The organism is Exiguobacterium sp. PvP048, from assembly GCF_040549175.1.
GTDB classification, from domain to species: Bacteria; Bacillota; Bacilli; order Exiguobacteriales; family Exiguobacteriaceae; genus Exiguobacterium_A; species Exiguobacterium_A artemiae.
Genome location: NZ_JBEPSU010000001.1, coordinates 172,003 through 287,345 on the forward strand (window position 1 = coordinate 172,003; position 115,343 = coordinate 287,345).

The window sequence follows — 115,343 nt, forward strand, 5'->3', positions numbered from 1 at the left end:
AGAACTTGGACTTGATTTTCCTTAAAGGCCTGCATGACGTCGTCTTTTTCGGACGAACTGAGCCGACCGTGCATCAATCCGACACGTTGTGCGGAAAACCGTTCCGTCAAAAGCACGTGCAGTTCAATGGCATTTTGAACATCAAGCGATTCAGATTCCTCAATCAGTGGCGTGATGACATACGCTTGATGACCGAGCAGCAACTCTTTTTCGACAAAACCAAATACACGATCAATCTGTTCCGGTTTTGCCCAGTAAGTTTCAATCTCTTTTCTGCCTGCTGGCATCTCGTCAATGATTGAGACATCCATATCTCCAAACACGGAAATCGCTAACGTCCGCGGAATCGGTGTTGCCGTCATGTAAAGAACATCTGCCTGTTCTGCTTTCGCCCGCAGGCGTTTTCGTTGTTCGACTCCAAACCGGTGTTGTTCATCCGTGATGACGAGATGAAGGTCCTTGAAGACGACCGTATCTTGAATCAAGGCATGGGTCCCGACCAATACATCGATTTTCCCTTGCCGTAACGCTTCCAGCAGAAGGAGCCGGCTTTTTCCTTTGACGGAACTCGTCAATAATCCGACTTTAATGCCGAGCGGCTCGAGGAGCGGTGCAAGCGAAGAGGCATGCTGTTCCGCTAAAATTTCCGTCGGCACCATCAAGGCCCCTTGTTTATTCGCACGGACCGCTGCAAAGAGGGCAATCGCCGCCACGACCGTTTTTCCGCTTCCAACGTCTCCTTGGAGAAGCCGGTTCATCCGTTCCGGTCGATGCATATCAGCCAAAATTTCGTCCGTCACCCGCTTTTGTGCTCCGGTGAGCGGAAACGGTAACGTGGCAATGAATTGATCGATTTCTTGCTGGAACAACGGTAAAGCAAGACCTTGTCCCTTTCGTTTCCCGAGGCGTAACGTCTGTAACTTCAGTTGGAAGTAGAGACATTCTTCATAGACATAACTTCTCCGTGCAGTCGTCAAATCTTGCCGGGTTGTCGGGAAGTGCAACCGGCGCAACATCGTCATCCGGTCCAGCAGTCGATATGTCTTACGAATGTTCTCCGGAATTCGTTCCTCGAGCGCTTCGCATTCGGCAAAAGCCAGTTCGACGACCCGCCGGAACGTCTTCATCCGCATGTCCCCTGTGAGCGAATAGACCGGTGTCAATTCCCCTTCAATCGCTCCGAATTGTAATTCTGTCGCTGAGATCGTCATCCGGTGTAAATCCCATTTGCCGCTGACCGTCACTTCTTCTCCGAGTTTCAACTGATCTTTATAAAAGGCACGGTTGAACATCGTCACAGTGACGCTGTAACGGTCTTCGACAAGCAGACGGAACGTGAGTCGGTTTTTTCCTTTTCCGTAATACCGGACAAGCGCTTCCGATTGAACCTGTCCTGTGAATTTCACCTTGTCTTCATGGATTGCCTCTGTCAGACTGCCGGTCACAAAATCGTCATAACGAAACGGGACGTGCTCAAGCACGTCCGCAATCGTCAGCATATCCATTTCTTCGAGTTTACGGGCTAAATCGCGCCCGACTCCTTTTAAGGCGGTTACTTTATTTGATGGATTCATTCGAGAGTTCCCCAAAGATTTTTGATTCGAGCCAACGCCCTGTCGGTGTGTTGGCGAGTCCGCCTTTCGCGGTTTCCCGTAAGGCGGACGGCATCATTTGACCGATTTCATACATCGCTCCGATGACTTCGTCACACGGAATCCGTGACGTGATACCGGCTAACGCCATATCGGCTGCAACAAGCGCGTTCGCTCCGCCCATGGCATTTCGTTTCACACATGGTACTTCAACAAGTCCGGCAACCGGATCGCAGACGAGTCCGAGCATGTTCTTAAGGGCAATCGCAAACGCGTGGGCCGATTGATCAGGTGTTCCACTTGCCATTTCAACGATTGCCGCCGCTGCCATGGCAGTTGCCGAACCGACTTCCGCCTGACATCCGCCTGCCGCGCCGGAAATGGACGCGTTGTTCGCTACAACAAAACCGAACGCACCGGATGTAAACAGGAAGCGCAGCATCTGTTCGCGACTCGGATTCAAACGTTCCCGAACTGCGAATAACGTTCCCGGAACGACGCCTGCACTACCGGCTGTCGGTGTGGCACAGATTTTTCCCATGGCCGCATTGACTTCATTTGTGCCAATCGCCTTGCTGACGGCGTCTAACAACAGATCGCCGGATAATCCTCGCCCGCTTGCCCGGTATCGCTGTAACAACACAGCATCGCCACCGGTCAGACCAGTAACCGATTCGACACCATCTCCTGTCAGTGACCGTTCGACTGCTGCTTCCATGACTTCAAGATTCCGTTCCATCATCCCGAGGACTTCATCACGTTCGAGGTGCCGGACCGTCATTTCCTGTTCAATCATGATTTCTGAAATCGGTACATTTTTTTCAGTCGCCAGTGCGACGAGTTCTTTTACGGATTTAAACATCTCTTCACTCTCCCATCATGACAGAACGCTCGACTTGTGGTAAACGGTTGATTTCTTCGAGTACAGCAGTCGGCATGCGGTCGTCGATTTCGATCGCCATTAATGCCTGCTTGCCTTTTTCGTGCCGCGATACTTCCATGTGACCGATGTTGATTTCATAATCGGCCAAAATACTTGTGACGGCTGCGATGGCCCCAAAGCGGTCATGGTGCAGGACGATCAGGGCCGGTCCACCGCCTGACAGCTTCAATGGTACTCCGTTCAACTCAGTAATCTCAATCGTTCCCCCACCGATTGAAATGCCTACGAGTTCAAACTCCGCCTGTCCATCCGTCAAATGAACACGTGCCGTATTCGGATGATCCGTCAATGCCTCACTCGTTTCAAAATGAATCCGGATTCCTTTTTGTTCCGCAATTTTAATTGATTCCGGAATCCGGTCGTCAAACGTATCATAGCCGAGGACACCGCCGATAATGGCGACGTCCGTTCCGTGTCCCCGGTAAGTGTCTGCAAATGACCCATAAAACGTAATCGTAATATCCGTCGGCTGTTCGCCAAACAATTTCCCCGCCATCAATCCAATCCGTGCTGCCCCCGCCGTATGCGAACTGGATGGTCCGACCATGATTGGACCGATGATATCAAATACACTCCGATACTTCATCTTCTTTTCCCCTCTCTTTCAACTAAACAAAAATCCCACCTCTATTATCGCAGATGGTGGGATATGTGAAAAGGTACGTTCACGTTTTATATTATTCGACGCTTAAGATATACGAGTAGAGCGGTTGTTTTCCGTCATGGACTTCTACTTCCGCTTCCGGATTGATGGATTCGATGTAAGCGACAAGTTCGTCAACTTCTTCTTGTGCCACTCCTTCACCAAACAGGACCGTGATGATTTCATCTTCGTCTGTCACAAGTGTATCCACGAGTTTCTTGACAGCCCCGAGGCTCGAATGATCCGTTGCGATGATTTGTTTTTCGGCAATCGCCATATGATCGTCTTTTTTAATCTCGACACCATCGATGCTTGTATCGCGGACGGCATATGTGACTTGACCGGATTTAACGGCTGCGATTGCATCCATCATGTGCCGCTCGTTCTCTTCGACCGTCGCTTCCGGATTGTAGACGATCGTTGCCGCCAATCCTTGAGGAACGGTCTTCGATTTCACGACCGTCACACCACAAGAAGCAACTGATGCCGCTTGTTCTGCTGCCATGATGATATTCGAGTTGTTCGGATACACGTAGACGTGTTCCGCATGGGCATCTTCAATTGCTTTGACGATGTCTTCCGTTGACGGGTTCATCGTTTGTCCGCCTTCGATGACGATACTGACGCCAAGTGATTTAAAGAGTTCGCTGATTCCTTCACCCATTGCTACCGTTACAAGCGCTGACTGGGCTTTTGCTTTTGTCGCAACCGGAGCCGCCACTTGATTGACGCCTTCTTCTTCGAGGATCGTCGAGTGCTGTTGACGCATGTTTTCAATCTTGACGGCAACAAGTTCACCAAAACGTTGACCTTTCGTGATGACTTCACCCGGTGTTTCCACGTGAACATGAACCTTTAGTAACTCTTCGTCTGCAACGACGAGTAATGAATCACCGAATTCCGCGAGTTCGTTCCGGAATGCTTCTTCACTGAACGGCGTATCTGCTAATTTATCGTCTTGGAAACGCACCATGATTTCCGTGCAGTAACCGTAATGAATTTCTTCCGTCGACATGAAGCTTTGAGCCGATTTGTGATGCTCTGCTTCGACGAGTGCTTCCATGACAGGCACATGCGGTTTCTCAAGCTCTTTCCCTTCGAGTGTCGCAAGGAATCCTTCATAGATACAAACCAGTCCTTGACCACCGGAATCGACGACGCCGACTTCTTTAAGTACAGGTAACAGGTCCGGTGTGCCTTCGAGTGACACTTTTGAAGCTTCAACGACACCGCGCATCAGTTCGAGTAAATCCGTTGTTGTCTCGGACTGGGCGATCGCTGCGACAGCTGTCTCGCGTGCTACCGTCAAAATCGTTCCTTCAACCGGTTTCATGACTGCTTTATATGCTGTGTCGACCCCTTTTTGTAAGGCATCTGCGAATTCCTTTGTATCAATCGCATCTTTTCCTTCGATTGATTTTGAGAAACCACGGAACAATTGGCTTAAGATAACGCCTGAGTTTCCGCGCGCTCCCATTAAAAGACCTCGTGCAAAGACCGTGGCAACTTCTGAGACCGAGTCTGTTGTTGTTTTGGCTGCTTCTTTTGAACCCGACGTCATCGTCAAATTCATGTTTGTTCCCGTGTCACCATCTGGGACCGGGAAAACGTTCAGCGAATCGACAAAATCCGCATTTTGATAGAGATTCGCTGCGCCATTCTGAATCATCTTGACCAGTTGCGCTCCTGTTAAACGATCTACACTCACTAAAGTTTCCTCCTCTATTCCCGCCTTAGACATTCGTCAAGCGGACTCCTTGGACAAAAATATTTACAGATGTCACTTCTAAACCAAGTGCCTGGCTGAGTGAATATTTCACACGGCTCTGGACGTTGTTTGCGACTTCTGAGATTTTCGTACCGTAACTAACAATGATATGCATATCGATGTGAACTTGTTCCGATACCTGACGTACGATGACACCGCGTGCAAAGTTTTCGCGTTTCAGCAGTTCAGCCAGCCCGTCTTTGATTTGTGACTGGGACGCCATACCAACGACACCAAAACATTCCATCGCCGCTCCGCCTGCAAGTTGCGCAACGACATCGTTGTCTACATCAATTTTTCCATAGGTCGTTTTCATCTCGATCGCCACCTGAGTAGCCCCCTTTGTTAATTGTGTTCTTCCCATAATTCTACTATAAGGACCTACTATTGAAAAGTCGCCGTACTGACTATACAATGAATATGTGAAAAATAGTAGCGGTCAAATGAACTTTTACCATCATCCTCATTCATTATTTTAAATTTTGAGGTTGTCTGTCAAGTTTTTTTCTTGTCAGCTACTTTTTTTATGTTGCAACCGTCTTAACAGCATGATAAGATAGCAAAGTGTCTATTAGGACGAACGCAAAACAACATAAAAGGAGGCGGAACACATGGCACGTAAATGCTACGTTACTGGGAAATCGCCGAAGTCGGGAAACAACCGTTCACACGCATTGAACAAAACGAAACGCACTTGGGGAATCAACGTACAAAAAGTACGTATTCTCGTTGACGGTAAACCTAAAAAGGTTTGGGTTTCAGCTCGAGCGCTCAAATCAGGTAAAGTCGAACGCGTATAAGGCGCAGTAACCGGATGGGAATCTTCCCTTCCGGTTCTTTTTTTGTCCTTTTTTTATTTTTCTTATAAACTAATTGTCCGAATAATTGAAAACGCTTACAATAAGTGAGCAGTTATTTTTTTCAAGGGGGAAGGGTCAGACATGCAGTTAAAAAGAGAAATGACAAGCCGGCATCTCTTCATGATTTCACTCGGAGGGATTATCGGTACGGGACTGTTCCTCGGTTCCGGATTAACGATTTCGCAAGCAGGACCGCTCGGGGCGGTCCTCATTTACATCGTGGGTGGGACCATTATGTATCTGACAATGTTATGTTTAGGAGAGATGGCTGTCCATATGCCGGTTTCCGGATCATTTCAAACGTATACGACACGTTTCATCGGACCGGGTATCGGATTTGCCGTCGGCTGGATTTACTGGCTCGGATGGGCCGTGACGGTGGCACTTGAAATCACGGCAGCCGGAAGTCTGATGGATCGGTGGTTTCCGAACACCCCTATCGTCATCTGGTGTGCCATCTTCACCGTCATTTTATTCGGACTTAACGCCGTATCTGCCAAAGCCTTTGGGGAGGCTGAATTCTGGTTCTCGAGCCTGAAAGTCCTGGCCATTCTATTTTTCATCGCGCTCGGGGGAGCGGCTTGGTTTGGCTGGATTGATATGACGGCAGCACGCCCGGAAAGTTTATTCGCCAACTTTACTTCAAACGGATTGTTCCCGAACGGTGCGCTCGGAGTCTTGACGACGATGATCGCCGTCAACTTCGCATTCCAGGGGACGGAACTGATCGGGGTTGCGGCCGGAGAGTCGAACGATCCCGAAAAATCGATTCCGAAAGCGATCCGCAATACGGTTTGGCGGACGTTCATCTTTTTTGTTCTTTCGATTACAATCGTCGGCGCCTTGATTCCTTATGAAACAGCCGGCGGTATCAGCAGTCCGTTCATCATGGTCTTTGATGCGATCGGGATTCCGTACGCGGCCGATTTGATGAACATCGTCGTTCTGACTGCCTTATTGTCGGTCGGGAACTCGGGATTATACGCTGCTACCCGGATGTTATGGTCGATGTCTCAAGAAGGCATGATTTCGAAAAAACTTGCGATCGTCAACTCGCGTGGTGTACCGATGCGGGCGTTATGTTTTACGATGCTGTTTGCGATGTTATCGCTTCTGACCGCCTTTTTCGCGGAAGATACCGTCTTCATCTGGTTGTTGTCACTAGCAGGACTCGGTGCACAAGTCGGATGGATTTCAATTTCCGCTTCGCAGATTGCGTTCCGTCGTCAATTCATCAAAAACGGGCATGCTGTCAGTGAATTAAAATTCAAGACACCGTTCTTCCCGGTCTTGCCGATCATCTCGTTTTCTCTGAATATGCTCGTATTGATCAGCTTGGCGTTTCAGGCGGATCAACGGATTGCGCTGTATATCGGTGTTCCGTTCTTCCTCTTGACATGGGGTTGTTACCATCTGTTCGTCAAAGGAAAACATATTGCAGCTCAAACCGAGCGTCAGGCAGCCAGTTCCACGTTAGAATCTTGAACTGCCTCCACCTACAGAATCCTAAAAAAGCGTGTTCGTTAGGCAATCCTAACGAACACGCTTTTTCAATGGTCCGACAAACTCCGTAATGCGATAACTTCACCTGTGTGCACCGTCACTTTTGCCGGTCCCTGATTCGTCCATTCATTGCTGACGGTCAACGATCCGCCGACCGGGACATCGTGTTGTGTCAACGGATACTTGACCCTTTGGAGCGTCAAACGCGTCGGGACGAGCGGAATGAAGGACAGATAATGATACTGGTCTGCTTTGATGTCATACTGTCCCTGTTGCAGGAAACGGATCTCTTCCCGCTTCGTCATCAAACGGACGAGCGGGAATTGCTTTAACAGATAGACATTTTGAAGCGTCATATCCAGTCGTCCGCCGGTCGCACCGAATACCAGCACTTCCGTTGCTTCATAATGTTGACTGACGTAACGTAATGCCAGTTCCAAATCGGTCTCATCCTTTTCAGCCGGATGAATGATTGCCCCTTCCGGTTTGTATCCGAGCGAATCAAAGTCACCGATGGCCAAGTCAAAAGCGAGACCTTGTTGCGCCAATACGGTGACCCCGCCGTCGACAGCAATGACAACCGGCTTCTCCTCCATAAACGGTTGTAAGGATGGAATGTCTTCCGCCGGACCGGCTGCTACAATCACGACCCGCATCAGACACCTCGTGCCGAATAACGAAGAAGCCGTGGCGCCGTCGTAAACAGGAGCCCTGCGACAATACCGCATAACAGATAGGACGGAACCATATACGTCGCGTTATAGATCAAGGAATACGGAACGACCGGACCTTCCGCATATTCAGCAAAGAAGACGATTCCGCTGATGACGTGACAGACATAACGTAAGCCCGCACCTAACAATGTCGCACCTAATACAATCGCCATCAAACGGCCGTTCTTCCCGGCTGCTGCTGCTTTTTTAACTTGACGGGCAAACAGTCCGCTCAGTCCGACGACTCCGAACGCAATCGTATAATCGAGTAACGGCTGAACGACCGTCAGAATTTGTGGAGCGAACATCAGTTGGATTGTTCCAACGAGTGCTCCCGTCACGACCCCACCGACAACGCCGTGACGAAACGCCATGACGAAAATCGGTAACATTGCCAAACTGATGGAACCTCCTTGAGGCATTTTAAACGGGATCAATAAATCGAACACCACACCAAGACTTGCAAAGATTGCAATTTCCATTAACATTTGTAGCCGTTTCATCCTTTTTTCCTCCTAAAAATAAAATCGCAGGACGGCAAAAAGACAGTACGACGAACGCCGTACTGCCTGCGTGCGCCACATCCCTACGTCCGTCTGAACGGAACAGGTTCGAAGGGTTAAAGTCCAATCACTTCTCTCAGCCGCTTGACGCGACACCCCTTGCGGTCTTCATTCAATTTTGATTCTGCTCTTATTATACGTGAGCGGCATTCCGAATACTAGTGATTGCTTCTGAATAATCCGGCGCATTATAAATCGCCGAACCTGCGACCAAAACATTTGCACCGTTTTCGATACATAATTTGGCCGTCTCTGCGTTGACTCCGCCATCGATTTCAATCTCAAACGATAGATCATATTCCGCTTTCAGCGCAGCCAGTTGACTTAATTTCTTCATGACACCCGGAATAAAGGCTTGACCACCGAAACCTGGATTGACCGTCATCAACAACACCATATCGACTTCTTCCAGCACGTGTTCAATCATCGAAAGTGGTGTATGCGGATTGAGCACGACGCCCGCTTTCGCACCGGCTGCTTTGATCTGTTGCAGGACACGGTGGACGTGATTCGTTGCCTCGACGTGGAATGTCACGATATCAGCCCCTGCTTCAACGAATGCTTCGACAAAGTTTTCCGGACGGTCAATCATTAAATGCACATCCAAAATCATGTCTGTTTTTTGACGTAAACTGCTTAAGACAGGAAGTCCGAATGAGATATTCGGAACAAATTGACCGTCCATGACATCAAAATGAATGTAGTCGGCACCTGCCGCTTCTACTGCTTTGACATCCCGCTCTAAATTTGCAAAATCCGCTGATAAGATTGATGGGGCGATTTTAATCATGTTAATACCTCCGTGTCCGATTCTTGATTTCCTCTACAAACATACCATAATTCGTATACCGCGAACTCATGATTTCATGTGCCTCGACAGCCTGCTTAACGGCACAACCGGGCTCATTCAGATGCAGGCAGCCGCGGTATTTGCAATCATCCTGTAAAGCAACGAATTCAGGAAAACACCAACGTAACTCTTCCAGTTCCATTTCATGCGGAAAATCGAGATTCGAAAATCCCGGAGTATCCGCAATTAATCCATCACCGAGCGGCATCAGGGTCACGTGGCGGGTCGTATGGCGTCCGCGTCCAAGTGCCTTCGAGATATGACTTGTTTCCAGTGCCAATGAAGGTTCTAAAGCATTCAGCAACGAACTTTTTCCTACACCGGACTGTCCGGCCAGGACACTCGTTTTATCTTTCAGCAACGGACGGACGGATTCGACTCCGGTCAAGGTCTCACTTGACGTTTCGATGACCTGGTAGCCGATTGTCCGGTAGGCAGCAATCGCTTCGGATACATGCTGTTCGGCTTCTCCTTGCAGCAAGTCCATCTTCGTCAAGATAATGATCGGTTGAATCTCTTTTGCTTCGATCAGTACCAAAAACCGATCGAGAAGATGGGCAGAAAAATCAGGTTCTGCTGCTGAAACAACCAACAATGCTTGATCAATGTTGGCAACCGGCGGGCGAACGAGGAAGTTTTGACGGTCCTTTACTTCCAGGATATATCCGGTCTCACTTTCAATGTGTAGAACGACTTCATCCCCAACAACCGGGCTGATGCCCCGTTTTCTGAAATTACCGCGTGCCCGTGAACGAATCTCGCCTTGAGGTGTCATGACATCATAAAATCCACCCTGAAGCCGAATGATCGTTCCTTCCCGATTGTCTTCAATTCGATTTTCTGCCATCCTATGCCCTCCTTTGTCAGGATCAACTTCCTGCTCATTATTCTTGTGATTTTGCCTGATTGTACGTAATCGTCTTCGCCCGGTAAACTTCGTCATCTTTATAGATGGTGATCTTACCTTCTTCTCCCGGATCAATCGTTAATGGAACATCAAACGTTTCGTCCTGATCGATCGATTCTTCGATGACCGTCCGTTTCCCTTTGGCATCTTCCGTCTCAATCCGGACGAGTTGACGTGGAGCGGGCTCGTCTTCTTCACTGACGCCATCATATACGACTTTTTCAGGGAACGTCGCTGTGACGGTTTTTTCTTCCTCTCCCCGTGAAATAAAGACCGTGACGGAATCATTCGGCTCGACTTGCGCACCGGCTTGCGGATATTGACGAATGACTTGATCAAGAGCGACGTCGCTCGAAAACTCTTGCTCAAAAGTGCCGTCGAGTCCCATCTCATCGAGGTAGGCTTTCGCTTCTGTACTCGATAAGTCCGTCAAGTCTTTCAGGACAAACGCCGGCGATCCATTTGAGACCGTGATGGTGATCATCTGTTCCTTCGCAATGACTTCCGTTCCTGCTGAAATCGACTGTCGGATGACGTTCCCGCGTTTGATGTCTTCGGATTCTTCCCGTTCAACGTCGACTTTTTCAAACCCGCTGTCCTTCAAGATGGCGATTGCTTTTTTCTCTGTCTCATCCGAAACATCCGGTACTTCGACCGGATCACTGCCAGTCGAGACAATCAAATCCACCGTCGATCCTTTTTTGACGGTCGCTTGTTCGCGAGGAGACTGACTGATGACGGCCCCTTCTTCGACCGTATCACTTGAGCGTTCAGTCGATTCCACAATGAACCCCATTTTTTCAAGCTTCGTTTCCGCCTCGTCGGCGTCCTTGCCTGTTACATCCGGAACGACGACAGTTGGGTCTGGCCACATGGCAAAAGTCGTGGCAGCTCCACCGATTAGGACTACCAATAATAAAATGATCCACCATGCGCGTTTCTTTTTTTTCTCGGGTTTAGGCAGAACGGTCGCGACATTCGGAACCGGTGCGGTTTGTTCGAGTTCTTCTGATGGCAACGATACGGGACTAAGCACCATCGTTTTTTCCATCAGATCGTCACCGCGAATTCCTTCGTTCGCCCGTTCGGCTGACATCGCCGTCACCATATCTTCTTTAAAGGCAGCGACCGTTTGTTGCCGGTCGTGCGGTGCTTTAGAGAGCGCCTGCATGATGCAATTTTCTAAAGCTTGCGGTACGGCCGGATTCAATGCGGTCGGACGGCGGGCGGTATCTTGCAGATGCTTCAGGGCAACCGCCACCGGTGAATCGCCTTCAAACGGAACCTGTCCCGTCACGAGTTCATATAACACTGCTCCAAGTGAATAGATATCTGATTTTTCATCCGCAAATTTCCCTTTTGCCTGTTCCGGCGAAAAATAATGAACGGACCCAAGTACTGACATCGTATGGGTAAGGGTCGCATTCGACATCGCGACCGCAATTCCGAAATCTGTCACCTTGACGGTTCCATCCTCACGAATCAACATATTTTGGGGTTTGATATCCCGGTGGATGATCCGGTGGGCATGGGCATGATCGATCGCATCACAAATTTGACTGATGATGTCAATCGCTTTTGTGACGGGCAGTGCCCGCCCTTCACAATACGTTTTCAGTGTCATACCATCGATATATTCCATCACGATATAATAAATCGCTTCTTCTTCTCCTACATCATAGACCGCGACGATGTTGGGATGATTTAAACTCGTCGCAGCATGGGCCTCTCGTTCAAACCGGCGGATGAATTGTTCATCATGCGAAAACTCGGTACGTAAAATTTTGATTGCGACAGTTCGATTCAAGATTTCATCATATGCCTGATAAACGTTTGCCATTCCGCCATTTCCAACTAACCGTTCTATGCGGTAGCGGTCGTTCAATCGATCTCCGTAACGCATATTCAGATCCTCTCTCTTTCTTTAAAACGGATTGCAGCAAGCGTGATATTGTCTGCGCCTCCCCGGTCATTTGCCTCTGATACGAGACGTTCGACAATCGTATCGAGCGGTGCATCTTCTTGAAGCAACCGCTCGATGACTTCATGGGGAACTTCATCCGACAAACCGTCGCTGCACACTAACACGATATCATAGTCCGGTGCATCCCGAACTTGAATGTCGACATCAACGGATTCGTTCGAACCGACGGATCGTGTAATGACATTACGACGGGGATGATTTTCAAGCTCTGCTTCCGATAATTCCCCCAACTGTTTAAGCATGTTGACATAGGAATGATCATCCGTCAGTTGTTTCAGGTGTCCTGCTTCCAGTGCATACACGCGGCTGTCGCCAACGTGACCAATCACCAGTAAATCATCCGACCAACAGACGCAGGCCATCGTCGTGCCGACAATCGATAAATTTTCGACTTGAGAAAAACGTAGAATCTGCGTATTGGCTTCTTTCACTAACCGCTCGATCCAGGAAGATAACTCCATCGGTCGGCTTGGCATGTCTGCGTATGCTTCGGCAAAAGTCTGTTTGACGATGGCACTCGCCGTTTCACCGGCCGCATGCCCTCCCATGCCGTCAGCGACGACGGCCAATCCTTGTGTGGCATCGCCTACCAATAAAACCGTATCCTCATTTTTTGAACGGACCTTTCCAGTCGTCGTCAAATAAGCTAACTCCATACCTGTCCTCCTCTTCGTTTTTGATTATCCCATTGTTTCATTCATTTTTTTGAATGCAGCGATATAAAAACCATCTGTGCCAAGCGATGTAGGGAGTAATTTCAATTCAGCCCGTTCACCAATCAATGATTGAACCGCTTCCGGCATCCGTGTTTTGAACGTCTCGTCAAAAACAAATCCTTGGCTGAGGATGAATTCCGTTTGCTGTTCATTTTCGAGCGGATCCATCGTACAAGTCGAATAGACGAAGGTTCCGTCCGGTTTGACGAGCGGAAGAACCGCTTCAAGGATTTGCCGTTGAATGACCGGCAATTGCGTTAAATCTTCGGGACGTTTCGTCCACTTGATATCGGGTTTCCGGCGAATGACACCAAGTCCGGAACATGGTGCATCGACCAATATCCGATCAAATGATGCCGTCTCAAAACGTGTGCCTGCCTGACGGGCATCCAGTGCCTCCGTCTGCACATTGTGCAGGCCAAGACGAGTTGCCTGCTTTTCTAATAATTTTACTTTATGTGGATGAAGATCCAATGCGACTAACGATCCCGTCGCCAAACCTTCCGCGATATGCATCGCTTTTCCGCCCGGTGCCGCGCAACTGTCCAAGACATGATCCGTCGGTTGTGCACCTAAAGCGGCAGCGACCAACATCGAACTTTCATCTTGGAGCGACAAGTAACCGCGTTCCAACAAATCCGTCTGTTGCACGCTGCCACTGACGATTTCAAGTCCGTCTGGTGCCGCATGAGCCGGTTTTGCAATGACTCCTTGTTCTTCCAGCAATACAATCGCTTCTTGTTGGTCTGTCCGGGTCCGATTAACACGGACGGTGACGGGTGCCGGTTCATTATTCAGTCGGCACATCTTCCATGTCTCTTCTTCTCCAAACAGTTCCAGCCATCGCTTGACCAGCCAGACCGGATGACTCGTTTCGATGCTGATCCGGTCAACCGTCGAAGGAATCGCTGAGAAATCCGGTTTTCCAGTCCGAAGCACGTTCCGCAGCACACCGTTGACGACCTTGGCGATGTGCGGTTTCCCGCGTGTCTTGGCAATCTCGACTGCTTCGTTGATGACCGCATGATCCGGAATCCGGTCGAGATAAAACAGTTGGTAAACACTCATCCGTAATAACGGACGCATGAAAGGGTCCAACTTTTTTTGTTTCGTTAAGAAAGGTTCCAAAATATAGTCCAGTGTCAGTTCACGACTGAGTGTACCGTAAACCAGTTCTGTATATAAACCGACATCTGCTTTTGAGATAGCACGTTTTTCAAGCATCTGGTGGACGGAAATCGTGGAGAAAGCCCCACCTTGACCAATTTTTAATAAGGTTGTTACTGCTGCATCTCTGACGTTCATGCTTGTTCGCCTACTTTCTGTCCAATCGTCAATGTCTGTCCGACACCACGCATAAATGTGGCACCGTCCATCCGTTTTTTTCCGGCCGGTTGTACATCTACTAATTTCAAGGCGACATCCGATCCGGTTGCGATGACCGGTCCGTCGGCTTCAAGGGCAATGATTTCACCCGCCGGTCCGTGACCCGGGACTTTTTCAGCAAAGTAGACTTTCAGACGGTCTGAACCAAGCATCGTATACGCACTCGGGAAGGGATTCATTCCGCGGATTTGATTGTATAACGCTTCTCCGGGACGTGAAAAATCAAGTCGTTCCCGTTCCCGGCTGATATTCGGAGAAAACGTGACGTCTTCTTCCCGTTGCGCTTCCGGTGTCAATGTTCCCGCAATCAACTGCGGTAATGTTTCGATTAGCAGGCGGGCACCGGCAGCACTGAGTTTGCCAAACATCGTTCCGACTGTATCACGTTCTTCGATCGGCACGATGATTTTTGATAACATGTCGCCTGCATCCAACCGGTCCACCATATACATGATTGTGACTCCCGTTTCCGCTTCACCATCGATGATGGCTTGATGAATCGGAGCGCCGCCGCGATACTTCGGCAGCAAGGACGCATGAACATTGATCGCACCATATCGCGGTGCTTCGAGCACGGCCGTCGGAACGATTTGTCCGTAAGCAGCGGTAATGATCAGGTCCGGTTTCAAGTCGAGTAAGTCTTGATAATCTTCCCGGATTTTAGCGGGTTGTAAGACAGGAATGTCGTGAGCCAATGCAACTTCCTTCACCGGTGTTGGTTTGATTTCACGTTTGCGTCCGACGGGTTTATCCGGCTGAGAGACGACACCGACGACATCATAGCCGGCATCAATCACTTCACGGAGCGTATTTGCAGCAAAGTCAGGTGTTCCCATGAAAACGACACGAGGCGTTGCTTCCGTCTCCACTAATTTATCCGTAAACAATACACCGTCCAGATGATCCATTTCGTGTTGAATCGCCCGTGCAAAAAAACCATTCGCCTTAATTTTGACACTCCGTCCTAGACGGTCTTGTGATTTGACGACGATTTGCTCGAACCGTTCGACCGGTCCGAAAATTCCCGGCATACTCAAACATCCTTCGTCATCGATTTCTGAACCGGATGCTTCGATGATTTCCGGGTTAATCAGCTCAATTGGTCCGGTTTCATCATCCGTATGGACAACAGCGACACGAATCGGCTGATTGATTTGTGGCGCAGCAAGTCCGACACCATCATATTCATACATCGTATCGAACATCCGATCAATCATTTTCCCTAATTTCTTATCAAACTTCGTTACGCGTTGGCATTTTTGACGCAATACTTCATTTGGTACTTCTACAACTTTGTACATAATTTGCCACCTCACATGAATACAAATGGATTTAAATCCACTGTTACTTGGACTTTTTGTTTGATGCGTAACGCAAGCATCGCACGGAGTGCCTCCCGCACTTCTTCTTGACCTTTATGTTTTAAAATCACCTGTTGGCGATACATGTTTTTCAACCGTGCGAGCGGCGCTTCGAGCGGACCGTTGACAACCAAGTCGTCTGATTCCAAATGCCGGAGTTGTCCGGCAATCGCTTCTGCTTCCGCTTGGGCTTCGAGCGGATGAGCCGCTGAAATCGTGATCAATCCTAAAAACCAGAAGGGCGGATGACCGCCTAACTTGCGCAACTGCATCTCCCGCTTATAAAACGCTTCATAGTCGTGCCGTTTTGCCGTCTGGATGACATAATGATCCGGGTTATACGTCTGAATGATCGATTGCCCGGCAAGTGCTCCCCGACCGGCCCGCCCTGAAACCTGTGTGATCAACTGAAACGTTCGTTCACTCGCCCGAAAATCGGGAATTCCGAGTGTGGCATCCGCCGCAATGACACCGACCAGTGTCACATTCGGGAAATCAAGTCCTTTGGCAATCATTTGTGTTCCGAGCAGGATGTTTCCTTCGCCGCGCTCAAACGCATTTAGCAATTTTTCATGCGCCCCTTTGCGTGACGTCGTGTCTTGATCCATCCGAATGATTTTCGCTTCCGGAATTAAATGTGCCAGTTCTTCTTCGATTTTTTGTGTCCCGGTACCGAATTGACGTATTTTCTTTGATTCACAGGATGGACAGGTTTTCGGCATTGCTGCTTCAAATCCACAATAGTGACATTTCAAGCAATCCTGGTGTTGATGATACGTCAGATTGACAGCGCAATGAGGACATTGAAGCGTTTCTCCACAATCCCGGCATAGCACGAATGTCGTGTATCCCCGTCGATTGAGGAGCAAGACCGTCTGTTCGCCCCGCTCGATGCGCTGTTTGATTCCTTCGACGAGCGCGAGGCTGAACGGCGTTCGATTGCCGCGTTCTAGTTCTTTTCGCATATCGATGATCTCGACCGGTGGAAGTTCGCCTCCGAATCGTTCTGTTAGAGGGAGGTAACGATAGACCCCTTTCTGAGAGCGTGCATACGTCTCTAGAATCGGCGTCGCACTTCCAAGGACGACGGGACATTTGTGATATGCCGCTCGCCACGTGGCCACATCCCGGGTATGATACCGCGGATTTTCTTCCTGTTTATACGTCGTTTCATGTTCTTCATCCAAAATGATGACACCGATATTCGTCAACGGTGCAAAAATCGCAGAACGTGCCCCGACCACGACATCAACTTCTCCGTGGGAAATTTTCCGCCATTCATCGTATTTTTCACCTAACGACAGACCGCTGTGCAGCACAGCCACTCGATCCCCGAACCGGCGTTTAAAACGTTTGACCATCATCGGCGTCAAACTGATTTCCGGTACGAGCAAAATCGCTTGGCGCCCCCGCTGAAGCATTGTATGAATCGATTCCAGATAGACTTCCGTTTTCCCGCTGCCGGTCACCCCGTGGAGTAAAAACGTACTCGTCTCTTCCGATGCCGTGATCGCATCGACCGCATCCTGCTGATGTGTCGTCAGGATGGACGGAACAAAGATATCTTGGACGAGATGTTCGTACGGATTGCGATTTACATCAATCGTCTCGACCGTAATGACACCTTTTTTCTCTAAACTGTTAAGGATGCTGACAGTCAAATCCAGTTCATGCATCACTTCACTCCATAACACTTCCGGACGTGCCATCAGATAATCACGGAACAGAATCTGTTTTGTCGCTTGTTTCGATAATTCAATCGTCGAATCGAGCAGACAGATCCGCTTGTCGGTTTTGGACGTCTTCTTTTCTTTGACGATCGGTTGCAATCGGATATCCCCATTTTGGGCAGCCACCAATATCTGTTGTTGGACCTCACTCGGAAACTGGCTGATTTTCTTCTGATTCCAGTGAATCAACCGCGGATTTTCCGCCAAAATCAGTTTATCATAACTGACTTTCAAAGCAGCGGGCAACATCGCAAGTAGTGCCGTTGCCTGATAGCAAAGAGTCGTCTCAGACAGGTAACTCGACAGTTGAAGCAATTCTTCCGTGTACGTCGGTGTCTCATCGAGAACGCGTACAATCGGTTTGATCCGCGCGAGGTCGGTCTCGTCCTTCACGGCAACGACGATTCCAAGCAACGCCCGTGGACCGAACGGCACTTCGACACGCATACCGGGAACAACGAGATCACGCCATAAATCCGGTACTTCATAATCAAAGGGCCGGTCGACCGTCGCCGCAGCGACATCGACGATGACTTCGGCAATCATCGTAATGCCTCCGTGAACTGTTCAATCAATGCGGCTGCCAACCGGGTCTTCGCTTGTTGATCATAATGAACGGCCGGATGATTGTTCCCGTAAACCGTGACTTGATTCTCATCACTTGAAAAACCGATGTCTGTACGGGAGACATCATTTGCGACGATGAAATCCGCCTGTTTTCGAATCAGTTTTTGCTGCGCATGTGTTTCCAGATTTTCAGTTTCGGCTGCAAACCCTACTAAAATCTGGTTTGTCTTCCGCTCACCAAGCGTACGTAAGATATCTGTCGTCTCTTCCAGTTCAATCCGTAACGGTCCGTCAATTTTCTTTTGTTTGCGGTCATACCGGACGGTCGGACGATAATCTGCCACCGCCGCTGCCATGATGACCAGATCCTGTTTGTCATAGTCAGTTAACATCGCTTCAAGCATCTCGTCACCGGACTCGACAGCCTTCGTCGTTATACCGGTCGGCAAGGCTTCTCGAACCGGACCATGAACAAGCGTGACGGTTGCTCCGGCATCCCGGGCCGCTTCTGCAAGTGCAATGCCCATTTTACCGGACGAATCGTTCGTCAAATAACGAACCGGATCAATCCGTTCGACGGTCGGACCGGCACTGATCAGGACATGGCGATTCGCGAGCGGTTTCGGTTGGAACAAGCCGGATAACGTTTCGACCAACTCTTCCGGTTCAGGCAACCGTCCCTTTCCGATCCAGCCACATGCCAAGTTACCGACTCCGGGTGCGATCAAGTGGACTCCGTCTGCCATCAGCCGTTCCATATTTCGCACCGTCGCCGGATGTTCGAGCATATTGACGTTCATCGCCGGAGCAACAACGACCGGACACGTCGCTGCTAAAATCGTCGTCGTAATAAAATCATCGGCGATTCCGTGCGCAAGTTTCGCAATCAGATTCGCCGTCGCAGGAGCCACGACAATCAAATCAGCTTCATCTGCTAAATCGATGTGGGCAATCTTGGATGCATCATGCTCAATGAAGACATCATCATAGACCGGTTTCCGCGTCAGCGCGGCAAACGTCGTTTTCCCGACGAATTGTTGGGCATTCTTCGTCATCGCGACTTGAACGTTCGCTCCGGCCTGAACGAGTTTCGATGCCAAAGCCGCCGCTTTGTACGAGGCGATTCCTCCTCCGACACATAATAAAATGTTACGATTCGTTAGCATGATGAATTCCTCCTTATTGAAAAAAACAGCCACAATGAGGAGTGGCTGCTTCAAAATTAGTCTTGCGGTTGGTTCGTAACCACGACTTCACCAGAAAAGAGTTCTTCGAGCGCTTTTCCGACTGGTTTGTATGATTTCGGGTTCGCTACTTTCACGCGTTTCCCGTCTTGGATTTGACGTGCACGTTTTGCTGCAACCGTCACGATTGTGTATTTCGAAGGGACCGTCTTTTGAAGCTTGTCTACTGATGGATATAACATGTTATTTGACCTCCATGGCTTTTTTATACAAGGACGCAACGCGTTCCCGGCTACAATGTTCTGCAGTGACGATTGCTTGAATTCTGTCACATGCTTTGTGGATCTCGTCATTCGTGACGACGTAATCATAAGCATCCATCATTTCAATCTCTTCTTTCGCGACAAGAAGACGTTGTTTGATGACCTCTTCTGATTCTGTTCCACGCCCGACAAGACGGTTGCGAAGTTCCTGTAAACTTGGCGGAGCCAAAAACAGAAAAACAGCTTCCGGAAAATGTTCCTTCACCTGCATCGCACCCTGTACTTCAATTTCCAAGATGACATCTTTTCCTTCATCTAAGATTTTGTTGACCCATTCGACGGGTGTACCATAATAGTTACCGACAAATTCCGCATGCTCGAGCAATTGGTTGTTCGCAATCATACTTTCGAATTCTTCACGTGTCTTGAAGAAATAATGGACACCGTCCACTTCTCCCTCACGCGGTTTACGTGTCGTACATGACACAGAATAGTGCAAATTATTGTCTTCATCTTCGCGCAAGGCACGGCAAACCGTTCCTTTACCAACACCACTCGGACCAGACAATACGAGTAATAAGCCACGCTCTTTAAAAATCACTTCAGAACCCCTCCATCTAACAAACTTCACATTGTTTCATATTAGCAGTAGAGACAGGAAGTTCGCAAGTGGTCTTTTTCAGCTCGACTGCTTAATCATACCATAACCGGGCACTTTCTGTTACCTTTAGAAAGTGGAAACGAAATCAGGAAAGAAGGTAATATCATGGCTTTTGACGGACTAATGACAACACGTGTCGTCCAGGAACTCCAACCGCTCGTTGGGGCACGGATTAATAAAATACACCAACCGTATGCACTCGATTTAATTTTCAGTGTCCGGGCAGAACGAAAAAACGTGATGTTGCTCGCATCGGCCAATGCGATGTACGCGCGGCTTCATCTGACATCGGAGTCGACGAGCAATCCAAGCGAACCGCCGATGTTTTGTATGATGCTCCGAAAGCATCTCGAAGGCGGCTTCATCGAATCAATCGAGCAGCTCGGACGTGACCGGGTCATCTTAATGCGTGTCCGCTCACGAAATGAACTCGGGGATGAAGAAGCGAAAAAACTGTACATCGAACTGATGGGCCGCCATTCCAACATCCTCCTGACAGATGGACAGGATAAAATCTTGGATGCGATCAAACATCTTCCGCTCAGCCAGAATACATTCCGGACCATCATGCCGGGTCTGCAGTATCACTTGCCGCCGGAACAAGATAAAGTCGATCCTCTGACCGGTGACATCGAACAGACGTTACACCGGATTGATTGGAACGCCGGAAAGATCGACCGTCAGTTATTAGGTTTGTTCAGTGGTTTTTCACCGCAAATCACTGCTGAAATCGTGTCGCGGGCCGGTCTTTCGAACCGGACATCACTTGCAGAGGCCATTCATTCCGTTCTGGATGAACTGACAGGTCCTTATTATTTCCAACGTCTCGCAAACGGGAAGGAACGTTTCTCCCCTGTCGCGTTGCACTACGGGGAAATCGTTGAAGAAAAGACCTTTGCGACAAGCGGAGACGTCCTCGATGCGTTTTTCCACCAGAAATCAAATCGGGATCGCGTCAAACAACAGGCGGCTGACTTGGAGCGTTTCATCAAAAGCGAATATGATAAAAATATTCTGAAACGTACGAAACTCGAACGTGACCTGGCTGCTACCGAAAAGATGGACGAATTGAAACACAAAGGCGAATTATTAACGACCTACCTGTATCAGCTCGAACGCGGTATGAAAGAGGCGACGGTCGTCGATTATTATGACGAAGACGGGAAGGAAATTACGATTTCCCTTGATCCCCGCTTTTCACCGAACGAAAATGCCCAGCGGTACTACAAACGTTACAACAAACTGAAGACTGCTAAAATCGAAGTCGCGAAGCAGCTCGAGAAAAACCAGCTCGAAATCAATTATTTTGAGTCGCTACTGGCACAACTCGATGTCGCTTCTCCGGAGGATATTCGAGAGATGCGGGAAGAGCTCGTCGAAGAAGGATACGTCCGGGAACGCAGCAAAAAGAAAAAGAAACCTCTTATCCCTAAACTTGAGGCCTACCAATCTTCGACCGGGATTCCATTTTTTGTCGGCAAAAACAACAAACAAAATGATTATGCGACGTTTAAATTCGGACGCCGGTCCGAGACATGGTTGCATACAAAAGATATCCCCGGTTCACATGTCATCATCCGCAGTGACCAGCCGGATGAGACCACATTAAAAGAAGCCGCGGTGGTCGCCGCCTATTATTCCAAGGCCCGGGAATCGAGCCAGGTGCCGGTCGATTTCACAGAACTCCGTTACGTCAAAAAACCGAGTGGTGCCAAACCGGGATTCGTCATCTATACGGATCAAACGACACTTTACGTCACTCCAGATGCCGATCTTGTCCAGTCATTGCGGACACCTTAAAAAAAAACGTCGTCTTCGCTCTTTTTCAATTGATAAAGATTCACGAGGACGACGTTTTTTTATTTCATTTTTTCCAGCTGTTCTCGGTAATCGAGCAAATGACCGTTGATGATATCGTCCACTTCACTGACTTCCTGGTCAAAGCTGAACATCGGCTGATCCCGGTCGTGTGAAAAAATCACATCATAATGATGGCTGAGCAGAAAATCGATTTCTTGTCCGAGTATCTTCTCCTGCTCGTCTGACATCGGCAAGTCGCGATGACTGGCGATACTTTCAAGCAGTAACAGAAGTTTGTCCTCCAGATTAACCAGCTGCTTCAATTGAATGAATGCTTTACTCTGACCGCTGGCGACAAGCGGATATTTCTGATCCTCCTGCAGCATGATAATCATTTCCTCATGCTTTAAAACCTGTTTGCGGACTGTCAGTAATTTTGCATCGTCTTTGACCAGACTGCGCCAGTCCTCCATCAATTGTTTGGTCGTCTTTTTGACGAATAACAGTAAACGGTCTTCATAGTGAGGAGGAAACACGATGTAGTTGACGGCGACTGCGGATAAGACACCGACGACCGTCAATAAGGAACGCGTCAATGCATAATGGACATAGTCAGCGGTCGGACTTTCAAACATCAGCACGATGGCAAAAGCGGCAAACGTCGACATGTCGGTCCGTCCAATCATCGAGTTGAAGACAAGCGACACGATGACGGCCAACCCGATCGTCAACGGATTCGCTCCGAGGGTCGCGACGACCGCGAGTCCACAGACTAAACCGAGAATCGTCCCTAAAATCCGGTTGAAGACGATTTTAAACGACCGGTGAATCGTCGGTTGCATGGCGACGATTGCGGCAACCGCTCCCATACCGGAATAAATTCCGAAGACATACCAAGAAAAACTGAGGGCAATCGCTACAGCGATTCCGGTCTTGATTGTCCGGAGACCAATCCGAAATTGGAATTTCACTCGAGCGTCACCTGCCCGACTTCACTTTCGACAGTCACTTCCGGTTTTTCTTGTTTCGACAACTCAAATAAAGCGGTATCGTCGTCTTTTCGTTTCGTATACCGGTCTGACGCTTTGATGTCACCTTCCGTCGTTACAGCAATCGTACCGGCCGCTTTTGTTGGTTTCAATCGAACCGGGCCGTCAATCGTCGAGACGGATAAATCCAGTTTGGCACCGTATTCGGATAAGTTAACCGATTCTGCAGTTACTTCCGCATGGACGGCATTCATGTTCGTTGCTTTGACGTTACCTTGAGCTGTCAGGACGATATCGTCGGCATCCATTTTGTTTATATCCATCATCTCAGCCGACATCCGGATTGATTTCGCATACACACCCATTCCTTTAATGGACCGAGCGTCAACATCGATTCGATTCATGTAGTTCGGTAATCCGACTTGAATCGAAAAATCACCCGGCTTCTCACTCGGACGGTTCCCGAGTCGTGCGGCAAATCCGTCTCGCCCTGTCACTGTCAATGTATTTCCTGACGTCCCGATCTTTAATCGTTTTTGACTTGACGCACTATCAACCAATTTCAATTGAACGTTTCCGTCCGTACTCCGGACAAAGTTGATTGTACCGTTCGGTGCGTCGATCTGAAGCGTTTTATACCGGTTTGTTGTTTTAAACGCTTCTCCCCTTGATAAGGAATCCGTCGTCAAAAATAAGGTCACCGTATATAAAATCATCAGACTTAAGATAACCGAACCGTAGACGATGAGCGGGCGGCGAATCGGTTTACGGGCACCGATCCGGTCGAATGAAGCCGTCATTTTCCGCCGTTTGTCTTTTAGTCGCGTAAACGATGATTGTTTCCGCTTTCGTTCTGTTCTGCTTGTGTTCTCCTCCATTGGTCTACCTCCATCCAATTCTCTCCCATTATTCCGAATTTATGATTCGTCTGTCAACATTCCTTCTTTATCATACGAAATTGTTCACATAATACCATCGGGCGGAAGATGGAGCATGACAAAAAACGAATCATTCTTTCCAAGCTTCCGGAAGAATGATTCGTTTTTAACAGTGCAAACCGGTCTGACTGGTTTGCACTGTTAATTACAGTTCGATTGACTCATCGATTTTCAAGGCTTGACCGGTTTGGCCTTGCGCTTCCAAATTCGCACAGAAAGCCGCGGCATCCTGCTTGATGAGATCAAACGTGTCGTAATGGACCGGCACAACCGTTTTCGCCTGTAACATGTCTGCTGCCACCAAGGCATCATCCGGACCCATCGTATAGTTATCACCGATCGGCAGGAACGCAAGATCGATGTCGTAATGTGCACCGTAGAGCGCCATATCACCAAACAGTGCCGTATCTCCCGCATGATAGATGACTTTATCTTCAATCGTCAATAAGAAGCCGGCCGGCATTCCCATGTACGTGATCGTCTGTTTTTCTTCATCGATGATGCTTGAAGAATGGAACGCCTGCGTCATTTTGACTTTTCCGAACGGAAACTCAAACTGTCCGCCGAGATTCATCGGATGAACATTCAATCCTTTAAAGCTCAGGTACGTCGCCAGTTCATGTGTCGCGACAATCGTCGCGCCTGTCGCTTTGGCGATGTCTTCGGCATCCAGCATATGATCGGCATGCGCATGCGTTAACAGGATAAAGTCTGCTTTGACGTCTTCCGGTTTTGTCATCGCCTGATCGTTGCCGCTGAAAAACGGATCAATGACGATGTGGTGCCCGTTCGTTTCGATCGTGACAGTAGACTGCCCGTGATAAGTCAGTTTCATCTAAAAGGACCTCCTGAGATTAGTGGTATCAACAAAGAATTTAGTTCCCTTCTCCCCAGGCGCATAAACCTTTTATCGCAGGTTGCAGCGTATAAGCGGCATCTGTCAACCGGTACTCGACATGTAAGACAGCTTCGTCGAATTCGATCCGTTCGACCATTCCGAGCCGTTCAAGTTCTTTCAATTGATCGGTCAACACTTTCCGTGAAATACCGGGAATTGCGCGTTGCAGTTCTAAAAAACGTTTCGGACCATCTTCTAACGTGCAATATAACTGTGGACGCCATTTTCCGCCGATGATGGCGAGCGCCCGATTGACTGGGAACTGTTCTGTCGTCATTGCTTTTGTCTCTCCTTCAGGTAGTTACTTCAAAGTGCGTACTATGCAGTCGAGTGTATCGTAAGTTATCGTAATCGTAAATCAAAAAGCAAAGGAGTTGGATGTTATGACGTACCCACGTAATTTCTCACACATCGGACTGTCTGTTCCGAATCTAGAACAAGCTATCTCATTTTACTCGGAGGTGATGGGCTGGTATATCATCATGGAACCGTCGGACGTCGTCGAGGATGACTCACCGATCGGGGTCATGTGTACGGATGTCTTTGGCGCCGGCTGGGGAAAATTCCGGATTGCTCATATGGCGACCGGCGACCGGGTCGGAATCGAGTTATTTGAATTCCCGAACAATGAACAACCAGACAACAATTTCGAATTCTAGAAGACCGGCATTTTTCATTACGCCATTCAGGATCCGGATATCGAGGGCATGGTCGAAAAAATTGTTGCCCATGGTGGTAAACAACGGATGCCGATTCGCGAATATTATCCGGGTGAAAAACCTTACCGGATGGTCTATTGCGAAGACCCGTTCGGTAACCTGGTCGAACTGTATTCCCACTCATATGAACTGACGTATTCGGAAGGAGCGTATTAATGATGAAAGCATGGTTAAACCACACAGGTGAAGCAATTGATCAATGGACGTTCGAGGAGATCGAAACGCCGACGCCCGGTGCAGGTCAGGCGTTGATCCGCGTCAAGTCAGTTGCCTTGAACCCCGTCGATTACAAAGCAATCAAAAATCCGGCCTGGACGTATCCGCATGTGCCGGGTGTCGATTTAACCGGTATCGTCGAACAAACAGGACCGAATGTAACGGGTATCAAAGTCGGAGAACGTATCGCCGTTCATACGAATCTTCAAAAAAACGGGGCATTTGCGGAATATGCCGTCGTCGATGCCCGTGCGTTGGCGAAAATTCCGGATGCTGTCAGCTTTTCGGAGGCAGCTGCCATTCTCTGCGCCGGTATGACAGCCTATGAAGCCATCATTCAAAAGATGAACACGACAGGTAAAGAGACCATCCTGATTCATGCCGGAGCCGGTGGTGTCGGCGGAATCGGGATTCAGCTCGCGAAACGACTCGGACTTGCCGTCGCGACGACGGCCTCGACAGAGAATCATGACTGGGTCAAGAAGCTTGGTGCTGATCTTGCCATCGACTATAAAACAGAAAATGTGACGGAAGTCATCCGCGACTGGACGAACGGTCGTGGTGCGGATCTGATTTTCAATACAGTAGGTCGAGATGAAGCGACCGCTGATCTTGGACGACTCGCTTTTTCCGGACAACTGGCTTTCATCGCCGGCGGTCCCGATCAATCGGTCGTTAAACCGTTTACGCTCTCACCATCCATCCATGAAGTCGCACTCGCTGCTGCTTATGCAAGCGAAGACGACCGGGCCATCCGGAATCTCGGTCATATGGCAGATGAGCTTTTGAAACTGGTTGCTGCAAAAGAACTGGACCCGCTCGTTACGGAAGAGATTCCGGCGGCAGATCTTGTCAAAGGCTTACAGCGGCTGTCTGAACGACATGTCCGCGGAAAGCTCATCGCAACATTCTAAAATCTGTATACAAAAAGCAGAGATATTTTCCTTCATTCAAGGAGAGTATCTCTGCTTTTTGTTTGTATGTCGTCAGCCGGTCATTGGTATTTCGGACGTTTCGTGATTTGCATGGAACGTCCGGCGAGTTCAAATCCGACTGCCTGATAGATTTTGTTTGATGTTTTATTGGACCAGTCCGTGTAGAGCGATACCATCGGATACTGTTGTAACAGATGTTCGGACAGACAGGCCACGAGATAAGACGCAATCCCTTGTTTTCGCCATTTTGGTGGGGTGAAGACATAGGAAATCGTCACACCGGAAGCAGTTGGCCGACTCGATGAAGCCATTGCCAATAACTGTTCCCCGTCAAACAAACCAAATAATGTTTCGGCTTCAATGTGTTTACGTATCGTTTGCTCATTCTTCAAACGACTGCGTTCCGTCGCCGGCAGGGCACCGGTCTCCTGTATGAACGACCAACCGAACGCAACAGCCTGTGGTGCAAACCGTTCCTCGATCAATCGGAATTCGTAGTCAAGCGTCACAGGAGGAATGACCGTCGTCAATGTATAAATCCCTTGATCCATCTTAATTTGAAACGGACTGTGCGAAGCAAGCAACGGCTCGATGATCGCCTGCTCTCCGACATATCCGGGACAGTTCAAAATCCGCGATAATTTTCGGATTCCTTCGTATGTAAAGACATCACCTGCTAAGATGGCCTGTTCTTCAATCGTTTGCAGCACGACAATCGTCCGGTCCCCTTCTTCTGCAATCGCCATTAAAATCGGAACATCACCCCGTTCGAGTATCCCGAGCGGTAACTGATGGACATCGGGTCGTCGTTCAAGCAACGGAATCGCCACCTGTTTGAAACTCTCATAATCACGATAATGGGTCAACATCTGAAAACAGCTCCTTTTCTTTGTTTTCAGTGTATCAAAAAAAAGAACGCATGACGGACGATTCAAATCTTTTCCGCCATGCTCGGTTGAGTTTCCTGATTATGAATTCTGTTTCGTTCCGATCAGGAAAGATTCACTCCACTTCACCGGATCAATCGACCAGGTTTGTAATCCTTCCTGCTCTTCTTTTGAAATATAGGCGGTCTCGACAGCCGTCTCCAGTAATTCCGTGAACGTCAGTAAAGCATCAGCTTCCACTCCGGCGGCCGTTAAGTTTTCCTTCAGTCGGGTCATCCCGTAAGAGAAAATCGCCTGAATCCGGATGACTGAAGCACCGGCGGCTTCGACGGCTTGCGTCGCTTCAATCGAAGACATCCCCGTCGACAACAAGTCTTCGACGACGATGACACGTTGTCCGGCCTGCAAACGCCCTTCAATCTGATTTCCTTTCCCGTGTCCCTTCGCACTTCCCCGGATGTACACCATCGGGAGACCAAGTCGTTCCGCGACGAGCGCCGCATGCGGAATACCGGCTGTCGCCGTCCCGGCGATGACGTCGGCGTTTAACGGCCGGATTCGTTCCGCCAATTTGTCGGCAATCAAAGTCCGGACCGCCGGACTCGATAAAGTCAGCCGGTTATCACAATAAATCGGCGAACGTAATCCGCTTGCCCATGTATAAGGAGCCGTCGGTGCCAACGTGACCGCTTCGATTTCAAGTAATGCCTGTGCGAGTTGATTCATTGTTTAATCCCCTTCCATTCTGAGAGCAATCCTTCATAAACGACTTTCGGATCTTTTGCCTGTGTGACGGCACGTCCGATGACGAGATCCGTTGCCCCGTTCCGGCGTGCATCCGTTACTGTCGCAATCCGTTTTTGGTCATTCGCATCCGTCCCGTTCGGCCGGATTCCCGGCGTGACAAGTTGGAAGCCGGAGCGGCAGGTTGCTTTGATATGTGTCGTATCCAGAGCCGAGCACACGACTCCGTCAAGACCGGCCTGGTCGGCTTCGCGGGCATAATGGGCAACGACTTCGTCCATCGCATGTGGAATCATCAGATCGGTTAACATGTCTTGATCCGTTGAGGTCAGTTGGGTGACGGCAATCAGCCGTGTCTTGGGCGACGTCTCGCGTAGTCCGGCAAGGGCTGCCTCCATCATCGCTTTCCCGCCTGCAGCGTGGACATTTGTCAGTTCAACACCGAGTTGACCAATGACACGCATCGTCCGCCGGGCAGTCTCCGGAATGTCATGGACTTTTAAATCGAGAAAGACATCATGTCCTTGCCGGACCAAATGACGGACAAAGGCGGGACCTTCCGCATAATACAGCTCCATCCCGACTTTAAGTGCCGGCCGGTGTGGTGCCAATTTTTCTAAAAACCGTTCGACTTGATCGGCTGACTGAAAATCAAGCGCGATGTAAAGTTGCTCCATATGCTTTCCCCCTGATATCCATGATGTGTTCGATGCCCAACTCGTCCATCCGTTTTGGTAAATCCGTAATCAATTCCTGACAAATGAACGGATTGACGAAATTGGCCGTGCCGATTGCTACTGCCGATGCTCCTGCATAAATCATCTCCAGCACATCATCCACTTCCATGACACCGCCCATCCCGATGATGGGAATCGTGACGACTTGGGCGACGTCGTGAATCATCCGGACGGCGACCGGTTTAATGGCCGGTCCGGACAAACCGCCGATCCGGTTGGCCAAAATCGGCTGACCCGTCCGAACGTCGATCCGCATCCCGACCAGTGTATTGATCATCGTCAGTCCATCCGCTCCCGCCTGTTCAACCGCTTGGGCCATCTCGACGATCGATGTGACGTTCGGCGATAATTTGACATAAACCGGCTTTTCGGACACTGCCTTGACACGTCTCGTCAGCTCGGCTGCCATCTGTGGATCCGTTCCGAACTGTAATCCGCCGGACTTGACGTTCGGGCAGGAGATATTCAGTTCGATGGCTTTGACGACCGGATCACGGCTGATTCGTCTTGTGACGTCTTCGTATTCTTCCGGCGTTGACCCGGCTACGTTCGCGATGATTTCGGTATCAAACTGACGGAGGAACGGTAACTTCTGTGCAATGATTCCTTCCACTCCGGGATTTTGTAAGCCGATTGCATTCAGCATGCCCATTCCGCTTTCCGCGACGCGCGGTGTCGGATTCCCGTACCGTTCTTCTCCGGTCGCCGCTTTGATCATGATGCCGCCAAGCACCGATAAGTCATACAGCTTGGCAAACTCTTCGCCGAATCCGAAACATCCGGATGCCGGAATGATCGGGTTTTTTAAATTCAGACCGGGCAAGACCACTTGCAAACGATTCATAGGATCACCTCTTCCGCCCGGAAGACCGGACCATCAGAACAGGTTTTGACATAATGCCCGTCCGGTGTCGGACAGACACAAGCGAAACAGGCTCCGATACCGCATCCCATCCGGTTCTCAATCGATAAAAACTTGTGTTCGACCGGCACCTGCTGGATCGAACGTAACATCGGTTCCGGCCCACAGGCGAATAACGTATCAAACCGGCTGCTGTCGAGCGCGGCGGTTACGAATCCTGCGATGCCCGCTGTCCCGTCGACGGTCGTCACGGTCGTCGGACCAAGCTTTTGAAACTCAGCTTCATAAAAGACGCTGTCTGCCGTATCAAATCCTAAAATCGCTTCGCAGGCAATTCCCCGTTCGACCAACCGACGCATTGTATAGTAGAGCGGCGGAACACCAATCCCTCCCCCGACTAAGACGATCTTCGCCTCACGCGCAACGTGTTCGACCGGAAATCCGTTTCCGAGCGGACCGAGCGCATCGATTTGATCGCCGGCACGGAGACGGGCCAGTTCTTTTGTGCCTTGACCAATTTCTTTGAATAAAAACGTGATTAAATCTCCTTCCACGTTGGCAATCGAGATGGGACGACGTAACAATGGACCAACCCGTAAATGCATGAATCGACCTGGTTCGATAGCCGTCGCGTCAGGCCGGCGACAGATTAACTCTGTCGCGCCTTTTGCGATTTCCCGGCGTGAAACAACTGTCAGGAGTTGAATCATCGAGCCACCGCCTTTTTCATGTAATCGAACGGCTGAATCGCGCTCGCTTCAAAGGACAGACTTTCAATGACCCGCAACAACGCTTCCGCTGTATCGAGAGAAGTCAGGCAGACGACATTGTTTTCTGCTGCCGCCCGGCGGATGATGAAGCCGTCTTTCGTGACTTGTGAATCCCGGCTCATCGTATTGATGACATATTCGACTTCTGCTTTTTCAATCCATTCGAGCATCGATCCTTGTTCCGAACCGAGTTTGCCGACGACTTGAACACGCAATCCGTGTTCTTCCAGGACGCTGGCTGTTCCGGCCGTGGCAAGCAGCGTAAACCCGAGTGCCGTAAAGCGTTTGGCGAGATCAAGCATCTCTTGTTTGTCCTGATCCGCTACTGTCAGCAGCACCCGGCCGTGTTCCGGAATCGCCATTCCGGAAGCAATCAGTCCTTTATAAAGGGCTTTTTCAAGTGTCCGGTCCGTTCCGATGACTTCGCCGGTCGACTTCATCTCCGGTCCAAGCGACGGATCCACTTCTTTCAGCTTCGCAAAGGAGAAGACCGGTACTTTAACAGAAACCAGTTTTTCTTCCGGTAAAACACCGCTCATCAATCCGTAAGACGCAAGTGTATCGCCTAAGATGACGTTCGTCGCGAGACGTGCCACCGGCAACCCTGTCACTTTTGAGATGAACGGAACAGTCCGGCTTGCCCGCGGGTTGACTTCCAGCACATACAGTTCTCCGTCAGCAAAGACAAATTGGATATTGAGCAATCCTTTGATCCGGAAGGCCTTGGCAATGCGTGTCGTGTAATCGACAATCAACTCCTTGATCGCTTGCGGTACCCGTTGCGGCGGATAGACCCCGATCGAATCACCCGAGTGAACGCCAGCCCGTTCGATATGTTCCATGATGCCCGGTATGACGACATCTGTTCCGTCGCAAATCGCATCCACCTCAAGCTCCATTCCCGTCAAGTAACGGTCGACGAGCACCGGACGTTCCGGTGAGGCGATGACGGCATGTTTCATATAATGCTCCAGTTCCTGTTCTCCGTAGACGATTTCCATCGCGCGTCCACCAAGGACATACGACGGGCGGACGAGGACGGGATAGCCAAGCTCGCTTGCCGCTGCTGTTGCCTCTGTGACTGTAACGGCTGTTTTTCCGGGAGGCTGCGGAATATCGAGCTGTGTCAGGGCTGCTTCAAACTGTTTCCGGTCTTCTGCCCGGTCGAGATCTTCAAGTGACGTTCCGAGGATCTTCACGCCCTCGGCTTCCAGTGATTCCGCGAGATTAATCGCCGTCTGACCGCCGAATTGGACGATAACACCGATTGGCTGTTCGTTTCGGATGACTTCGAGTACGTCTTCCGTCGTCAATGGTTCAAAATAGAGCCGGTCGGAAATCGAAAAATCGGTTGAAACCGTCTCCGGATTATTGTTGACGATGATGGCTTCGTATCCGGCTTCACGAATCGCTTGGATCGAATGGACGGTGGCATAGTCAAATTCCACCCCTTGTCCGATTCGGATCGGTCCGGAACCGAGGACAAGAATCGATGGCCGTGTCGTCGGAACCGCTTCATTTTCGACTTCGTATGTTCCGTAGTAATACGGTGTGTCGGAGGCAAATTCCGCAGCACACGTGTCGACCATTTTATAGACGGGATGGAGTCCAGATTCGTTGCGGATCTGCCTGATTGCCGTCTCGGTCTGTTGCGTGATCCGGGCGAGCATCTGGTCACTGAAGCCGTAACGTTTTGTATGACGGAGGCGTTCAGGTGTCAACCCGTGCTTGACGATGTCTTGTTCGATCCGGTGGATATGCTGCAGTTTTTCCAGGAACAACCGGTCGATGCTCGTCCATTCGTGCAGTTGTTCGACGGTATGACCACGTTCGATGCCGGCATACAGGGCAAACAGGCGTTCATCTGTCGCTTTGATGATATGACGGTGCAGGTCGGCTTCATTCATCTCAGCAAAACGGTTCATGTGCAAGTCCGCTTGTCCGATTTCAAGCGAACGAACCGCTTTCAGCAAAGCTTCCTCCATCGTCCGGCCCATGGCCATGACTTCACCTGTCGCTTTCATCTGGGTACCGAGCGTCCGGTCGGCCGATTCAAATTTATCAAACGGCCAGCGGGGAATTTTGGCGACGACATAGTCAAGTGCCGGTTCGAACGAGGCAAAACTCGTTTCCGTAATTGGATTTTTTAATTCGGATAAGGCATACCCGACGGCGATCTTGGCAGCCAGTTTGGCAATCGGATACCCCGTCGCTTTTGAAGCCAGTGCTGACGAACGTGAGACACGCGGATTGACTTCAATGACATAATACGTGAAGCTGACCGGATCGAGGGCGAACTGGATGTTACATCCGCCTTCGATTCCGAGGGCACGGATGATATCAAGCGATACATTCCGCATCATCTGATAATCACGGTCGGATAATGTTTGGGTCGGGGCAAAGACGATTGAATCCCCCGTGTGGACACCAACCGGATCAAAGTTTTCCATCGCACAGACGATGATTGCCTGGTTCGTCGCGTCCCGCATGACTTCGAACTCGACTTCTTTCATGCCGGCAATCGATTTTTCCAGTAAGACTTGGGTCGCCGGACTGGCTTTCAGTCCACCTTCGACAATCCGGATGAACTCATCCATCGTTTCGGCGATACCACCGCCGGTTCCACCGAGTGTATAGGCTGGTCGAATGATGATCGGCAGACCGATCTTCGCACAGAACTGCTCAGCTTCTTCGACCGTATGCACGATTTCACTTTCCGGTACACCGTGACCGAGTTTAAACATCAATTTTCTGAACAAATCACGATCTTCCGCTTCCTCGATTGCCGTCAGTTTCGTCCCGAGCAGTTCGACGCCGTATTCGGCGAGCACACCGAGTCGATCCAGTTCAACGGCGAGATTCAGTCCCGTTTGTCCGCCGAGTGTCGCGAGTAACGCATCTGGACGTTCTTTCCGAATGATGCGGGCAACAAACTCTGCTTGCAACGGTTCGATGTAGACCCGATCCGCTACAGTCGGATCCGTCATGATGGTGGCGGGATTCGAGTTGACGAGAACGACTTCGTACCCTTCCTCTTTCAAGGCTTGGCAGGCTTGTGTTCCGGCATAATCAAATTCTGCTGCTTGTCCGATGACGATTGGACCGGATCCGATAACGAGAATCTTTTGAATATCTTGACGTTTAGGCATGAGAGACCTCCTGTTGGTTCGTGATTTCTGTTAAAAACTGATCGAATAAATCGTTGGCATCCATCGGTCCGGGAGAAGCTTCTGGATGATATTGGACCGAAAAGACGGGATGTGTCGTATGGCGGATTCCTTCGACGGTTCCATCATTGATCGCCCGGTGCGTCAGCTTGAGATTCAATCCGGCAAGCGACTGGTCCTCCACGGCATACCCATGATTTTGTGAGGTGATGCTGACTTGTCCCGTCCGAAGATCTTCGACCGGATGATTCGCTCCCCGGTGACCGAACGGCAGCTTAAATGTGTCTGCGCCATGTGCTAAGGCAATCAGTTGATGACCGAGACAGATGCCGAAGATGACAACTTGTCCCGTCAGTTCCTGAATCAAGGGAATGGCGGTCGGAACATCTTTTGGATTCCCGGGACCGTTTGATAACATCACACCGTCCGGCATGTAACGCAAGACGTCTTTTGCCGTCACGTCGTGCGGGACGACGACGACTTCACAGCCGCGTCGGACGAGCTCGCGGATAATGCCCAGTTTCGCGCCGAAATCGACCAGGACGATTCTCGGACCGGCACCCGGAATGACATAGGCCCGTTCCGTCGAAGCCCGTTTGACCTGATCGGTCGCAAGCGCCATTTGCTTGAGCCGCTCCAGTTGCTCGGTCAAATCGTACGTACCGTCAACGAGCAGTCCCCGCATAACACCCTTTGACCGCAGATGCCGCGTCAATTGCCGCGTATCGATGCCGGTTAAGCCGGGAATGTTGAATTCTTCCAAAGCCGTCGCAAGAGATGTCTGCGAGCGGAAGTTCGATGGCGTATGACAGACTTCCCGGACAATCAGTGCTTTCGCAAGCGGTCGGGTCGTTTCATAGTCGTCGCGGTTCATTCCATAGTTGCCGATCAACGGATTCGTTAACACAATCATTTGATCGCAGTAAGACGGATCGGATAACATCTCCTGGTATCCGGTCATCCCGGTCTGGAAGACCACCTCTCCCATCGTCACCTCGCTTGAACCAAACGCTTCTCCTTCAAATACCATTCCATCCTCTAAAATCAACGTCCGTTTAGACATGTGCTTTTTCCCCCTTGAATACGATTTCTCCACCGACGAGTGTCAGGACCGGATAACCGGTTAGTGATGCTCCGGCAAACGGAGTATTTTTTCCTTTTGAGAGGAACTGGTCCGGTTGTACCGCGCGGACCGTCTCGAGATCAAGCAGGACAAGATCGGCGGGCGCCCCGACTTCAATCCGTCCGAACGGCAAGTCAAACAAATCGGCCGGATTACGCGACATCCAGTCGAATAACTGATTCAGCGTAAAGATGCCGGGTTCGATCAGTTTCGTATAGAGCAGCGGAAAGGCCGTTTCAAATCCGGTAATCCCGAACGGTGCTCGTTCGATGCCGAGTGCTTTTTCCTCCGCGGCATGCGGCGCATGGTCCGTCGCGATGCAATCAATCGTTCCGTCCTGCAGTCCTGCAAGCAACGCTTGGCGATCCGCTTCGCTCCGAAGCGGTGGATTCATCTTGAAGTTCGGATCGCGTCCGATGATATCGTCTTCCGTCAACACTAAATGGTGCGGCGTAACTTCTGCCGTCACCCGAATTCCCGCCCGTTTTGCATCCCGGATGACCCGGACGGATTCCTTTGTCGAGACGTGGCAGACATGATAATGACAGCCGGTCGCTTCCGCAATCAAGACATCCCGGGCGATATGAATGCTTTCTGCCAGTGACGGAATCCCTTGCAATCCTTCCCGTGCACTGTATGCCCCTTCATGGACACAGCCTGCTTTCAGCGAATCATCTTCACAATGGGCGATGATACTTTTATGGACGGCGGCGGCGCGTGTCATCGCTTCCCGCATAACGGCGGCACTTTGGACGCCGACTCCATCGTCCGTGAAGGCAAAGGCATCAGTCAGTTGTTCAAATGCGACGAGTTCCTGCCCTAGCTGATTTTTTGAAATCGCCGCATAAGGGAAAACACGGACAGATGCCGTTTCTTCAATCTTTTTAAAGAGCGCATCCAGCGTCTCGCGGTCGTCCGGAACCGGTCGCGTGTTCGGCATCGGACAAATCGTTGTAAATCCGCCGGCTGCCGCTGCTGCTGTTCCGGTCGCAATCGTCTCTTTATGTTCGCCGCCCGGTTCGCGTAAATGAACATGAACATCCACAAATCCCGGTGCCACCGTGTATCCCGTGGCATCAATCACCTGATCCGTCTCAAGTGGTGTCGCATCAAGATCCGTAAAAATACCGTCCTCCATGCGAATACTCGACTTTTGCAGTTGCCCGTTTTTATACCATGTTGCATGATCAATTCGAATCGCCATTTTATCTCGTCTCCTTTATCGTTGCTGTCTCAAATGCCCGTTCCAAAATCGCCATTCGGGCAAACACACCGTTCGTCATCTGATCAAAGATGCGTGATTGCGGATGCTCCACCAATTCGTCGGCAATCTCAACACCACGGTTGACCGGTGCCGGATGTAACACAATCGCTTCCGGCTGAATCCGCTTCATCCGTTGTTCCGTCAATCCGTACCGTTCGTGATACTCTTCCGCTGCAAACGGACGGCCATCCGTATGCCGCTCGTGCTGGACACGGAGCAGCATGATGATGTCACTCGTCGCCACCGCCTCGTCCATCTCCCGATAGGTGATGCCCATCGTCTCGTCAAACCATTCCCTCGGTCCGGAACCGATGACGGTCGCTCCCAAGCGTTGCAAGACGTGTGCGTTTGACCGGGCGACCCGGCTGTGCCGGAGATCACCGCAGATGACGATCGTTTTTCCGCTGACATGACCGTATTCCGCATACATCGTCATCAAATCGAGCAGTGATTGTGATGGATGTTGCCCGCTGCCGTCTCCGGCATTGATGATCGGAATTGACAACTGTTGTTGCAACGGTTCATAATAACCGGTCTCTCCGTGCCGGACGACGAGGGCATCCACGCCGATTGCTTGTAACGTTTTGCACGTATCCAGCAACGTTTCCCCTTTTTGAACGGATGAAGTTGCCGTTTCGAACGGCAGCACATGCAGTCCGAGGTGATGTTCCGCCATGTCAAACGAACATTTAGTCCGTGTCGAATGTTCAAAAAATAAGTTGGCGACGGTTTTCGTCGGAAGTGGTCGGACAGATGCGCCTTGTTTCAGCTGCAGTGCCCGCTCAATCAACTGTTCGATGTCTTCTGTCGCTAATGCGTCAAGACTCGTAAAATGGGCGATTCGTTGTCGTGTCTGCATGTTTTTCTCTCCTTTGGGCCGCAAAAAAAGCGCACCTTCTGATGTGAAGGTGCGCTGAAGAAGACAGATGTCGCCACCTGTTTCTGAAGGGCCTCCACTTTATCGTTCTCTCTGGAACGTCTTAAAAGTCGTTAGCTGCTCGTTTCGGTTGTGGTGTTTCTTGTTCGTGTGCTGCGACTTCGATACTCGTTTTTGGCAAGATCAAATTCAGAAGGACCCCTAAGATCGTGGCAAGTGCCATGCCTTCGAGCGAGAAGTTGCCGATTTTGAGGGCAGCTCCACCAATCCCGATGACCAGAATGACCGCTGTGATGGTCAGGTTCCGTTTATCGGCAAGATCGACCTTACTTTCGACCAGTGTCCGCAGACCGTTCGAAGCGATGACCCCGAACAACAGGATACTGATGCCGCCCATGACAGGTGTCGGTATCGTCTTGATGAACCCTTCGACATAGCCGAGGAAGCCAAAGCTGATGGCGAGAACCGCTGCGCCTCCGAGGACAAAGACACTGTAGACGCGGGTGATGGCCATGACGCCGTTGTTTTCACCGTACGTCGTGACCGGCGGACCGCCGAGGATCGAAGCAATCGTCTTCGCCAATCCATCTCCGAGAACCGTCCGGTGCATCCCCGGATCAAGAAGCGTCTCGCGCCCGATAATCCGTGATGTCACTTTTTGTTCTCCGATATGCTCTGTTAATGTGACCAGTGTGACCGGAACGATGAGCGCAAGTGCCGCCCAGTTTAGTGTCGGCGAGTAGTCAAGGAATGGCACCGTAAAGTTCGGCACCTGGAAGAAGCTCGCTTGTTTCAGTGACGTGAAGTCGACGATCCCGGCAGCGACGGCAACCAAATACCCGGTCAGGATACCGAACAGAATCGGGACGGTACTCCACATTCCTTTGAAGTACGTCATCGCGAGCAAGGTGACAGCGAGTGTCGTCAAGGCGACGAGCAGGAAGGTACCGTTGTACTTGCCGTCCGCTCCGTTCATCGCCATGTTGACGGCTGTTGGAGCAAGCGATAATCCGATGACCATGATGACGGGACCGATCACGATCGGAGGCAACAGTTTCATTAACCAGCCAACACCTGTATACGTGATGACGAGGGAAACGATGCCGTAGACGAGTCCTGCAACCATTCCGCCGACAAGCGCATCTTCGACACCCCAGCGTTCACTGACGGCAATGATTGGGACGATATAAGCGAAACTTGAACCTAAGTACGTCGGGACTTTAAAGCGGGTGACGGCGAGGAAGATCAACGTGCCGACTCCGCTTGCGACGAGGGCGACGGATGTGTTTAATCCCGTTAATAACGGAACAAGGACCGTCGCGCCAAACATCGCGAAGACATGTTGGAGGCTGAGCATCAGCCACTGAAGAGGATGTTTTGGTCGTTCTTGTACATCGAGAACTGGTCTGTGTGTTTGCATGAGGATAACTCCCTTTCTGGTCTCTCTGGACCACGTTAAAGGTATTTGTGTTTAACGTTTGATGAATACTTGATCGGCGTCATCGACTTCGGATAAAGCGACGACAACTTGTTCTTCGCGTGAGGTCGGGACATTCTTCCCGATGAAATCCGGGCGGATCGGCAGTTCCCGGTGTCCCCGGTCAACGAGGACCGCGAGCTGGATCATACTCGGGCGACCGTGGTCAACGAGCGCATCCATTGCGGCGCGGACGGTTCGTCCGGTGTACAGGACGTCATCGACGAGGACGATGATTTTTCCGGTCACCGTCTCCGGCATATCCGTTCCTTTGATTTCCGGCTCGAGACTTTTTTTCGATAAGTCGTCCCGGTACATCGAGATGTCAACGACACCGAGCAAGACCGGTTTTCCTTCAATTTCTTCAATCCGGCGGGCGAGACGGCGGGCGAGTGTCTCACCGCGTGTTTTGATGCCGACAATCATCAGTTGGTCGATTCCTTTGTTGCGTTCGATGATTTCATGGGCGATGCGTGTCAACGCACGACTGATTGCCGCTTCATCTAAAATGACGGATGGTTTCATGAGGTGCTCCTTTCTGCAAAAAAACCTCCTGCGCAAAGTCGCAGGAGGTTGTTGAAGACAATAAGTGTGGGCAGCCGAAACTGCACGTATCTACACAAATGAAGTGTCTCCCTTTCGTAGCCTCTCCGGACTCGTTTAAAGGTGTGCTATGGGTAGGATCGTCAACGCGGACGACCGGTTGTTCGAGGCAGATGTCTCGCATCGCTCTCTAGGTGATACTCTACCGTTTTATTAGAAAAACGTCAAGACTCTAATTCAAGTTTTTTCAACTGGCTGATCTCAAACGTCATCTCTTCCGGCAACGGTGCTTCGAAATGCAACATCTCGCCGGTTCGCGGATGCTTGAATCCAAGAACCGCAGCATGAAGCGCTTGACCGTTCATTTTCATCGTTTTCCGTGGACCGTATTTCGGATCTCCAGCAAGCGGGAAACCGATGTAACGCATGTGGACACGAATTTGGTGCGTCCGTCCTGTCTCGAGCTTACATTCGACGACCGTAAAGCCTTCATACCGCTCGAGAACACGGAAATGTGTCACAGCTGCTTTCGAGTTTTTATCTGTCACCGTCATCCGTTGACGGTCATTTTTGTCACGGCCGACCGGTGCTTCAATCGTCCCGAGTTCATGTGGAATCTCGCCGTGGACCAGTGCGATATAAAGACGCTCTGTCGTTTTGTCTTTCAATTGTTGCGCCAACGATTCATGAGCCAAATCATTTTTAGCAACCATCAAGAGACCCGATGTGTCTTTATCGATCCGATGGACAATCCCCGGACGTTTGACGCCGTTGATGCCGGATAAATCCTGGCAATGATGAAGCAAGGCATTGACGAGTGTCCCTGATACGTGACCGGCTGCCGGATGCACGACCATCCCTTTTGGTTTATTGATGACGATGACATCACTGTCTTCATAGACGACATCCAGCGGGATATCTTCCGGTAAGACTTCAAGCTCGACCGCTTCCGGGATTCGGACAAGAATTTCTTCCGTTCCGGACATCTTGTAGTTCGGTTTCACGATCCGTCCGTCCACTTCGACGTGACCCGCTTTTAACCAGTCCTGGACCTGTGACCGGGACCAGTCTTGTTGTTCGGCTAACCATTTATCAATTCGACCGGTAGCACCATTGGCTTTAACAGCCCATTCATTTTGTTCATTCATTTAATCAATCGTTCCCTTCTTAGTCAAACGCTCTTCAAACATGACGCTGATCAGCATCAAAATAACACCAAACGTCAAACTGACGTCTGCGACATTAAAAATCGGGAAATTATACCCGAACGGATAAAAATGAAAAAAGTCGACGACTTCTCCACGGGCCATCCGGTCGATGAAATTTCCGACCGCACCGCCGAGTAACAAGGCGACACTCCAAGCAAATACTTTGTTTTTTGTGCCTTCTTTGTAAAGAAAATAAATCAGCCCGATGACGACGACCAGCGTAATGACGAAGAAAAAACCGAACTTCCCTTCAAGCATTCCCCAGGCGGCACCACGATTCCGGTATGAATTTAAATAAAAGAAATTGGGAATGATCTCAATCGCTTGACCAATCGTCATCTGTTGGACGACGATCCATTTCGTCAATTGATCCACTCCGACGAGTACAGCAGCAATCGCTAAGTAAAGCCACATTCTTTTTTCCTCCACATCCAAAAATAATGAGGGACCGCTACGAAGTCGCCGTAGCTGCCCCTCCCTGATTCATTATAAAGAATTGACGACTTCAGTACAACGTGGGCAAAGTGTCGGATGAGCCGGATCTTGTCCAAGTTCAGTCGAATATGTCCAGCAGCGTTCACATTTTTCGCCGTCTGCTTTCAGAACAGTGATGCCTGTCGTTCCGTACGATTTCTCGGCCGAAGCGACAAACTCGATTTGCGAAACTTGCAATAGTTGTTCGAGGTGATCGATTGTCGCAAGCAACGCTTTCGTTTCGTCATTCGGTGCAAGCAGGAGTTTCGCTTCGAGCGTTTTCCCGACAAGTTTCTCGGCACGTGCTTCTTCGAGTGCTTTTAGGACATCATCGCGGAAGACGAGGAAACTGTTCCATTTCGCGATCAATGCAAGACCTTCTTCCGTCATTTCCGGTGCTTCCGGAAGATCCGTCAAGAAAATACTCGCCGTCTCGACGCCGGGAACGAATTCCCACGCTTCGTCGGCTGTATGCGGTAAGACCGGTGCCATCAGTTGTAACAATGTGACGACGGTATCATACATGACTGTTTGAACGGCACGACGCGCCGGTGCATCTTCTTTTTCGATGTACAAGATATCTTTCGTGTAATCGAGATAGAACGAAGACAAGTCCAGGACACAGAAGTTATGCAACAGTTGATAGACCGCCATGAAGTCGTACGCATCGTACGCTGCCTTTACTTTACCGACAAGTTGATCGAGTTTCGTCCGCATGAAGCGATCCGATTCCGGCAAGTCTTTAAATGCCACACGGTGCGTCGTGTGATCGAACTGGTCGAGGTTTCCGAGCAGGAAGCGAACCGTATTCCGGATTTTCCGGTAAGATTCCGATACTTGTTTGAAGTTGTCCATTGAAGCACGGACATCTGATTGATAATCGACGGAAGCCACCCAAAGACGAAGAATTTCCGCTCCGAACTGTTGCATGATTTGGATTGGTGCAATCGTGTTTCCGATTGATTTCGACATCTTCCGCCCTTGACCGTCAAGGACGAATCCGTGACTGACGACCGCTTTATAAGGTGCTTTCCCTGTCGTTGCGACGGATGTCGAAAGAGACGAGTTGAACCATCCGCGATATTGGTCAGACCCTTCCAGGTACAAGTCAGCCGGACGCTCGAGTTCCGGACGTGTCGCGAGGACACCGGCATGGGATGAGCCGGAATCGAACCAGACGTCCATGATATCCGTCTCTTTTTTGAAGATGCCGTTCGGGCTTGCCGGATGCGTAAAGCCTTCCGGTAACAGATCAACGGCTTCGCGCTCATACCAGGCATTTGATCCGTGAGCGGCAAACAGATTGGCGATGTGGTCGATTGTTTCCGGTGTGACGATTTCCGTACCGTCTTCAGCATAGAAGATCGGCAATGGGACACCCCACGCGCGTTGACGGGAAATGACCCAGTCTCCGCGGTCTTTGAACATGTTGTGAAGACGTGTTTCGCCCCACTCCGGTACCCACTGAACTTCTTTGATTTCATCGAGGATCTCCTCCCGGAAATCTTTGATCGAAGCAAACCACTGTGGTGTCGCCCGGAAGATAACCGGTTTTTTCGTCCGCCAGTCGTGCGGATACGAGTGTTTGATGAACGACAGTTTTAACAATGCACCGGCTTCTTCTAGTGCCACACCGATTTCTTTGTTGGCATCTTCATAGAATAATCCTTCAAAACCAGGTGCTTCTGCCGTCATGACCCCTTTGTCGTCGACCGGACAAAGGACATCAAGACCGTACGCTTGACCGATTCGGAAGTCATCTTCCCCGTGTCCAGGCGCAGTATGAACGACACCCGTCGCTTCTGCCGTGACATGATCGCCGAGCATGACAAGTGATTCGCGGTCATAGAGCGGATGTTTCGCTTTGATGTATTCAAAGTCGGCTCCGTCGAAGACACGACCAATCGTCGCACCTTCCCAGCCGAGGGCTTCGATGACTTCCGGTACGAGTGTTTCGGCGACGATATAGCCTTTTCCTTCGTGCTCAATCCGAGCATACGTCAACTCACCGCTGACAGAGATCCCGAGGTTCGCCGGAATCGTCCAAGGTGTTGTCGTCCAGATGACGAAATGATCCGTCGGCTCCAGGATGTTTTTTCCGTCCATGACTTGGAACGCCACATAGATTGCAGCCGAACGTTTATCCTGATATTCGATTTCTGCTTCTGCGAGAGCAGACTCCGAAGACGGCGACCAGTAGACCGGCTTTTTCCCTTTATAGATGTATCCTTTATTCGCCATATCACCGAACAGACGGATTTGTGCCGCTTCGAATTCCGGTTGTAACGTGATGTATGGATTGTCGTAGTCACCGAGAACACCAAGACGCTTGAATTGTTCCCGTTGGTGATCGACTTGCTCTAATGCATATTTGGCACACAGCTCACGGAATTCTGCGACCGACATCGACTTCCGGTCGACACCCGCTTTTTGAAGCGCTGTTTCGATCGGAAGTCCGTGCGTATCCCAACCCGGTACATACGGAGAACGGAACCCGTTCATCGACTTGTAACGGACGACGATGTCTTTTAAGACTTTGTTTAATCCGTGTCCCATGTGGATGTCTCCGTTAGCGTAAGGAGGACCATCATGAAGAATGAATGTCGGCTTGCCGGCATTTTTCTCCTGGACGGCTTCATACAGATTCATCTCGTTCCAACGTGCCTGCATATCCGGCTCACGCTTCGGCAGGTTTCCCCGCATTAGAAATTCCGTTTTCATCATCAATAACGTATCTTTGTATTCCATCTGGCATTCCCTCACTTATCTGAATTTTGCGTACAAAAAAAGCCAAACACATCCCCTGATAGGGACGAGTTGGCTTGAACTCGCGGTACCACCCTACTAGCAACCCTGAAAAACGGATTACCACTTAAGAGCCTGATAACGGAGGCGAAACGGTGGAACTTACTGAACAGGTTCAGTTCCACACTCAAAGGGGATACCTTTTATCCTTGACTGATCGGGCTCACACCGGTCCCCGATTCGCTGACAGTATTTAGATAAAAGACGTGTCCTTCTCAATGATTTAACTTATACGACATCGTCGTCATTATACGCAACTGCCGGAATCTCGTCAAGCACACCCCGGGTCGAACTATCAAATGCATCCCAGTCGTGGCTCGTCAACAATTCCATCTGTGCGTCGATCAATACTTTGAATCGATTACGGTACAATTCGATTTTTTTACGCATCTGTTCGACTTCAAAATCAGTCCGCTGCGCTCGGCGCTGTGCCGCATCCTGCAGTTGTTCGGCTTCCCGTTCTGCTTGTTTGACGATAAGGCTGGCTTCTTTCGTCGCATTCGCTTTGACTTCTTCTGCCGCTTCTTGTGCCACGATGATGGATTTGTTTAGGGTTTCCTCCATCGAGCTGAAGTAATCGACACGAGACTGCATGTTTTGAATGACTTCTTGCTGTTGACGGTTTTCCCGGAGCAACAATTCAAAATCTTTGATGACTTGATCAAGAAATTCATTGACCTCATCTTCGTCATAGCCGCGAAACTTACGTGTAAATTCCTTATTGTGAATATCAAGTGGCGTCAATGGCATGATGAAATCCTCCCTCAGCTTGTTGGTTATCCTTTTAGCAGACCGTATTGCAGTTTGATCCGGTCCCGTTTCGTTGAACCGAGTACGGCAATTAACTTGACACGTCCCGTTCCGCGAAGTGACAGTAAATCGCCTTCCTCTAACAAAAAGCTCGGATCTTCAACGATTTTATAATTGACTTTACTTTCACCCTGCTTAATCAGGCTTTGCGCTTTTTGTCTTGAAAATCCAAGGATTTCACTGACGACCGTATCAAAACGGAGCGAACTGACAAATCCCAGTTCTTCCTGCCATTCTTGATCCTTGATTTTCAACTGTTCTTCTGAATCCACGAGTGACAACCGGATCTTGGTTTTCCCCGCACGATCGACGTTCGCTTCAATATAAGAAGCCACTTCTTTCGCGACGGCGAACTGGACGAGTTGATCTTGGATGACGACGTCACCGAATTTCCCTCGTTTTAATCCGACGTTTAGTAATGTCCCTGTCACCTGGCGATGCGAGAGCTCGACGAATTTTGTGGGATAATGGATACGATAAATGGCGATATCAAAATCGTTGGCATCAAGCTCGTAATAATCAGGGGCAATGAGGGCACGCTGTCGTTCCGCACCTTCAAAACCGCCCTCAAAAAAGAGGGCACATTTTGTTCCGACAAGTTCTCGGGTAATCTGTTGTTCACGCGGATCCAGAAAGTCTGTCACTTTAAATGTGTAGGTCGCTTCGACATGGTCGATCCAGTTTAGGACAAGATCGACGAACTCCCGCTCATGTCCGCGATAATGATCATAAACGCTCATTAGAAGAAGATCGCTCGAATGCCTGCCTGTGCCAAATTAAGCACTAAAAAGGCAACGATAGGTGAAATGTCAAGCATACCTCCGATGGGCGGGATAATCCGTCGGAACGGTGCGAGGAAAGGTTCGACTAACATGGCCAGGACTTGACCGAATCGTGATTCACGTGCATTTGGGAACCACGATAATAAAATATAGGCAATCATGACGTAGCTGTAATATTGAAGTAACGTGCTGAGTGTACGACCGATTGCGTACATGACTTGCGAATCCATGCTTACCACCCCTTATGGTTGATATCATCTTCACCGAGCAGATTTGAGATACTTCCGGCCAGCTCGACGTTGTTCGGTACACAGAGGAGTGTATTTTGACTGATAGTCGTAATCGTTCCATCAAGAGCAAACACGACACCTGACAGGAAATTAATCATTTGGCGTGATTGATCTTTAGACATCCGTTGCATGTTCACGATGACAGCACGATTTTGACGAAGATGTTCGCCGATTTCCTGTGCTTCGTTAAACACACGTGGCTCACTGAGAATGACTTGTGATTTCGCCTTTTTTGTATGAATGGGTACGATGTTCGATTGTCTCACAGGGTCCTCCTTTTGAGTAACAGTAGGGGTAGAATCCTCATAATACTCGTCATATTCTTGCTGTGATGCACCTCTACCTTTATTTATTGTAGCATCATTTTCATATTCGAGTTCATCTAAATCGTCTGTATTACCGAGAAATAGATTTTGCATTTTTGTTTTGAATCCCATATCAATTCTCCTTTCGTATATCTAGGCAATTTATGACTGGACTAACGTCGTACCGATTCGGACATATGTCGCGCCTTCTTCAATGGCAATCTGATAGTCCGATGACATCCCCATCGACAATTCCGTGCACGGTGCATGCGGGAGTTGACGGGTTGCCACTTCGTCTCGCAAGACACGAAGTGAACGAAAAACCGAACGGAGTACTTGTTCGTCTTCTGTCAACGGAGCCATCGTCATCAGTCCGATTACACGGACCATCGGATATTGTCCTACCTCATGCAAAAATGAGTGGACATCTTCCGGATCAATCCCCTGCTTGGATTCTTCACCAGAAACGTTGACTTGCACAAAACAATCGACTGGCTGCTTGGCACGTTTATTGATTTCTTCCGCAAGATGCAAGCGGTCCAAGGAATGTAACACGTCAATCCGATCAATGACTTGCCGGACTTTACGGGTCTGCAGTGTTCCGATAAAATGCCACTCACAGACCTCACGTCCTAAGACCGTTTGTTTGTCGGTCAATCCTTCCGGACGATTCTCACCCAGTGCCGTTATACCTGCCGCCAGCAACTCCGCCGCCACTTCACTTGAAACTGATTTCGTCACGCCGATCAATTGTACCTGCTTTTTTTGATCGGTCTTTTCATACGCCTGTTTCATGTTTTGTCGGACTTGTTGTACATTTTCAGAAATTGACATCGAGAGACTCCTTTACAATCAAACTGGCAAACCGTCCACCATGATCCCCATGACGATAGGAGAAGTAGTCTTCCGCCTGGCAGTTCGTACAGATTCCTGTATCCAGCACATCACCGACACCACTGCGTTCGGCTAACATGGCATTGGTTTTTTGAAGTGATAACATAGCTTTTCCGTCTTCTTTTTTAGTATAAGGAGACTCTTCCAAGTTCAGTTGGTCAACCGCCTCAAGAACAGGACCATCGACTTCATAACAACATTCCCGGATCGAGGGTCCGATCACCATCTGAATCGAAGAACGTTCGGCACCGGCTTGTTCCATCTTTGTCAATGTGGCTTCGACGATGTTGGCAACCGTTCCGCGCCAGCCGGCGTGAACGTTTGCAATGATACCTGTCCGCGGATCACAGAAAAGGAGCGGCACACAGTCTGCAAACAGCATCATCAATAAGACGTTTGAATCCGTTGTCACCAGTCCATCTGTACCCTTGATTGCCGTTTCGTAATCTGAGGCTCCACGACCGGACTCGAGGGTCGTTACTTGCTCGACATGATTGCCGTGCACCTGTTCAGCCCATACTGAGTTTTCCAGGGCTAAATCCAGTTGCCGCACGATGACTTCACGATTTTTAATGACACCTTCCGGATCATCTTTTACATGCAGTCCTAAGTTGCCTTGACCGTGAGGTGCTGAAAACTTTGTCGTAAACGCTGCACGGACCGTTCCTGTCGGGGTATCCCATTTTATCCATTGACCAAACATCTCATCCCATCCTTTTTTAAAAAAAGAGGTGTCGCTTACGCGACACCTCTTGATCTAGCAGTCGTGTCTCGGGAATATCGAATTAACGATTATTCCGGCGAAGGAAAGAAGGAATATCCATCGTCTCTTCGACATCTGACCCTTTTGCTGATTCTTGGTTCGAGCTAATAGGTGTCTCTTCGACTTGCGGTTTAGGTTCTTCAGCTACTGGTGATGGTGTCGACGCCTGCTTTTTCTTGAGCAGGTTTTTCATCATTTCTTGTGCTGACGGGATTTCAAAATCGAGTGGCTCGTTTTCGAATTCCGTTGCGATGACCGTAACAATGATTTCGTCTTCCAAGTTGTCATTGATGACTGATCCGAAGATTAAATTGACTTCTTCGTCCGCAGCGCTTTGAACGATTTGAGCAGCTTCCGTTACTTCGTAAAGGCTCAAGTTCGCACTACCGGTGATATTCATCAAGACGCCTTTTGCACCTTCGATCGATGTTTCAAGCAATGGACTCGAAATCGCTTTTTTCGCGGCTTCTGTCGCACGGTGTTCACCCGTTGCAACACCGACACCCATCAATGCTGAACCTTTTTCCGTCATGATCGTTTTAACATCCGCGAAGTCCAAGTTAATGAGACCCGGAACGGCGATTAAGTCCGTAATCCCTTGAACACCTTGACGAAGCACGTTATCGGCTTCTTTAAAGGCTTCAAGCATCGGCGTGTTACGATCGACGATTTCAAGCAATTTATCATTCGGAATGACGATGAGTGTATCGACTTTTTCTTTAAAGTTCTGCACGCCTGAAACAGCATGTTGCATCCGTTTGCGGCCTTCGAACATGAAAGGTTTTGTGACGACACCTACTGTCAACGCACCGATTTCTTTAGAAATTTCAGCGATGACCGGTGCTGCACCTGTTCCGGTACCGCCACCCATTCCTGCTGTTACGAAAACCATATCGGCACCAGATAGAATTTCTGTCAACTGTTCGCGGCTTTCTTCGGCAGCTTTCTTACCGATTTCCGGATTTGCTCCGGCACCAAGACCACGTGTCAGTTTTGCTCCCAGTTGAAGTTTTACATCCGCCTGTGACATGTTTAGAGCTTGTGCATCCGTATTGACAGCGATGAATTCTACGCCTTGGACACCATGTTCAATCATTCGGTTGACAGCGTTTGAACCACCGCCACCTACTCCGATGACTTTGATTTTAGCTACTTGGTCCATCATTTCATCAAAATGCAACATAAAAGGGGCCCCCTATTTTTTTACTGATAATTTTTTATTTAGCCGAAAAATTTCTCAAAGAAACTGCTGAATGACTTCCGCTCTTTTGGAGGCTGTTCCTTCTGTGGTCGCTCTTCGCGTACTGAAGGTTGGGAAGGGTGTGCAAGTAACTCTTCTTGCTCACGTCCTTGTGCGGCTATTCCCTTTTCGTCCGCCCGGTCAAACCCTGACTTCGAAACGGCACTGCGTGACAGCACGTAGCGTAACATTCCGGCAGCGACAGCATACTTCGGATGACGAATCCCTAAGCTGGATGGTTGATACACGTTCACGCTTTGTTTAAAGATCCGCTTACCGAGTTGGTCAATTCCTGGTAAGGAAGAACTGCCGCCACAAAGAATGATGCCGCTGTTCATTTGTGCATATCCGGCTTGTGTCATTCGTTTCTGGATCATTTCAAAAATCTCTTCCAGACGGGCTTCCAGTACAAAACCGATCTCCGTCTGTGGTTCGAAACGGTGTTCTCCGTTAATCGTCACGTAGGAAACTTTCTCTTCCGGGTCTCCGAGTGCTTCCAGTGCGACACCATATTCTTCTTTGGCGAGTTTTGCATCTTGGTATTTACAATTCATTTTATACGTCAAATCGCGTGTCAGATGATCTCCGCCATACGAAAGTGTCGTTGAGTACACTAAATCATTTTTTTCGTAAATTGAAAGAGTGGTCGTTTCATGTCCGATATCAACGATTCCGACACCGAGTTCCAATTCATCAATCGAAGCTGCAATTCGTGAGACGGCCAAACTTTCCAGCACATACCCCGCAAGTTCCAACCCAGCTCGTTCGATGGAACGTTTGATGCTATGTAGAATCGTCTTCGCTCCGATAATCAGCTTCCCTGTCACTTCTAGACGATAACCGATCATGCCACGTGGATCTGTGATCTCCGTCTGCTGATCGACAGTAAACGTTTTAGGTAAAACATCGACAACGCTCAATTCGTTTGGAATCCGCATCACCATGGCAGAATGAAGGACATCCTTCACATCATCATCCGTGATTTCATTATCTTCCCCTTTGATTGATGTCATCCCTTGGCAATCCTTGACTTGGATGTGCTCACCGGAAATTGCTACATATACTTCACCAATCGGTTCACCGAGTGTGCGCTCCACTTCTGCAACCGCTTGTTTAATGGCATTTACTGTTTGATCGATGTCGACGATGACACCTCGCTTGACGCCTGCAGATGGTGCAGACCCTTCCGCTAAGACATTTAGTGTTCCACCTAGAAGTTCACCGACGATGAGTTTCACTTCCGATGTCCCAATATCTAGTGCGGCAATCGTACCTTTCGTTTCCATGGGAGTGACACCTCCACTTTCATAATACTAATCCTGTCGTTCCTGTTTATATTTACAGGAATCGAGACAATCTTCTTCTCGTTTAAGTCTACACTATAAAAAACCTCACGAAAAGAAGTTATTGTCTAACTTACCCATCTAATAGATTACGATTTGATGACGATGTGTCCGCTTTCCTACTAATGAAAACAAACGTTTGTCAAACCCGTCTAATACAGGGTGTTATTTACTATTTTTTACCTTTATATGGTTTGAAATAGATACCACCATCAATGGTAATCGTTCCTGTTTTACCTTTTGGCAATGCAGAAATCACTTTGACATATTCATTCAACGAGTTAGAAAAAGCCGATGTACTCAATAAGACGGTATTTCCGTCCGTCATGAATAACTTTAATCCGCCTTTGTCGGTCTGGTCATTGGCTACGATTTCCGAAATCCGGCTCCGGACTTTCGGCTCGATTTTAACGAGTTCCTTTGTCAGACGTTCCAAGGACTGATCCGTAAATCCGGTTAGAATCGGTGCATCAAACAATTCTTCCTTCGACTTTCCGGGAATAATCGTTCCGTCCGCTAAGACGATCCGGGCGCCCGGTTTGTCTTTGGCATACGCGATTTCTTTTTCTTCGACGACATCCACTTCATAATGGTGTAAAAACGTTTTTTTCATCGTCGCTTCGCGAATACCCGGAACATCTTCAATCCGTTCCAACACGGCTTCTTCCGACACATTGAAAGCATGTGTCTCCTTCACCTTAATACGTGATGCTTGAATGATGTCTTCCTTCTTGACGTTCACGGTGCCAGTGACATCAAATGTCGCGACACGCGAGAAACTCGATTGAAGATAGAAGACGACACCAATCAATAGACCGATCAGGATGAGGACATAGATTAAACGCCGGTTCGCCTTTTTCCGACGCTGCTCACGGACATATGGAATTTTATCTTCTAAGCTGCGGACAGTCGCATCCATCTTCGGCTGTCTGGCCGGTTGTTGTTCCTTCACGTAAGCCTCTCCCTCCATTATGTTTAATTTCAGTACCTTATCGGTCTATTCCTGCAATGCTTTAGTTTTTTCGCTGAATCAACCGTAATAATTCATCGACCAGATCACTTGCCGCATTTGGCATACCAAGCACAAGTGACGCTTTTGACATGTCCGCTTGATCGGCAATTGCTTTCGTACAAGCGTCGAACAATCGGTCTCCCGTCAACTCGGATTCCCGAATCAACAGACTGGCTCCTGTCTCGACGAGTGACGAAGCATTCACTTCTTGATGATTTTCCGTCACGTACGGGCTTGGAATCAAGATACTCGGCAAACCGAGCGTCGTCAATTCAGCTAACGTACTTGCACCGGAACGCGAGATGACAAGTTGACTCGCTTTTAAAATTAACGGCAGATCATAAATGAACGGACGCAATTGAATCCGGTCGGGTAATGTGCCGAGCTGAGCCTGAATGTCTTCGTAGTGCACCTGTCCCGTGACGAACAATAACGACCAGTCAGTTTCTGTCAGCTTGGGAATCATGTCGACGACTGCTTTATTGATGGCTGGTGCCCCCCGGCTGCCGCCGTAAACGACAATCAGAGGACGATCTTCTTCAAAACCGTATTTTTGTTTTTCTTCGACTGGATCAATCTGCAGCATCGCAACTTCCGAAGCACGGGGATTCCCGATTAAAATCGTCTTCCCTTCATTTTTGCCGAAATGATGACCAGATCCCTTAAAGGACAAGGCCACTCGGTCAACATAACGCGCCAGGAACTTATTCGTGATTCCCGGTAAACTGTTTTGTTCATGGACGAGTGTTTTATATCCCATCTTCGCTGCTGTGTATAAAACCGGACCGCAGACGAAACCACCCGTTCCGACCACGATATCCGGTTGGAAGTCGCGCAAAAGCTTCCGGACGCGGACAACACTTTTTAAAAAGCGGAAACCGGTCTTGACGTTTTCAAACGATAAGGAACGGCGGATCCCCGAAATTTCAATCGATTCGAAAGGAATACCCGCTCGACGGACGATATCTGCTTCGAGTCCATTCTCTGTTCCGATGTACAACACTTCGCATGGCGTCCGACGTTCAATTTCTCGAATCATCGCCAACGCCGGATAGATATGTCCACCGGTGCCTCCACCTGAAACTACGATTCTCATTTCATCATTCCTCCTACTTTTTGGACAGAACGGATGAAATGTTCGCCGCGTTCTTCGTACGTTTTGTATTGGTCCCAACTGGCCGATGCCGGAGACAGCAAAATGATATCCCCGGGTTTCGAGACATCAAATGCCGTGGCAACGGCTTCTTCCATCTCACGTGTCACCGTCGAAGCAATCTGTTGCTCGGTCGCTAAATCGGCGAAGCGTTGACCGGTCTCCCCGAGTCCGATGACATGTTTGACATGGGTCATCGCACTTTTCAACGGTGTTAAATCTGCACCGCGTTCGAGTCCACCGCAAATCCAAATGATAGACGATTGAAAACCGGACAGTGCTGCTTCCGTTGCAACATTGTTCGTGGCTTTTGAATCATTGTAGACCTCTCGTCCGGCAAACTCACCGATGTATTCTGTCCGGTGTGCTACTCCGCCAAACGTCCGCAAGACGTCTTGAATCGCTGTCAGGGAAATCCCGAACGGTTCAATCAATGTCAAGGCAGCCAGGACGTTTTCGAGGTTATGACCACCGCCGAGCGCCAGCTCACGGACCGGGAGAATTTCTGTCTGACCGACAAAAATCATATCGTTTTCGATGTGTGCATACGCATCTTGGCGACGTGAGAACGTCAACCGTTCGGCTACTGCTGTTTCGCTTAGGCGCATGACTTCCTCGTCATCCGCATTGACGACCAGTCGTCCGGCTTCATCCATGTTTGAAAAGATTCGTGCTTTGGCTGCCGCATAAGATGTAACATCCCCATGGTAATCAAGATGAGCCGGCGACAGGTTCAGGAACGCCGCACTGACTGGACAGAAGGATTCGATGCCCATCAATTGAAAACTGGACAACTCAATGACGATGACATCGCCTGCTTCTGCCTGCTGGGCAACCTCAACTGCCGGGAAACCGATATTCCCCGCCAGATGAACACGTTTTGATCCACGTTTTAATAGTTCATGAACGAGCGTCGTCGTCGTTGTCTTGCCGTTTGATCCTGTAATCGCCACCCAGTCCGCTTTTGTTGAACGATAAGCCAATTCCACTTCCGTCCAAACCGGGATGCCAAGCTCCAGTGCTTTCTGTAACAATGGAATCTGATAAGGGATCCCCGGGTTTTTTACGATTAAGTCTGTTCCATCCAACAAGGATAACGGATGACTTCCGAAGAGGGTTTCGACCTTCAAGGATTCAAGCATTTGGACGTCATTTTCCGAAGGCGTCCCACCATCGTTCACCGTCACGACAGCGCCTGCCTTCACAAGATAGGTCGCTGCCGCAATTCCGCTTTTCGCAGTCCCAAGGACCAATACTTTTTTCTTCTCCAGCTCAGAACTCTTCATCATTAAATCGCTCACTTTCTTGACCACGAATTTCAATTACACGAACAGATAGGCAATTAACGCCACGATTAAGCTAATCGAAGCAAATGTTCCGACGATACGCCACTCACTCCACCCGACCATTTCGAAATGGTGGTGAATCGGACTCATTTTAAAGATCCGTTTTCCTGTCGTCTTGAAGGAAATAACCTGCAGGATGACCGATAATGTCTCGACAACGAATACAATGCCGATCAGTACTAACAGTAATTCCAGTTTCAATAAGATCGATAAACCGGCAAGCGCCGCTCCTAAAGCCAGTGATCCCGTATCGCCCATGAAGATTTTAGCTGGATAGACATTAAACACAAGGAATCCGATCAACGCACCGACAGCTGAAAAGGCAAACAAGGCAACCCCCGGCTCATCCGCGATAAACCAACCGTAAAGACCAAAGAACAGGAATGTCGGAATCGCCGTAAAGGATACGAGTCCGTCCAGTCCGTCCGTCAGATTGACCGCATTCGAGAATCCGACGAGCCAGAATAACGCGACGAGCGGATACAGAATACCGAAGTCAATCGACCATGTCGTAAAAGGAATCGCCAGGTACGTAGCTTGACTCGAAAATCCGCCGCTCAACCAGACAAACAAAAGACCGACGACAATTTGTCCGATTAATTTTTGTTTTGAGTTTAAACCAAGATTACGTTTTTTAACGACTTTGATATAGTCATCGATAAAACCGATCGCTCCGTAAGCAAGCGTCAAGAACAATAACGACAGATGGCTCCGGTCCAGATCTCCCATCACTAAGAGCACAAGCAGGCTGCCGATCATCGCCAGCAATATGACGATTCCACCCATTGTCGGCGTCCCGGATTTCACTTGGTGCCAATCCGGACCTTCTTCGCGAATCTCTTGACCGAATTTAAGACTGTGTAAAAAAGGAATCGCTTTTGGCATCACGAGGACGACAACCAAAAACGCAATAATTAAACTGATGAATAATGTGATCATTGCAAACACCTACTTTTAAGGATTAAGTTTCATTTAGAAATGTAAAAATTTGTTCCAGTGCCAGTCCACGCGACGCTTTCAGCAAAATAACGGTTTGCTGGCCGAGCAAAGGTTGGAGCAGACGCGCTGCCTCTTCGACCGTGTCCGCAAATTGGACTTGGACGGTCGGATCTGCAATTCCATCCGCAATATAACGCCCTTTCCCCCCTACAAGGATAGCATGGGATACAGGAAGTGCAATCTTCTTCCCGACAGAGGCATGCAACAGACGTTCCTGTTGACCCAGTTCATACATATCCCCGAGGACAACGACCTTATTCGTAAATCCGTCGAGCGTTGCAATCGTTTCAATCGCCGCATTCATCGATGTCGGACTGGCATTATAGGCATCGTTGATGATTGCCGTTTGCCCGTACATTAAACGTTCCATCCGCATCGGTGTCAATTGTACGTCATTCAATCCTGCCTGGATGACGTCATCGGTAAGTCCCAGTGCTTTTGCTGTCGCAATCGCGTATGCTGCATTCCGGACTTGATGTTTACCGAGGACCGGTATGCTGAACGTCGTCCCGTCAAATTTAAACGTCGTTCCGATGAACGTCGCTTCCGCCTGTTCGATGACGTACGTATTGGTCGCATGATATCCGATCCGTTCAGCCGGCACTTCTCCTAACAACGGCTCGTCGCCATCTACGAAGAGATGACCGTTCGGTTTTAATCCTGAGCGAATCTCCAGTTTGGCCTGGGCGATTCCAGTTCGTCCGCCGACTTGCTCGGCATGGGACTCCCCAATGTTCGTCACGAGTGCAATATCCGGTTCGGCAAGATTCGATAACAGCTCGATATCTCCAAACCCGTTCATTCCCATTTCAAGAACAGCGACTTCCGTCTCGATCGGCATCATCAAAATCGTCAATGGCATTCCGATATCTGAATTGAAGTTCCCTGCCGTTTTATGTGTCCGGAACGACTGTTTCAAAACACTCTCAATCATATCTTTTGTTGAGGTCTTGCCGTTTGATCCTGTAATCGCGATAACTTTCGGGGCCACTTGTTGTAAGTACCGTTTGGCGATGATTTGTAACGCTTGTAACGGATCTTCGACTTCAAGCACCGTGATGTCCATCTCCGGAAGCGGAATACCTTTTTTCCACAACGTGGCGATGGCCCCTTGAGCAACTGCTCCCTCGATGAACGTATGTCCGTCGACGCGTGCTCCCTGGATCGGGATATACAATCCTTCTGTCAGCATACTTCTTGAATCTGTCGCAAAATTTCTTAAAGCCCGTGTATCGGTTTCTTCTAGGCCCAGCCACTGGGCAATCTGTGCAATTGTCACCATCACTATTTCCTCCACTCGATTACAGAAAACGAGGACGAACAGAAGTCAACGAATGACTCCGGTCCGTCCTCGTTTCACTGCAGAAATCAGGAGACCGCTGTTTCTTACTCTTTTGGTTCAGCGAGTTCCACCGTCAGCTTTCCATTTTCTTTCACTAGTGTACCAGTTCGCGCCGATTGTTTGGTTACAAAACCTTTACCAATCACGTCTAACTTTAAATTATAGAGACTGACAAGCTTTTTGACATCCCGTTGTGACCACCCGGTGATATCAGGCATCTTAAACGTCCGTCCTGTTTTGAAGAGGACACGTTCCCCGCTGACGAATTCCTGTCCGCGGGTCGGAATTTGGGAGACGACTTCGACCCCGTCACCTAACACGACCGGTACGGCACCTTGCTCTTTCGCCATCTCTTCCGCCTGATTCATACTTTTCCCGATGTAGCTCGGAATGATTTTCGCTTTGACATCCACCGACTCTTTTTGAGTCGCCGGTTTAATGCTTCGATACTGTAATGCTGTATTCATAACACTTTTGAAGACAGGACTCATGATGCTTGGACCGGAAACCGACGATTCATTTTTCGACGGCCGATCGACCGCGATATACATGATCAATTCCGGATCATCCTTTGGCGCCATTCCGATAAAGGAGTGGATGAACTGCCCTTGGATGTATTTCCCGTTCTCGGAAATCTGGGCCGTCCCTGTTTTCCCGATGACACGGTAATCTTTCAGCTTGTACATCTGTCCGGTTCCGATTTTACTGTTGACGACACCGTCCAGTGCTTCCCGGGTCGCTTTTGCCGCTTCCGCGGAAATCGGTTTTCCGACTACTTCTGTCTTGGCTTTATACGGCGCTTTGTCCGTATGGTCCGCTTTTTGGATAATATGCGGTTTGACCATTTCACCGTCTCCGGCAATCGCTGTCGCCCCTTGGAGAATTTGCATCGGCGTTACCGCCGTCGATTGTCCCCACGATGTAATCAGCGTATTCAGCGGTTTTGACAGATCAGATTGACTGTTTACTTCACCCGAGATATCTATACCCGTTTTTTGATCGAAATGAAACTTCTTGAAATAGTCTTTATAGCGCTCGATTCCAAGCTTTTCAGCCGTCAGAATCGAGAACATGACATTTGAGGAGTGATAAACCCCTTCAATCATCGGAATCGTTCCCCAGCCGACATCATTGTAGTCTTTAATGACGGTCCCCTTGTAATTGTAACTTCCTGATTTATAAGGTTCGTTCGGACGGAAGACCCCTGCATCGATGGCAGCAGCCAACGTGAAAATCTTCATCGTCGATCCGGGTTCAAATCGAGACGAGACGGCAAAGTTCGTAAAATCCGTCATATCACGTAAATTCGGGTTAAATGACGGACGATCCGTCATTGCCAAAATTTCACCTGTTTTGGCGTCCATGACGATTCCGGTCGCATTTTTCGGTTTGTATTCGTTGTTCATCTTCTGCATCTGCTTCTCAAGCGCCTGCTGAATCCGGTGATCAATCGTCAGATACAGATTGGATCCGTCTTTCGGCTCATTTGAGATTTTTGACGTACCTTGAACCAACTCTCCGCCACTGCGATCTTTTTCAAAGACACGGGAGCCAAACGATTCACGTAAGGCCTCATCGTATTGTTTTTCGATGCCCATCTGTCCTTTTAAGACAACCCGCCCGTTATCTTCTGTAATTTTTTGGACGAATCCTAGCGTATCCGACAGGAAAATCCCGTTCGGATAATAGCGTTTCGGTTCCTCGATTAATCGAATTCCGGGCAACTTCAACCGATCGATCTGTTCTTTCTGATCAACCGTCAAGTCATTCCCTTTTTTACCGAATTCGATTTGAGACCGATCTTTATTTTCAATCAGATACGTTTCCAGCTCTTTCACCGACATGCCTAAAATCGGCGCCAGTCCGGTCGCTGTTTTCTTGAAATCGACCACTGTCTCGTCCGGATCCTTCACTCCGCCCAACCGGTAGATTGCCACTAAGTGATAGGACGGGATGTTGATCGCAATCGGTGAACCGAGCCGGTCAAAGATTTCTCCACGTTCTGCCGATAATGTCGATTGCGACTCCCAACGTTTTTTTTCCGCGTAGACCAACATGTCTTCTCCGTGGAATTTTTTTGTCGTCGATAAGTATAAAAAGCGTGAAATGAACACCAAAAAGAGAGCAGCAAATATCAACATGACAAAGGCTACTCTCCGTCGGGATTTAGATAGTGGATTCATTTAGGAATCACCTTAATGTTCCCTTTTCGCATATCAAGACCTTGTTCTTTCGCAATCTTGTAAATGCGTTCTGGAGAGCTTAAGTTGGTCACTTCAAGTTGAAGACGTTCATTCTCTTTTTTCATCTCTTGCGTCACTTGGTTTTCTTTCGCGAGATCGCGACTGACATTGTAAGCTTCGTTATGAGCACCAATCGTCACACTGCCAAAGAGGACAATTCCGCCAATCATCGCACTGTACAAAAACTTTTCAAATGGATACAAACGATATTTTGGACGAACCGCAACACGACGTGCGATATCTTCCGTCTTACGTGGTTCTTGGATAGGTTGCTGCCGAACAGGTTCCATGGATTGCATCGGTTTACGAAGTGGTTCTGCCATTTGAATGCTCCTCTCAACTTTCCTTCATTTTTTCAACAATTCGTAATTTGGCGGAGCGTGACCGGCGATTATCATCGAGTTCATCGTCTCCTGCTGTAATCGGTTTTCTTGTCACCAGACGCAGTTCTGGTTCAAATTCTTTTGGGATCATCGGCAATCCTTGCGGAAGCTCAGGTAAAGATGACTTTTCTTTGAATGCTTGCTTACACATCCGGTCTTCGAGCGAATGGAAAGTGATGACGCATAAGCGCCCACCGACAGCGAGTAAATCAATCGCCTGATACACGGCTCGATCAAAAACATTCAGTTCGTCATTGACGGCAATCCGGATCGCTTGGAACGTCCGCTTGGCCGGATGCCCTCCTTTACGGCGGGCTGGTGCCGGAATCGCATCTTTGATTAACTCGACCAGTTCAAATGTCGTTTCAATCGGTGCAATCTCACGTGCCTTCTCAATCTTGCGGGCAATCTGTTTGGAGAACTTTTCTTCCCCATATGTAAACAAAATCCGAACAAGATCGTTATACGGCCACTCATTGACGACTTCATACGCAGACAGCGGTGACGTTTGGTCCATTCGCATATCCAGTCGGGCGTCAAAGTTGTAGCTGAATCCACGTTCGCCTTCGTCTAGTTGTGGAGAAGATACGCCGAGATCAAATAAAATCCCGTCCACTTTTGTTACGGATCGTGCTTCTAATTCCTCTTTTAAATGTACGAAATTACTTTTTATTAAAGTAAAGCGACCTTCATACGCCGCGAGACGTTCTGCTGCATGTGCCAGTGCGACATCGTCCTGATCAAACGCGTACAGATGTCCTGTCGTCAACTGCTTGACGATTTCTTCACTGTGTCCTGCTCCACCCAACGTACAATCGACATAAATCCCGTCAGGTTTGATATTCAGCCCTTTAATGGACTCCCATTTTAATACTGTTTCATGCTCAAACATGTGCTGCCTCACCTTTCACTGTCCAAACTGGACGTTACTCTTTTTCAATGTATCATATTCTTTCTTGAAAACGTTACGAAAATGAGACAGTTTCCTTGATTTTTTGAACTTTTGTGTATCTTTCGTTAAAAAAACAAAAAAACCTGCTTATTTCGCAGGTTTAGAGCATAATTTTCAATTGTTCCGCCTCGGTTTGTTCATAGTGCATCCGTAAGGTCTGAACTAAATTCAAACCGTATCGGTTCAGCCAAGGCAATATCGAATGAATCCGTTCCTGCGGTGCATGATCGGGTGCCAACTGATACTGCAAGGCGCGGTCCGAACGATTCGCCTGTTCATGGAGACGCCGCTTTTGATCGACGATCGTCTCTACGGCAAGTTGAAGCTGTTTGTTCAGTTTCGTTGCGACAGCCGTCGTACGCAACTCCTGTTGTTCGATCCGCGTGACTTCCTCGACCAGGACTGTTCCTAAGAGGGTTGCGTCATGCAAATGCCGTTTTATTGCCGCCGCGTCAAATGGTGCGAGCGGCACGCCTGTATGAAGCACTTGTTCGAGACTCAGACCATGACGCCGAAGTCCTTTCTCGTCCCGTGCCTGTAACATGACGGCTCCCATCCGTGGGATCAGCACCGGCATCGTCCAATCGAAATGATGGAACAACGGGCGTAATCTTGTCCAGTATGCAATTTCTCCCGGTCCTCCGATGTAAGCAAGTGTCGGGAATAAGTAATCCTGCATCAACGGACGTGTGACGACACTGTTTGAAAAACGTTCCGGACTTGCATACAGTAATGCCAACAGCTCAAGCTCCGTATAGGTCTTCCCTTGTTTCGTCACAAAATCTTGTCCCGGATACAATAAATCACGTCCGATGTCCTCCACAAACAGATGGGCTGCTTCTTCGTTTAAAAAGGTATCCGGCAATTCGGTTGTTTCTTGGATGCCTTTCGATAACGCTTGCCGGATTTCAGCATTGTCCTGAATCAGTCGTTCGAAAAACGGAATTTCAAGCTGGCGGACTGCTTCCGTATCTGCATCAAAAAAGATGATATCGTGATCGACAAGTTCTCCCAGGAACGAAGCAAAAAACTCTCCGTATGTCGTACTCGATTCGATTAACCGGTCCGACAGTGCCAGTAACTCTTTTGTATACGGTGTTTCCTGTTCGGTACATAGTGCCTGACGAACGATTTCATTGACGGCCGTCTGGTCAAATGCCAGCCGACTGACGGAACGCGAAATCGAATCCGGTGCCTGGATTGCCAGTTTCCGTGTCCGGAAATCATGTGTCGGTACAATCAGATGATTGATTTCATCAAAATCATGGTCTTCGGTTGCGAGCCAGAAAATCGGGAGAACCGGACGATTCAGCAGTTCTTCCGTTTGGCGCGCAACCTTTAGACAGGTCAGCAATTTATAAACGGCATACATCGGACCGCCGAAGATTCCCGTTTGCTGACCGGTGATCACGACTTGCGCCTCACCTGTCCGCAACAGTTCAAGACGTTCCTTCAGGCTGTCGTTCAGCCGGGGGTTTTGCCGCATCAATTCATCGACAAGCGCATTCAGATGCGGATACTGCCTTTCTTGCAACAGGCCGCTTCTTGCCTGCATTCCTTCTGTTCCAATATGATCAACGTATTTCGAAAATTCTTGACGGGAAGCTTTCTGCATCAATGAATCTTCATCATACAAGGCGTCAAATGATTGTACCTTCAAACAAAATCCCTTCTTTCTGACAAAATCAATGAATGAACAGTTGTTGAATTCCGATTCCAAACAGCGTCAACTGAACCGGAAGAGCAATCAAGATCGTAATCCGCCAACTGTGTCGAATCATCTGTATATAATCCACATCCACCTTTTTGATCCGTTGCCATAAGGCATTGACTGCAAAAATCAAGAGGACGGCGATTAACAGCCACCCTAAATAATTTTGACCGGTCAGGGCAATCAAGGCGACGTGAATTCCATACAATACGATGAATGTACCTAAATCAAGCGCCAACCGGACTGCTTTTCCGTGTTGGCGAAAGACCATCAAAAAAATAAGGTATAAGCTAACTAAGCTGAAGATTGGAAAAATAATAAACCACGTCACATCGAATCCCCTCTTTTTTCCTGAGATTTAATCTGATTAAAATAAAAAGTCAGTAAGGGTGTCGGATTCACCGCGTGTTCCAGGACAAAACCGACAATCGGCTCAATTTCCGTTTGTCTTCCCTGCTCTATATCTTGAAGCATCGACGAACGATTCAGCGCGGTTCGTCTGATGACCTGTTCGATTTCTTCATAGCTGATCGGATGCTCCGGAAAGACGTTCCGCAACTCTTCAAAAATACCGTGTGCCTTTTCAGCGTAAGGTGCTTCCAGTAATTGACCGTTCGTAATCCGGTAATAGGCAGTTAATGGATTGATGACGGCGTTCATGAATAATTTCGTTAACATGACCTGCGCGATGTCCGGAACATACTCAAACTGCAACGGTGTCGCCTCGAGCATCGCGACGGGTACCCGCCCGTAGCGGATCCGTCCCATTCCGGTATGTCGGACCGCATATTGTCCCGTTCTCATGGCACCATGCTCGACGATCCCGAACAACGCCTGCGGTACTTGCTCCGCTTCTTTCACATGCCCCATCCCGTTCTGTAAGAACATGACCGGCATCTTTCCGTTCGTCAGATAAGGCATCACACTTTTTATATCATACGACTTTGTCGTCACGAACACCAAGTCTTGTGACTCGAATTGTTCAAGCGGCCGCACCTCTACAGGTCGGCTGACTTGATTATCCCGGATAATCTTGATTTCATGCCCTGTCGTTTGTCTCGTATAGAGTGTCACACTGTGCTGTTCTGCAAGGTAGGATGCGATTAATAATCCAATCGATCCAGCACCGATGATTCCTACTTGACTCATCTGTCCACGCTCCTTCTTTCATCAAAAAAAGCGACCTGTCAAACCGATTGCTCGATTCTAGGGTCGCTTTTATACCGATCATTCAGCTTACTTGCTGACGATTTCTTTACCTTTGTACGAGCCACATGCTTTACAAACGCGGTGTGAAAGTTTCATTTCACCACAGTTTGGGCACTCGACCATACCTGGTACACGGAGTTTGAAATGAGTACGGCGAAGACGTTTGCGTGTTTTCGACGTTCTGCGGAATGGTACTGCCATCGTTGTCCACCTCCTTGAAAAAATACACTCGTCTTTTTATGAAAAGATTAGGAATCCTGATCTTTTTTAAAGAACTGAGCGAGACCCGCAAGTCGCGGATCAATTTTTGGTTCAGCTTCTTCTGGCGCTTCTTCAGAGAGAACCGTCCAGCCTTCCCCTTGAACCAACTGATTTTCTTCATCATCCCCATGCACTTGCACTGGCACATGAAGTAAAATCAATTCTTGCACGAGTGGTTGAAGATCAACCGTATTCCCGTTCGGTAAGTTGATGTCATCCGAATCACTCGGAACAGCATCAACTTCGAGCAGGAACGACTCGATGGATTCAATCTCGAACGGGTACGCGACGTCACTCAGCGTCCGGGCATCCGGAAGCGTCATTTCACCTGTAATCCGGAGATTGAATATTAATTGATTCGATGTAAACGATGCATTTGCACGAACGTGCACAGGTTGCACCGCCCGGATATCCGGATGGAGGGCGATAAGCTCAGGAAGCTCAATCGTCTCGTTAACCTGAAGTTGACCCAGATTGCGCAATTTATTCAATTGCATCAGGGACCATTTCATCCGAATCACCTCAATTGCAACAATATGAATTATAGAGAGGACATCTTGTTTTGTCAATGTTTTTTCTTTACACTGAAATCGCTAGAGAACGAACACTTTTGGACGTCTTCATCCATATTACCGCACTTAATTCGGTTTGCAAAGGAGAAAGTTTCATGAGAATGACTGCAATTATTTCTGAGTACAATCCGTTTCACAACGGACACCTTTATCAAGCAAAAATCGCACGTCAAGAAACAGGCGCTGATTTGATTGTCGCTATCATGAGCGGAACGTTCACACAGCGCGGTGAACCGGCTTTTACAGACAAATGGACCCGGGCGCAGGCGGCTGTCGCGAGCGGCGAAATCGATCTCGTCCTCGAACTTCCGTTTTATTTCGCCGTCCAACGGGCCGACCGGTTCGCCCTCGGGGGAGTCACGATTGCCGAGACGATCGGTGCGGAAAGTTTATCGTTCGGGAGTGAATGCGGTCAATTGGAGCCGTTCATCGAGGCTGCTGCCGAAAATCAGGAAGCGACTCCGCGTTATCAAGAACTGATGCAGGAAGGGTTAGCCCGTGGATTATCGTCTGCAACAGCCGCCAGTCATGCATTCCGGGAGATGACGACGACACTGGACTTGACGACACCAAATAATACACTCGGATATTATTACGCCCGGGCTGCCTCGACGATCACCTTGCACACGACAAAACGCATTGGGAGCGGCTACCATGATCTTTCCACCGGTGACATCATGAGTGCCACGGCAATCCGTGCTTATCACGCAACGCATCACTCATTGATCGGTTTACCGGAACTGACCGCTGAGACGCTGCGGAATGCGGTCTTTGCTTCATTCGAGCCCTACTATCCTTTTATCCGCCACCGCCTTCTGACAACCCCTCTCGATGATTTAATGCAATTTAACGGGATTGATTCCTCATTGGCCCCGCGCCTGATTGAAGGAGCACGTAAAAACGAGACGTTCGACAACTTCATGACGGCTGTTAAAACACGTCGTTACACCCGGACCAGCCTGCAACGTGTTCTGATCTACCTGTTGACGTCCACTAAATCACACGAGTTCGAAAACATTGCCTTCGACCGGATCGACTACGTCCGCCCATTGGCCTTCAATGACAACGGGCGTCTCGCCTTACGTGAAATCAAACAGCGTATCCCGGTCATCTCGACATTCGAGAAACATCCCTGGCTCATCAAAGAAAGCCAAGTCACAGCAGCATACGCTGTGCCCTTGGCTCGTTATGACAGGCTTGAAGAACATCGCCGCTTCGCTCATTTTGCCGGCAGTGTTTCCAAATAATCTAGTGCATCTTCCACTGTCTTGATCGGGACGAGTTTCATACTCGTCTCGATTTTTTGGATTGACGGTTTTGCTTCTTTGTAATTTTCACCCGCCGGGACAAACATGATTTCTGCATCGGCTTCGTCTGCCGCGACAACTTTTTGCCACGCTCCGCCGATCGGACCGACTTTTCCGCCCTCTTCAATCGTACCGGTTCCGGCAATTTTATATCCTTTGGCTAAATCGCCTTTCGTCAGTTGATCATAAATTTCGAGCGTGAACATCATTCCGGCCGATGGACCGCCGACATCCTTGACGTTAAAATCGACTTCCGGATCTGTCTTTACGGAAGATATCGGAAGCGGCTCATAAATTCCCAGTCCGACCCGCTCCGATCCCTTTGTCAGCTGACTGACGGTAATGTTCGTCTGTCGTTGTTTTTTGTTTCGTAGGTATGTCAGCTTTACTTTCGTTCCTGCTTTTTTGCTGCTGATCGTTTTCATGAAACTGCTCAACGAAGTAATCGCTTTATCGCCAACCGTCGTAATCTGATCCCCGGCTTTTAACTTCCCATCTGCCGGACCATCCGGAATGATTCCCGAGACATAAATCCCCTTGAAATCGACCGTCGCTTTTTTCCCTGCAAGTTCATACCCTTCAATCGTCGCGTTATGTTGGGCTTCTTCCATGTAAAGCTTCTGACGTTTCTCATACTGCGTATCCGACTCGCCGTCATATAGATAGTCACTGACGCTCGAACGGTCCGCAAACGGCAGAAACAGGCTCTCTACGAGAAAATAGGGTGTCGCCCGCCGCTGGGCAATCGTCAGCATCATCAGGTCACCCGGTTCTTTTGTCGCCCCTTTGACGTCAATCAGTTGCTCTGTCGATGTCGCGTCCCCAGGATAGGAAATGAAATACGGAAGCGGAACAAAAAAAGCAATCATCGCTGCGAGAACAGCAGCCAGTGCCGGTTTCCAAGCCTTCATCTTAATTCTCCTTCGCTGTATTTATGACGTAATGCTTCTTCGACGGCAGGAGGCACGAGACCGGCAACCGATGCTCCGTATTTGGCTGCTTCCTTGACGATTGATGAACTTAAAAATGAATACTGGTTGTTCGTCATCATAAATAACGTCTCGATTTGATCATTCATTTTTTTATTGATGGACGCGACTTGCATCTCATACTCGAAATCCGACACGGCGCGCAAGCCACGGACGATGACATCCGCTCCGACCGTCGAAGCATAATCAACAAGTAGCCCGTTAAAAGCATCGACTTTGATATGGGGTAAATGTTCCGTCACTTCTGAAATCAGCTCCATTCGTTCCTGAACTGAAAACAACGGTTGCTTGGAGGAATTGTTTAATACGGCAACGATGATTTCGTCAAAAATCGGCGCTGCCCGTTCAATGATATCAAGATGCCCGTTCGTGATGGGATCAAAACTCCCGGGACAGATAGCGATTCGTTTCATGCTCGTTCCTCCAGTTCTGTAAATTCATACAATGTAATCGAGATGACCGTAGAATACTGCAGCCGTCTGATGACCTGCAAACGGCCGATGACATCCGGTAACTCCGTTTCTGATCCATGTTCACAAACAATAACGCCGTTGTCCGTCAGCATGTCATGTTGCTCTATGTAGGCCACTTGCTCTGCGAGTTGTTCCTTCGCATACGGGGGGTCGAGAAAAATCAATTTAAAGGGCGATTCGCCCGCCAGTTCCGCCAAGGCTACCGTCACGTCTTTTTTTAAGACACGGCTCCGCTCCGTCAAACGTGTTGTTTGTAAATTTTCTTTAATCGTTTGAACCGCTTTAAAATGTTGATCGACAAAAACAGCTTCATCGCATCCCCGGGATAAAGCTTCGATTCCGAGACCGCCGCTTCCCGCAAATAAATCAAGCGCCTTCCCTCCGTCAAAATACGGTCCGATGACATTGAATAAGGACTCCTTGACTTTATCTGTCGTCGGTCGTGTCTGATCTCCCGGAACCGCTTTGATTCGTGTACCTTTTCGTTCTCCTGATATGACCCGCATGCCTTCTCATCCTTTCAAAAAAGAGCGACGAGGATGACCTCATCGCTCTACCTGTTAGACTTCTTCTTGTATCTTACCTTTTTTATTCGCATACGTTTCGCTGATGAACGGCCGTTCTGATCGAATGACGCTCTCGACAAACGGCAGTTCCGTAATCCGTTCAACTATCTGTTCATGCCGTTCCAAATCAACGTATAAGAAAACGTACCGTTCCCGTTTTGAAGTGAAATAGACATTTCCGAACCGACGCAATTGACGTGAGGCCTTCAACGCATTGACATAGACGATAAGTCCGATTCGATCCTTGATCACACACCGTTCCTCCCTTGTGTCGTTCTTAACCGCTACAGCTGCAGCTTCCGCCAGTCGAACACCCGCCTGCGCATCCCTGATCGAAAAATGGATTTCCGGTCGGTACTTTGATTTGAGGAGAGACTTGTCCGGCCAGGACGAGACTGACTTGTCCGAGGAGCGTTTCCAATTGCTTCTCCGCCTTCTTAAACTGTGCGACTTCTTCCTGTAAATCAAGCGCACGTTTAATTTCATGCACTTTTTTTGTGATGGTTTGATAGTCCGGATGATACCGGCCAAATCGTTGCACCAATTCGTATTCTTCCTTAATGCGGTTAAAATCACGAATGACGTCCTGTGCTTGTCTTGAGTTTGCACGTGCCTGTTTTGCTAATCTATATGCTTGACCTGTTTCGCTTTGCGAGAGAGAGTATGCAAGGTCTTCCGCTGCGTTGATGAGGTCGATTGTTTTATCTGAATAAATCACAACGAATCTCCTCCTTAACTTAACCATCATATCATAACATTTATCTCGCTCCTAGCACGCTGAATTGTGTATAATTTGTTCAGAAGGAAGGAATGAATTGTATGCAATTTTTATCATTTAACATGTTCCGGACGATTGGTATCAAAACCGAGCATGCGAAGTCGGATTATCATTTTGATTCATTAAATAAAATCGCCCAGGCAGATGTTATCTTGTTTCCGGAATATTGGCAGATCCATTCTATTATCTACGGAATGAAAAAACCGATTTTCCCGTCAGCGGCAACATTCCATTTAGGGCACGATAAAATCGAAATGACACGGATTTTCAAAACCGTTATTCCCGACAATATTCCCCGGACAGAAATTTACGGAAAAAACGAATTCACGATTTCCCGTGTGCTCGATCAGTTCAGTTTTCCGTTCGTCGCCAAGACCGTCCGCAGTTCCATGGGTCAAGGCGTCCATCTGATCAAAAATGACGCAGACTGGGATAAATACGTGGCGCAACATGATACGTTTTATGTACAGGAATATATTCCGAATGAAAAGGATTTACGTGTCGTCGTCGTCGGCGATCAGGTTCTCGCTGCTTATTGGCGGGTCGGCGGTACCGAGTTTTTGAATAACGTCGCTCAAGGGGGTGTCCTTGATTTCGAGAACATTCCACAGGAGGCACTTGATTTTGTGCTGACTCTCGCCAAGCAACTCGATATCGATCATGCCGGATTTGATCTCATTTTCCGAGACGGTCATATTTATGTGCTTGAATTTAACGTTTTCTTCGGCGGAGAAGGATTAAATCACCTCGGCATCCATGCACCGGATACGATTCTTGAATACGTTGAGCGAAAATACGGAAGTTCATGAATTCTTCAAATTGACTTCACAACTTTTTCTTTATCGGTAGTTTCATTATGGTATGATAGCTTGGAAAGACTAGTGTACACTAGCAAACTGGGGTATAGGGGGATTCACACATGAAGTTTGAACAGTTCGGAATCGAAAATAAGGAAATGAAGTTCGGGTTACTCGAAACGATTATGGCGCATCACCGTTTCGTCCGCGAAGGACAATGGGATTATGAGCGTGCCATGTATGACATGAAATACGAAAAACAATCGACGGGCGAGGTATTTTACCTCCGTATTCCGGTCTATGCCATCCAAGGTGAGATCGAAGACCGTCAAGCAGTCGTTCGGATGTTGACACCGTTACTCGGTAAACATTACTATCCGCACGGCGTCGAATACGATGAGGAGTTCCCTCCTGAGATCGTCAAAGACTGCGAGCGCCGCTTAACTGCATTGCTTGAAACACTCGAAAAATAAGCACTCAACGAATCAAAATTCACCTTTCGTGGATTTTGATTTTTTTATTGCGTAACAATTATCTAAAAAGGAGGCACCTCCTCACGAATCGAGAAAGTGCCTCCTTTACTTTTTACGGATATCCCACTGAAATCGAGGAGTCCCGGTTACTTGGCTACCAACTGAAGATAGTCCAACACATCTTCCCCTAATTGGATGTTTACTTGTTCACGCAAATAGTGATACAAGTCCGGAAGCCGTGTGGCGTCGACCTGGACTTTCAAGCTGAACGAAACCGAATCTCCGGATAACCGTTTGATCCGGGCTACCGTCGCACCGAAATCAAGGACTGTACAGAGTAAAAGTTCTTCAATCGCTTGAACCGAGACCGTTACTGCGCCCGTTACTTGATACTGCTGTTCCATCACGGAATTCACTCCTTCGCAAGTTGTTTGACCGATGTCATTACTTCCTCTAAGTCGACCGGTTCGTCTGTCGTTTTTGCCATTGAAGAGATTGCCCGGACTTTATTATCCCGGTCGAGTATGAACATCTGCGTACCGTGTGTGACTAAGCCGCTTTCTGCTTTTGAATAATAGAAATTCAATTGGCGTGTCAGACGATCAATGACGACATCATCTCCCGTCAACACTTTCCAGCCTTCTGCATTTGCTTCAAAGTTCGAAGCATACTTTTTCAATACTTTTTGTGTATCTACTTTCGGATCGACCGTGACCGCGACCAGTTCGACATCTGTTCCGTACAACTCTTCCGCACGTAACTGCTTTTCGAGTTTACGGTAATCGTTTAACGTCAACGGACAGATATCCGGACAGTTCGAGTAGAAAAACGTCAGTACTTTGACTTTTCCATCTTCCGAACTAAACTGTTTCCCATCGACTGCATTCGTCAATTCAAATGGTGTCGGCTCCGCGATGACGGGTAATTTTTCTTTCATGAAGAAGTAATAATACCCGCCTGTTGCAGCTACTAAAATCAACACGACTGCGGCGACAGTCAAATAACTGTTTTTCTTCAAATCAAGACCTCCTTAATGGTTCCAGACGGCCCGGAACACATTTGTTGTCTCTCCCGGCTCGTAGACCACGTATAACAGACAGTAGACGATCACACCTGTAATCGCCGTTAAAAACCAAATGACCGATGCTTTCGGACCGATTTTACGGTGTTTTGCAAAGTTTTTCTTATAGGCAAAGAACAGAGCCATCAGTCCAAGGACACCACCTGATGTCGCGAGCAAAATGTGGAAAATCAAAAATCCTGTGTAGTACGGTTTGACCGTATCCGGTCCTCCAAACGCCGTGTTACCGAGCAGAATCGTCCGTAACGCGTACATGATGAAGAATAGTAAGGCTAATGCAGCAGCAATCGTCATCACGAATTGGTGTGCTTTCATATTTCGGCGTGTCTGCGCAATCAAAAACCAACCGATTGCGACAAAAATCGCACTGATGACAATCAACGAGACACAAATCAACGGCAAATAACTCATGTTCCAACTTCCCCCAATTTAATCCGCTTTTGGCGAGAAGGACATACCTTCATCGACAGCAGTACTTTTAGAACGTCTGACCCAAGTAAAGAATGTCAGACCAAAGAACAGCCCATACACTAACTCTTGACCAAGTTTCATGAGAACCCCACCAAAACGCTGGTCTTCGAGCAAATCTTTTGTTGTTCCGAACAGCCGTTCCATGTTGAGTCCACTCAAATCATTATTCGGCATACAGTATGCTAATACTTTTGCGAATGTTGCCGGATCCTGATAGGCGTCGTACTGGAAACTTTGACTAAAGATCATGAACGCACACGCCGGCGTCAACAAAACACCATTGGCGACGATATAAACCATTTTCTTCAAATCCGACAAGCTGTCTTCTTCATTGACCGGTGCGATAATCGGATACCACATCGTCATACTGAGGAAAATCAATGTCCCGTGGAAAATCCGGTGCACCGTATAGTTCGTCAGGACGTAATCAAAGATGAAGGGCATGTGATAAAACGTAAACAGTGAATTAAACAAAATCAGTGCAATCAACGGCAAAATGAAAAATCGTAATGTCCGTCCAAGATACGGTACCTCAAACAACCGTTTGAACACCCACCCTGGAATCGCAATCATCAAGAGCGGCGGTGCCACCATGTACACGAAGACCATCTGCAACATATGAGCAGAGAACGTGATATGGGCCAAGACATCAAGCGGGCTGCCAAAACCGATGTAATAGACAAACAAAGCCGCAAGCATCGAAAACTTTTGTCCTAATGTCGTCTCCGCTTCATCAGGTCGACGGATTTTTTCCGTCAATACAGCGTATAAAACATATATACCAATTAAAAGTAATGCATAGTATGGACTCCATAAAACGGTCCAGTCGAATTGTGATAAGGATCCCCTTAAATTGCCTAACATGTTTTTCACCCCGTTCCTTTTTCCTACAGATTAAGATTACCGTTCCCCTATTTCATTGTAAAGGTTTCTCATAAAACGATTCCAAAATAAAAGACCATCCTGCTAAACGTTAGCAGAATGGTCACAATTGATTACCAGATCAAAAGACGGAGTGTCGCGACGATCGTCAAGGCGACGAAGATGCCGAGTGCCATCATGACTTTGACCCACGTGTTGCCTTTATTGTTCATATGCATGAACATATAAAGCTGCAAGTAGACTTGAACGATTGCCATGATGATCAGGAATCCACCCGCTGCCCAGTGTGGCATGAGTTCTGCCATGACCGCACCAAAAGCAATCAGTGTGAGAAAGATCATCAAAGCGAAACTCGTGAGTTGCAACTGCATCTCGCGGCTGCGATCTGCTTTCAACTCGAGTTCAACTTGATTACGTGTTAATTGCGGTTCGTGTTTTTCCATCTTATTTCACCATCCCCATGAGGTAGACGACTGAGAAGATAAAGACCCAGACGACGTCAATGAAGTGCCAGTAAAGACTTGAAACATAATACTTCGGTGCGTTGACGACCGTGATGCCGCGATTCCAGTTCCGAATCAACAATGTCGAGATCCAGAGGAGACCGAACAAGACGTGTGCTCCGTGGAAACCAACGAGTGTGTAGAAGGCTGATCCAAAAGCACTTGACGTAAACGTGTGACCGATGTGGTAATAATGATTGAACTCATAAATCTCACCGCTGAGGAACCCTAAACCGAGTGCAAGCGTGATGATCAACCACATTTTCATTTTCTTCACATCATTACGTTTCATCGCCATCATCGCAAGAACACTTGTCAGTGAGCTTGTGAGAAGGAGCATCGTCATGATGAAGACAAGACCCATTTCAAAAATATCGTAACTGCGTAATCCTTCTTTTGCACCAGAGTTGTGCAAACCGATGTACGTCCCGAAGAGAGAAGCGAACAATGTCGTCTCTCCTCCAAGGAAGAACCAGAAGGCTACATATTTATTCTTACCCTCAAGTGTTGCTTTTTCAACATGATCCGGAATACCCGTGATCGGGTTGTTTGGTACTGAATGATGTCCCATCTTACTTCGCCTCCTTTTCAGCTTCAAGGCGTAGATCTTTTTCGATTTCCGCTTTCGGGATGTAGTATCCTTCATCGTCAATCCAAGAACGGAGGAACATTGCGAAGAGTGTCATCGCAAGACCGATCAAGGCGATGATCAGACCTACTGTACCGTAGTCAAGGCGAAGAATGAATCCGAGACCGGCAAGGAATAAACCGACTGACATGACGAATGGCAGGATCGAGTTGTTCGGCATGTGGATATCGCCGACTTCTTCCGAAACCGAAACCGTTTTGTTTCCAGCCATTTTTTCGAGCCAGTATGTGTCAAGACCTTTAACAAGTGGAATCTGTGCAAAGTTGTACTCTGGAGTTGGAACAGGAAGCGTCCACTCGAGGGTACGACCGTCGCCCCAGACGTCACGTTTAACGTATTCTTTTGACATCAATGCTGCAACGATGGATACGACAAGAACGATTGTCGAGACACCCATGAAGGCTGCTCCGATTGATGACAGTAAGTTCATTGTTTCCCAGCCTTGGTTTGGCAAGTACGTGAAGACACGACGTGGCATACCAGTCAGACCGAGAATGTGTTGCGGGAAGAACGTCAAGTGGAAGCCGATGAAGAACAACCAGAATTGAATTTTACCCCAGAACTCGTTGAGCTGTTTCCCGAACATGAGTGGGAACCAGTAGTACAGACCTGCGAAGAGGCCGAAGACAACCCCACCAACGATAACGTAGTGGAAGTGGGCAACTACGAAGTAGCTGTCATGGTACTGATAATCGGCAGGAGCAACAGAAAGCATAACCCCTGTCATACCACCAACAAGGAATGATGGGATGAAGGCAACCGAATAGAGCATCGCAACCGGGAACGTCAATTTACCGCCCCATAGCGTAAAGAGCCAGTTGAAGATTTTGACCCCGGTCGGAACGGCGATCGCCATTGTCGCAACCGCGAAGATTGCGTTCGCAACTGGACCAAGTCCGACTGTGAACATGTGGTGAACCCAAACCATGAATCCTAAGAAACCGATTAACATTGTCGCAAAGACCATCGTCGTATAACCGAAGAGACGTTTACGGGCAAATGTAGGAATGATTTCAGAGAAGATACCGAAGGCCGGTAAGATCAAGATGTATACTTCCGGGTGACCGAAAATCCAGAAAAGGTGTTCCCAGATGACGATGTTACCACCGGCTGCCGGATCGAAGAAATGTGCCCCGAACAGACGCTCAAACGTCAAGAGGAACAATCCGACCGTAAGTGGCGGGAATGCGAAAACGATCAATGCTGATGCAACGAATGCTGTCCATGTGAACAACGGCATCCGCATCAGTTTCATACCTGGTGCACGCATGTTCAAAATCGTAACGAGGAAGTTAATCCCCCCCATGAGTGTACCGAAACCAGAAATCTGTAATCCGAGTGAGTAGAAATCAACACCGAGAGATTCCGGAACAGTTGAAAGCGGAGCATATGCTGTCCACCCTGCGTTCGGAGCTGCGCCGAAGAACCATGACAGGTTCAACAAAACTCCCCCGAAGAAGAACAACCAAAAACCAAGTGCGTTTAAAAACGGAAACGCAACGTCACGTGCTCCGATTTGAAGCGGAACAGCAGCGTTCATATAGCCGATCAACATCGGCATGGCTGCCAGGAAGATCATGGTCGTACCGTGCATCGTGATCAACTGGTTAAATAATTCACCGCTGACGAAATCGTTCATCGGTTTAATCAATTGAAAACGAATCATTAAGGCTTCTACGCCACCAACCAGAAGGAAAAACAATCCAGAGATGATATAGAGAACCCCGATTTTTTTATGGTCGACTGTCGTTAGCCAGTCCATGATGCCGGTTTTTTTCTTCGGCATACCCATAGTATGTGTCCCCACTATGATTCCCCCTTAAATATTATTGGAGCTTTTTGTCCAATAGGTAGTCTGCAAGTTCGCTTAACTCTTCATCGCTAATCTTATCTTCAGAGAAACCAGGCATTTTTGTTCCTTGTTTTTCTTTTTGCGGATTGCGAATCCATTTTTCGAGATTTTCTTTGTCATGGTCGAGGTATCCAGCGATACGCTGACGATCACCAAAGTTTGTTAAGCTTGGCGCGACTTTCCCGCCACCGTGACAGCTGAGGCAGTTTTGTGCGTAAACTTGCTCGCCAGTCGTCCAGTTCTTTTTGTTTTTTGCATCCAATTGTTTTGTTTCTGCTTCTTTAGCTGATTTCATGTCTTTAAGCCATGCATCGTAATCATCTTGCTCAAGCGCGATGACCTTGAAGTCCATCAATGCATGTGAAGGTCCACATAACTCGGCACATTTACCGTAGTATGTTCCGGCTTCTTGTGCTTGTAACCACATCTCGTTATCGAGACCCGGGTTTGTATCTGTCTTACCAGAAAGAGCCGGTACCCAGAATGAGTGGATGACGTCTTTTGAAGTTAAGTTGACAGCGACACGTTTTCCGACTGGAATAACGAGTTCTTGTCCTGTTGAAACACCTTTGTCTGGATATTCGAACTCCCACCAGTACAAGTTGGCTGTAACGTTGATGACTTCATTTTTCTTCGCTTCTTTCGCATCTGCTAATTCAACCGTCGTTTTGATGGTTGGTACGGCAAGAACGACTAACAAGAGAATCGGAATGACTGTCCAAATGATTTCAAGTGTATGATTTCCTTCCACTTGTTTCGGAACAGTGTTGTCTCCAGCTTTACGACGGAATTTCATAAGTACGTAAATATAGATGACTGCTACAATCGCAAGGACAAACAACATGACCCATAAGCTGAGCTTAATGATTTCAAGTTGCATTTGTGCGCCTTCCCCGCGAGGCTGTAGTGCGGACAATTCCGGGATTCCACAACCTGATAACAATAATGCCATCAAACCGATCGGAAGAAGCCGGAAGAGCATTTTTCCTGATTTTTTCACAACCATCCCCACTTTCTTTTCCCCAATTTTTTTCTTTCTTCAATGGTGTCCGTGAAGTATGTCAAATCGTTTTAGAGAGAAACGAGTACGACCGTCACGATCCAAGCCGTGAAATAAAAGAGCGAGAAGAAAAACATCTTCGAAGCCCACTTAATCTCAGCTTGTTCTTCCTTGATTTTGAGACCTTTCAGTCCCATGTAGAGCCAGTATCCGCCAAGCACTGCCATGACAAGCATATAAATGATGCCGTAATGCGCAAGGAGGAGTGATGATGGAACTAAAACTGCAATCCACCATACAATTTGCCGTTTCGTGATCGCAAAACCATTGACGACAGGTAACATTGGAATACCGGCAGCCCGGTACTCTTCCGTCCGTCTCATGGCGAGCGCAAGGAAGTGAGGCGGTTGCCATACGAACATGATGAGAAACAAAATCCATGCATCGATATGAAGTGTTGGAGTGACTGCCGCAAATCCAATGATCGGTGGCACTGCTCCGGAAATACCACCTACGACTGTATTGATCGTGTGTGTCCGCTTTAACCACATCGTATAGATGACGACATAGACAAACGAACCAATCAATCCGAAAACTGCCGCGACATGGTTAACGATCAGCAACAGGACGGTACCGGTAGCCAGTATGCCAAGTCCTAATGCCAATATCCGTTGCCCATCCATCTTACCGGTTACACTCGGTCTTCCCATCGTCCGCTCCATCTTGTAATCAATGTCACGGTCGATATAGTTATTGAGGTAACAACTACCGGCAATGACCAGTCCACTTCCGAGAAGCGTCCACAATAATGTCAACTTCGTCTGCCACAAGTACAGTAGAACATCATCCGTTAAGTATGATGCTGCCACGACATAACCTGCGAAGACGGTGATGAGATTCGCACGAACGATTCCCATCTTTGCTAGGGTGACATAGTCCTTGAACGTCGGCTGATCCGATTGCTCGATCATGATGTCCAGGGTCTCCCCGTTTACTTTCGCCATGTTGTTTCCTCCTTCTAACCGTCCGCGTTCTTTCTGTACGTAGGATTCACGTATTTTCTTCACAGAAATAACACAGACACGCCACGAAACGTCCTTTTCTCTATAAAAGATACCACATATTCAAGGTCATGACGTATGAAAATACTTTCGACATAATGAACAAAATGTGAATTCTATGTGATTAACCTCACAGTTCACCATATTTACCTAATATTAGAATAGCGTTCTTCTAAAAGATTGCAAGCGTTTCGATATTTTTTATGCGATACTATTGCTAGGTATTTCAAGTATCATGTATTTTCTCTAGAAAGGTGGTGGCTGCGTTTTGAATCGAAAACTTTCGATTTTTTCAGCATTTGTCACATTCACGATGATGATCGTTCTTCTCATGGGGGGGACCGTCACGAAAACAGATTCCGGAAACGGATGCGGGACCGATTGGCCGCTCTGTCACGGAGAATTGATTCCAACTAATCCAAGTGTCGAAACGATGATTGAGTATAGTCACCGCGCTGTGACAGGAGTCGTCGGTTTATTGATCATCGCCTTGTGTCTTTGGACACTTGTCGCTTTCAAAGATCGCCTGGATATCAAGATTTTCGCTTTCCTGGCCTTCATTTTCATGTTGATTCAATCCATCGTCGGTGCAGGTGCCGTCGTTTGGCAACAGTCGGATCTCGTCATGGCACTCCATTTTGGAATCTCATTGATTTCTTTTGCTTCCTTACTTATCTTGACGATCTTGATTATGGAGCGTCCCGGTCAAGAATTCAGGGAATCGGTCCCAGCGTTCTTGCGTAAACTGCTGTACGGCTTACTGATCTATACGTTAATCGTCGTTTACACCGGAGCGTTCGTCCGCCATGTCGGTGCGACGTATGCCTGCGTCGGCTGGCCGGTCTGTTCGCAACCGACGATGACGTTCGAAGCGTGGGTGCAAATGATTCACCGGATTTTGGCCGGTCTGTTGTTCTTCTATACGCTGTTCGTCCACTACACGGCGATTCGCCTGAAACACCGGACCTCGCGTACCGGTATGTTGTTCGCAACCTTCTTTATCTCTTGTCAGGTTGCAACCGGTGCCTGGATCGTTCTTGGTGGACATGCCACGTACGTTCCGTTATTACACGCATTCCTGATCACTTGTTATTTCGGAGTCATCTCTTACCTCGCTTACCATGCATTCCGGACGCGAAAAAAGGATTCTAGACTGCGCTGATTAAACCTTCAACTAAAAAGGGAAGCGGATTTTTCAACTATCCGCCTCCCTTTTTTTATACGCTTTATTTAAAACGGGCAATCGCTCGTTTCCGGGCCATATCGTGCTCGACAATCGGCATCGGATAATCGTAGTCTTTTCGTTGTTGTTCCGTCGGTTCATGAATCGATGTTTTCGGCAAATCCTTCAGTTCCGGCAAATAGGTACGGATGAACGCTCCATCCTTATCGAATTTCTTCGACTGGGTCGTCGGATTGAAGACACGGAAATACGGCACAGCGTCCGTACCGACGGATGCCGCCCACTGCCACCCGCCGATATTCGACGCTGCTTCATAGTCCACCAGTTTCTGTTGGAAGTAGCGTTCTCCTTTTTGCCAGTCGACTAATAAATCCTTCGTCAAAAAAGATGCGACAATCATTCGCAGGCGGTTATGCATCCATCCAGTCGTATTGAGCTGACGCATCGCTGCATCGACGATCGGGTACCCGGTTTTCCCTTCTGCCCAGGCTTTGAATCCCTTCTCATCCGTTTCCCACTCAATCTTCGTATACTGTTCATTAACCGGCAGTCGTTTGGATTCCGGATAATGCATGAGAATCGTGTAGTAAAATTCCCGCCAGATCAATTCCGTCAGATAGGTCTGTTTTCCTTTTGAATCCTGTTCCTGCTGGACCGCATCAAAAATCGTCCGAATTCCGATTTCACCAGTCCGCAGATATCGGGACATCAGGCTTGTTCCGTCGACGGCCGGCAGATCCCGTTGCTCCTCATAAGCAGATAAATTATTTTTAAGGAATGATCGTAAACGTTTTCGAGCCGTTTCTTCCCCGACCGCGAAGTCGGTGTCTGATGCCGCCCGCTTAAAATAATCCAGCATAAAGGCATTGTTCTGCCGCCGTTTGTGATAACGTTCCTTTAAAAGATTCAGCTTGACCGGATACGGTTTATCGACATCTTTCTTCAAAAAAGCATTTTTATACGGTGTAAATACCTTGTAATAGGATCCGTCATTTTTTTTGACGGCATGCGGATGAAGCAGATGGCGGTCAAGCAACCGTTCCGTTTTTTTATCGCCCCGTTTTTTCATGATGCCGTCGTCACGGCTCTTGAACGGTTCGACGTACTCGGCGTTAAACAACAGAACATCAGCCATTTCCGTTGCTTCGAGAAAATCCTTTTCCTGTCCTTCAATGAAACGGATTGGCATATCATGGGTCTTGCAGTTTTTTGCGAAATGTTCGAGTGCCTGAAAAAAATACTGTTGCCTCGCATCATACTCTCCGATGTAGTCCGGGTTCATCCAGAAAACGAACTCGACATTTGCCTGTTCGTCCTTTTCAAGATAGTCGACCGCTCGTGCCAGCATATGATTGTCCTCGAGCCGAAAATCACTTCGAATCCAACAGATGATATTCATATTCATTCCTCCATCAACTGACGATGAACGAAAAACAGGCAATCCGCCATGCGTTTTGCCTGTTTTCGTCACCCTGTATTTATCCTGCGTTACATATTATGCATTACACGAATTCAATCAATAAATCTTGGCTCGCGATAGCTTCGCCTTCTTTGACATGAACCGATTTAACCTCACCGTCTTCTGGTGCTTGAATCGTCGTCTCCATTTTCATTGCTTCCGTCACAAGCAGCTGCTCTCCCTTACGAATCCGGGTACCGGGTTCGACCAGGACCTTCAAGACGCTGCCGGGCATCGAAGCACCGATCTGTTTCGGGTTCGAACGATCGGCCTTCGGACGGCTCGACGAACTTTCTTTGATGCTGATATCTTTTACTTCGACTTCACGCGGGACGCCGTTCATCTCATAGTAGATGACACGGACACCGTGATCGTCCGGTTGACCGATTTGAATCAACTTCAGGTACAGTGTTTTTCCACGCTCGATTTCGACTTCGATTGTTTCCCCGAGACGCATGCCGTGGAAGAACGTACTCGTATCGAGAACGGAGATATCCCCGTAACGTGTGACATACGAACTGTAATCAAGGAATACCTTCGGATACAAGGCATATGCCAGAGCATCGAATTCCGTTACCGGACGTTCCAGTTTCTCGAACAACTCATGTTTGATGGCATCAAAATTGAGTGGCTCCATCATTTTCCCTGGACGTTCCGTCAACGGCTCAACGCCTTTAAGGATTGCCGCTTGGACTTGTTTCGGGAAACCGTCCGGTGGCGTACCCAGCTCGCCTTTCATCAATTCGACGACAGAATCCGGGAAGTCAAGATTGCTGGCACGTTCCAGAACATCTTCTTCCGTCAGATGGTGTTGGACCATGAACAAGGCCATATCACCGACGACTTTCGAAGATGGTGTCACTTTGACGATGTCGCCGAACAACATGTTGACGCGGGCATACATCGTTTTGACTTCCGACCAGCGATCCGCGAGTCCAACGGCTTTCGCTTGTTGTTGAAGATTCGAATACTGACCGCCCGGCATTTCATGATCATAGACCGTCGGGTTCGGTGCTAACATATCAAGTTCAAATGCTTGATAGAGGTGGCGCACATCCTGCCAGTAATCCGACACTTCCTCAAATTTTTGTGCCGAAACGAGCGGTTGACGCTTGTGACCACTGAGGGCATGAATCAGACTTCCTCCGGCAGGCTGACTTGTCAGTCCCGCCATACTTGAAGCGGCGACGTCAACGATATCGACACCGGCATCAACAGCTCGGGCATACGTGTAAATGCCGTTCCCGCTTGCATCATGCGTATGCAGATGAATCGGCAAATCAACAGCATCTTTTAACGCCGAGACTAATGCGTAGGCAGCTTCCGGTTTCAGCAGACCTGCCATATCTTTGATGGCAATGATATGGGCACCGCTCGCTTCGAGTTGTTTCGCCAGTTTAACGTAATACGGAAGATGATATTTCGGACGGTTCGCATCAAACAAGTCGCCTGTATAACAAACTGCTGCTTCTGCGATTTTACCCGTCGGCAAGACGGCATCGATGGCCAGCTGAATGGATTCAGGATTGTTTAAGCTGTCGAAAATCCGGAACACATCAACACCCGCTTGCGCGGCTTCCTTGACGAATGCATGAATGACATTGTCCGGATAGTTTTTATAGCCGACTGCATTGGCTCCGCGTAACAACATCTGAATCAACACATTCGGCATCTTTTCACGCAACTGCATCAAACGAACCCACGGATCTTCTGACAGGAAACGGTATGCCACGTCAAACGTTGCACCGCCCCAGGCCTCTACTGAGAACAGTTCCGACAACAGTTTGGCTTCCGCCTCGGCAATTGCCACTAAATCTTTTGTCCGCATCCGTGTCGCAAGCAACGACTGATGCGCATCACGGAAAGTCGTATCTGTCAATTGAACCCGTTCTTGTGCTTTCAGCCAGTTGATGACACCAAGCGGGCCTTCCGTATCAAGAATCGCTTTCGCACCTGCTTGATAGTCAGCCGGAAGATCTTTCGGAATCCGGACGTCGCGGGCAAGCGGTTTTTCAATCTTGCCGATTCCCGGGAAACCGTTGACGGATACTTCTCCGATATATGTCAGCAACTTCGTACCACGGTCTTGTCGTTTCGGGAAGATGAACAATTCTTTTGTGTCGTCGATAAACGATGTATTGTAATCTCCGCTGATGAACGCGTGGTGCTTCAGAACATTACTTAAGAATGGGATGTTGGTTTTAATTCCCCGGATCCGGAACTCGCTTAAGTTTCGGCTCATTTTAGCAACGGCTTGATCGTATGTTAAGCCGTGTGTCGAAATCTTAACGAGCAAGGAATCGTAATAAGGCGAGATTTCAGCACCGACATAGGCATTTCCGCCGTCAAGACGAACGCCAAAACCGCCTGGTGAACGGTATGCTTTGATTTTTCCCGTATCCGGCAGGAAGCCGTTCTCCGGGTCTTCGGACGTAATCCGGCTCTGAATGGCGAAACCTAACATTTGAATATTTTCTTGCGCAGGAATACCCACCAGGTTACTATGTAGTGATTCCCCTTCCGCGACTCGAATTTGTGTCTGGACGATATCAATGCCCGTAATCATTTCCGTAATCGTATGTTCGACTTGAACACGCGGATTGACTTCGATGAAATAGAAGGACTCGTCTTGTGTCACTAAAAATTCAACCGTACCGGCATTCTCATAGCCGACATGCTTCATCAACGTTACCGCTGCTTCACAGATCTTTTGGCGTCCTTCGTCCGATAACGTGACACACGGCGCGACTTCGACGACTTTTTGGTGACGGCGTTGCACGGAACAATCGCGTTCAAACAAATGAACGATATTGCCGTGGGCATCCCCGATGATTTGAACTTCGATATGTTTCGGACGTTCAATCAATTTTTCAACGTAAATTTCATCTGAACCAAATGCTTTTAAAGCTTCCGATTTTGCCCGCTCAATCATTTCCGGCAACTCTTCTTCTGTCCGGACGACACGCATCCCGCGTCCGCCGCCGCCTAGAGAAGCTTTGACCATTAATGGATAACCGGCTTTTTCAGCGAAAGCATACGCTTCATCAATCGATGTGATCGGACCGTCCGTTCCCGGAATAACGGGTAAACCGGCTTCGATGGCTGTTGTCCGCGCACGGACTTTATCACCGAAGCTGTAGAGATGTTCTTCTCGGGGACCGATAAAGATAATCCCCTCTTCCCGACAGCGAGTAGCGAGTTCAATATTTTCTGACAAAAATCCGTAACCTGGATGGATTGCATCACATTGTGCCTTCTTGGCAGTCTCGATGATTCCTTCGATATCAAGGTATGCTTCGATCGGTTTTTTTCCCTCACCGATTCGGTACGCTTCATCGGCTTTGTACCGGTGAAGCGACCCCATATCTTCTCGTGAATAAATAGCGACTGTCCGAATCCCGAGTTCGGTTGCCGCACGGAATACGCGAATCGCGATTTCTCCGCGGTTGGCGACAAGAATCTTTTTGATTTTAGTCAACTGATGCTCCCCCTTTAGGTAATGAACTCGTAGCACTCATCTTTCGTGCTTCCTGTACTTCTTTATGATACGCTATCCGGTGCTTGTTTTGCATCGAAATATTTGCCACGACCCCAAGCATCGTACTCATGACAAGCAGTGAAGACCCGCCGTAACTGATAAACGGTAACGTCACACCCGTCCCCGGAAACAGACCGGACATCGCCCCGATATTGATACCGGTTTGGATAAAGATGATCGACGAAATGCCGAACGCCACCATACTCGAATAAATCGAAGCAGATTGCCGGGCAATCAGCGCCCCTTGCCACATTAAAAAGAACAACAGTCCGAGAACAACGAGAACCCCGACGAATCCGAGTTCTTCCGAGATGATTGACATGATGTAATCGGTCTCCGGCTCCGGCAGATAACCGTACTTTTGAAAGCTGTTCCCCAAACCGACTCCGAAGAATCCTCCATGAGCGATCGAGATGACCGAATTAATCAGTTGATACCCTTTTCCTTCGGCATCTAAAAATGGATTGAAGATGGCTTGAATCCGTTCCATCTGATTGGCGGAAAAATTGTTCCAGGCATACAGACCGACTCCTGATGCAAATACGATGGCAACAGCGATATACCCGTGCGGCAAGCCGACTGCAAAAAGAATCATGGCCGAAATCAAAAGAAGGATAAACAATCCTCCGTCATCCGGCTGCATTCGGATAATAATGGCGTAAGGAGCCAACAACACGGTCATCGGAATCAAGATCCAGTCCGTAAAACTAAGCAAAATCCGTTTGCCGGATGAATCGGGTGCGATTTGCCGATGAATGAAATGATGGACAATCCCAATCACACCGTTCATCTGTCCTTTATGTTTTTGATCAAAGTAGTTGGCGAGACCGATGACAAGAACAAATTTACACAGCTCAATCGGCTGAATCAAAAAAATCCCAAAATTTAACCAGGCACGTGCTCCGTTCAACGGGGCAGCAAACAGAGTTGCCGTCAACATCCCGAATGTAATGAGATATAAACCCAACCGAGCGAGCGGTCCTCGGAACGTCTCATGATTTAAATGAGCGACAAACAAAAAGACAACAATCGCCATCACGTCAAACATCAATTGTTTTTCAAAAAATGAGGTATTCGCGTAATCGCCGCCGTTCCAGACACTGGCACTGTAGACCATCACCGTACTGATGGCCATCAGGATCAGCATCGTGAAGAAGAGGCGATAATCAAAAAACGCACGTTTTTCCTTAAACTTCGATTGCATTATGTACACGTCCTTTTTCTAATTCCTAGTTCTAAAAAAAAATACCCAAACGCCGCATTTCACGTTTGAGTAGAAAATCAGCACGTCTCCGCATCATGTAAATCAGATAATTGCTGTTCTAATGAGTCGAGTAATTGTTTCCCTTCACTCGCATCAATCAGTTCGAGACGAACGGCAAAATCAATTTGGCGTGACAATCCGAACATTTGTGTATCCAATACTTCCTCATAAAGAGGACATTGTGGCATCGTTAAATTCGCAAGCTGGACCTCGATCAACCGGCGGATTTTATGGGCATCCGCTTCTAGTAGCTCAAGAGCGCGCTGGCGATGAACTGTCCCGATTTCAGTTGACAATCCAATCCCTCCTCATCAAATGACGCGTTCCTGTTATAGCTAAACTTTACCTTACTTTCGCCAACAATTCAACGTTTCGGTATAATGGATTTGCACGACTCATACATTTAGGGGGAATAATGATGATTTTTCCGATTACAGGTAACGTCCGCTATCCACTCACAATCGACCCGACGGTTTGGATCTTCGATGAACGGAAGATTGAAGTCGACCATATTGGAAAAGAAGTCGGGGATAACGCACAAGAAGCCTATTATGCCAAGATGGGGGCTGCTTGGGATAAAGGGATCACAGAGGGCAGTCGAACGGACCACAACAAACCGATGACGCGCGAAGAAAAAGATGCTGCCTTACGGGGAACGTTTGCCATGCCGCTTGCACCGTTCATTCAAAATGCCGAGACACTTGAAGGTGCCTCCGCGCTACGCTTTGAAGGAACAGAAACAGTCGAGCTCAATCTCAGTACGTTACCGGAACTGTACTTACAGTTTTCAAAAGACGGAAAAGTTTTAAGCGACGGTCCTGTCCATCTGCTTTATCGTGATCAAATCGTCCGCTCCGTTACTCGCATCACTGTCGTGTAATCCGGAAACGACAAAAAGCCGTTCTGTTTCTTCTGACTTGAAGGAAACAGAATGGCTTTTTTTGTAGTTGAGCTTACAGCAAGTCGGCTGCCAAACGAGCCAGACTTGACCGCTCGCCTTTCACCAGTTTGACATGTCCTGTCATCTTTTCACCTTTCAACCGCTCGACTGCATAAGACAATCCGTTTGAATATTCATCCAGGTACGGATGATCAATTTGCTGCGGGTCACCGACCAATACAATTTTCGAGTTTTCACCGACACGGGTCAAAATCGTCTTCACTTCGTGTTTCGTCAGGTTTTGCGCTTCATCGATAATGATGAATTGTCCCGGCATGCTCCGACCTCTGATGTAAGTCAGGGCTTCCAGTTGAATCGATTTCATTCCTGCCAAAATGTTCCCCAGCTCATCACCGGAACTCGTATTGAACAGATGTTCCAAGTTATCATAAATCGGTTGCATCCAGGGCCGGAGCTTTTCTTCCATTTCTCCCGGCAAATATCCGATATCATTCCCCATCGGTACGACCGGACGGGCAACAACTAATTTTTTATACCGGTGTTCATCTTCCACCTGTAACAGCCCTGCTGCGAGTGCCAGTAATGTTTTTCCGGTTCCCGCTTTCCCGACAAGTGTGACAAGCGGCACATCATCCCGAAGCAACAGTTCAAATGCCATCCGCTGTTGAACGTTCCGCGGAACGACACCCCAGACTTGATCGATATCGAGTGATAAAGCCCGGATGATCGGCAATTCCTGATCGACGACGGCAATTGCCGATGCTTTTGACATATTACTTTTTAAAATGACGAATTGATTCGGATGTACTTTTTCCGGAAGAACATCGACCGATAATCGTTTATCCTGATAAAACGCATCGATGTATTCTTGGTCGACGGTCAATTCCACAAAACCCGTATATAGTCCGGTCAGATCAGCGATGTGATCGGTCAAATAGTCTTCTGCGACTAATCCGTAAGCATCTGCTTTAACCCGGACGAGGATATCTTTTGAAACAAGGATGACATCCCGTCCGCTTTGCTGTTCTTTTTGTTCCCGATGAATCGACCAGGCGAGTTCCAGAATCTTATTGTCGTTGGACTCATGCGTAAACGGTGACACTTCACTGATGGAATCTCCAATATCGACCCGAAGAATTCCGCCGTTCCCGAGTGGAACACCGGCATGGAGGTGTCCCGTTTCCCGCAATTGATCCAAAATCCGTGCCGTTTCCCGGGCATTTCGACCGACTTCATCCATATTTCGTTTTTTTCCGTCCAATTCTTCTAAGACTATGGCCGGAATCACGACATCGTGCTCTTGAAATTGAAACAGAGACAATGGATCATGTAGCATGACATTGGTATCGAGCACATATATTTTTTTCATTCCATCGTTCGCTCCTTTAGAGTCGAGTTTTGATGAATGTTATCCTTTTAAAATGTCTTGAATTTGTTGATCAAGTTGCATCGCGGCTGCTTCATCGTACGTTTTATACACACGCGGCCGGTCCGACACAGCGGCTCCGTAGAATAAGATATCGCGGACCTCTTTTATCTGTCCTTCATAGAGCGCTACCTTTAACGGTAAGCGTGCTGTCGTTTCCCAGGCTGCGACATCCGTACATGTTAAACTGTACGTCGACTGATCAGCAAAGAAAATAAGTGTAAAAACAGGATGGTCAGCTAACGTTTTGACAAGTAATGAATCTGCTTCAATCGCAAAGCGAATCGTTGTTTCGTCTTTTGCATACACCCAACTGATAGCATGTGTAATCGGCCAGCTTTTGCTCTGATCATGTGTGATTAAAAACACAAGCGGTAAATCTGTTAATGCCTTCATCTGCTGTTCACTCAGACGATGTTCCACTTTATTTGCCATGGTACCACCCCCTCTGTTCCTTATTTTATTACTATTCGATACTATATATTCGCATCCCTTTTTCAAGTTGAACAATTCTTAAATATGATATACTAAGAAAAAAAGGGGGACCTCCCATGCGTGTCAAATGCACCATCTGCGATAAACGAGAAACCATCGATGACTGGTCCTTTACAGCAAAAAGACTGCGAAATAAACCGGTACGCGTCTACATATGCGATGAATGTCATGAACGTGTCACTGAGCGGACCATCGCGCGCCAAGAAACCGGACATTTTAACCTTTATCCGACATGGGCGACAACTAAAAAAAGATGGTAAACTACTTTGAATGATCAAAGTAGTTTTTTTATGGCTTAAGACGAACCAGCACATCGTCTTCATCCGACGGATTTCCTCGTCCATCTGTATTGTTCGTCACATAATAAAGTTCCTTCCCGTCCGTCATCACGTCCCGAATGCGCCCGCGATCCGTCACGATTTGTTCCACTTTCGACGACTCCGTCTCAATCGACCGGAGACTTTGACCGACCAGCGTCCCGAAATACAGTTTCCCGTTTTGTTCCGCTACTCCGCTCGGCGCAACTGATTTTTCGCCCACTTCATACCAAGGTGTGACGAGCCCTTGTTGCTTTTCCGTTCCTTCAATCAACGGCCACCCGTAATTTTTTTGTTCGATCCGGTTAATTTCATCGTGTCCGTTCTGTCCGTGTTCCGTTGCATACAGGGTTTGGTCGACAAACACCAAACCTTGTGGATTCCGGTGACCGTAACTGTAGATGTACTCTTTTACATTCCCGTCCGCCGGTTTTCCATCGAGTTTCATCCGGAGAATTTTTCCGGATAACGAAGAGAGTTTTTGAGCGTTTTCAGGGACTGCCGCGTCTCCGGCCGTGACATACAACAATCCGTCTGGTCCTATTTCGATGCGGCCACCGTTATGAATCGTGGCACCGGGGATCTTATCGAGCAGTACCCGTTGTTCTTTCCAGGATTCCTTTTCTTCCTTAATCGCTATGATGCGGTTCCAGAGCGCGCCATCCTTCTCATACGTATGATAGACATATGCTGTTCGATTCTTTGAGAAGTCCGGATCAAGCGCCATCCCAAGCAGTCCGCCTTCCCCTTGCGCAACAACCGGTTCGGTCAGTTCGAGATCCGTCCGGCTGTAGTTTCCTTCAGTGCCTTTGACAATTGTCCCTTCCCGTTCGGTAATATAAAACACTTCTTGGTTTTTCTCAATATTCCATGGTGTCCTTAAATTTTTAAAAATGATATCACTTTTGACCGTTTCCGATGTTTTGGGAACTGTTTTTGATGAATCTTTAGTCGTCGTTTCCGAACATCCGGCTAATACAATCACAAGACCACACGAAATGCCTAAGCTTCGGTTTATCATCTCGATCACCTCTTGCTGTTTTTTTCCCGAACCTGCCGCAAACTATTCCTGCAATCGAACACGGATTACGTTTCCATTCATTTCACACAAAAAAGTCCCGCTTCCAAAAGGAAACGGGACTTTTTTATTGATTTATGATCAAGAAGCAGTTCGTTCTCGCTCACGTTTGACCATCCACATCCGGAATCGGTAAATTCCGAGAATGACGACCATCGCAAGTAAGACTTCAGGAATCGGCCATGTCCAAAAGACGAGTGTTAAAGCAGCAGAAAATACCGCGAGTAACAAATAGACAATCAGTGATTTCCACCAGGCTAACTCTTTCGCAAAACCTAATTTAAAAACGATTAACGTCAAGATGACGACCGTAATCATCAGTGCATTAAATCCGGCACTCAAGTTGTTCGGGTCACTTCCCACACCAAGCAATTTCGCAACGGCAGGAATATCAAATTTCGAGAAATCAGAAGCAACGGCAGGTTGTGCAGTCATTGCCAGTCCCCCTTACGTGTTAAGAGCTCAGTCTTTACCAAGACGACGGCGCTTGTCTTGTTTTTCACGTTCGTTTTTGTTTAATACTTGTTTACGAAGACGAACTGATTGCGGTGTGATTTCACAGTACTCATCTTCATTCAGGAATGTTAATGATTCTTCAAGTGAGAAGACACGTGGACGTTTAAGAACGTTTGTTGTATCTTTCGCAGATGCACGCATGTTCGTCAATTGTTTCGCTTTAACAACGTTAACAGCGAGGTCGACGTCACGGTTACATTCACCGATGATCATTCCTTCGTAAACTTCAAGACCTGGCTCGATGAAGATTGTTCCGCGGTCTTCGAGTGCAGAGATTGCATAAGCAGTCGCTTTACCCGTCTCGATTGAGACCATAACTCCACTGCGGCGTCCACCAATGTCTGCATTGATGAACGGACGGTATTCTTCGAACGTGTGGTTCATGATTCCGTATCCACGTGTTGCAGATAAGAATTCATTCCGGTATCCGATCAATCCACGTGAAGGAACGATGAATTCCATTTTTGTTTGTCCGTTATCCATTGTCTGCATGTTCGTCAGTTCACCTTTACGGAGACCGATCGATTCCATGACACCACCTGTGTACTCTTCAGGTGTATCAATGACAACGCGCTCAAACGGCTCAACTTTAACGCCGTCTTCAACTTTGATGATTACCTGCGGTTTAGATACTTGAATTTCGTATCCTTCACGACGCATGTTTTCAATCAAAATCCCGAGGTGAAGCTCACCACGGCCAGATACGATCCAGCGGTCCGGCGAATCTGTGTTTTCGATACGGAGCGAAACGTCTGTTTCAAGTTCTTTTTCAAGACGCTCTTCGATTTTACGCGAAGTGACGAGGTCACCTTCACGACCAGCGAATGGCGAGTTGTTAACGATGAACGTCATTTGAAGAGTCGGCTCATCAATACGAAGTAATGGGAGTGGATCGACGTGTGAAGTCGGGCAAACCGTTTCACCGACGTTGATATCTTCCATACCTGCGATTGCAATCAAATCTCCAGCTTTTGCAGCTTCAATTTCAACACGTTTCAGACCAAAGTATCCGAATAATTTTGTAACACGGAAGTTTTTGATTGATCCATCAAGTTTAGAAAGCGAAACGCTGTCTCCAACTTTGATTTCTCCACGGAAAACGCGTCCTACTCCGATACGACCAAGATAGTTATCGTAGTCGAGCATTGTAACTTGGAATTGTAACGGGTCCATGCTGTTGTCAACAGGAGCCGGTGTGTGTTCAAGAATCAAATCAAGAACGTTTGTAATTGTATCTTCTTGATTTTCAAGTTCAGGGTCAAATGAACTTGAGCCGTTGACTGCCGATGCATAAACGACTGGGAATTCGAGTTGATCTTCATCTGCTCCAAGATCGATCAAGAGGTCGACGACTTCGTCAACAACTTCGAGTGGACGGACCATCGGTTTGTCAATTTTATTGACGACGACGATTGGTTGAAGACCTTGTTCAAGTGCTTTTTTCAATACGAAACGTGTTTGTGGCATACAGCCTTCACGTGCATCGACAACGAGGATAACGCCGTCAACCATACGCATGATACGTTCTACTTCACCACCGAAATCGGCGTGACCTGGTGTATCAACGATGTTGATACGTGTATTTTTGTAATCAATTGCCGTATTTTTAGCAAGGATCGTGATTCCGCGCTCACGCTCGATATCATTTGAGTCCATTGCGCGTTCTTCGACTAGTTCATTCGCACGGAATGTTCCAGATTGTTTTAAAAGCTCATCGACGAGTGTCGTTTTACCATGGTCAACGTGGGCGATGATCGCGACGTTGCGTAAATCGTTTCTTACTAATGTTGTCATAGGTGTGTACCTCTTTCTGTTCATTTAAATAATCCATTAATACTTTCGGTCAACTTTAAGAGTATAGCACAGGTTGACTGGTAGTTGGCAATCACTTCGATTGAAGATGACAGCGAAAGCCTTTTCATTGTCCCTGATTCACGCTAAACTAAAGACGAGTTTATGTATCGTGAGGGGGAAATGACAAATGCGGATTCTTTTTTTATTGTTAGCCATTATCGCAGTCGGTTCAATGGCTGCCATCGGTATTTTTATCGCGGAGCAAAACGTTCTTATGATTGTCGTCTCACTTCTTTTAACTATCGGAACAATGGGAGTAGGCTTCGTCTTGAAAGCTCGTTTACGTAAACAAGCTTAAACGCCCTCTAGGGGCGTTTTATTTTTGCACGTACGTTAAGACATCCTCAACGAATTGCCGGCTTCCTGCCAATACACTCGTTTGTTCAAGATACGTCATGTCCGCTCCCTCGATTGTCCCGACACGTCCGCCGAGTTCTTCAATCAAGACTTGTCCCCCTGTATAATCCCACGGCATGTTCCGCATCGTAATATATCCGTCGACCCGACCTGCCGCAACCCAGGCGAGTTCGAGTGAAGCCGCACCGACTGCCCGAACACCGACCGCATCACGGACAAGAGGCGCGAGCAGGTTGGAATCGATTCGCCGGTTTGCCGTCACCCATGTCGCATTCATGCAGATAATCGCTTCATTGACCGGTCTTTCCTTGATTGGTGCAAGCCGGATTCCGTTTTCGTAAGCCCCCTGCCCTTTAATGGCATGAAACAGTTCATCTGCCATCACGTCATAGACGAATCCGTAACGTAATTCTCCTTCTACCATAATGGCAATCGAGATGGCGAATAACCGTTTTTGACGAATGAAGTTCATCGTCCCGTCAATCGGATCCACGAACCAGACCGTGCCTTCTAATGTATCCGGACGAACGATTCGTCCTTCTTCTCCGTACACATGGTGATCCGGATACCGATCCAAAATTCCTCGAATCAGTAAATCCTCCACATGCTGATCAATTTCCGTGACAAGATCACTTTTATTTGTTTTTTCTTCTATATGATACGCTTGATCCATCTTTTGACGGATATACTTTCCCGCCCGCTTGATTAGATCGATCGCATGTAACTCAATCCCTTGCATCCGACTCACCCTTTCCGTCTCCTTTAGACCGTCCTACCTTTTCATGATAACAAAAAAAATCAACCAACAAAAATTTCGCTGGTTGATTTTGGGATTATTTTATTATCGTTTATTCTATTTTAAGAAGATCATCTTGATTACGCTTCAAGACGAACCATCTCTTGGCGGTATTTTTCAAGACGTTCCTTACTGGCACCCATCGCTTCCGTATCACTTGCTACAATTGCATCATGTAAAGTCGCAAGTTCATAATCGATTTCAAGGCGCAATACAGGAATGCGTTTTTCTGCATCTTTTCTTTTGTATGCTTCAATCACTTGTTTCACAGTAACCACACTCCTTCGCGGGATAAAAAACTTAGTTATCAGACAATTGCGACTAATTAGTGGATTGAATCCATAATAGTACGATTTAACTTAGATGTAAAGTGTCTATTTTTAAATTTTTCAGTTGTACGATATCGTCTTGTATGTAGTATATAACCAGTTTTTGTTTTTTCTAAACAAACAACCTCTCTTCTGGACAGTCAGAAAAGAGGTTGTTTGATGATACGGATTTCGTTACTTTTTCAAACGTAACAAAGCATCGGTTTGTTTTCTTGCCTGCTGAACTGCACGGTAGCTCGAACATCCAGTCTCTTCAAAATAAAACTGATCAAGCTGTTTTTCTTCCGACTTTGAATTGACGATGGTTTTAAAATCCTGGTAGGCCTTTAAAAAGAACGTTCGATCGATTCCTTTTTCGTAAGCCTCTTCGACCGTATTAAAAAATTGGATGACTGTTACGATTTCGTCCGTCGACCAGTCCGGATTAATGGGATAATTGACCGCCATTGTGACACTTCCTTTCTTGACGCTTCCTATTTTACAACGAAATCGAACATAAAACAGTTGCAACCTTATGAAAACTTGTTATAGTTAGCTTGTTTGATTGTTTTTTTATTCGGTTTTAAGGGGGGGAAATCTGGTGCAAACAAAAAGCTTAACACAGCTCGATACACCTTTATTCGATGCGCTGCTTGCGCATGCGAAACGTCAACCAATTCAATTTCATATTCCCGGTCATAAAAATGGCCAAGGGATGGATCCTGCTTTTCGATCATTCATCGGTCAAAACGCGCTTGATATCGATTTAATCAATATCGCGCCACTCGATGATTTACATCATCCGAAAGGAATCATCAAGGATGCACATCAACTAGCAGCCCAAGCCTTTCATGCAGACGAAACATTTTTCTCCGTTCAAGGAACCTCGACCGCCATCATGGCAATGATCATGAGTGTCGTCGGTCCGGATGATAAAATTCTAGTTCCTCGGAACGTTCATAAATCGGTCATGTCGGCTATCGTTCTTTCTGGAGCGCACCCGATTTTCATTCACCCGGAGTTTGACGAAATGTTCGGTATCGCTCACGGTATCACACCAAGCGCCGTCGAGCGTGCCCTCAGTCTTCACCCGGATACAAAAGCGGTCCTCGTCATCAATCCGACGTACTTCGGCGTTGCAGGTGACTTAGAGAGCATCGTCACCCTTGCTCATAGCAAAGGCATCCCCGTCCTCGTCGACGAAGCACACGGCGTTCACATCGCATTCCACGATGATATGCCGCTTTCTGCGATGCAGGCTGGTGCAGATCTTGCTGCGACAAGTGTTCATAAATTAGGAGGATCACTTACCGGCAGTTCCGTCTTGAATGTCCGCCGCGGTCTCGTCTCGCCGGATAAAGTACAAGCTGTCCTGTCGATGTTGACGACGACTTCTACGTCGTATCTTTTACTGGCATCACTCGACTGCGCCCGCCGGCATCTCGCGATCAACGGAGAAGCGATGAACCGTCGCGCGCTCGAACTGGCGACACGGATGCGGATGGGACTGGCAAAACTTCCTTATCTCGCAGTATTTGGTGAATCGGACCTTCATTCCAGTGCGACATTTGCCTTTGATCCGACAAAAGTTCTGATTTCCGTCAAAGGACTCGGCATCTCCGGTCATCTTGTCGAAGAATTTTTACGGGACGAACATCGCATCGAAGTGGAACTGTCCGACTTAAACAACATCTTGCTGATCATCACTTCCGGTGATTCGGAAGAGACGATTGATGCCTTGCTTGCAGGAATGGCTGATCTCGTAGAGCGTCATCGGGATACAGGGGCTAAAACATCTTCTCACTCGATCGTCTTACCCGACATTCCGGCACTCGCTCTCAGTCCGCGTGATGCTTTTTATGAAGAAACGGAAACCATTCCACTTGCAGACGCTGTCGGCCGGATTTCGGCAGAGTTCATGATGGTCTATCCACCCGGCATTCCGATTTTCATTCCGGGTGAAATGATTACGACAGACAATTTAGCGTACATCAAAGAAAATATCGAAGCCGGTCTTCCTGTCCAAGGACTCGAAGATCATACACTTGAGACCATTAAAGTCATTCAACAATCGAATGCAATTCGTTAAGTTTCGTTCATAATAAGCGGCTGACCCTAAAAGTCAGCTTCTCCAATAGATAAAGGGGGCAGATTCCGAATCTGCCCCCTTGTCTCGTTTAAACAGGAATTATTCTTTTAGAAGTCAACCTCGTTTAATCTGCCTGCTCATAACTCGGAACATCTGGCAACAGCGTCGCTAAAAATTCTCCGACCGCCTCGGCATCCACCGGTTCGATCCCGAGCAGACGCGTCATGGCGTCTGCCTCGAGAACATCCGTATGATCGAGTAAAGCAGCCCGTCCACTCGTAAGACTGACAACTAACATCTTCCCGAAAAACTGTTTGGTAAAGACGACACCAAAATCGTACCGCGCCTGTTCCGTTGTCATCCCGATAAACCTGACTTTATCCGTTTCTGAGACATGATACAGTTCTTCAAGTGGCGACAGTTGAGATTCCATCTTGTCTCACCCTTTCTTTTTTTATCCTTTTCCTGTTTTAAAGACAGATTAAACGACACAAAAAAACCTTAAGCGGTCGGCTCCCCGCTTAAGGTTTTTTGGCTTATTTCATGATGTGGATTGGGCTACCGATTGCAACTTCAGCAGTTTCCATTGCGATTTCACCGAGTGAAGGGTGCGCGTGGATTGTGAGTGCGATATCTTCAGCTGTCATACCAGACTCGATTGCGAGTCCCATCTCTGCGATCATGTCAGATGCGCCTGTACCGGCGATTTGAGCACCAATCAAGAGACCGTCTGCTTTACGTGTGATCATTTTCAAGAAGCCGTCTGGCTCGTTGAGTGCAAGAGCACGTCCGTTTGCAGCGTAAGGGAATTTAGACGCAATATAGTCGAGTCCTTCTTCTTTTGCTTGTGCTTCCGTATAACCGACTGTTGCGAGTTCTGGGTCTGTGAAGACAACCGCAGGAATCGCGCTGTAGTCGAGGTATGCCGGATGTCCAGCAGCTGCTTCAGCAGCAATTTTTGCTTCGAATGAAGCTTTGTGTGCAAGTGGCGGCCCAGGAACGATGTCCCCGATAGCGTAGATGTTTTCGTTCGACGTACGGCACTGATCGTCGATTTCGACGAGTCCACGTTCGCTGACTTTAACTTCTGCCATTTCAAGACCGAGATCAGATGTGTTCGGGCGACGACCGACTGTGACGAGGACGTAGTCCGCTTCGACAGTTTGTGTTTCACCTTTGACTTCAAACGTAACTTTCACGCCTTCTTCTGTCTCTTCGACACTTTGTGCAAGTGCTTCGTTGTGAATCGTGATGTTTCCTTTTTGTTTAAGCTTTTTCTTAACGACTTGCGTCATTGCAGGCTCGAATCCAGAAAGGATATCTTTTGTACCTTCTAAGATGACAACTTCAGTGTCAAAGTTAGCATACGCTGTTCCGAGTTCCATTCCGATGTACCCGCCGCCGATGACGATGAGTTTTTTCGGAAGTTCAGGAAGGTTCAAAGCGCCTGTTGAAGAAAGGACACGTTTTGACCATTTGAAAGCTGGAAGTTCGATTGGAGTCGAACCTGTTGCGATGATACATTTTTTGAATTTGTAAGGTGTAGAAGAATCTTCATTGATGATACGAACTGTATCTTCAGATTGGAAGTAAGCTTCCCCAACGACTGTTTCAACGTTGTTACCTTTAAGAAGGCCACCAACACCACCAGTCAATTTGTTGACGACTGATTGTTTCCAAGATTGAACTTTTGAGAAGTCGACAGCGACGTTCTCAGATGTGATTCCCATTGAATCTGAACCTTTTGCATGTTGGAAGTTGTGTCCAGCTGTGATCAAGGCTTTTGACGGGATACATCCGACGTTCAAACAAACACCACCGACGTTTTCACGTTCGACGATTGTTACTTTAAGTCCGAGTTGCGCACCGCGGATTGCAGCGACGTAACCACCAGGGCCAGCCCCGATTACGAGTAAATCTGTTTCTTGTGCGAATTCACCTACTACCATTGCTTATCCCTCCATAATGAGAAGTTGTGGGTCATTTAACAAACGTTTAACCAAGTTAAGCGCGTTTTGTGCTGTAGCACCATCGATGAGACGGTGGTCGAAGCTGAATGACAAAGCAAGTACTGGTGCTGCAACGATTTCGCCGTTTTTGACGACCGCTTTTTCAGCGATACGGCCAATACCGAGGATTGCAACTTCTGGGTGGTTGATGACAGGTGTGAACCATTGTCCGCCAGCAGAACCGATGTTTGTGATTGTGATCGATCCGCCTTTCATTTCGTCCCCAGAAAGTTTACCGTCACGTGCTTTACCAGCAAGGTCGTTAATGTTATCTGCTAATCCGAAGATTGATTTACGGTCTGCATCTTTGACGACAGGAACAACAAGACCATTGTCTGTGTCTGCTGCGATACCGATGTTGAAGTAGTTTTTGTAAACAACTTCTTCGTTCACATCGTCGATTGACGCGTTGATTGCAGGGTATTTTTTAGCTGCAGCAGTCAATGCTTTTACAACGAATGGAAGATACGTCAATTTCGTACCTTGTGCTGCCGCAACTTCTTTGAAGTTTTTACGGAGTGCAACAAGATTCGTAACATCGACTTCGTCCATCAATGTAACGTGTGGGGCTGTATGTTTCGAGTTGACCATTGCTTTCGAAATCGCTTTACGGATTCCTTTGATCTTCTCGCGTGTTTCGAACTCAGGTTGAGCTGCAACATACGGTTTCACTTCAGATTTAGATGCTGAAGCTTGTGCTGCCGGTGCTTTTTCTTCTGCTGCTGGTGCAGTTGAAGATTGTCCACCGTTTGCAAATGCATCGATGTCTTCTTTGACAACGCGACCGTTGTCACCAGAACCTTGAACTTCACGGATGTCGACGCCTTTTTCGCGTGCATATTTACGCACTGAAGGCATTGCGATAACGCGTTCTGATTTATGGATTTGAACTTCATTTGGCTTGTCTTCGACTTTTTTATCTGTGTCTTGGACATCTTTTGCGTTGTCTGCTGCTTTAGGTTGTTCCGGTGCTTCTTCTTCAGAAGGAGCTGAACCTTCGCCTTCCACATCAAACGTGATCAATACGTCACCAACGACGGCTACGATGCCTTCGTCGACTTTTACTTCTTTGACTGTGCCATCAACTGGTGACGGGATTTCAACGACTGCTTTATCGTTTTGTACTTCAAGAAGAATGTCATCTTCTTTTACTGTGTCGCCTGCTTTAACGAACCACTTTACGATTTCACCTTCGTGAATACCCTCACCGATATCCGGTAATTTGAATTCAAATAAACCCATTTGAATTAGCCTCCTTTTATTTCACTCTTCTGGTCGATTGTTATCTTTAAAACGGAAGCAAGGAGAGAATTGCCTCTCTCCTTTTTTCCGGTTCACTCTTAGAAGTTGTAAACAGTTTTTACTTTTTCGACGATATCTTTGTGGTCCGGAAGCCATGAATCTTCACCTTGTGCGAACGGGAAGATTGTGTCAGGTGCCGCAACACGAAGGATCGGTGCTTCGAGGTCAAGAATTGCGCGCTCTTGAATTTCAGTTGCGACCATTGCAGCCACACCTGCTTGTTTTTGAGCTTCTTGAACAACGACAACACGGTTCGTTTTCTTGACTGACTCAACGATTGTATCGATGTCAATCGGGCTGATTGTCATCAAATCGATAATTTCAACGCTGATGTTTTCTTTTTCAAGCTCTTCAGCAGCTTTGAGTGACGCGTGAACCATTGCACCGTACGTTACGATTGTCACGTCAGTACCTTCACGTTTGATGTCTGCTTTTCCAAGTTCGATCGTGTAGTCGCCCTCTGGCACTTCACCGCGGAATGAACGGTACAGTTTCATGTGCTCGAGGAAAACGACTGGGTCGTTATCGCGGATTGATGCGATCAAAAGACCTTTTGCATCATACGGAGTTGAAGGGATGACGACTTTAAGTCCTGGTGACTGAGCCATTAATCCTTCCAAGTTATCTGCATGAAGCTCAGGTGTTTTAACACCGCCACCGAATGGTGAACGGATTGTAACAGGTGCACTGTACGTGCCGCCTGAACGGTAACGTAAACGTGCGAGTTGTGCCGCTACAGAATCAAATACTTCGAAAACAAAACCGAAGAATTGGATTTCCATGATTGGACGGAAACCAGTTAAGCTGAATCCGACTGCAAGGCCACCAATACCAGACTCGGCAAGTGGTGTATCGAAGACACGGTCTTCGCCTAATTCATCTTGAAGACCTTCTGTCGCACGGAATACCCCACCGTTCTTACCGACGTCTTCACCGAACAAGAGAACTTGCTCGTCGCGTTTCATCTCGACGCGCATTGCGTCAGTGATCGCTTGGATCATCGTCATTTGTGCCATGGGTTATTTCGACTCCTTTGCTGTATACTCATCAAGCTGCTCTTGCAGGTTTTGTGGTAACTTTTCAGCCATCACGTTGATGAAGTCTGTTACTTTTTGTTTTGGTTCTTTATCTGCTTGAGCGAGTGCTTCTTTTACATCCGCTTTCGCTTGTTCAATGACTTCGTTCTCTTTGTCTTCGTTCCAAAGACCTTTTGTTTCCATGAACGCACGGAAACGAACGAGTGGATCTTGTGCTTGGTACTCATCATCCATATCTTTTGTACGGTAACGTGTTGGATCATCTCCAGCGAGCGTATGCGGTCCGTAACGGTATGTGAGCGTTTCGATCAATGTCGGAACACCGTTCAGTGCTTCAACACGAGCTTGTTTTGTTGCTGCGTAGACGGCAAGAACGTCCATTCCGTCAACTTGGATTCCGTTGATTCCGGCTGCAACAGCTTTTTGAGCGATTGTTTTCGCCATCGATTGTTTTTCAACCGGTGTAGAAATCGCAAAACGGTTGTTTTGGACAACGAAGATCGCAGGTGCTTTGAATGCTCCGGCAAAGTTCATACCTTCGTAGAAGTCACCTTGTGACGATCCGCCATCACCTGTGTACGTGATTGCGACTTGTTCTTTTCCACTTTTCTTAAGGCCGAGTGCAACACCGGCAGCTTGCACGATTTGTGCACCGATGATGATTTGCGGCATTAAGACGTTAACACCCTCAGGAATCTTACCGCCTGTGATGTGTCCGCGTGAGAACAAGAATGCTTTGTAAAGCGGGAAACCATGGAAAACCATTTGCGGGATATCACGGTATCCTGGAAGAATCCAGTCATCTTTATCTAAAGCAAATTGTGAACCGATCATTGACGCTTCTTGTCCAGCGACTGGCGCGTAGAAACCAAGACGTCCTTGACGGTTGAGTGAGATTGCACGTTGGTCCCAGATACGTGTGTAAACGAGACGACGCATTAATTCCGTAAGTTCTTCATCTGAGAGGTCCGGCATAGCGTCTTTGTTGACGACTTCACCTTTCTCATCCAGAATGCGGAATGTTTCAAAGTTTTCTTCCACGTTTTTAAACATGTTTAAGTTCATCTTTTCACCTCATCCTTTCACTGTGTTCAGCGAAATATTCCTCTTACTGACTTGCTACATACCAATAGTGTTCAAAAAATGAAGTCCCGTATGACCTTTTCTTGAACATATATCTGTGTACCTATCCAGTTGAGTAAACTGTATTAACATGAAGAGACACGCAAGCATGTCTTGTTCATTACGTTACAAGTATAAAACTGTAACACCTATAAAATCAAAGAAAATGTTTTATTTTTTTTAGCGGATGTTCTTGTGAATGACATCACATATGAAGAACGCCTTTACTTCTGTACTATTCATCAATTCACAACTGTGTTAGTTATTAATATTCCTCCTTTGATATGCTATAATTTTTTTAGATGAAAGGGGTGCTGTTCATGATTACCATGAATGAGATCGTTCGGGAAGATGTCCCTTCGCTTCACGAACGTTCTGTCGACGTTACCTTCCCTCTCAGTGAGGAAGATAAGGAAACGATGCGTCTGATGATGGAATATCTCGCCAACAGTCAAGACGATGAATTAGCCGAAAAATATGATTTACGTAGCGGGATTGGACTGGCGGCTCCACAAATCGGAGTCAATAAACGAATGTTTGCCATTCGTCTGCAAGACGGGGACGACATTCTCGAGTTCGGGATTTATAATCCTAAAATCGTCAGTCATTCCGTTGAACAAACGTATCTTGCCGGCGGAGAAGGTTGTTTGTCCGTTGACCGGGAAGTCGAAGGTCATGTGCCGCGCTATATGCGTATTACCCTGTCTGGCATCGATCATAACGGAAATCCTGTAAAATTAAGATTAAAAGGATTAAAGGCCGTCGTTTGCCAACATGAATATGATCATTTGGATGGGATCATGTTTTACGATCGAATCGATCCGAAAGAACCCTTCAAGGAGTATGGTTCGTCTCTCTAAAATAAGAATGAAGTAACAAAAAAGACATTTCCAGAATAAGGAAATGTCTTTTTTGTTTATACTTCCATGATGATCGGCATGATCATTGGATGACGTTGTGTTTTTTCAGTCAGGTACGGTGTCAATGTATCGTTGATGACTTGCTTGATATCCGTCCATTTTGTGTTTCGGTTCGCTAAAGATTGCTCAAGCGAACGTTTCAACAGACGTTCCGCATCCTTGATCAGGTTACCGGATTCACGCATGTACACGAATCCGCGCGAAATGATGTCCGGTCCTGAAACAAGACGATTCGTTTTAGAATCAAGTGTGACGACGACGACGACCAGTCCTTCTTCTGAAAGAATCCGTCTGTCACGCAGGACGATATTACCAATATCTCCAATTCCTTTTCCATCTACATAGACGGCATTCGCTTGGATTTTACCCGTAATGGCGGCTGCATTGGCATCGAGTGCCAGAACTTCACCGTTGTCCATGACGAAACAGTTTTCTTCCGGCACACCGGAATCCATCGCAAGTGACATGTGTTTTTTCAACATGCGGTACTCTCCGTGGATTGGCATGAAGTATTTAGGTTGCAAGAGACGGAGCATCAACAACTGTTCCTGTTGGCTGCCGTGACCTGATGTATGGATGTCATTCAATTTACCGTACATGACATCTGCACCGGCTTTATACAATTGGTTAATCGTTTTCCCGACGGAAACAACGTTTCCTGGAATCGGAGAAGACGAGAAGATGACCAAATCATCCGGAATGATGGAAATCTGACGGTGTGTTCCGTTGGCGATCCGGCTAAGGGCTGCCATCGGCTCCCCTTGCGAACCTGTACAAAGAATCGTCAGTTCATTTGACTTGTACCGTTTCATCTCGTTCGGTTCAATGATTGTGCCCTTTGGTGCTTTGATGAAATCAAGCTCCTGACCAATCATCATGACTTTATCCATGCTCCGACCGAAGACGACGATTTTGCGTCCGGCTTCGACTGATGCATTGACGACTTGTTGCAAGCGATAGATGTTCGAGGCAAAAGTCGCGAAGATGATCCGCCCCTCTGCTTTACGGAAGATGTTTGAAATCGTATCTCCGACGACACGTTCACTCATCGTAAAGCCTTCAATCTCGGCATTCGTCGAGTCAGACAATAGACAGAGAACACCTTCCTTGCCGAGTTCCGCCATTTTTGTTAAATCAGCCGGTTCTCCGACGGGTGTAAAATCGAACTTAAAGTCGCCGGTATGGACGATGTTACCTTGTGGTGTCTTGACGACAACTCCGAACGAGTTTGGAATCGAGTGAGTCGTCCGGAAAAATGAAATACTCGTCTTCCGGAATTTGATGATTGAATCTTCATCAATTTCATGCAACTCGGCCGTCCGCAATAAACCGTGTTCTTCGAGTTTTACTTTAATGAGACCAAGTGCAATCTTTCCGGCATAAATCGGTAAGTTGACTTGTTTGAGTAAAAACGGCAATCCCCCGATGTGGTCTTCGTGACCGTGAGTGATGAAGACACCTTTTACCTTGTCCTTGTTTTTGATCAAGTATGTGTAATCTGGAATGACATAGTCGATTCCAAGCAGTTCATCTTCAGGGAACATGACACCGGCATCGATGACGATGATCTCATCCTGAAATTGAACGACGTATGTGTTCTTCCCGATCTCTCCTAAGCCGCCGAGTGCGAAAACGGCTGCTTGATGGTTTTTAACGAACTTCATGCGAACGTTTCAACCTTATAGTCTGGGCTTAGTTTTTCATATTCAAGGAATTCGCCGCTTAACTCACGGATGAATTCGACGTTAATTTCTTTGATGAGGTGGTCAATCGCTGTTCGCACTTCACGAATGTTCTCTCCCTCAACATACATCACTTCTGTCCGTTCCCGTACCGGGGCTTCTGAACGAAGCGGTTGATAAAATACTTTAAAAATCATGTTTAGCAACTCCTTATCAGTCCATTGTTTTTTGTCCTTAGATTAGTATACACGATATCCTACTATTTTTTCATCCTATTCCTAATCCAAGGTCGGCGTAAACGTTAACGCTGTGCTATAATTCCACATGTATCCGGCTGAACAGCCAATTAAAAAGAGAAGGTGAAACCATGGCAAATCAGAAAGTCGTCTTTTTCGATATCGATGGAACCTTACTTCACGATGGTCATTTTGTTCCCGAGTCGACCAAACAGGCAATTAAACAATTACAAGCAAATGGTGTCTATGTAGCTATCGCAACCGGACGCGGTCCGGCGATGTTATCCGGTGTCCGCGAATTACTCAATATCGATACGATCATTGGGTACAATGGTCAAATCGTCGTGCATCAGAACGAGGTCATTTACAGACGTCCGCAACCGATTGCAGATCTTAAGCATTTGACAGAGCGGGCCCATAAAAATGGTCATACGCTTGTTTATCTAGGTGAAACACAGGGGTTTTCAACGAAACCGTCGGATCAGTTAGTCCAAGAGTCACTTGGCGAACTGGATATTCCTTTACCGGCTTTTAATGACCAGGCGTTTACGACACATGATGTCTTCCAGACGCTTGTCTATTGTACTGCTGAAGAAGAAGCCGAGTACACTCAGAACTATCAGGCCTTCGACTTCATCCGCTGGCATCCGAACGCAATGGACGTCATTAATGTCGGTTCATCCAAAGCGGACGGCATCAAACAATTTCTGAAGCTGACCAATATCCGGCGCGAAGATACGTTTGCTTTCGGAGATGCGTTAAATGATTTAGAAATGTTGCGTTATGTCGGAACCGGCATCGCGATGGGCAATGGTCTTGCAGAAACAAAAGCAGCCGCCGATTTCGTCACTAAACATATTCTCGAAGACGGCATCGAACACGGTCTCAAGGAATTTCAACTCATTTAACTACTCAAAAGGCCGAGGAATCATTCCTCAGCCTTTTTTGATATTAATTTTTCACTTTATGAATGGCGCGCTCCAAGCGGTCCAAGTCATCGTTTTCTCCAATGACGACGAGGTAATCCCCTTTTTCAATCAATTCATCCGCTTGTAAGGAAATCATGACGTTCTCGCCCCGCTTGATGGCAACAACGTTCGCACCGTACTTGCTTCGTAAATCCAGATCAATCAAAGTCTGGTTCGCCATCCGGTCACTGACTTTGATTTCGACAATCGAGAACTCTTGTGATAAATCGAGATAATCTAAAATATTCGAACTCATCAATCCGTTGGCAATCCGGACCCCCATGTCCCGCTCGGGGTGGACGATGAAGTCCGCACCAATTTTACGCAACACTTTTTCATGGTAATCATTCGTCGCCTTGACCGTAATCGACTGGACACCCAGTTCTTTTAAAATTAAAGTCGTCAAAATCGATGCTTGGATGTTTTCCCCGATCGCAACGATGACATGATCAAAATTACGGATTCCGAGACTCTTTAGAACGTTCTCATCCGTCGTATCTGCAATGACGGAATGCGTCGCAATCCCCATATATTCATTCACACGTTCTTCATCCGAATCAATCGCCAAAACATCATATCCGTTTTTCGACAACTCTCGAACAATCGATCCCCCGAAACGCCCTAAACCGATTACCGCAAACTCTCCATTCATGTTCAACTCTCCTTCACATTTCTGCTTCAGTAGTAGTGTACCCGATTCACTTCTAAATTACTATGAACGCTTTTACAATACAGTTTTCGGTTCTCCCCACCTTAAAACGACCGACAAATCTAATCAAAAAAAGGGGTCGACTCCAAAAGAAATCATTTGATCTTTCACGCCATTTCCTGTAGGAGTCTCGTAAGTACGTGAGTTCTACATTAAACGAGAAAAGAGCGGCAGAATTGAATCTGCCGCCCTTTTCTTTGGAGAAACCGACTTTTGAGTCAGCCTCGAACTGATTACGTGATAGACGTTCTACTTATTTTGCTTTTTTCCCGCTGACATAATCGTTGTCAAACAGGAACAACCGTAAGATCAAATACAGTGCAGGGATCAATAACATCAGTCCGAAGATGAAGACGACGACAAGTGCCGTAGCCATCGTTTCGTTAACGACCGCTTTATTGATATCGATGTACGGATAAAGAATGTACGGAAGGTGTGTGTATCCGTATCCGAACCAGGCAACACCGTATTGTGCCATCACGGCGATGAAAGCAATCCCGTAGTTTTTCTTCAAGTAAACAAGTGTGACAGCAACGCAGAAGAATAGGAAACTTGCTGCGAACCACCACCAGTTGCCGTTTAAAATATTTTCATAATGCCACGCTGCCTGATTCTTCAGTCCGAAGAAGACTAATGCACAGACAACAATTGTCGGAACACTCCAGAACAATGCCCATTTCCGAATCAATGGTGTTGCATTCTCATCCTTTGCTTTATCCGCATAGAACAACAGGAACATCGCGCTGATATAAAGAACCGATACGATGGCAAGCGCAACGACCGTCCAAGAATAAAAGTTCGTGAACAGCTTCGTCCCAAGGAATTCGACGGTCTCATTTGTTTTCCGGATAAAACCGCCCTGACTGATTGTCAGTGTCGTCGACATCGCTGCCGGAATCAGCAATCCTGTCGCACCGTATAAGAACGTATAGAACATGCTGTCGTTCGAACCATAGTTGGCAAATGCGTAAAAGCTACCGCGAATTGCAATCAATACCAACACGATCGAAGCCGGAACAAGTAAAGCTGTTCCGTAATAATATGCCGTATCCGGAAAGAATCCGACAAGTCCGACGAAGAAGAAGACGAAGAAGACGTTCGTCACTTCCCAGACCGGAGAAAGATAACGGAGAATCAAACGGTTCGTCAGATGATCCCGTTTCGTATATTTTGAATAAAACGCGTAAAAACCGGCACCGAAGTCAATTGAGGCAACGATGAGATATCCATAAAGGAACGTCCAAAGTACGGTTATTCCAAGTGTTTGAATGTCCAACTCGTTCCCTCCTTATTTGTTGTCGTCCGCAAACATCGCTTCACCACGTGTGTGATGATCGTCCGCGAGTTCTTTGCCGACTGGATTATTTTTAAACATCCGGAGCAAGACGACTGTACAAATCGTTCCGAGCAACAGATAAAGTAAACTGAATAAAATCAACATCGGTCCGACAGCCGTCGAAGTCGTCGCTGCATCAGCCGTTCTCATAATACCATAGAGCGTCCAAGGCTGACGTCCGATTTCCGCATACATCCATCCTGCTTCGATCGAGACGATGGCAAGCGGTCCACCGATGAAAATACCGCGCAGTAACCATTTGTTGTACGGGTTCAACTTTTTGAGTCGGAATGCCAAGATGAACAAGGCTGAGATGGCAGCCAGGTACATGCCAATCGATACCATGATATCGAAGAAATAGTGGACAAACAGAGGTGCCTGATCTTCTTTGGCGAATTCATTCAAACCGATGACCTCTGTATCCGGTGCTCCCCCTGCGAGAATGGATAAAGCATACGGAATCTTGACAGCACCTTTAATTTCATAGCTGCCGTCCGCCTGTTCATCCAAAATACCACCGAAAATCAATTCGGCTTCGTTTGTCGTTTCAAAATGCCATTCTGCCGCTGCGAGTTTTTCAGGTTGGTATTTCGCCAGGTATTTCCCGGAGAAATCACCGACCAATGCTGTCGAGAAGGCAAAGATTAAGCCGGCCATGACGGTTAAGCGAAGTGCTTTTTTGTGATAAGCCGTTTCTGCCGCCGACAAAGTTTTCTTGCGCAACAGATGAAACGCTGCGATTGCTGCCAAGATGAAGGCAACCGTCAAGTAAGCGGATACGATGACGTGCGTTGCTTTCGTTGGTGTCGCCGTGTTGAACATCGCTTTCAACGGTTCGATTTGCGTCAACGTTCCGTTAACGATTTTGAATCCTTCCGGCGAGTTCATGAATGAGTTGACCGTCGTGATGAAGAAAGCAGATAATGTCGCCCCGATGACGACGGGAATCCCGATTAACCAGTGTAACCATGGATTTTTAAACCGGTCCCATGTGTAGAGATAAATACCGAGGAAAATCGCTTCAAAGAAGAAGGCGAAAGTTTCCATGAACAACGGTAAGGCAATCGTTTGACCGGCTACTTGCATCAAGGAAGGCCATAAGAGCGACAATTGTAGACCAATCGCTGTTCCTGTTACGACACCTACCGCTACAGTTACGATATAACCGCGCGTCCAGCGACGTGCCAAAAGAATATAGTCTGAATCTTTTCGTTTAATACCGATGTACTCAGCTGCGAGTACCATCAATGGAACCCCTACCCCAATCGTCGCAAAGATGATGTGGAATGCTAATGTGAGCCCTGTCAATAATCGACTGAGCATGACTGGATCATTGAACATGTGTATAGCCCCCTCTTTCTAGACGTACTTCTATATATTGTTTATATCCGTATCATAGAGAACATAATCATTTGTGTCTGTTTTAAATGTTTGATGTAACAAATTGTTCACATATACTCGTGATTTATTTCACAAAACGTTCGAAAACTGTTCTCTTCTATAAAATGAAAGCCCTTTATCCATTTTTTCATGAATAAAGAGCCGATTGTCACGTCTTTTATTTAGACGTATTCGCGGAAATAATGATCCAGTAAATTGATGACGAAGGGGATGGCTTCTTCGTCCGGATTCAAGGTCGGTTGATGTAATCCGGATGTTGCATTATTCACCCCGAGCCAAAACATCATGCCGGGAATTTCTTTTAACATGAAACCAAAATCTTCTCCCGTCATGGCAGCATCACACTCAATGTAATTCGCATTCATTTTGACGAAGGATGAGAATTTATCAACGACGCGTTGATCGTTGACGACTTCATAATACCGATTTCCGAACTGCAGATCGATTTTGACGCCGAATGAAGCTTCGATGCCGCGGATGATATCCCGGACACGTTGCTCTAACTTTTCCATATCTGTTCCGTTAAGCGCCCGCATCGTTCCGTCGAGTAACGCCCGACCGGCAATGACATTCTCCCGAATTCCTGCATCTACTTTCCCGATCGTGATGACACTGCAGTTCATTGGATTGATCGAGCGGCTGACAATCGTCTGCAGCTGCATGATTAACGCTGCCTGCGCAACGACTGTATCAATCGTCAAATGGGGGAACGCAGCATGACCGCTCTGTCCATAAATCGTGATATGAACTTCCCGTGCACTCGCAAACAAGACACCCGGACGGCTGGCAATCGTTCCGACCGGATACTCCGGTGCGACATGCAGACCATACATCTCACTCGGACGATATTTTTCAAACAGCGGACTTTTAATCATCGGTTCTGCCCCACCCGGACCTTCTTCAGCTGGTTGGAACAGGAAAACGACATCATCCATGACCGGCAGTTCAACGATTCGGCGTAACAGACCGAGGGCAATTGATGCATGCACATCATGGCCGCAGGCGTGCATGAACCCCGGATGCTCGGAACAAAATGGCAGTCCCGTTGCTTCTTCAATCGGTAATCCGTCGATATCCGCCCGGTATCCAATCGTCCGATTTCCGGTTAATCCTTTCACACGGACAAATACTCCTGTTTCGAATGTATCGTAACTGACCCGATCTTCCGGGTATGATCGGATTTGATCAAGGATAAATGCTTGCGTTTTAAACTCCTTAAAACCAGGTTCCGGTATTTTATGAAGTTCTCGGCGCATTTCAATTGCGTATTCCATCTGACTGACTTCCTCCTTCTTCTTTGACAATGTCCCAAAACGCTTGGACTTGTTTTAATTCAAGCATCGACTCCGTTGATAGAATCCACGTGTCCCGCTTTAAAATTTTACCGGATGACGTTTTGAGCGGAATCTGCATCACTTCACTCGCTTCATGGATCGTCGATTCCGGCAAGATGGCAAAACCAATCCCGTGAAGTGCCATCTGTTTACACGTTTCAATCTGGTCGACGACGAGCGTCCGGGCCGGCGGACTCGAAAAACGATCCTGCCACCATTCTAAAATTTCCTGATAATAGGTCGAATCGCTCTTGAACTGGATAAAAGGACGTTCTGTCTTCCGCAACTGTTCCAACGACGTCAGTTCACTGTCGACTAAATACAGCGGATCGGAAAACAGCCGTTCCTTCACGCCTTTCCAATCGGGATTTCCGCGGATGATGCCGATGTGAAAATGTTCTTCCAGCATATGACGCATCATTTCACTTGACCACCCTGTGACCAATTGGACACGGACATGCGGATACCGTTCGACAAATCGTTTCAGAACACGGGGAAGCCAGTATTGTCCCATAATGGACGCGACTGCAATCCGAAGTGTCCCGTAAACGGCTCCCTCTTCTGCCGTCAATTCACTTTTAAGCTCCAGTTCTTTCCGGTTCATCTCCTTGGCGAGACCGATGACTTTTTCGCCTTGCGGAGTAATACTCAGCCCACGGGATGAACGAATGAACAGCTTGGTTGCCCAGCGCCGCTCGATTGCGACCAAACGTTGGCTGAGGGCAGGCTGCGATACAAAAAGACGTTCGGCTGCCCGTCTCATGTTCAATTCTTCTGACAACGTAATCAACATTTCCATTTCCGACACTTGCAATGTATGATTCGACTCCTCATGATATAAGATGGCATTAGTTTAACACGTTAGAGAGGAAGGTACATATGTCACGGTATCATTTTATGTTGATCGTCTCAACGGTCGCTACTTTAGGCAGTCTGTATTTCAGTGAGGTCCGGGGATTCATTCCTTGTCCATTATGTTGGTGGCAACGTCTGTTCATGTATACGACCGCCATCTATCTGCTCGTATCCTTGTTCCGCAATCGCCCGGTCGACGGATTTTTCCTTCGCTTGTATACATTACTCGGGTTCGCAGTCGCGGCCTACCACGTCGTACTCGAACGATTACCGGATGGCGAAGCGCTCTGTACAAATGGTTGTCTCATCAAATGGGTCAATTATTTTGGCTTCCTGACGATTCCGATGATGAGTTTGATTGCATTTACGCTTTTGGTCATCCTCGCCTTTTATCCAAATAAAAAAAACGCTCAATGAGCGTTTTTTTTTATTTCCAAGTCGCTGCCACGTTCAACGCGCTCGAGAAGGATAATTCCGATAACTGCCCTTCTCCTTCACACCAATCCCCGACAAACGCCATCGTCTCCTTTGGTCCGTCCTGCATAAAATTAGGTAATCCGCTTTGGCCCATTTTCCATTTGATTTCTTGAACGATTGCCCGTTTCATTGTCCGCTCGACGACGAGACGTTCCTGCCATGTCGGATAATGTTGATCAAGGAGCCGGTGAATGTGTTGGACCTTTTCTGCCAGATAATCCGGATTTCCGACTTCTGGGTGGGCAAGATAAGCAACAACCTGTAAGACTTGACCATCTTTCGGCGCGATACTCGGATCGTAATGGGATAGATCCGTTACGAACAGTTGATGTGTACGGTCGTACACATATGAAAACGGTGTTTTGAGGTATGGACTGATCCCGACATCATATACGAGAACTTCCACCGGTTCGTACTGCGCAAATGGTTCGATGAAGGATTGAACGGATGCCGGCAATGCCAGTTTCCGCATATCCCGGGGAGGAAGCGCCAGGACAACCCGGTTCACAATCCATTCGGTCTTTTTCCGGTCACGTAACTGATATCCTTGTTCATATTCTTCAATCGCCGTGATTTTAGTTTTCCGATGGATGGTTCCGCCTTGTTCTTGGATGACCCGTTCCAGTTCATCAATTAAAACTTGCCATCCTCCGGCGATATAGGAGACCGGCTTTCGTGTCCGAAAGAGTTTGCGGTAATAGTCAAAATAGACGACTGACGGAATGTTTTCCGGTTCGGTCGTAAAAAAATTGCTGGAGGCCAGATCAAGCATCAGACGGGACACATCTTCCTCCGTTTTTTCCCGTATCAACCATTGACCAATTGACAACTCCGGCTCCCCTTTTTCAAGCCGGAGAACGGTTTTCACGACTTCCCATGTGAAACGAAGTTTATCCGTTCCGCCTATCACTTCTGTTTTTAAGAGACCGATTGCATTGGCGGGAGCAGCCGTTAAATGACCGGAAAATTCATATTTTGCTTTTGCCGAAGAAAAGTCCAGCCAGGTAATCTCTAATTTCAGATTTTTTATGATCGTCTTTAAGACGGACTGATCACGCCCGTATATCGCATGCGCCCCGTAATTGAATGTATAGCCTTTAATGCGTTGTGAGGTCGCTCTGCCGCCTAACATCGCGGCATCATAAAGTTGTACCTGTTTCCCTTGTTTCGCAAGCAAGGCAGCAACGGATAACCCTGCCAGTCCACCACCGACGACTGCTATCGATTCCATTCTGTTCCCTCCAGTCAAGCTCTCTTACTCAATGGTTTGTTTTAACTCTTTTCCCGCTTTTTAGACGAAAAAAACGACAGCACTTTCAGCTGTCGTCTGCAGGTCATTCCTTATTTCCACCACGTATCCAGGGGTGAAACCGGCATATGGTGTTTATGGCCAACCCGTTTATACTGAGCTTCGAGTTTAGCCTGACTTTCAGCGGAGATGGTTTTCCCCTCCAAGTAGTCATCAATTTCATTGTACGTCATGCCGAGTGCTTGTTCATCCGGCAACCCCGGCTGGTTATCTTCTAAATCTGCTGTCGGTACCTTTTCAATCAGTCCTTCAGGTGCCTGTAATTGACGTAACAGTTGTTTTCCCTGTCGCTTGTTCAAACCGGTCAATGGCGTCAAATCACAAGCACCGTCTCCGTGTTTCGTATAAAACCCGGTCACGAATTCAGCTGCATGATCGGTTCCGACGACGAGACAGCCGTAATGGGCCGCTATATCATACTGTACTTTCATCCGTTCCCGCGCTTTTGTATTTCCTTTACTAAAATCAGACAAGACGTCTCCTGTCGCTTGTTCAAAAGAAGCCATGGAAGCAGCGACGACCGGCTTGATGTCCACGCGTAACGCATGATCCGGACGGATGAAGGACAGGGCAAGCTGGGCATCCGACTCGTCTTGTTGTTGACCATACGGTAATCGTACAGCGTAGAATTGATAATCGCGATTCGTCTCACTGCGTAACTCCTCAACCGCGATTTGACAAAGACGACCGGCTAACGAAGAATCTTGTCCTCCCGAGATTCCAAGAACAAGTCCTTTTGCTCCTGTATGCACAAGATACTCTTTTAAGAATTGAACGCGTTGCTTAATCTCTTCTTCAGCGTCAATGACTGGTTTGACTCCCGTCACTTGAATGATTTCCTGTTGCATGAAACCGTCACACTCCTTCATTTTTCATCATGTCTTCCTTAGTTCAAAAGCTCACTTTCCGCTTTCGTGATGGACGTCGATTGATCCTTCACTTGTCGGATGGTCATCGCTTCGATCCGGGTCGGATGACTGGAAGGCGGAAGCTCGACTTTTACTTCGTACCGTTTAGTCTCCAGTCCTTTAAACCGTTCTTGTTCGATGGCTTGCGTAAATACCTGCTCTTGCGAAAAAGTATACAGTACTTTTTGATCCGCATCCTTGATTTTCAATTCAAACCGTTGGGATGTCGGGAATGTCAGAGTCAATGCTTGCTCATTCGGATTCTTTAATTCCACGACAGCCAAAACCGTATTGGATTCGAGCAGTTTGCCGGACACCTTGATTTCAATCGGTTGTACCGCATCGTCTTGTGTCGCTGGCTTTTCCTGTTCCTGCTGGTTACACCCGGCTAAAATCAACGTCAGGACACATACACACGATATCCGTATAATCCATTTCAAAACAACGCCCCCTCTCTTCTCACTTAACAATTTTAGCACAAAAAAGAGGCAGGATAAGGTTCGCCCTCATCCTGCCTCTTCAATTCATAAATTAAGCAACCGGAATCGTTGCTGTCATTTTTGATGGAGAAAATAATTGTTCGATCCCCGTCACAAACAATTCATCGCAAATGGCGTCCGTTGCCGTTGCAGGTGCCACAAGTGTAATCGTCCGGCTGTCCACTGTCTCAATCGTCACGAACACTCCTGAAGCTGTGCGTTCTTTGTACCCTACCGCTAAGTCTGTTTCAGCAAAAAGTATCATATCCCCGAATCTCCTTTGTTATGTCAGATGTCAGTCAAACCAAAATAGCCGTTTGAATTCGAATCAGTTATTGTGATTTCACTTTATCAAAACAGAAAAAACACCGGAAAATTCTCGTTCGACATTTCGTGTCAAAACTTTATTCCAAAAAATACAACCATTTTTTGGAACATCGAGATAGTTGCTGTATACATCTTTAAAATGGCGTTTTATCAACACATTTCAATTCCATTTCAAAACCATTACAAAATAATATTCATTTTTTCCCATTTCCCTTAGTTAGAAGGGAAAATATACCTAGACATCTCACTTGTTATTTTGTCGAATGGTTCTTCGCACACCGTTTATTTGAAGTTCTTATGAACTTTCACCTGACATTCGATTCATTTGTTGCCAAACCGTACCTAGTGCTTCTTCCCCACTTTCAATCCGGGCCAGTGCGAGTTCCGCCTGAAGCGCGACTTCATATTCCTTATCTTGTACGGCTTCTTTTAGGCGTGGAATCGATTGTTCCGTTCCGACATCAAATAAAAAGCGTGCCGCACGCCAACGTACCAGTTTATTTTTATCCGTCAAGGCTTCCATCATCATTACTTCTGCCTCCGGCAAGGCCCAGTCAGAAATCGTATCTCCCGCAGTTCGTCGGACACTGCTTGAAGGATCATGCAAGGCATTCGTAATATAGTCCAATAGTTCCAATCGATTTTCTTCAAACATGCCAAGTTTGACTACGGCTTGTCTTCTGATCTGCATCTTTTCATCCTGAAGCAGCTTCGCATAGGCCGGAATCCAGTCCAGTTCGATTGGCAGTTCGTCAAGCGCTGCAAAACGCTGTTTCCAATCGGACGAAGTTAACGCTTGTCCGTCAAATGTCACTTCTTCTCCAGAAGCGATGGTTTTTAAACGGTCTATCCGCTCTGGTGGATACGCGACTTCAATTTCTTGGGCCACTTCCTCCAAACTTTCATCCAAATCACCGTAACGCGGTGCTTGCTCAACCCACCGGCGGTCACTGATGACATTTTTGACATAAGGCTGAACGAATAGTGCGGCTTCCCGGAACCGGTCGGGTAATCCGTGACGTTTTTCTTCTAATCCTTTGACTCCTTTTAGCTGCATCGGTACGCCTAAAATAAATTGGATAAACAGATGAACAGGCTCAAATGCCTCATCCGTTTCATGTCTTTCAACATCACTGAGTATTTCACCAAACGACCGACGAATCTCGATGACTAACGTCCGCCAATCATATTTCGGAAACCGTTCGACAGCTAAAAAATCACTGACTTGATATACTGATTTAATGCCTGGAATCTCCAGTAATTTTGCGACGTGGTCCGGTGCACCGAATGCATGTTCAAATGTTTGTCCCTTCTCCGAAAACGTTTCATCGACGATGACCTTCATATTGTTCGGACTTGGTGTTGGTTCAATTGCTATAATCTTCATCTTAATCCCTCCCCCTTTTATCATTCAGAAATTCGTTTCAAAATGCAACGCATACGCTTTTGTTTTCAGATCCTATCAAAAAGAAGCAAGAAAGCGCCCACCACGCGGTGAACGCTTATCGGCAAGACTGCGTTTACGCATGTTCTTCCGAGAAAACTTCTTCTAGAATCTCACAAAATGCATCCGGTGTCTCGAGCATACCCATGTGGCTGCTGTCCGTCGATCGCTTGATGACCCGCTCGTTTTGAGGTGCAAACGCACTGTCTTCTGAAATCAACGGATCCTTCTCACCATGTATAATCACTCCCGGAACGCTTGTCCGGCTTAAGACTGGTGTCAAATCTCTTCGATCACGCATCGCCGTCAACGCCCGAATGGCTCCTTCGACCGTCATCATGTAGCCGATTTCCTTTGCTTCTGAGACGATCATCGCATCTGTTCCTTCTGCAAACAACCCGGGCACTAATCCGTCAACGAATTCCCGCACGCCGATTTCCTGAACCCGGCTGATATTTTGATTTCTTTTTTGTTTAGCGTCGTCTGTATCTGCTTTAGCGGTCGAATAGACAAGTCCAAATCCGCTGATTTTTTCCGAATAGGTTTCGACAATCGATGAGACGATGTAACCCCCGAATGAATGACCGATCAAAATGGGCCGTTCGATACCTCTTCGTTCAAGATCCTTCATTACCCATGCAGCAAATCCTTCAATTGTATCAGGACCGACCGATTGTCCCTCATGACCGGGTAAAGCAAGTACGAGTACATCAAATGACAAACGCAGTCTCGCTTCAACCCGACTAAAATAATCTGTTCCTCCGGCAAAACCATGTAATAAAACAAGTGGTTGTTTTGACATTCAACTAGTCATCCTTTCCATTCCGATGCAAGCATTCGGTATATCGTTAAATCCATGAATCGTCCATGACTGTAAGCATAGTCTTCAAGTAATCCTTCTGCCTGAAAACCGAGTTTTTGAACCAAGGCATTGGAGGCAATGTTTTCAGGTGCAACCAAAGCACTGATCCGGTGCAAAGCAAAATCTTCGAATCCGTGTGTCAGTACCGCTCGTGCTGCTTCCGAAGCCACTCCTTGTTGCCAATAGTCCTGACTGACTTCAAATCCGATTTCAGCCCGGTGATACTGGGTCAACCAATTATGAAATCCAATCGTTCCAATCAATTGATTCGTTTGTTGATCAGCAATCGCCCACCGGATTGCTTTTCCTTGAGTGAACTGTTCTTTAAAATAACTGATGACATTTTTGGCTTCATACACTGTGACCAGCGGATCAGAACCGTAATAATACATGACCTCGTCATCCGACAGAATCTTGAATAAGTCCCGTGCATCTTTGTTTTCCAACTCTCTCAGGATGAATCGTTCTGTTTTTAGTTCCGGGAATGGTTTTCTCAACCCCCACATACCCAATCACCTCTTTTCTATATTATGCCCGTTTTCAGAAGGAAATACCCTTTTCGCTGCTGAGAAGTTTTGCTACTATTGAAATTATTCATGTCCTGACCACGAAAGGAAGTCGCTTGTTTATGTCCAATTCCCTGCTCTATCTATATCAAGATGCCGAAAACAATCGTTTGACGATGTCCGGCGTCACTTTTGGAGACTTTATCACATCCATTGATTCAAAGAGTCCTCTACTCGTTTCTGGAGCCGCTTTTAAATCTGTCAAACATTCTTCTCGGACCGCCTTTCATTATGTCGAGTCCCATGAAGTAGAACAATTCGTTCAATCGAGCGATGTCGAACGTTTTCCCCTGAATGCCATCGATATCCGTTCTTCTCATTCTCTCGATATCCTCACAGATGTTGAAATCGCAGAGCTGT

The 115,343-nt window shown here is 47.7% G+C and carries 117 protein-coding genes, 1 pseudogene, 1 riboswitch and 1 other annotated feature (2 of these 120 only partly in view); of the genes and pseudogenes, 17 read left to right on the forward strand and 101 right to left on the reverse strand.

What is annotated here, in order from left to right:
- From recG to ABIC15_RS00920, 5 genes are all read right to left on the reverse strand, one after another.
- Window positions 1-1,574, reverse strand: the 5' portion of a protein-coding gene (gene recG / locus ABIC15_RS00900) for an ATP-dependent DNA helicase RecG (RefSeq protein WP_354019516.1). It extends 457 nt beyond the left edge of the window; only the first 1,574 of its 2,031 coding nucleotides appear in the window; its start codon is at window positions 1,572-1,574; the stop codon falls past the left edge of the window.
- Window positions 1,558-2,454 (reverse strand): L-serine ammonia-lyase, iron-sulfur-dependent, subunit alpha, encoded by an 897-nt coding sequence (sdaAA, locus tag ABIC15_RS00905; protein ID WP_354019517.1) that lies wholly within the window; start codon window positions 2,452-2,454, stop codon window positions 1,558-1,560. The genes recG and sdaAA overlap by 17 nt, the downstream gene beginning before the upstream one ends.
- 4 nt (window positions 2,455-2,458) lie before the next feature.
- Window positions 2,459-3,121, reverse strand: a complete 663-nt coding sequence (sdaAB, locus tag ABIC15_RS00910) for an L-serine ammonia-lyase, iron-sulfur-dependent subunit beta (protein ID WP_012370784.1) — start codon at window positions 3,119-3,121, stop codon at window positions 2,459-2,461.
- A gap of 91 nt (window positions 3,122-3,212) precedes the next feature.
- Complete coding sequence (locus tag ABIC15_RS00915) at window positions 3,213-4,886, reverse strand: DAK2 domain-containing protein (RefSeq protein ID WP_483298747.1); 1,674 nt, start codon at window positions 4,884-4,886, stop codon at window positions 3,213-3,215.
- Between the two features lie 25 nt (window positions 4,887-4,911).
- Window positions 4,912-5,274 carry an Asp23/Gls24 family envelope stress response protein gene (locus ABIC15_RS00920; protein WP_026827974.1) on the reverse strand — a complete coding sequence of 121 codons (363 nt, stop codon included), beginning with the start codon at window positions 5,272-5,274 and terminating at the stop codon, window positions 4,912-4,914.
- Between the two features lie 283 nt (window positions 5,275-5,557).
- On the opposite strand from ABIC15_RS00920, the gene rpmB reads away from it, so the two are divergent.
- Both rpmB and ABIC15_RS00930 read left to right on the forward strand, forming a co-directional pair.
- Window positions 5,558-5,746 carry a 50S ribosomal protein L28 gene (gene rpmB, locus ABIC15_RS00925; protein ID WP_012370787.1) on the forward strand — a complete coding sequence of 63 codons (189 nt, stop codon included), beginning with the start codon at window positions 5,558-5,560 and terminating at the stop codon, window positions 5,744-5,746.
- Window positions 5,747-5,887: 141 nt separating this feature from the next.
- Entirely contained in the window at window positions 5,888-7,291 is a 1,404-nt protein-coding gene (locus tag ABIC15_RS00930) for an amino acid permease (protein ID WP_354019518.1), read from the forward strand.
- Window positions 7,292-7,356: 65 nt separating this feature from the next.
- Here ABIC15_RS00930 and ABIC15_RS00935 read toward each other — a convergent pair whose 3' ends face one another.
- From ABIC15_RS00935 to gmk, 12 genes are all read right to left on the reverse strand, one after another.
- Window positions 7,357-7,965 carry a thiamine diphosphokinase gene (locus ABIC15_RS00935; RefSeq protein ID WP_012370789.1) on the reverse strand — a complete coding sequence of 203 codons (609 nt, stop codon included), beginning with the start codon at window positions 7,963-7,965 and terminating at the stop codon, window positions 7,357-7,359.
- Window positions 7,965-8,525 carry an energy-coupled thiamine transporter ThiT gene (gene thiT / locus ABIC15_RS00940; RefSeq protein WP_012370790.1) on the reverse strand — a complete coding sequence of 187 codons (561 nt, stop codon included), beginning with the start codon at window positions 8,523-8,525 and terminating at the stop codon, window positions 7,965-7,967. Before thiT ends, ABIC15_RS00935 begins: the two co-directional genes overlap by 1 nt.
- Before the next feature lie 63 nt (window positions 8,526-8,588).
- Window positions 8,589-8,695, reverse strand: a riboswitch (TPP riboswitch).
- Between the two features lie 23 nt (window positions 8,696-8,718).
- Window positions 8,719-9,375, reverse strand: a complete 657-nt coding sequence (gene rpe, locus ABIC15_RS00945; RefSeq protein ID WP_354019519.1) for a ribulose-phosphate 3-epimerase — start codon at window positions 9,373-9,375, stop codon at window positions 8,719-8,721.
- Window position 9,376: 1 nt separating this feature from the next.
- A complete protein-coding gene (gene rsgA / locus ABIC15_RS00950) occupies window positions 9,377-10,282 on the reverse strand; it encodes a ribosome small subunit-dependent GTPase A (RefSeq protein WP_012370792.1) in 906 nt (301 codons plus the stop codon).
- A 37-nt stretch (window positions 10,283-10,319) separates the two neighbouring features.
- A complete protein-coding gene (gene pknB / locus ABIC15_RS00955; RefSeq protein ID WP_012370793.1) occupies window positions 10,320-12,245 on the reverse strand; it encodes a Stk1 family PASTA domain-containing Ser/Thr kinase in 1,926 nt (641 codons plus the stop codon).
- Between the two features lie 2 nt (window positions 12,246-12,247).
- Window positions 12,248-12,982 (reverse strand): Stp1/IreP family PP2C-type Ser/Thr phosphatase, encoded by a 735-nt coding sequence (locus tag ABIC15_RS00960; RefSeq protein WP_012370794.1) that lies wholly within the window; start codon window positions 12,980-12,982, stop codon window positions 12,248-12,250.
- A 24-nt stretch (window positions 12,983-13,006) separates the two neighbouring features.
- Window positions 13,007-14,347: a 16S rRNA (cytosine(967)-C(5))-methyltransferase RsmB gene (rsmB, locus tag ABIC15_RS00965; protein WP_354019520.1), complete on the reverse strand. Its 1,341-nt coding sequence runs from the start codon at window positions 14,345-14,347 to the stop codon at window positions 13,007-13,009.
- The gene (gene fmt / locus ABIC15_RS00970; protein WP_214848853.1) at window positions 14,344-15,729 is read right to left on the reverse strand and encodes a methionyl-tRNA formyltransferase; all 1,386 of its coding nucleotides are present in this window, start codon (window positions 15,727-15,729) and stop codon (window positions 14,344-14,346) included. Before fmt ends, rsmB begins: the two co-directional genes overlap by 4 nt.
- A gap of 11 nt (window positions 15,730-15,740) precedes the next feature.
- Complete coding sequence (priA, locus tag ABIC15_RS00975) at window positions 15,741-18,065, reverse strand: primosomal protein N' (RefSeq protein ID WP_354019521.1); 2,325 nt, start codon at window positions 18,063-18,065, stop codon at window positions 15,741-15,743.
- Window positions 18,062-19,252, reverse strand: coding sequence for a bifunctional phosphopantothenoylcysteine decarboxylase/phosphopantothenate--cysteine ligase CoaBC (gene coaBC / locus ABIC15_RS00980; protein ID WP_354019522.1), 1,191 nt, complete (start codon window positions 19,250-19,252; stop codon window positions 18,062-18,064). Before coaBC ends, priA begins: the two co-directional genes overlap by 4 nt.
- A 56-nt stretch (window positions 19,253-19,308) precedes the next feature.
- A complete protein-coding gene (gene rpoZ / locus ABIC15_RS00985) occupies window positions 19,309-19,512 on the reverse strand; it encodes a DNA-directed RNA polymerase subunit omega (protein ID WP_012370799.1) in 204 nt (67 codons plus the stop codon).
- Between the two features lies 1 nt (window position 19,513).
- Window positions 19,514-20,131 carry a guanylate kinase gene (gene gmk / locus ABIC15_RS00990; protein ID WP_234944616.1) on the reverse strand — a complete coding sequence of 206 codons (618 nt, stop codon included), beginning with the start codon at window positions 20,129-20,131 and terminating at the stop codon, window positions 19,514-19,516.
- 168 nt (window positions 20,132-20,299) lie between these two features.
- Between gmk and ABIC15_RS00995 the strand changes: the two genes are divergently transcribed.
- Window positions 20,300-21,994 (forward strand): Rqc2 family fibronectin-binding protein, encoded by a 1,695-nt coding sequence (locus ABIC15_RS00995; RefSeq protein ID WP_012370801.1) that lies wholly within the window; start codon window positions 20,300-20,302, stop codon window positions 21,992-21,994.
- Between the two features lie 59 nt (window positions 21,995-22,053).
- On the opposite strand, the gene ABIC15_RS01000 is transcribed toward ABIC15_RS00995, so the two are convergent.
- The 4 genes from ABIC15_RS01000 to ABIC15_RS01015 all read right to left on the reverse strand — a co-directional run bounded on the left by ABIC15_RS01000 (window position 22,054) and on the right by ABIC15_RS01015 (window position 25,096).
- Window positions 22,054-22,965 carry an FUSC family protein gene (locus tag ABIC15_RS01000; RefSeq protein ID WP_354019523.1) on the reverse strand — a complete coding sequence of 304 codons (912 nt, stop codon included), beginning with the start codon at window positions 22,963-22,965 and terminating at the stop codon, window positions 22,054-22,056.
- Complete coding sequence (locus ABIC15_RS01005; protein WP_214763827.1) at window positions 22,962-23,861, reverse strand: DUF4097 family beta strand repeat-containing protein; 900 nt, start codon at window positions 23,859-23,861, stop codon at window positions 22,962-22,964. The genes ABIC15_RS01000 and ABIC15_RS01005 overlap by 4 nt, the downstream gene beginning before the upstream one ends.
- A gap of 205 nt (window positions 23,862-24,066) precedes the next feature.
- Entirely contained in the window at window positions 24,067-24,756 is a 690-nt protein-coding gene (locus ABIC15_RS01010) for a metal-dependent hydrolase (RefSeq protein WP_318928183.1), read from the reverse strand.
- A gap of 40 nt (window positions 24,757-24,796) precedes the next feature.
- Window positions 24,797-25,096: a winged helix-turn-helix transcriptional regulator gene (locus ABIC15_RS01015; protein ID WP_012370805.1), complete on the reverse strand. Its 300-nt coding sequence runs from the start codon at window positions 25,094-25,096 to the stop codon at window positions 24,797-24,799.
- A 106-nt stretch (window positions 25,097-25,202) separates the two neighbouring features.
- Here ABIC15_RS01015 and ABIC15_RS01020 point away from each other — a divergent pair.
- Both ABIC15_RS01020 and ABIC15_RS01025 read left to right on the forward strand, forming a co-directional pair.
- Window positions 25,203-25,694: pseudogene (locus ABIC15_RS01020) on the forward strand (lactoylglutathione lyase family protein).
- A 2-nt stretch (window positions 25,695-25,696) separates the two neighbouring features.
- Window positions 25,697-26,668 (forward strand): zinc-binding dehydrogenase, encoded by a 972-nt coding sequence (locus ABIC15_RS01025; protein ID WP_354019524.1) that lies wholly within the window; start codon window positions 25,697-25,699, stop codon window positions 26,666-26,668.
- An 80-nt stretch (window positions 26,669-26,748) separates the two neighbouring features.
- Here the strand turns inward: ABIC15_RS01025 and ABIC15_RS01030 are convergent, their stop codons facing one another.
- The 35 genes from ABIC15_RS01030 to ABIC15_RS01200 form a co-directional block, all read right to left on the reverse strand.
- A complete protein-coding gene (locus tag ABIC15_RS01030; protein ID WP_012370808.1) occupies window positions 26,749-27,558 on the reverse strand; it encodes a GNAT family N-acetyltransferase in 810 nt (269 codons plus the stop codon).
- A 99-nt stretch (window positions 27,559-27,657) separates the two neighbouring features.
- Window positions 27,658-28,302, reverse strand: a complete 645-nt coding sequence (gene pyrE / locus ABIC15_RS01035) for an orotate phosphoribosyltransferase (RefSeq protein WP_012370809.1) — start codon at window positions 28,300-28,302, stop codon at window positions 27,658-27,660.
- A complete protein-coding gene (gene pyrF, locus ABIC15_RS01040) occupies window positions 28,299-28,997 on the reverse strand; it encodes an orotidine-5'-phosphate decarboxylase (protein ID WP_354019525.1) in 699 nt (232 codons plus the stop codon). Before pyrF ends, pyrE begins: the two co-directional genes overlap by 4 nt.
- Complete coding sequence (locus tag ABIC15_RS01045) at window positions 28,972-29,901, reverse strand: dihydroorotate dehydrogenase (protein WP_012370811.1); 930 nt, start codon at window positions 29,899-29,901, stop codon at window positions 28,972-28,974. The genes pyrF and ABIC15_RS01045 overlap by 26 nt, the downstream gene beginning before the upstream one ends.
- Window positions 29,898-30,629, reverse strand: a complete 732-nt coding sequence (locus ABIC15_RS01050) for a dihydroorotate dehydrogenase electron transfer subunit (RefSeq protein ID WP_012370812.1) — start codon at window positions 30,627-30,629, stop codon at window positions 29,898-29,900. Before ABIC15_RS01050 ends, ABIC15_RS01045 begins: the two co-directional genes overlap by 4 nt.
- Entirely contained in the window at window positions 30,626-33,838 is a 3,213-nt protein-coding gene (gene carB, locus ABIC15_RS01055) for a carbamoyl-phosphate synthase large subunit (protein ID WP_354019526.1), read from the reverse strand. Before carB ends, ABIC15_RS01050 begins: the two co-directional genes overlap by 4 nt.
- Window positions 33,831-34,919 (reverse strand): carbamoyl phosphate synthase small subunit, encoded by a 1,089-nt coding sequence (locus ABIC15_RS01060; RefSeq protein ID WP_012370814.1) that lies wholly within the window; start codon window positions 34,917-34,919, stop codon window positions 33,831-33,833. Before ABIC15_RS01060 ends, carB begins: the two co-directional genes overlap by 8 nt.
- Window positions 34,912-36,183: a dihydroorotase gene (locus tag ABIC15_RS01065; protein ID WP_354019527.1), complete on the reverse strand. Its 1,272-nt coding sequence runs from the start codon at window positions 36,181-36,183 to the stop codon at window positions 34,912-34,914. Before ABIC15_RS01065 ends, ABIC15_RS01060 begins: the two co-directional genes overlap by 8 nt.
- Window position 36,184: 1 nt before the next feature.
- Window positions 36,185-37,084, reverse strand: coding sequence for an aspartate carbamoyltransferase catalytic subunit (locus ABIC15_RS01070; RefSeq protein ID WP_041261982.1), 900 nt, complete (start codon window positions 37,082-37,084; stop codon window positions 36,185-36,187).
- Between the two features lie 139 nt (window positions 37,085-37,223).
- Window positions 37,224-38,540, reverse strand: a complete 1,317-nt coding sequence (locus ABIC15_RS01075; protein WP_012370817.1) for a uracil-xanthine permease family protein — start codon at window positions 38,538-38,540, stop codon at window positions 37,224-37,226.
- Window positions 38,541-38,591: 51 nt separating this feature from the next.
- Complete coding sequence (gene pyrR, locus ABIC15_RS01080) at window positions 38,592-39,122, reverse strand: bifunctional pyr operon transcriptional regulator/uracil phosphoribosyltransferase PyrR (RefSeq protein ID WP_012370818.1); 531 nt, start codon at window positions 39,120-39,122, stop codon at window positions 38,592-38,594.
- Between the two features lie 242 nt (window positions 39,123-39,364).
- A complete protein-coding gene (locus ABIC15_RS01085; protein WP_012370819.1) occupies window positions 39,365-40,288 on the reverse strand; it encodes an RluA family pseudouridine synthase in 924 nt (307 codons plus the stop codon).
- Complete coding sequence (gene lspA, locus ABIC15_RS01090; protein ID WP_012370820.1) at window positions 40,289-40,762, reverse strand: signal peptidase II; 474 nt, start codon at window positions 40,760-40,762, stop codon at window positions 40,289-40,291.
- A gap of 72 nt (window positions 40,763-40,834) precedes the next feature.
- Window positions 40,835-43,570 carry an isoleucine--tRNA ligase gene (ileS, locus tag ABIC15_RS01095; protein WP_354019528.1) on the reverse strand — a complete coding sequence of 912 codons (2,736 nt, stop codon included), beginning with the start codon at window positions 43,568-43,570 and terminating at the stop codon, window positions 40,835-40,837.
- A 57-nt stretch (window positions 43,571-43,627) separates the two neighbouring features.
- Window positions 43,628-43,855: a binding site (T-box leader), on the reverse strand.
- The gene (locus ABIC15_RS01100) at window positions 43,856-44,377 is read right to left on the reverse strand and encodes a DivIVA domain-containing protein (protein ID WP_012370822.1); all 522 of its coding nucleotides are present in this window, start codon (window positions 44,375-44,377) and stop codon (window positions 43,856-43,858) included.
- A gap of 26 nt (window positions 44,378-44,403) precedes the next feature.
- Complete coding sequence (locus ABIC15_RS01105; protein ID WP_012370823.1) at window positions 44,404-45,177, reverse strand: YlmH family RNA-binding protein; 774 nt, start codon at window positions 45,175-45,177, stop codon at window positions 44,404-44,406.
- Window positions 45,177-45,449, reverse strand: coding sequence for a YggT family protein (locus ABIC15_RS01110; RefSeq protein WP_012370824.1), 273 nt, complete (start codon window positions 45,447-45,449; stop codon window positions 45,177-45,179). Before ABIC15_RS01110 ends, ABIC15_RS01105 begins: the two co-directional genes overlap by 1 nt.
- A 2-nt stretch (window positions 45,450-45,451) precedes the next feature.
- The gene (locus tag ABIC15_RS01115) at window positions 45,452-45,775 is read right to left on the reverse strand and encodes a cell division protein SepF (RefSeq protein WP_233550664.1); all 324 of its coding nucleotides are present in this window, start codon (window positions 45,773-45,775) and stop codon (window positions 45,452-45,454) included.
- Between the two features lie 201 nt (window positions 45,776-45,976).
- Entirely contained in the window at window positions 45,977-46,648 is a 672-nt protein-coding gene (locus ABIC15_RS01120; RefSeq protein WP_354019529.1) for a YggS family pyridoxal phosphate-dependent enzyme, read from the reverse strand.
- Window positions 46,635-47,411, reverse strand: a complete 777-nt coding sequence (gene pgeF / locus ABIC15_RS01125) for a peptidoglycan editing factor PgeF (RefSeq protein ID WP_012370827.1) — start codon at window positions 47,409-47,411, stop codon at window positions 46,635-46,637. Before pgeF ends, ABIC15_RS01120 begins: the two co-directional genes overlap by 14 nt.
- 82 nt (window positions 47,412-47,493) lie before the next feature.
- The gene (ftsZ, locus tag ABIC15_RS01130) at window positions 47,494-48,654 is read right to left on the reverse strand and encodes a cell division protein FtsZ (protein ID WP_012370828.1); all 1,161 of its coding nucleotides are present in this window, start codon (window positions 48,652-48,654) and stop codon (window positions 47,494-47,496) included.
- A gap of 38 nt (window positions 48,655-48,692) precedes the next feature.
- Window positions 48,693-49,997: a cell division protein FtsA gene (gene ftsA, locus ABIC15_RS01135; protein ID WP_012370829.1), complete on the reverse strand. Its 1,305-nt coding sequence runs from the start codon at window positions 49,995-49,997 to the stop codon at window positions 48,693-48,695.
- Window positions 49,998-50,226: 229 nt separating this feature from the next.
- A complete protein-coding gene (locus ABIC15_RS01140) occupies window positions 50,227-51,006 on the reverse strand; it encodes a cell division protein FtsQ/DivIB (RefSeq protein WP_012370830.1) in 780 nt (259 codons plus the stop codon).
- A gap of 61 nt (window positions 51,007-51,067) precedes the next feature.
- Window positions 51,068-52,162 (reverse strand): undecaprenyldiphospho-muramoylpentapeptide beta-N-acetylglucosaminyltransferase, encoded by a 1,095-nt coding sequence (murG, locus tag ABIC15_RS01145; protein ID WP_354019530.1) that lies wholly within the window; start codon window positions 52,160-52,162, stop codon window positions 51,068-51,070.
- Window positions 52,159-53,508, reverse strand: a complete 1,350-nt coding sequence (gene murD / locus ABIC15_RS01150) for a UDP-N-acetylmuramoyl-L-alanine--D-glutamate ligase (protein WP_354019531.1) — start codon at window positions 53,506-53,508, stop codon at window positions 52,159-52,161. The genes murG and murD overlap by 4 nt, the downstream gene beginning before the upstream one ends.
- A gap of 33 nt (window positions 53,509-53,541) precedes the next feature.
- The gene (gene mraY, locus ABIC15_RS01155; protein WP_012370833.1) at window positions 53,542-54,504 is read right to left on the reverse strand and encodes a phospho-N-acetylmuramoyl-pentapeptide-transferase; all 963 of its coding nucleotides are present in this window, start codon (window positions 54,502-54,504) and stop codon (window positions 53,542-53,544) included.
- A 22-nt stretch (window positions 54,505-54,526) separates the two neighbouring features.
- Window positions 54,527-55,846, reverse strand: a complete 1,320-nt coding sequence (locus tag ABIC15_RS01160) for a UDP-N-acetylmuramoyl-tripeptide--D-alanyl-D-alanine ligase (protein ID WP_354019532.1) — start codon at window positions 55,844-55,846, stop codon at window positions 54,527-54,529.
- Between the two features lie 104 nt (window positions 55,847-55,950).
- The gene (locus tag ABIC15_RS01165; protein ID WP_354019533.1) at window positions 55,951-58,089 is read right to left on the reverse strand and encodes a penicillin-binding protein; all 2,139 of its coding nucleotides are present in this window, start codon (window positions 58,087-58,089) and stop codon (window positions 55,951-55,953) included.
- The gene (gene ftsL / locus ABIC15_RS01170) at window positions 58,086-58,472 is read right to left on the reverse strand and encodes a cell division protein FtsL (protein ID WP_012370836.1); all 387 of its coding nucleotides are present in this window, start codon (window positions 58,470-58,472) and stop codon (window positions 58,086-58,088) included. Before ftsL ends, ABIC15_RS01165 begins: the two co-directional genes overlap by 4 nt.
- A 13-nt stretch (window positions 58,473-58,485) precedes the next feature.
- On the reverse strand, window positions 58,486-59,424 hold the full coding sequence (rsmH, locus tag ABIC15_RS01175) for a 16S rRNA (cytosine(1402)-N(4))-methyltransferase RsmH (RefSeq protein WP_012370837.1): 939 nt from the start codon (window positions 59,422-59,424) through the stop codon (window positions 58,486-58,488).
- Window positions 59,425-59,584: 160 nt separating this feature from the next.
- On the reverse strand, window positions 59,585-61,144 hold the full coding sequence (bshC, locus tag ABIC15_RS01180) for a bacillithiol biosynthesis cysteine-adding enzyme BshC (RefSeq protein ID WP_214763664.1): 1,560 nt from the start codon (window positions 61,142-61,144) through the stop codon (window positions 59,585-59,587).
- A gap of 25 nt (window positions 61,145-61,169) precedes the next feature.
- On the reverse strand, window positions 61,170-61,526 hold the full coding sequence (locus ABIC15_RS01185; RefSeq protein WP_012370839.1) for a DUF3397 domain-containing protein: 357 nt from the start codon (window positions 61,524-61,526) through the stop codon (window positions 61,170-61,172).
- Window positions 61,523-62,344 (reverse strand): ketopantoate reductase family protein, encoded by an 822-nt coding sequence (locus ABIC15_RS01190; RefSeq protein ID WP_214848812.1) that lies wholly within the window; start codon window positions 62,342-62,344, stop codon window positions 61,523-61,525. Before ABIC15_RS01190 ends, ABIC15_RS01185 begins: the two co-directional genes overlap by 4 nt.
- Window positions 62,345-62,431: 87 nt before the next feature.
- Complete coding sequence (gene rpmF / locus ABIC15_RS01195; protein ID WP_012370841.1) at window positions 62,432-62,605, reverse strand: 50S ribosomal protein L32; 174 nt, start codon at window positions 62,603-62,605, stop codon at window positions 62,432-62,434.
- A 47-nt stretch (window positions 62,606-62,652) separates the two neighbouring features.
- Entirely contained in the window at window positions 62,653-63,177 is a 525-nt protein-coding gene (locus ABIC15_RS01200; RefSeq protein WP_012370842.1) for a YceD family protein, read from the reverse strand.
- 155 nt (window positions 63,178-63,332) lie between these two features.
- Between ABIC15_RS01200 and ABIC15_RS01205 the strand changes: the two genes are divergently transcribed.
- Window positions 63,333-64,484, forward strand: a complete 1,152-nt coding sequence (locus ABIC15_RS01205) for a tRNA(Met) cytidine acetate ligase (protein WP_354019534.1) — start codon at window positions 63,333-63,335, stop codon at window positions 64,482-64,484.
- On the opposite strand, the gene ABIC15_RS01210 is transcribed toward ABIC15_RS01205, so the two are convergent.
- Genes ABIC15_RS01210 through ABIC15_RS01230 form a run of 5 tightly spaced genes read right to left on the reverse strand, consistent with a single transcriptional unit; the run spans window position 64,457 to window position 67,290 of the window.
- A complete protein-coding gene (locus ABIC15_RS01210) occupies window positions 64,457-65,455 on the reverse strand; it encodes a SepM family pheromone-processing serine protease (RefSeq protein ID WP_012370844.1) in 999 nt (332 codons plus the stop codon). The genes ABIC15_RS01205 and ABIC15_RS01210 overlap by 28 nt on opposite strands.
- Window positions 65,452-65,946: a pantetheine-phosphate adenylyltransferase gene (gene coaD, locus ABIC15_RS01215; RefSeq protein WP_012370845.1), complete on the reverse strand. Its 495-nt coding sequence runs from the start codon at window positions 65,944-65,946 to the stop codon at window positions 65,452-65,454. Before coaD ends, ABIC15_RS01210 begins: the two co-directional genes overlap by 4 nt.
- Window positions 65,943-66,512: a 16S rRNA (guanine(966)-N(2))-methyltransferase RsmD gene (rsmD, locus tag ABIC15_RS01220; RefSeq protein ID WP_354019535.1), complete on the reverse strand. Its 570-nt coding sequence runs from the start codon at window positions 66,510-66,512 to the stop codon at window positions 65,943-65,945. Before rsmD ends, coaD begins: the two co-directional genes overlap by 4 nt.
- A 54-nt stretch (window positions 66,513-66,566) precedes the next feature.
- Complete coding sequence (locus tag ABIC15_RS01225) at window positions 66,567-66,824, reverse strand: YlbG family protein (protein ID WP_012370847.1); 258 nt, start codon at window positions 66,822-66,824, stop codon at window positions 66,567-66,569.
- A gap of 25 nt (window positions 66,825-66,849) precedes the next feature.
- Window positions 66,850-67,290: a YlbF/YmcA family competence regulator gene (locus tag ABIC15_RS01230; RefSeq protein ID WP_012370848.1), complete on the reverse strand. Its 441-nt coding sequence runs from the start codon at window positions 67,288-67,290 to the stop codon at window positions 66,850-66,852.
- 101 nt (window positions 67,291-67,391) lie between these two features.
- On the opposite strand from ABIC15_RS01230, the gene ABIC15_RS01235 reads away from it, so the two are divergent.
- Window positions 67,392-68,159 carry an ATP-grasp domain-containing protein gene (locus ABIC15_RS01235; protein ID WP_234944529.1) on the forward strand — a complete coding sequence of 256 codons (768 nt, stop codon included), beginning with the start codon at window positions 67,392-67,394 and terminating at the stop codon, window positions 68,157-68,159.
- Window positions 68,160-68,269: 110 nt separating this feature from the next.
- Window positions 68,270-68,620 (forward strand): YugN family protein, encoded by a 351-nt coding sequence (locus ABIC15_RS01240; protein WP_012370850.1) that lies wholly within the window; start codon window positions 68,270-68,272, stop codon window positions 68,618-68,620.
- A gap of 146 nt (window positions 68,621-68,766) precedes the next feature.
- Here the strand turns inward: ABIC15_RS01240 and ABIC15_RS01245 are convergent, their stop codons facing one another.
- From ABIC15_RS01245 to cyoE, 9 genes are all read right to left on the reverse strand, one after another.
- Window positions 68,767-69,024: a hypothetical protein gene (locus ABIC15_RS01245; RefSeq protein WP_012370851.1), complete on the reverse strand. Its 258-nt coding sequence runs from the start codon at window positions 69,022-69,024 to the stop codon at window positions 68,767-68,769.
- A gap of 8 nt (window positions 69,025-69,032) precedes the next feature.
- Window positions 69,033-69,638, reverse strand: coding sequence for an SCO family protein (locus tag ABIC15_RS01250; protein ID WP_354019536.1), 606 nt, complete (start codon window positions 69,636-69,638; stop codon window positions 69,033-69,035).
- Between the two features lie 12 nt (window positions 69,639-69,650).
- Window positions 69,651-70,112 carry a DUF420 domain-containing protein gene (locus ABIC15_RS01255; protein WP_012370853.1) on the reverse strand — a complete coding sequence of 154 codons (462 nt, stop codon included), beginning with the start codon at window positions 70,110-70,112 and terminating at the stop codon, window positions 69,651-69,653.
- A gap of 18 nt (window positions 70,113-70,130) precedes the next feature.
- Window positions 70,131-71,036 (reverse strand): cytochrome c oxidase assembly factor CtaG, encoded by a 906-nt coding sequence (gene ctaG / locus ABIC15_RS01260; RefSeq protein ID WP_041261986.1) that lies wholly within the window; start codon window positions 71,034-71,036, stop codon window positions 70,131-70,133.
- A gap of 131 nt (window positions 71,037-71,167) precedes the next feature.
- The gene (locus tag ABIC15_RS01265; protein WP_012370855.1) at window positions 71,168-71,497 is read right to left on the reverse strand and encodes a cytochrome C oxidase subunit IV family protein; all 330 of its coding nucleotides are present in this window, start codon (window positions 71,495-71,497) and stop codon (window positions 71,168-71,170) included.
- Between the two features lies 1 nt (window position 71,498).
- Window positions 71,499-72,128 carry a cytochrome (ubi)quinol oxidase subunit III gene (locus tag ABIC15_RS01270; protein ID WP_012370856.1) on the reverse strand — a complete coding sequence of 210 codons (630 nt, stop codon included), beginning with the start codon at window positions 72,126-72,128 and terminating at the stop codon, window positions 71,499-71,501.
- 1 nt (window position 72,129) lies between these two features.
- Complete coding sequence (gene ctaD, locus ABIC15_RS01275) at window positions 72,130-73,998, reverse strand: cytochrome c oxidase subunit I (protein WP_026827913.1); 1,869 nt, start codon at window positions 73,996-73,998, stop codon at window positions 72,130-72,132.
- Between the two features lie 34 nt (window positions 73,999-74,032).
- Window positions 74,033-75,064 carry a cytochrome c oxidase subunit II gene (gene coxB, locus ABIC15_RS01280; protein WP_012370858.1) on the reverse strand — a complete coding sequence of 344 codons (1,032 nt, stop codon included), beginning with the start codon at window positions 75,062-75,064 and terminating at the stop codon, window positions 74,033-74,035.
- A 65-nt stretch (window positions 75,065-75,129) separates the two neighbouring features.
- The gene (cyoE, locus tag ABIC15_RS01285; RefSeq protein ID WP_114595410.1) at window positions 75,130-76,062 is read right to left on the reverse strand and encodes a heme o synthase; all 933 of its coding nucleotides are present in this window, start codon (window positions 76,060-76,062) and stop codon (window positions 75,130-75,132) included.
- Window positions 76,063-76,387: 325 nt separating this feature from the next.
- Between cyoE and ABIC15_RS01290 the strand changes: the two genes are divergently transcribed.
- Window positions 76,388-77,281 carry a COX15/CtaA family protein gene (locus tag ABIC15_RS01290; protein WP_354019537.1) on the forward strand — a complete coding sequence of 298 codons (894 nt, stop codon included), beginning with the start codon at window positions 76,388-76,390 and terminating at the stop codon, window positions 77,279-77,281.
- Between the two features lie 64 nt (window positions 77,282-77,345).
- Here the strand turns inward: ABIC15_RS01290 and ABIC15_RS01295 are convergent, their stop codons facing one another.
- The 4 genes from ABIC15_RS01295 to ABIC15_RS01310 form a co-directional block, all read right to left on the reverse strand.
- The gene (locus ABIC15_RS01295) at window positions 77,346-78,701 is read right to left on the reverse strand and encodes a cryptochrome/photolyase family protein (RefSeq protein WP_354019538.1); all 1,356 of its coding nucleotides are present in this window, start codon (window positions 78,699-78,701) and stop codon (window positions 77,346-77,348) included.
- 103 nt (window positions 78,702-78,804) lie between these two features.
- On the reverse strand, window positions 78,805-82,239 hold the full coding sequence (locus ABIC15_RS01300; protein WP_354019539.1) for a pyruvate carboxylase: 3,435 nt from the start codon (window positions 82,237-82,239) through the stop codon (window positions 78,805-78,807).
- Window positions 82,232-83,503 carry an FtsW/RodA/SpoVE family cell cycle protein gene (locus ABIC15_RS01305; RefSeq protein WP_354019540.1) on the reverse strand — a complete coding sequence of 424 codons (1,272 nt, stop codon included), beginning with the start codon at window positions 83,501-83,503 and terminating at the stop codon, window positions 82,232-82,234. Before ABIC15_RS01305 ends, ABIC15_RS01300 begins: the two co-directional genes overlap by 8 nt.
- Window positions 83,504-83,580: 77 nt before the next feature.
- On the reverse strand, window positions 83,581-83,859 hold the full coding sequence (locus tag ABIC15_RS01310; RefSeq protein ID WP_014970798.1) for an Fpa/YlaN family protein: 279 nt from the start codon (window positions 83,857-83,859) through the stop codon (window positions 83,581-83,583).
- 122 nt (window positions 83,860-83,981) lie between these two features.
- Here ABIC15_RS01310 and ABIC15_RS01315 point away from each other — a divergent pair, with 122 nt between their 5' ends.
- Complete coding sequence (locus ABIC15_RS01315) at window positions 83,982-84,443, forward strand: hypothetical protein (protein ID WP_012370865.1); 462 nt, start codon at window positions 83,982-83,984, stop codon at window positions 84,441-84,443.
- A 73-nt stretch (window positions 84,444-84,516) separates the two neighbouring features.
- On the opposite strand, the gene ABIC15_RS01320 is transcribed toward ABIC15_RS01315, so the two are convergent.
- Together ABIC15_RS01320 and ABIC15_RS01325 are read right to left on the reverse strand one after the other, a co-directional pair.
- A complete protein-coding gene (locus tag ABIC15_RS01320) occupies window positions 84,517-85,833 on the reverse strand; it encodes a PhoH family protein (protein ID WP_012370866.1) in 1,317 nt (438 codons plus the stop codon).
- Between the two features lie 39 nt (window positions 85,834-85,872).
- Window positions 85,873-86,325 (reverse strand): PNPOx family protein, encoded by a 453-nt coding sequence (locus tag ABIC15_RS01325; protein WP_012370867.1) that lies wholly within the window; start codon window positions 86,323-86,325, stop codon window positions 85,873-85,875.
- A gap of 116 nt (window positions 86,326-86,441) precedes the next feature.
- On the opposite strand from ABIC15_RS01325, the gene ABIC15_RS01330 reads away from it, so the two are divergent.
- Window positions 86,442-86,645 carry a YlaI family protein gene (locus ABIC15_RS01330; protein ID WP_012370868.1) on the forward strand — a complete coding sequence of 68 codons (204 nt, stop codon included), beginning with the start codon at window positions 86,442-86,444 and terminating at the stop codon, window positions 86,643-86,645.
- Window positions 86,646-86,673: 28 nt separating this feature from the next.
- Here ABIC15_RS01330 and ABIC15_RS01335 read toward each other — a convergent pair whose 3' ends face one another.
- The 3 genes from ABIC15_RS01335 to typA form a co-directional block, all read right to left on the reverse strand.
- Window positions 86,674-87,723: a PQQ-dependent sugar dehydrogenase gene (locus ABIC15_RS01335; RefSeq protein WP_354019541.1), complete on the reverse strand. Its 1,050-nt coding sequence runs from the start codon at window positions 87,721-87,723 to the stop codon at window positions 86,674-86,676.
- Between the two features lie 138 nt (window positions 87,724-87,861).
- Window positions 87,862-88,215 (reverse strand): YlaH-like family protein, encoded by a 354-nt coding sequence (locus tag ABIC15_RS01340; RefSeq protein WP_012370870.1) that lies wholly within the window; start codon window positions 88,213-88,215, stop codon window positions 87,862-87,864.
- A gap of 27 nt (window positions 88,216-88,242) precedes the next feature.
- On the reverse strand, window positions 88,243-90,090 hold the full coding sequence (gene typA, locus ABIC15_RS01345) for a translational GTPase TypA (RefSeq protein ID WP_012370871.1): 1,848 nt from the start codon (window positions 90,088-90,090) through the stop codon (window positions 88,243-88,245).
- A 187-nt stretch (window positions 90,091-90,277) separates the two neighbouring features.
- Between typA and ABIC15_RS01350 the strand changes: the two genes are divergently transcribed.
- The gene (locus ABIC15_RS01350) at window positions 90,278-90,448 is read left to right on the forward strand and encodes a DUF5325 family protein (protein ID WP_012370872.1); all 171 of its coding nucleotides are present in this window, start codon (window positions 90,278-90,280) and stop codon (window positions 90,446-90,448) included.
- Window positions 90,449-90,466: 18 nt separating this feature from the next.
- Here ABIC15_RS01350 and ABIC15_RS01355 read toward each other — a convergent pair whose 3' ends face one another.
- From ABIC15_RS01355 to ABIC15_RS01365, 3 genes are all read right to left on the reverse strand, one after another.
- The gene (locus ABIC15_RS01355; RefSeq protein WP_052294397.1) at window positions 90,467-91,246 is read right to left on the reverse strand and encodes an inositol monophosphatase family protein; all 780 of its coding nucleotides are present in this window, start codon (window positions 91,244-91,246) and stop codon (window positions 90,467-90,469) included.
- Window positions 91,247-91,383: 137 nt separating this feature from the next.
- Window positions 91,384-91,572, reverse strand: a complete 189-nt coding sequence (locus tag ABIC15_RS01360) for a hypothetical protein (protein ID WP_012370874.1) — start codon at window positions 91,570-91,572, stop codon at window positions 91,384-91,386.
- 234 nt (window positions 91,573-91,806) lie between these two features.
- Window positions 91,807-92,079 (reverse strand): UPF0223 family protein, encoded by a 273-nt coding sequence (locus tag ABIC15_RS01365; RefSeq protein ID WP_012370875.1) that lies wholly within the window; start codon window positions 92,077-92,079, stop codon window positions 91,807-91,809.
- A gap of 133 nt (window positions 92,080-92,212) precedes the next feature.
- On the opposite strand from ABIC15_RS01365, the gene ABIC15_RS01370 reads away from it, so the two are divergent.
- A complete protein-coding gene (locus tag ABIC15_RS01370) occupies window positions 92,213-93,700 on the forward strand; it encodes an aminotransferase class I/II-fold pyridoxal phosphate-dependent enzyme (RefSeq protein ID WP_012370876.1) in 1,488 nt (495 codons plus the stop codon).
- Between the two features lie 124 nt (window positions 93,701-93,824).
- Here ABIC15_RS01370 and ABIC15_RS01375 read toward each other — a convergent pair whose 3' ends face one another.
- From ABIC15_RS01375 to pdhA, 5 genes are all read right to left on the reverse strand, one after another.
- On the reverse strand, window positions 93,825-94,133 hold the full coding sequence (locus tag ABIC15_RS01375; RefSeq protein ID WP_354019542.1) for an SAV0927 family protein: 309 nt from the start codon (window positions 94,131-94,133) through the stop codon (window positions 93,825-93,827).
- Between the two features lie 103 nt (window positions 94,134-94,236).
- Window positions 94,237-95,649 carry a dihydrolipoyl dehydrogenase gene (gene lpdA / locus ABIC15_RS01380; RefSeq protein ID WP_012370878.1) on the reverse strand — a complete coding sequence of 471 codons (1,413 nt, stop codon included), beginning with the start codon at window positions 95,647-95,649 and terminating at the stop codon, window positions 94,237-94,239.
- A 3-nt stretch (window positions 95,650-95,652) separates the two neighbouring features.
- Window positions 95,653-96,951 (reverse strand): dihydrolipoamide acetyltransferase family protein, encoded by a 1,299-nt coding sequence (locus ABIC15_RS01385; protein WP_354019543.1) that lies wholly within the window; start codon window positions 96,949-96,951, stop codon window positions 95,653-95,655.
- 98 nt (window positions 96,952-97,049) lie between these two features.
- Window positions 97,050-98,027: an alpha-ketoacid dehydrogenase subunit beta gene (locus ABIC15_RS01390; RefSeq protein WP_012370880.1), complete on the reverse strand. Its 978-nt coding sequence runs from the start codon at window positions 98,025-98,027 to the stop codon at window positions 97,050-97,052.
- A gap of 3 nt (window positions 98,028-98,030) precedes the next feature.
- Window positions 98,031-99,113, reverse strand: a complete 1,083-nt coding sequence (pdhA, locus tag ABIC15_RS01395; protein ID WP_012370881.1) for a pyruvate dehydrogenase (acetyl-transferring) E1 component subunit alpha — start codon at window positions 99,111-99,113, stop codon at window positions 98,031-98,033.
- 377 nt (window positions 99,114-99,490) lie between these two features.
- Between pdhA and def the strand changes: the two genes are divergently transcribed.
- Window positions 99,491-100,030 (forward strand): peptide deformylase, encoded by a 540-nt coding sequence (gene def / locus ABIC15_RS01400; RefSeq protein WP_012370882.1) that lies wholly within the window; start codon window positions 99,491-99,493, stop codon window positions 100,028-100,030.
- Between the two features lie 56 nt (window positions 100,031-100,086).
- Here def and rnjA read toward each other — a convergent pair whose 3' ends face one another.
- A complete protein-coding gene (gene rnjA, locus ABIC15_RS01405) occupies window positions 100,087-101,754 on the reverse strand; it encodes a ribonuclease J1 (RefSeq protein ID WP_354019544.1) in 1,668 nt (555 codons plus the stop codon).
- Window positions 101,751-101,969 carry a DNA-dependent RNA polymerase subunit epsilon gene (locus ABIC15_RS01410; protein WP_012370884.1) on the reverse strand — a complete coding sequence of 73 codons (219 nt, stop codon included), beginning with the start codon at window positions 101,967-101,969 and terminating at the stop codon, window positions 101,751-101,753. The genes rnjA and ABIC15_RS01410 overlap by 4 nt, the downstream gene beginning before the upstream one ends.
- Window positions 101,970-102,139: 170 nt before the next feature.
- On the opposite strand from ABIC15_RS01410, the gene ABIC15_RS01415 reads away from it, so the two are divergent.
- Window positions 102,140-102,916, forward strand: coding sequence for a Cof-type HAD-IIB family hydrolase (locus tag ABIC15_RS01415; protein ID WP_012370885.1), 777 nt, complete (start codon window positions 102,140-102,142; stop codon window positions 102,914-102,916).
- A 43-nt stretch (window positions 102,917-102,959) separates the two neighbouring features.
- Here ABIC15_RS01415 and ABIC15_RS01420 read toward each other — a convergent pair whose 3' ends face one another.
- From ABIC15_RS01420 to ABIC15_RS01440, 5 genes are all read right to left on the reverse strand, one after another.
- On the reverse strand, window positions 102,960-103,628 hold the full coding sequence (locus ABIC15_RS01420; RefSeq protein WP_012370886.1) for a potassium channel family protein: 669 nt from the start codon (window positions 103,626-103,628) through the stop codon (window positions 102,960-102,962).
- A 310-nt stretch (window positions 103,629-103,938) separates the two neighbouring features.
- Window positions 103,939-104,961 (reverse strand): cytochrome d ubiquinol oxidase subunit II, encoded by a 1,023-nt coding sequence (locus ABIC15_RS01425; protein ID WP_290827101.1) that lies wholly within the window; start codon window positions 104,959-104,961, stop codon window positions 103,939-103,941.
- Between the two features lie 12 nt (window positions 104,962-104,973).
- A complete protein-coding gene (locus tag ABIC15_RS01430; RefSeq protein ID WP_012370888.1) occupies window positions 104,974-106,362 on the reverse strand; it encodes a cytochrome ubiquinol oxidase subunit I in 1,389 nt (462 codons plus the stop codon).
- Between the two features lie 221 nt (window positions 106,363-106,583).
- On the reverse strand, window positions 106,584-107,696 hold the full coding sequence (locus tag ABIC15_RS01435) for an N-acetyldiaminopimelate deacetylase (protein WP_012370889.1): 1,113 nt from the start codon (window positions 107,694-107,696) through the stop codon (window positions 106,584-106,586).
- Window positions 107,680-108,570: a transcriptional regulator CcpC gene (locus tag ABIC15_RS01440; RefSeq protein WP_012370890.1), complete on the reverse strand. Its 891-nt coding sequence runs from the start codon at window positions 108,568-108,570 to the stop codon at window positions 107,680-107,682. Before ABIC15_RS01440 ends, ABIC15_RS01435 begins: the two co-directional genes overlap by 17 nt.
- Window positions 108,571-108,635: 65 nt before the next feature.
- Here ABIC15_RS01440 and ABIC15_RS01445 point away from each other — a divergent pair, with 65 nt between their 5' ends.
- Window positions 108,636-109,028 carry a disulfide bond formation protein B gene (locus tag ABIC15_RS01445; protein ID WP_012370891.1) on the forward strand — a complete coding sequence of 131 codons (393 nt, stop codon included), beginning with the start codon at window positions 108,636-108,638 and terminating at the stop codon, window positions 109,026-109,028.
- Between the two features lie 10 nt (window positions 109,029-109,038).
- On the opposite strand, the gene ABIC15_RS01450 is transcribed toward ABIC15_RS01445, so the two are convergent.
- The 7 genes from ABIC15_RS01450 to ABIC15_RS01480 all read right to left on the reverse strand — a co-directional run bounded on the left by ABIC15_RS01450 (window position 109,039) and on the right by ABIC15_RS01480 (window position 114,923).
- On the reverse strand, window positions 109,039-110,319 hold the full coding sequence (locus ABIC15_RS01450; protein ID WP_012370892.1) for a protoporphyrinogen/coproporphyrinogen oxidase: 1,281 nt from the start codon (window positions 110,317-110,319) through the stop codon (window positions 109,039-109,041).
- Window positions 110,320-110,429: 110 nt separating this feature from the next.
- Window positions 110,430-111,245, reverse strand: a complete 816-nt coding sequence (nadE, locus tag ABIC15_RS01455; protein ID WP_354019545.1) for an ammonia-dependent NAD(+) synthetase — start codon at window positions 111,243-111,245, stop codon at window positions 110,430-110,432.
- 38 nt (window positions 111,246-111,283) lie between these two features.
- Window positions 111,284-111,745, reverse strand: coding sequence for a BsuPI-related putative proteinase inhibitor (locus tag ABIC15_RS01460; RefSeq protein ID WP_012370894.1), 462 nt, complete (start codon window positions 111,743-111,745; stop codon window positions 111,284-111,286).
- A gap of 91 nt (window positions 111,746-111,836) precedes the next feature.
- Window positions 111,837-112,049, reverse strand: a complete 213-nt coding sequence (locus ABIC15_RS01465) for a hypothetical protein (RefSeq protein WP_012370895.1) — start codon at window positions 112,047-112,049, stop codon at window positions 111,837-111,839.
- A 357-nt stretch (window positions 112,050-112,406) separates the two neighbouring features.
- A complete protein-coding gene (locus tag ABIC15_RS01470) occupies window positions 112,407-113,498 on the reverse strand; it encodes a virulence factor (protein WP_012370896.1) in 1,092 nt (363 codons plus the stop codon).
- A 133-nt stretch (window positions 113,499-113,631) separates the two neighbouring features.
- Window positions 113,632-114,357, reverse strand: a complete 726-nt coding sequence (locus ABIC15_RS01475) for an alpha/beta fold hydrolase (RefSeq protein WP_012370897.1) — start codon at window positions 114,355-114,357, stop codon at window positions 113,632-113,634.
- 8 nt (window positions 114,358-114,365) lie between these two features.
- On the reverse strand, window positions 114,366-114,923 hold the full coding sequence (locus ABIC15_RS01480; RefSeq protein ID WP_012370898.1) for a GNAT family N-acetyltransferase: 558 nt from the start codon (window positions 114,921-114,923) through the stop codon (window positions 114,366-114,368).
- Between the two features lie 122 nt (window positions 114,924-115,045).
- On the opposite strand from ABIC15_RS01480, the gene ABIC15_RS01485 reads away from it, so the two are divergent.
- Window positions 115,046-115,343 carry the 5' end (the start) of a hypothetical protein gene (locus tag ABIC15_RS01485; protein ID WP_012370899.1) on the forward strand. 434 nt of this gene lie beyond the right edge of the window, so only the first 298 of its 732 coding nucleotides appear in the window; its start codon is at window positions 115,046-115,048; its stop codon lies beyond the right edge, outside the window.

Coding starts and splice junctions, on each gene's coding strand:
- lspA (WP_012370820.1), bottom strand. CDS start 40,762: ATGTGGCTTTACTTAGCGATTGCTGCTGTACTCGTCGGAGTGGATCAA.
- carB (WP_354019526.1), bottom strand. CDS start 33,838: ATGCCTAAACGTCAAGATATTCAAAAGATTCTCGTTATCGGATCCGGT.
- ftsZ (WP_012370828.1), bottom strand. CDS start 48,654: ATGTTGCATTTTGATGAAATGATGGACCAAGTAGCTAAAATCAAAGTC.
- ABIC15_RS01205 (WP_354019534.1), top strand. CDS start 63,333: ATGAGAATGACTGCAATTATTTCTGAGTACAATCCGTTTCACAACGGA.
- ABIC15_RS01350 (WP_012370872.1), top strand. CDS start 90,278: ATGCGGATTCTTTTTTTATTGTTAGCCATTATCGCAGTCGGTTCAATG.
- typA (WP_012370871.1), bottom strand. CDS start 90,090: ATGACAACATTAGTAAGAAACGATTTACGCAACGTCGCGATCATCGCC.
- ABIC15_RS01100 (WP_012370822.1), bottom strand. CDS start 44,377: ATGCCATTGACGCCACTTGATATTCACAATAAGGAATTTACACGTAAG.
- ABIC15_RS01025 (WP_354019524.1), top strand. CDS start 25,697: ATGAAAGCATGGTTAAACCACACAGGTGAAGCAATTGATCAATGGACG.
- ABIC15_RS01340 (WP_012370870.1), bottom strand. CDS start 88,215: ATGACTGCACAACCTGCCGTTGCTTCTGATTTCTCGAAATTTGATATT.
- rpmF (WP_012370841.1), bottom strand. CDS start 62,605: ATGGCAGTACCATTCCGCAGAACGTCGAAAACACGCAAACGTCTTCGC.
- ABIC15_RS01480 (WP_012370898.1), bottom strand. CDS start 114,923: ATGTGGGGGTTGAGAAAACCATTCCCGGAACTAAAAACAGAACGATTC.
- nadE (WP_354019545.1), bottom strand. CDS start 111,245: ATGCAACAGGAAATCATTCAAGTGACGGGAGTCAAACCAGTCATTGAC.
- ABIC15_RS01335 (WP_354019541.1), bottom strand. CDS start 87,723: ATGATAAACCGAAGCTTAGGCATTTCGTGTGGTCTTGTGATTGTATTA.
- pyrF (WP_354019525.1), bottom strand. CDS start 28,997: ATGGAGCAACTTTACATCGCGCTTGATTTTCAGTCAGCCGATCAAGTC.
- ABIC15_RS01240 (WP_012370850.1), top strand. CDS start 68,270: ATGAAGTTTGAACAGTTCGGAATCGAAAATAAGGAAATGAAGTTCGGG.
- rsmH (WP_012370837.1), bottom strand. CDS start 59,424: ATGTTTGAGCATGAAACAGTATTAAAATGGGAGTCCATTAAAGGGCTG.
- thiT (WP_012370790.1), bottom strand. CDS start 8,525: ATGAAACGGCTACAAATGTTAATGGAAATTGCAATCTTTGCAAGTCTT.
- ABIC15_RS01120 (WP_354019529.1), bottom strand. CDS start 46,648: ATGTCAATTTCTGAAAATGTACAACAAGTCCGACAAAACATGAAACAG.
- ABIC15_RS01200 (WP_012370842.1), bottom strand. CDS start 63,177: ATGAAATGGTCCCTGATGCAATTGAATAAATTGCGCAATCTGGGTCAA.
- ABIC15_RS01325 (WP_012370867.1), bottom strand. CDS start 86,325: ATGGCAAATAAAGTGGAACATCGTCTGAGTGAACAGCAGATGAAGGCA.
- ABIC15_RS01030 (WP_012370808.1), bottom strand. CDS start 27,558: ATGTTGACCCATTATCGTGATTATGAGAGTTTCAAACAGGTGGCGATT.
- mraY (WP_012370833.1), bottom strand. CDS start 54,504: ATGATCACATTATTCATCAGTTTAATTATTGCGTTTTTGGTTGTCGTC.
- ABIC15_RS01190 (WP_214848812.1), bottom strand. CDS start 62,344: ATGAGTCAAGTAGGAATCATCGGTGCTGGATCGATTGGATTATTAATC.
- ABIC15_RS01160 (WP_354019532.1), bottom strand. CDS start 55,846: ATGGTGACAATTGCACAGATTGCCCAGTGGCTGGGCCTAGAAGAAACC.
- cyoE (WP_114595410.1), bottom strand. CDS start 76,062: ATGGCGAAAGTAAACGGGGAGACCCTGGACATCATGATCGAGCAATCG.
- ABIC15_RS01065 (WP_354019527.1), bottom strand. CDS start 36,183: ATGGCGATTCGAATTGATCATGCAACATGGTATAAAAACGGGCAACTG.
- pyrR (WP_012370818.1), bottom strand. CDS start 39,122: ATGAAACCATCCGTCATTTTAGATGAAGCGGCAATCAGTCGTGCGTTG.
- ABIC15_RS01050 (WP_012370812.1), bottom strand. CDS start 30,629: ATGATTCAACTCCTGACAGTTGTTTCACGCCGGGAAATCGCAAAAGGC.
- ABIC15_RS01060 (WP_012370814.1), bottom strand. CDS start 34,919: ATGTCTAAACGGACGTTGATTTTAGAGGATGGAATGGTATTTGAAGGA.
- ABIC15_RS01445 (WP_012370891.1), top strand. CDS start 108,636: ATGTCACGGTATCATTTTATGTTGATCGTCTCAACGGTCGCTACTTTA.
- pgeF (WP_012370827.1), bottom strand. CDS start 47,411: ATGTTTGGTCAATGGATAAAATGGGATACCCCGACAGGAACGGTCCGT.
- ABIC15_RS01355 (WP_052294397.1), bottom strand. CDS start 91,246: ATGCAAGGGATTGAGTTACATGCGATCGATCTAATCAAGCGGGCGGGA.
- ABIC15_RS01315 (WP_012370865.1), top strand. CDS start 83,982: ATGATTTTTCCGATTACAGGTAACGTCCGCTATCCACTCACAATCGAC.
- pyrE (WP_012370809.1), bottom strand. CDS start 28,302: ATGAATCAACTCGCACAGGCATTACTTGAAATCGAAGCGGTCACGTTG.
- ABIC15_RS01005 (WP_214763827.1), bottom strand. CDS start 23,861: ATGGAGGAGAACACAAGCAGAACAGAACGAAAGCGGAAACAATCATCG.
- ileS (WP_354019528.1), bottom strand. CDS start 43,570: ATGGAATACAAAGATACGTTATTGATGATGAAAACGGAATTTCTAATG.
- rsmD (WP_354019535.1), bottom strand. CDS start 66,512: ATGCGGGTCATATCAGGAGAACGAAAAGGTACACGAATCAAAGCGGTT.
- sdaAB (WP_012370784.1), bottom strand. CDS start 3,121: ATGAAGTATCGGAGTGTATTTGATATCATCGGTCCAATCATGGTCGGA.
- ctaG (WP_041261986.1), bottom strand. CDS start 71,036: ATGTTAGGCAATTTAAGGGGATCCTTATCACAATTCGACTGGACCGTT.
- ABIC15_RS01365 (WP_012370875.1), bottom strand. CDS start 92,079: ATGGCGGTCAATTATCCCATTAATCCGGACTGGTCGACGGACGAAATC.
- priA (WP_354019521.1), bottom strand. CDS start 18,065: ATGATTGCCGAAGTCATCGTCGATGTCGCTGCGGCGACGGTCGACCGG.
- ABIC15_RS01415 (WP_012370885.1), top strand. CDS start 102,140: ATGGCAAATCAGAAAGTCGTCTTTTTCGATATCGATGGAACCTTACTT.
- ABIC15_RS01270 (WP_012370856.1), bottom strand. CDS start 72,128: ATGGGACATCATTCAGTACCAAACAACCCGATCACGGGTATTCCGGAT.
- ftsA (WP_012370829.1), bottom strand. CDS start 49,997: ATGGAAACGAAAGGTACGATTGCCGCACTAGATATTGGGACATCGGAA.
- rpoZ (WP_012370799.1), bottom strand. CDS start 19,512: ATGTTATATCCATCAGTAGACAAGCTTCAAAAGACGGTCCCTTCGAAA.
- rpe (WP_354019519.1), bottom strand. CDS start 9,375: ATGATTAAAATCGCCCCATCAATCTTATCAGCGGATTTTGCAAATTTA.
- rpmB (WP_012370787.1), top strand. CDS start 5,558: ATGGCACGTAAATGCTACGTTACTGGGAAATCGCCGAAGTCGGGAAAC.
- ABIC15_RS01450 (WP_012370892.1), bottom strand. CDS start 110,319: ATGGAATCGATAGCAGTCGTCGGTGGTGGACTGGCAGGGTTATCCGTT.
- ABIC15_RS01245 (WP_012370851.1), bottom strand. CDS start 69,024: ATGGAACAGCAGTATCAAGTAACGGGCGCAGTAACGGTCTCGGTTCAA.
- ABIC15_RS01295 (WP_354019538.1), bottom strand. CDS start 78,701: ATGAATATCATCTGTTGGATTCGAAGTGATTTTCGGCTCGAGGACAAT.
- pknB (WP_012370793.1), bottom strand. CDS start 12,245: ATGCGTTACGGAGATCGATTGAACGACCGCTACCGCATAGAACGGTTA.
- ABIC15_RS01045 (WP_012370811.1), bottom strand. CDS start 29,901: ATGAATCGTTTGCAAGTGGTCTTGCCCGGTCTGAATTTAAAAAACCCG.
- coxB (WP_012370858.1), bottom strand. CDS start 75,064: ATGGTTGTGAAAAAATCAGGAAAAATGCTCTTCCGGCTTCTTCCGATC.
- ABIC15_RS01420 (WP_012370886.1), bottom strand. CDS start 103,628: ATGAATGGAGAGTTTGCGGTAATCGGTTTAGGGCGTTTCGGGGGATCG.
- def (WP_012370882.1), top strand. CDS start 99,491: ATGATTACCATGAATGAGATCGTTCGGGAAGATGTCCCTTCGCTTCAC.
- ABIC15_RS01210 (WP_012370844.1), bottom strand. CDS start 65,455: ATGAAGGCTTGGAAACCGGCACTGGCTGCTGTTCTCGCAGCGATGATT.
- murG (WP_354019530.1), bottom strand. CDS start 52,162: ATGAGAATCGTAGTTTCAGGTGGAGGCACCGGTGGACATATCTATCCG.
- ABIC15_RS01255 (WP_012370853.1), bottom strand. CDS start 70,112: ATGAGTTATTTGCCGTTGATTTGTGTCTCGTTGATTGTCATCAGTGCG.
- coaBC (WP_354019522.1), bottom strand. CDS start 19,252: ATGCTAACGAATCGTAACATTTTATTATGTGTCGGAGGAGGAATCGCC.
- ABIC15_RS01470 (WP_012370896.1), bottom strand. CDS start 113,498: ATGAAGATTATAGCAATTGAACCAACACCAAGTCCGAACAATATGAAG.
- rsgA (WP_012370792.1), bottom strand. CDS start 10,282: ATGGCAGAAAATCGAATTGAAGACAATCGGGAAGGAACGATCATTCGG.
- rsmB (WP_354019520.1), bottom strand. CDS start 14,347: ATGAACGTCAGAGATGCAGCAGTAACAACCTTATTAAAAATTGGTCAA.
- ABIC15_RS01110 (WP_012370824.1), bottom strand. CDS start 45,449: ATGGATTCGCAAGTCATGTACGCAATCGGTCGTACACTCAGCACGTTA.
- ABIC15_RS01385 (WP_354019543.1), bottom strand. CDS start 96,951: ATGGGTTTATTTGAATTCAAATTACCGGATATCGGTGAGGGTATTCAC.
- ABIC15_RS00995 (WP_012370801.1), top strand. CDS start 20,300: ATGGCTTTTGACGGACTAATGACAACACGTGTCGTCCAGGAACTCCAA.
- murD (WP_354019531.1), bottom strand. CDS start 53,508: ATGATGAAGAGTTCTGAGCTGGAGAAGAAAAAAGTATTGGTCCTTGGG.
- ABIC15_RS00960 (WP_012370794.1), bottom strand. CDS start 12,982: ATGGAGTTAGCTTATTTGACGACGACTGGAAAGGTCCGTTCAAAAAAT.
- fmt (WP_214848853.1), bottom strand. CDS start 15,729: ATGTACAAAGTTGTAGAAGTACCAAATGAAGTATTGCGTCAAAAATGC.
- ABIC15_RS01435 (WP_012370889.1), bottom strand. CDS start 107,696: ATGGAATACGCAATTGAAATGCGCCGAGAACTTCATAAAATACCGGAA.
- pdhA (WP_012370881.1), bottom strand. CDS start 99,113: ATGAACTTAAACATGTTTAAAAACGTGGAAGAAAACTTTGAAACATTC.
- ABIC15_RS01085 (WP_012370819.1), bottom strand. CDS start 40,288: ATGAATGAACAAAATGAATGGGCTGTTAAAGCCAATGGTGCTACCGGT.
- ABIC15_RS00930 (WP_354019518.1), top strand. CDS start 5,888: ATGCAGTTAAAAAGAGAAATGACAAGCCGGCATCTCTTCATGATTTCA.
- ABIC15_RS01265 (WP_012370855.1), bottom strand. CDS start 71,497: ATGGAAAAACACGAACCGCAATTAACACGTAATCAAGTTGAACTCGAG.
- ABIC15_RS01375 (WP_354019542.1), bottom strand. CDS start 94,133: ATGGAATCTCAACTGTCGCCACTTGAAGAACTGTATCATGTCTCAGAA.
- ABIC15_RS01305 (WP_354019540.1), bottom strand. CDS start 83,503: ATGCAATCGAAGTTTAAGGAAAAACGTGCGTTTTTTGATTATCGCCTC.
- ABIC15_RS01015 (WP_012370805.1), bottom strand. CDS start 25,096: ATGACGACAGAACAGTTCCCAGTCAATCGGGCGCTCGCCATCATCGGC.
- ABIC15_RS01235 (WP_234944529.1), top strand. CDS start 67,392: ATGCAATTTTTATCATTTAACATGTTCCGGACGATTGGTATCAAAACC.
- ABIC15_RS00935 (WP_012370789.1), bottom strand. CDS start 7,965: ATGCGGGTCGTGATTGTAGCAGCCGGTCCGGCGGAAGACATTCCATCC.
- ftsL (WP_012370836.1), bottom strand. CDS start 58,472: ATGGCAGAACCACTTCGTAAACCGATGCAATCCATGGAACCTGTTCGG.
- ABIC15_RS01475 (WP_012370897.1), bottom strand. CDS start 114,357: ATGTCAAAACAACCACTTGTTTTATTACATGGTTTTGCCGGAGGAACA.
- lpdA (WP_012370878.1), bottom strand. CDS start 95,649: ATGGTAGTAGGTGAATTCGCACAAGAAACAGATTTACTCGTAATCGGG.
- ABIC15_RS01390 (WP_012370880.1), bottom strand. CDS start 98,027: ATGGCACAAATGACGATGATCCAAGCGATCACTGACGCAATGCGCGTC.
- ctaD (WP_026827913.1), bottom strand. CDS start 73,998: ATGGGTATGCCGAAGAAAAAAACCGGCATCATGGACTGGCTAACGACA.
- ABIC15_RS01330 (WP_012370868.1), top strand. CDS start 86,442: ATGCGTGTCAAATGCACCATCTGCGATAAACGAGAAACCATCGATGAC.
- ABIC15_RS01465 (WP_012370895.1), bottom strand. CDS start 112,049: ATGATACTTTTTGCTGAAACAGACTTAGCGGTAGGGTACAAAGAACGC.
- ABIC15_RS01105 (WP_012370823.1), bottom strand. CDS start 45,177: ATGAGCGTTTATGATCATTATCGCGGACATGAGCGGGAGTTCGTCGAT.
- coaD (WP_012370845.1), bottom strand. CDS start 65,946: ATGAAACGAATCGCTATCTGTCCCGGGAGTTTTGATCCCATCACGAAC.
- ABIC15_RS01165 (WP_354019533.1), bottom strand. CDS start 58,089: ATGAATCCACTATCTAAATCCCGACGGAGAGTAGCCTTTGTCATGTTG.
- ABIC15_RS01410 (WP_012370884.1), bottom strand. CDS start 101,969: ATGATTTTTAAAGTATTTTATCAACCGCTTCGTTCAGAAGCCCCGGTA.
- ABIC15_RS01320 (WP_012370866.1), bottom strand. CDS start 85,833: ATGAAAAAAATATATGTGCTCGATACCAATGTCATGCTACATGATCCA.
- ABIC15_RS01075 (WP_012370817.1), bottom strand. CDS start 38,540: ATGCAAACACACAGACCAGTTCTCGATGTACAAGAACGACCAAAACAT.
- ABIC15_RS01430 (WP_012370888.1), bottom strand. CDS start 106,362: ATGTTCAATGATCCAGTCATGCTCAGTCGATTATTGACAGGGCTCACA.
- rnjA (WP_354019544.1), bottom strand. CDS start 101,754: ATGAAGTTCGTTAAAAACCATCAAGCAGCCGTTTTCGCACTCGGCGGC.
- sdaAA (WP_354019517.1), bottom strand. CDS start 2,454: ATGTTTAAATCCGTAAAAGAACTCGTCGCACTGGCGACTGAAAAAAAT.
- ABIC15_RS01010 (WP_318928183.1), bottom strand. CDS start 24,756: ATGAAACTGACTTATCACGGGCAGTCTACTGTCACGATCGAAACGAAC.